General features: G+C 63.6%; 92 protein-coding genes, 1 other RNA gene and 5 pseudogenes (2 of these 98 only partly in view). 64 read left to right on the top strand and 34 right to left on the bottom strand.

Features of this window, described 5'->3' with window-relative positions; genetic code table 11:
* The 6 genes from ACIU1A_RS14915 to ACIU1A_RS14890 all read right to left on the bottom strand — a co-directional run.
* Nucleotides 1–320, bottom strand: the start of a protein-coding gene (locus ACIU1A_RS14915; RefSeq protein ID WP_140736543.1) for a sulfate/molybdate ABC transporter ATP-binding protein. It extends 721 nt beyond the left edge of the window; only the first 320 of its 1,041 coding nucleotides appear in the window; it begins with the start codon at nucleotides 318–320; its stop codon lies beyond the left edge, outside the window.
* A 125-nt stretch (nucleotides 321–445) separates the two neighbouring features.
* Nucleotides 446–1,330, bottom strand: a complete 885-nt coding sequence (cysW, locus tag ACIU1A_RS14910) for a sulfate ABC transporter permease subunit CysW (RefSeq protein WP_140633929.1) — start codon at nucleotides 1,328–1,330, stop codon at nucleotides 446–448.
* On the bottom strand, nucleotides 1,323–2,174 hold the full coding sequence (cysT, locus tag ACIU1A_RS14905; RefSeq protein ID WP_404927609.1) for a sulfate ABC transporter permease subunit CysT: 852 nt from the start codon (nucleotides 2,172–2,174) through the stop codon (nucleotides 1,323–1,325). The genes cysW and cysT overlap by 8 nt, the downstream gene beginning before the upstream one ends.
* 21 nt (nucleotides 2,175–2,195) lie before the next feature.
* Nucleotides 2,196–3,221, bottom strand: a complete 1,026-nt coding sequence (locus ACIU1A_RS14900) for a sulfate ABC transporter substrate-binding protein (RefSeq protein ID WP_140516694.1) — start codon at nucleotides 3,219–3,221, stop codon at nucleotides 2,196–2,198.
* A 424-nt stretch (nucleotides 3,222–3,645) separates the two neighbouring features.
* Nucleotides 3,646–5,754 (bottom strand): penicillin-binding protein 1C, encoded by a 2,109-nt coding sequence (gene pbpC, locus ACIU1A_RS14895; protein ID WP_404927608.1) that lies wholly within the window; start codon nucleotides 5,752–5,754, stop codon nucleotides 3,646–3,648.
* A 197-nt stretch (nucleotides 5,755–5,951) separates the two neighbouring features.
* Entirely contained in the window at nucleotides 5,952–11,450 is a 5,499-nt protein-coding gene (locus tag ACIU1A_RS14890; RefSeq protein WP_404927607.1) for an MG2 domain-containing protein, read from the bottom strand.
* 273 nt (nucleotides 11,451–11,723) lie between these two features.
* On the opposite strand from ACIU1A_RS14890, the gene ACIU1A_RS14885 reads away from it, so the two are divergent.
* The 6 genes and pseudogenes from ACIU1A_RS14885 to ACIU1A_RS14860 all read left to right on the top strand — a co-directional run.
* Entirely contained in the window at nucleotides 11,724–13,649 is a 1,926-nt protein-coding gene (locus ACIU1A_RS14885; protein WP_140521247.1) for an autotransporter assembly complex family protein, read from the top strand.
* A 2-nt stretch (nucleotides 13,650–13,651) separates the two neighbouring features.
* Entirely contained in the window at nucleotides 13,652–19,708 is a 6,057-nt protein-coding gene (locus ACIU1A_RS14880) for a translocation/assembly module TamB domain-containing protein (protein WP_404927606.1), read from the top strand.
* 262 nt (nucleotides 19,709–19,970) lie between these two features.
* Nucleotides 19,971–21,629 carry an ABC transporter substrate-binding protein gene (locus ACIU1A_RS14875; protein ID WP_140495085.1) on the top strand — a complete coding sequence of 553 codons (1,659 nt, stop codon included), beginning with the start codon at nucleotides 19,971–19,973 and terminating at the stop codon, nucleotides 21,627–21,629.
* Nucleotides 21,630–21,777: 148 nt separating this feature from the next.
* Entirely contained in the window at nucleotides 21,778–22,812 is a 1,035-nt protein-coding gene (locus ACIU1A_RS14870) for an ABC transporter permease (protein WP_140521245.1), read from the top strand.
* Between the two features lie 12 nt (nucleotides 22,813–22,824).
* Nucleotides 22,825–23,982, top strand: a complete 1,158-nt coding sequence (locus tag ACIU1A_RS14865) for an ABC transporter permease (RefSeq protein ID WP_140495091.1) — start codon at nucleotides 22,825–22,827, stop codon at nucleotides 23,980–23,982.
* 53 nt (nucleotides 23,983–24,035) lie between these two features.
* Nucleotides 24,036–26,333, top strand: a pseudogene (locus ACIU1A_RS14860) (dipeptide ABC transporter ATP-binding protein); the annotation flags it as partial.
* Nucleotides 26,334–26,781: 448 nt separating this feature from the next.
* On the opposite strand, the gene ACIU1A_RS14855 reads toward ACIU1A_RS14860, so the two are convergent.
* Both ACIU1A_RS14855 and ACIU1A_RS14850 read right to left on the bottom strand, forming a co-directional pair.
* The gene (locus ACIU1A_RS14855; protein ID WP_140521244.1) at nucleotides 26,782–27,372 is read right to left on the bottom strand and encodes a transglycosylase SLT domain-containing protein; all 591 of its coding nucleotides are present in this window, start codon (nucleotides 27,370–27,372) and stop codon (nucleotides 26,782–26,784) included.
* Between the two features lie 16 nt (nucleotides 27,373–27,388).
* Nucleotides 27,389–27,592: a hypothetical protein gene (locus tag ACIU1A_RS14850; protein WP_140516680.1), complete on the bottom strand. Its 204-nt coding sequence runs from the start codon at nucleotides 27,590–27,592 to the stop codon at nucleotides 27,389–27,391.
* On the opposite strand from ACIU1A_RS14850, the gene ACIU1A_RS14845 reads away from it, so the two are divergent.
* Both ACIU1A_RS14845 and ACIU1A_RS14840 read left to right on the top strand, forming a co-directional pair.
* Nucleotides 27,591–29,129, top strand: coding sequence for a trimethylamine methyltransferase family protein (locus ACIU1A_RS14845; RefSeq protein WP_140495097.1), 1,539 nt, complete (start codon nucleotides 27,591–27,593; stop codon nucleotides 29,127–29,129). The two genes, ACIU1A_RS14850 and ACIU1A_RS14845, sit on opposite strands and share 2 nt — an antisense overlap.
* A 66-nt stretch (nucleotides 29,130–29,195) precedes the next feature.
* Entirely contained in the window at nucleotides 29,196–31,622 is a 2,427-nt protein-coding gene (locus tag ACIU1A_RS14840; RefSeq protein ID WP_404927605.1) for an FAD-dependent oxidoreductase, read from the top strand.
* A 21-nt stretch (nucleotides 31,623–31,643) separates the two neighbouring features.
* Here ACIU1A_RS14840 and ACIU1A_RS14835 read toward each other — a convergent pair whose 3' ends face one another.
* The gene (locus ACIU1A_RS14835) at nucleotides 31,644–32,036 is read right to left on the bottom strand and encodes a DoxX family protein (protein WP_140516674.1); all 393 of its coding nucleotides are present in this window, start codon (nucleotides 32,034–32,036) and stop codon (nucleotides 31,644–31,646) included.
* A gap of 199 nt (nucleotides 32,037–32,235) precedes the next feature.
* Here ACIU1A_RS14835 and ACIU1A_RS14830 point away from each other — a divergent pair, with 199 nt between their 5' ends.
* Nucleotides 32,236–32,724: a hypothetical protein gene (locus ACIU1A_RS14830; RefSeq protein WP_140516672.1), complete on the top strand. Its 489-nt coding sequence runs from the start codon at nucleotides 32,236–32,238 to the stop codon at nucleotides 32,722–32,724.
* Between the two features lie 73 nt (nucleotides 32,725–32,797).
* Here ACIU1A_RS14830 and ACIU1A_RS14825 read toward each other — a convergent pair whose 3' ends face one another.
* A complete protein-coding gene (locus ACIU1A_RS14825) occupies nucleotides 32,798–33,574 on the bottom strand; it encodes a VOC family protein (RefSeq protein ID WP_140567426.1) in 777 nt (258 codons plus the stop codon).
* Between the two features lie 300 nt (nucleotides 33,575–33,874).
* On the opposite strand from ACIU1A_RS14825, the gene ACIU1A_RS14820 reads away from it, so the two are divergent.
* From ACIU1A_RS14820 to ACIU1A_RS14800, 5 genes are all read left to right on the top strand, one after another.
* Nucleotides 33,875–35,239 (top strand): NAD(P)-dependent oxidoreductase, encoded by a 1,365-nt coding sequence (locus ACIU1A_RS14820; protein ID WP_140495107.1) that lies wholly within the window; start codon nucleotides 33,875–33,877, stop codon nucleotides 35,237–35,239.
* A gap of 2 nt (nucleotides 35,240–35,241) precedes the next feature.
* The gene (gene preA, locus ACIU1A_RS14815) at nucleotides 35,242–36,555 is read left to right on the top strand and encodes an NAD-dependent dihydropyrimidine dehydrogenase subunit PreA (RefSeq protein WP_404927604.1); all 1,314 of its coding nucleotides are present in this window, start codon (nucleotides 35,242–35,244) and stop codon (nucleotides 36,553–36,555) included.
* 109 nt (nucleotides 36,556–36,664) lie between these two features.
* Entirely contained in the window at nucleotides 36,665–37,183 is a 519-nt protein-coding gene (locus tag ACIU1A_RS14810; RefSeq protein WP_140739553.1) for an Rrf2 family transcriptional regulator, read from the top strand.
* An 11-nt stretch (nucleotides 37,184–37,194) separates the two neighbouring features.
* Complete coding sequence (locus ACIU1A_RS14805; RefSeq protein WP_140495113.1) at nucleotides 37,195–37,653, top strand: carboxymuconolactone decarboxylase family protein; 459 nt, start codon at nucleotides 37,195–37,197, stop codon at nucleotides 37,651–37,653.
* A gap of 69 nt (nucleotides 37,654–37,722) precedes the next feature.
* Entirely contained in the window at nucleotides 37,723–38,100 is a 378-nt protein-coding gene (locus tag ACIU1A_RS14800) for a DoxX family protein (protein ID WP_140516666.1), read from the top strand.
* 9 nt (nucleotides 38,101–38,109) lie between these two features.
* Here ACIU1A_RS14800 and ACIU1A_RS14795 read toward each other — a convergent pair whose 3' ends face one another.
* Nucleotides 38,110–38,832 carry an SDR family oxidoreductase gene (locus tag ACIU1A_RS14795; protein WP_140761266.1) on the bottom strand — a complete coding sequence of 241 codons (723 nt, stop codon included), beginning with the start codon at nucleotides 38,830–38,832 and terminating at the stop codon, nucleotides 38,110–38,112.
* Complete coding sequence (locus tag ACIU1A_RS14790; protein ID WP_404927603.1) at nucleotides 38,829–39,671, bottom strand: SDR family NAD(P)-dependent oxidoreductase; 843 nt, start codon at nucleotides 39,669–39,671, stop codon at nucleotides 38,829–38,831. The genes ACIU1A_RS14795 and ACIU1A_RS14790 overlap by 4 nt, the downstream gene beginning before the upstream one ends.
* Before the next feature lie 101 nt (nucleotides 39,672–39,772).
* Here ACIU1A_RS14790 and ACIU1A_RS14785 point away from each other — a divergent pair, with 101 nt between their 5' ends.
* On the top strand, nucleotides 39,773–40,645 hold the full coding sequence (locus ACIU1A_RS14785) for a helix-turn-helix transcriptional regulator (protein WP_404927602.1): 873 nt from the start codon (nucleotides 39,773–39,775) through the stop codon (nucleotides 40,643–40,645).
* A 15-nt stretch (nucleotides 40,646–40,660) separates the two neighbouring features.
* Here the strand turns inward: ACIU1A_RS14785 and ACIU1A_RS14780 are convergent, their stop codons facing one another.
* Nucleotides 40,661–41,296: a TetR family transcriptional regulator C-terminal domain-containing protein gene (locus tag ACIU1A_RS14780; protein ID WP_140495120.1), complete on the bottom strand. Its 636-nt coding sequence runs from the start codon at nucleotides 41,294–41,296 to the stop codon at nucleotides 40,661–40,663.
* Between the two features lie 227 nt (nucleotides 41,297–41,523).
* Between ACIU1A_RS14780 and ACIU1A_RS14775 the strand changes: the two genes are divergently transcribed.
* On the top strand, nucleotides 41,524–42,852 hold the full coding sequence (locus ACIU1A_RS14775) for an aspartate aminotransferase family protein (RefSeq protein WP_140521238.1): 1,329 nt from the start codon (nucleotides 41,524–41,526) through the stop codon (nucleotides 42,850–42,852).
* Nucleotides 42,853–42,923: 71 nt separating this feature from the next.
* On the top strand, nucleotides 42,924–44,174 hold the full coding sequence (locus ACIU1A_RS14770) for a Zn-dependent hydrolase (protein WP_140495126.1): 1,251 nt from the start codon (nucleotides 42,924–42,926) through the stop codon (nucleotides 44,172–44,174).
* Here ACIU1A_RS14770 and ACIU1A_RS14765 read toward each other — a convergent pair.
* Nucleotides 44,161–44,406 carry a hypothetical protein gene (locus ACIU1A_RS14765; protein ID WP_404928107.1) on the bottom strand — a complete coding sequence of 82 codons (246 nt, stop codon included), beginning with the start codon at nucleotides 44,404–44,406 and terminating at the stop codon, nucleotides 44,161–44,163. The genes ACIU1A_RS14770 and ACIU1A_RS14765 overlap by 14 nt on opposite strands.
* Between ACIU1A_RS14765 and hydA the strand changes: the two are divergent.
* Nucleotides 44,299–45,691, top strand: a pseudogene (gene hydA, locus ACIU1A_RS14760) (dihydropyrimidinase). The gene ACIU1A_RS14765 and the pseudogene hydA sit on opposite strands and share 108 nt — an antisense overlap.
* 328 nt (nucleotides 45,692–46,019) lie before the next feature.
* Here the strand turns inward: hydA and ACIU1A_RS14755 are convergent.
* On the bottom strand, nucleotides 46,020–46,424 hold the full coding sequence (locus ACIU1A_RS14755; protein ID WP_140495129.1) for a cupin domain-containing protein: 405 nt from the start codon (nucleotides 46,422–46,424) through the stop codon (nucleotides 46,020–46,022).
* Nucleotides 46,425–46,554: 130 nt separating this feature from the next.
* Between ACIU1A_RS14755 and ACIU1A_RS14750 the strand changes: the two genes are divergently transcribed.
* From ACIU1A_RS14750 to ACIU1A_RS14730, 5 genes are all read left to right on the top strand, one after another.
* The gene (locus tag ACIU1A_RS14750; RefSeq protein WP_404927601.1) at nucleotides 46,555–47,346 is read left to right on the top strand and encodes an ABC transporter ATP-binding protein; all 792 of its coding nucleotides are present in this window, start codon (nucleotides 46,555–46,557) and stop codon (nucleotides 47,344–47,346) included.
* A 367-nt stretch (nucleotides 47,347–47,713) separates the two neighbouring features.
* Complete coding sequence (locus ACIU1A_RS14745) at nucleotides 47,714–48,592, top strand: ABC transporter permease (RefSeq protein ID WP_404927600.1); 879 nt, start codon at nucleotides 47,714–47,716, stop codon at nucleotides 48,590–48,592.
* Nucleotides 48,589–49,743 carry an ABC transporter permease gene (locus tag ACIU1A_RS14740; RefSeq protein ID WP_404927599.1) on the top strand — a complete coding sequence of 385 codons (1,155 nt, stop codon included), beginning with the start codon at nucleotides 48,589–48,591 and terminating at the stop codon, nucleotides 49,741–49,743. Before ACIU1A_RS14745 ends, ACIU1A_RS14740 begins: the two co-directional genes overlap by 4 nt.
* A 38-nt stretch (nucleotides 49,744–49,781) precedes the next feature.
* Entirely contained in the window at nucleotides 49,782–50,753 is a 972-nt protein-coding gene (locus ACIU1A_RS14735) for an ABC transporter substrate-binding protein (RefSeq protein WP_404927598.1), read from the top strand.
* A gap of 184 nt (nucleotides 50,754–50,937) precedes the next feature.
* Entirely contained in the window at nucleotides 50,938–51,387 is a 450-nt protein-coding gene (locus tag ACIU1A_RS14730; protein ID WP_140557483.1) for a CHRD domain-containing protein, read from the top strand.
* 86 nt (nucleotides 51,388–51,473) lie between these two features.
* Here ACIU1A_RS14730 and ACIU1A_RS14725 read toward each other — a convergent pair whose 3' ends face one another.
* The 3 genes from ACIU1A_RS14725 to ACIU1A_RS14715 form a co-directional block, all read right to left on the bottom strand.
* Nucleotides 51,474–53,123 (bottom strand): thiamine pyrophosphate-binding protein, encoded by a 1,650-nt coding sequence (locus ACIU1A_RS14725; protein WP_404927597.1) that lies wholly within the window; start codon nucleotides 53,121–53,123, stop codon nucleotides 51,474–51,476.
* Nucleotides 53,120–54,292, bottom strand: a complete 1,173-nt coding sequence (locus ACIU1A_RS14720; RefSeq protein WP_140664775.1) for a CaiB/BaiF CoA-transferase family protein — start codon at nucleotides 54,290–54,292, stop codon at nucleotides 53,120–53,122. The genes ACIU1A_RS14725 and ACIU1A_RS14720 overlap by 4 nt, the downstream gene beginning before the upstream one ends.
* Nucleotides 54,293–54,372: 80 nt before the next feature.
* Entirely contained in the window at nucleotides 54,373–55,305 is a 933-nt protein-coding gene (locus tag ACIU1A_RS14715) for an alpha/beta fold hydrolase (protein ID WP_140672409.1), read from the bottom strand.
* A gap of 3 nt (nucleotides 55,306–55,308) precedes the next feature.
* Between ACIU1A_RS14715 and ACIU1A_RS14710 the strand changes: the two genes are divergently transcribed.
* The 5 genes and pseudogenes from ACIU1A_RS14710 to ACIU1A_RS14690 all read left to right on the top strand — a co-directional run bounded on the left by ACIU1A_RS14710 (nucleotide 55,309) and on the right by ACIU1A_RS14690 (nucleotide 60,565).
* Nucleotides 55,309–55,860: a hypothetical protein gene (locus tag ACIU1A_RS14710; RefSeq protein WP_404927596.1), complete on the top strand. Its 552-nt coding sequence runs from the start codon at nucleotides 55,309–55,311 to the stop codon at nucleotides 55,858–55,860.
* Entirely contained in the window at nucleotides 55,758–56,498 is a 741-nt protein-coding gene (locus ACIU1A_RS14705; RefSeq protein WP_404927595.1) for a ribonuclease T2, read from the top strand. Before ACIU1A_RS14710 ends, ACIU1A_RS14705 begins: the two co-directional genes overlap by 103 nt.
* 177 nt (nucleotides 56,499–56,675) lie before the next feature.
* On the top strand, nucleotides 56,676–58,325 hold the full coding sequence (gene ettA / locus ACIU1A_RS14700) for an energy-dependent translational throttle protein EttA (RefSeq protein WP_140495150.1): 1,650 nt from the start codon (nucleotides 56,676–56,678) through the stop codon (nucleotides 58,323–58,325).
* Between the two features lie 83 nt (nucleotides 58,326–58,408).
* A pseudogene (gene tam, locus ACIU1A_RS14695) lies at nucleotides 58,409–59,223 on the top strand (trans-aconitate 2-methyltransferase).
* Nucleotides 59,224–59,443: 220 nt separating this feature from the next.
* Nucleotides 59,444–60,565: a beta-ketoacyl-ACP synthase III gene (locus ACIU1A_RS14690; protein WP_404927594.1), complete on the top strand. Its 1,122-nt coding sequence runs from the start codon at nucleotides 59,444–59,446 to the stop codon at nucleotides 60,563–60,565.
* A gap of 15 nt (nucleotides 60,566–60,580) precedes the next feature.
* Here the strand turns inward: ACIU1A_RS14690 and ACIU1A_RS14685 are convergent, their stop codons facing one another.
* Nucleotides 60,581–61,147 (bottom strand): isoprenylcysteine carboxylmethyltransferase family protein, encoded by a 567-nt coding sequence (locus ACIU1A_RS14685; protein WP_140557515.1) that lies wholly within the window; start codon nucleotides 61,145–61,147, stop codon nucleotides 60,581–60,583.
* A gap of 138 nt (nucleotides 61,148–61,285) precedes the next feature.
* Nucleotides 61,286–62,475 (bottom strand): IS3 family transposase gene (locus tag ACIU1A_RS14680; protein WP_404924977.1). Its coding sequence is split into 2 segments (ribosomal slippage): nucleotides 61,286–62,217 and nucleotides 62,217–62,475, totalling 1,191 coding nucleotides; the frame shifts between segments, so codons are not numbered across the junction.
* Between the two features lie 128 nt (nucleotides 62,476–62,603).
* Between ACIU1A_RS14680 and ACIU1A_RS14675 the strand changes: the two genes are divergently transcribed.
* The gene (locus ACIU1A_RS14675; RefSeq protein ID WP_404927593.1) at nucleotides 62,604–63,230 is read left to right on the top strand and encodes an MOSC domain-containing protein; all 627 of its coding nucleotides are present in this window, start codon (nucleotides 62,604–62,606) and stop codon (nucleotides 63,228–63,230) included.
* Between the two features lie 48 nt (nucleotides 63,231–63,278).
* Here the strand turns inward: ACIU1A_RS14675 and ACIU1A_RS14670 are convergent, their stop codons facing one another.
* The 4 genes from ACIU1A_RS14670 to tsaA form a co-directional block, all read right to left on the bottom strand.
* A complete protein-coding gene (locus ACIU1A_RS14670; RefSeq protein ID WP_140557518.1) occupies nucleotides 63,279–64,118 on the bottom strand; it encodes an SDR family oxidoreductase in 840 nt (279 codons plus the stop codon).
* Between the two features lie 135 nt (nucleotides 64,119–64,253).
* Entirely contained in the window at nucleotides 64,254–65,210 is a 957-nt protein-coding gene (locus tag ACIU1A_RS14665; RefSeq protein WP_404927592.1) for an aminotransferase class IV, read from the bottom strand.
* A 131-nt stretch (nucleotides 65,211–65,341) separates the two neighbouring features.
* Nucleotides 65,342–65,656 carry a DUF2293 domain-containing protein gene (locus tag ACIU1A_RS14660; RefSeq protein ID WP_404927919.1) on the bottom strand — a complete coding sequence of 105 codons (315 nt, stop codon included), beginning with the start codon at nucleotides 65,654–65,656 and terminating at the stop codon, nucleotides 65,342–65,344.
* Complete coding sequence (gene tsaA, locus ACIU1A_RS14655) at nucleotides 65,656–66,177, bottom strand: tRNA (N6-threonylcarbamoyladenosine(37)-N6)-methyltransferase TrmO (RefSeq protein WP_404927591.1); 522 nt, start codon at nucleotides 66,175–66,177, stop codon at nucleotides 65,656–65,658. The genes ACIU1A_RS14660 and tsaA overlap by 1 nt, the downstream gene beginning before the upstream one ends.
* 176 nt (nucleotides 66,178–66,353) lie before the next feature.
* Between tsaA and ACIU1A_RS14650 the strand changes: the two genes are divergently transcribed.
* Together ACIU1A_RS14650 and metF are read left to right on the top strand one after the other, a co-directional pair.
* Entirely contained in the window at nucleotides 66,354–67,376 is a 1,023-nt protein-coding gene (locus ACIU1A_RS14650; protein ID WP_140495166.1) for a metalloregulator ArsR/SmtB family transcription factor, read from the top strand.
* The gene (metF, locus tag ACIU1A_RS14645; RefSeq protein WP_404927590.1) at nucleotides 67,376–68,293 is read left to right on the top strand and encodes a methylenetetrahydrofolate reductase [NAD(P)H]; all 918 of its coding nucleotides are present in this window, start codon (nucleotides 67,376–67,378) and stop codon (nucleotides 68,291–68,293) included. Before ACIU1A_RS14650 ends, metF begins: the two co-directional genes overlap by 1 nt.
* Before the next feature lie 372 nt (nucleotides 68,294–68,665).
* Here metF and ACIU1A_RS14640 read toward each other — a convergent pair whose 3' ends face one another.
* Nucleotides 68,666–69,595, bottom strand: coding sequence for a DMT family transporter (locus ACIU1A_RS14640; RefSeq protein ID WP_404927589.1), 930 nt, complete (start codon nucleotides 69,593–69,595; stop codon nucleotides 68,666–68,668).
* A 208-nt stretch (nucleotides 69,596–69,803) separates the two neighbouring features.
* Between ACIU1A_RS14640 and ACIU1A_RS14635 the strand changes: the two genes are divergently transcribed.
* Nucleotides 69,804–71,024: an alanine racemase gene (locus ACIU1A_RS14635; RefSeq protein ID WP_140516626.1), complete on the top strand. Its 1,221-nt coding sequence runs from the start codon at nucleotides 69,804–69,806 to the stop codon at nucleotides 71,022–71,024.
* Between the two features lie 122 nt (nucleotides 71,025–71,146).
* On the opposite strand, the gene ACIU1A_RS14630 is transcribed toward ACIU1A_RS14635, so the two are convergent.
* Both ACIU1A_RS14630 and ACIU1A_RS14625 read right to left on the bottom strand, forming a co-directional pair.
* On the bottom strand, nucleotides 71,147–72,325 hold the full coding sequence (locus ACIU1A_RS14630) for a lytic murein transglycosylase (RefSeq protein WP_140559517.1): 1,179 nt from the start codon (nucleotides 72,323–72,325) through the stop codon (nucleotides 71,147–71,149).
* A gap of 186 nt (nucleotides 72,326–72,511) precedes the next feature.
* A complete protein-coding gene (locus ACIU1A_RS14625) occupies nucleotides 72,512–73,306 on the bottom strand; it encodes a GH25 family lysozyme (RefSeq protein ID WP_140516622.1) in 795 nt (264 codons plus the stop codon).
* A 316-nt stretch (nucleotides 73,307–73,622) separates the two neighbouring features.
* Here ACIU1A_RS14625 and ACIU1A_RS14620 point away from each other — a divergent pair, with 316 nt between their 5' ends.
* Nucleotides 73,623–75,002, top strand: coding sequence for a serine hydrolase (locus ACIU1A_RS14620; protein WP_140557523.1), 1,380 nt, complete (start codon nucleotides 73,623–73,625; stop codon nucleotides 75,000–75,002).
* 4 nt (nucleotides 75,003–75,006) lie between these two features.
* Here ACIU1A_RS14620 and ACIU1A_RS14615 read toward each other — a convergent pair whose 3' ends face one another.
* Nucleotides 75,007–75,672: a class I SAM-dependent methyltransferase gene (locus ACIU1A_RS14615; RefSeq protein ID WP_140557525.1), complete on the bottom strand. Its 666-nt coding sequence runs from the start codon at nucleotides 75,670–75,672 to the stop codon at nucleotides 75,007–75,009.
* Nucleotides 75,669–76,916, bottom strand: a complete 1,248-nt coding sequence (locus tag ACIU1A_RS14610) for a DUF3419 family protein (RefSeq protein WP_224518994.1) — start codon at nucleotides 76,914–76,916, stop codon at nucleotides 75,669–75,671. The genes ACIU1A_RS14615 and ACIU1A_RS14610 overlap by 4 nt, the downstream gene beginning before the upstream one ends.
* Before the next feature lie 235 nt (nucleotides 76,917–77,151).
* Here ACIU1A_RS14610 and ACIU1A_RS14605 point away from each other — a divergent pair, with 235 nt between their 5' ends.
* The 5 genes from ACIU1A_RS14605 (at nucleotide 77,152) to rnpB (ending at nucleotide 80,390) form a co-directional block, all read left to right on the top strand.
* A complete protein-coding gene (locus ACIU1A_RS14605; protein WP_140495184.1) occupies nucleotides 77,152–77,361 on the top strand; it encodes a hypothetical protein in 210 nt (69 codons plus the stop codon).
* Between the two features lie 155 nt (nucleotides 77,362–77,516).
* Nucleotides 77,517–78,236, top strand: a complete 720-nt coding sequence (locus ACIU1A_RS14600) for a TerB family tellurite resistance protein (RefSeq protein ID WP_404927588.1) — start codon at nucleotides 77,517–77,519, stop codon at nucleotides 78,234–78,236.
* Nucleotides 78,233–78,988: an N-acetylmuramoyl-L-alanine amidase gene (locus ACIU1A_RS14595; protein ID WP_404927587.1), complete on the top strand. Its 756-nt coding sequence runs from the start codon at nucleotides 78,233–78,235 to the stop codon at nucleotides 78,986–78,988. Before ACIU1A_RS14600 ends, ACIU1A_RS14595 begins: the two co-directional genes overlap by 4 nt.
* Nucleotides 78,989–79,198: 210 nt before the next feature.
* Nucleotides 79,199–79,915: a lytic transglycosylase domain-containing protein gene (locus ACIU1A_RS14590; protein ID WP_404927586.1), complete on the top strand. Its 717-nt coding sequence runs from the start codon at nucleotides 79,199–79,201 to the stop codon at nucleotides 79,913–79,915.
* 65 nt (nucleotides 79,916–79,980) lie between these two features.
* Nucleotides 79,981–80,390, top strand: an RNA gene (rnpB, locus tag ACIU1A_RS14585) — RNase P RNA component class A.
* Between the two features lie 168 nt (nucleotides 80,391–80,558).
* Here the strand turns inward: rnpB and ACIU1A_RS14580 are convergent.
* Nucleotides 80,559–81,674, bottom strand: a complete 1,116-nt coding sequence (locus tag ACIU1A_RS14580) for a cystathionine gamma-lyase (protein ID WP_140557586.1) — start codon at nucleotides 81,672–81,674, stop codon at nucleotides 80,559–80,561.
* A gap of 407 nt (nucleotides 81,675–82,081) precedes the next feature.
* Between ACIU1A_RS14580 and mraZ the strand changes: the two genes are divergently transcribed.
* From mraZ to ACIU1A_RS14465, 23 genes and pseudogenes are all read left to right on the top strand, one after another.
* Entirely contained in the window at nucleotides 82,082–82,540 is a 459-nt protein-coding gene (gene mraZ, locus ACIU1A_RS14575) for a division/cell wall cluster transcriptional repressor MraZ (RefSeq protein ID WP_404927585.1), read from the top strand.
* Nucleotides 82,537–83,568, top strand: a complete 1,032-nt coding sequence (gene rsmH, locus ACIU1A_RS14570) for a 16S rRNA (cytosine(1402)-N(4))-methyltransferase RsmH (RefSeq protein ID WP_404927584.1) — start codon at nucleotides 82,537–82,539, stop codon at nucleotides 83,566–83,568. Before mraZ ends, rsmH begins: the two co-directional genes overlap by 4 nt.
* 4 nt (nucleotides 83,569–83,572) lie before the next feature.
* Nucleotides 83,573–83,968, top strand: a complete 396-nt coding sequence (locus tag ACIU1A_RS14565; protein ID WP_404927583.1) for a hypothetical protein — start codon at nucleotides 83,573–83,575, stop codon at nucleotides 83,966–83,968.
* The gene (locus ACIU1A_RS14560; protein ID WP_404927582.1) at nucleotides 83,965–85,674 is read left to right on the top strand and encodes a peptidoglycan D,D-transpeptidase FtsI family protein; all 1,710 of its coding nucleotides are present in this window, start codon (nucleotides 83,965–83,967) and stop codon (nucleotides 85,672–85,674) included. The genes ACIU1A_RS14565 and ACIU1A_RS14560 overlap by 4 nt, the downstream gene beginning before the upstream one ends.
* Nucleotides 85,675–85,728: 54 nt before the next feature.
* Nucleotides 85,729–87,182 (top strand): annotated as a pseudogene (locus ACIU1A_RS14555) (UDP-N-acetylmuramoyl-L-alanyl-D-glutamate--2,6-diaminopimelate ligase).
* Entirely contained in the window at nucleotides 87,179–88,654 is a 1,476-nt protein-coding gene (locus tag ACIU1A_RS14550; RefSeq protein WP_404927581.1) for a UDP-N-acetylmuramoylalanyl-D-glutamyl-2,6-diaminopimelate--D-alanyl-D-alanine ligase, read from the top strand. The pseudogene ACIU1A_RS14555 and the gene ACIU1A_RS14550 overlap by 4 nt, the downstream one beginning before the upstream one ends.
* 24 nt (nucleotides 88,655–88,678) lie before the next feature.
* A complete protein-coding gene (gene mraY / locus ACIU1A_RS14545) occupies nucleotides 88,679–89,761 on the top strand; it encodes a phospho-N-acetylmuramoyl-pentapeptide-transferase (protein ID WP_140495211.1) in 1,083 nt (360 codons plus the stop codon).
* A gap of 9 nt (nucleotides 89,762–89,770) precedes the next feature.
* Nucleotides 89,771–91,171 (top strand): UDP-N-acetylmuramoyl-L-alanine--D-glutamate ligase, encoded by a 1,401-nt coding sequence (gene murD / locus ACIU1A_RS14540; protein WP_140495213.1) that lies wholly within the window; start codon nucleotides 89,771–89,773, stop codon nucleotides 91,169–91,171.
* Nucleotides 91,171–92,321, top strand: a pseudogene (ftsW, locus tag ACIU1A_RS14535) (putative lipid II flippase FtsW). Before murD ends, ftsW begins: the two are co-directional and overlap by 1 nt.
* A 1-nt stretch (nucleotide 92,322) precedes the next feature.
* On the top strand, nucleotides 92,323–93,450 hold the full coding sequence (gene murG / locus ACIU1A_RS14530) for an undecaprenyldiphospho-muramoylpentapeptide beta-N-acetylglucosaminyltransferase (protein WP_404927580.1): 1,128 nt from the start codon (nucleotides 92,323–92,325) through the stop codon (nucleotides 93,448–93,450).
* The gene (gene murC / locus ACIU1A_RS14525) at nucleotides 93,447–94,847 is read left to right on the top strand and encodes a UDP-N-acetylmuramate--L-alanine ligase (protein ID WP_140495219.1); all 1,401 of its coding nucleotides are present in this window, start codon (nucleotides 93,447–93,449) and stop codon (nucleotides 94,845–94,847) included. The genes murG and murC overlap by 4 nt, the downstream gene beginning before the upstream one ends.
* Nucleotides 94,844–95,809, top strand: coding sequence for a UDP-N-acetylmuramate dehydrogenase (murB, locus tag ACIU1A_RS14520; RefSeq protein WP_404927579.1), 966 nt, complete (start codon nucleotides 94,844–94,846; stop codon nucleotides 95,807–95,809). The genes murC and murB overlap by 4 nt, the downstream gene beginning before the upstream one ends.
* A 300-nt stretch (nucleotides 95,810–96,109) precedes the next feature.
* Entirely contained in the window at nucleotides 96,110–97,036 is a 927-nt protein-coding gene (locus ACIU1A_RS14515; protein ID WP_404927578.1) for a D-alanine--D-alanine ligase, read from the top strand.
* Nucleotides 97,024–97,965 carry a cell division protein FtsQ/DivIB gene (locus tag ACIU1A_RS14510; protein ID WP_140495225.1) on the top strand — a complete coding sequence of 314 codons (942 nt, stop codon included), beginning with the start codon at nucleotides 97,024–97,026 and terminating at the stop codon, nucleotides 97,963–97,965. Before ACIU1A_RS14515 ends, ACIU1A_RS14510 begins: the two co-directional genes overlap by 13 nt.
* Nucleotides 97,962–99,269, top strand: a complete 1,308-nt coding sequence (gene ftsA, locus ACIU1A_RS14505; protein WP_140553117.1) for a cell division protein FtsA — start codon at nucleotides 97,962–97,964, stop codon at nucleotides 99,267–99,269. Before ACIU1A_RS14510 ends, ftsA begins: the two co-directional genes overlap by 4 nt.
* A 66-nt stretch (nucleotides 99,270–99,335) precedes the next feature.
* Nucleotides 99,336–101,018 (top strand): cell division protein FtsZ, encoded by a 1,683-nt coding sequence (gene ftsZ, locus ACIU1A_RS14500; protein WP_140580006.1) that lies wholly within the window; start codon nucleotides 99,336–99,338, stop codon nucleotides 101,016–101,018.
* A gap of 283 nt (nucleotides 101,019–101,301) precedes the next feature.
* A complete protein-coding gene (lpxC, locus tag ACIU1A_RS14495; protein WP_404927577.1) occupies nucleotides 101,302–102,252 on the top strand; it encodes a UDP-3-O-acyl-N-acetylglucosamine deacetylase in 951 nt (316 codons plus the stop codon).
* Between the two features lie 262 nt (nucleotides 102,253–102,514).
* Entirely contained in the window at nucleotides 102,515–103,384 is an 870-nt protein-coding gene (locus tag ACIU1A_RS14490) for an outer membrane protein assembly factor BamD (protein WP_140495233.1), read from the top strand.
* A 13-nt stretch (nucleotides 103,385–103,397) separates the two neighbouring features.
* On the top strand, nucleotides 103,398–105,071 hold the full coding sequence (gene recN / locus ACIU1A_RS14485; protein ID WP_404927576.1) for a DNA repair protein RecN: 1,674 nt from the start codon (nucleotides 103,398–103,400) through the stop codon (nucleotides 105,069–105,071).
* 211 nt (nucleotides 105,072–105,282) lie between these two features.
* Nucleotides 105,283–107,487, top strand: a complete 2,205-nt coding sequence (ligA, locus tag ACIU1A_RS14480; RefSeq protein WP_404927575.1) for an NAD-dependent DNA ligase LigA — start codon at nucleotides 105,283–105,285, stop codon at nucleotides 107,485–107,487.
* Nucleotides 107,487–108,179, top strand: a complete 693-nt coding sequence (locus tag ACIU1A_RS14475; RefSeq protein ID WP_140521269.1) for a DUF2461 domain-containing protein — start codon at nucleotides 107,487–107,489, stop codon at nucleotides 108,177–108,179. The genes ligA and ACIU1A_RS14475 overlap by 1 nt, the downstream gene beginning before the upstream one ends.
* 104 nt (nucleotides 108,180–108,283) lie before the next feature.
* Nucleotides 108,284–109,012 (top strand): AzlC family ABC transporter permease, encoded by a 729-nt coding sequence (locus ACIU1A_RS14470; RefSeq protein ID WP_140495239.1) that lies wholly within the window; start codon nucleotides 108,284–108,286, stop codon nucleotides 109,010–109,012.
* Nucleotides 109,009–109,305, top strand: a complete 297-nt coding sequence (locus ACIU1A_RS14465; protein ID WP_140495242.1) for an AzlD family protein — start codon at nucleotides 109,009–109,011, stop codon at nucleotides 109,303–109,305. Before ACIU1A_RS14470 ends, ACIU1A_RS14465 begins: the two co-directional genes overlap by 4 nt.
* Nucleotides 109,306–109,351: 46 nt before the next feature.
* On the opposite strand, the gene ACIU1A_RS14460 is transcribed toward ACIU1A_RS14465, so the two are convergent.
* From ACIU1A_RS14460 to ACIU1A_RS14450, 3 genes are all read right to left on the bottom strand, one after another.
* Nucleotides 109,352–111,196, bottom strand: a complete 1,845-nt coding sequence (locus ACIU1A_RS14460; protein WP_404927574.1) for an aminopeptidase P family protein — start codon at nucleotides 111,194–111,196, stop codon at nucleotides 109,352–109,354.
* An 86-nt stretch (nucleotides 111,197–111,282) separates the two neighbouring features.
* Nucleotides 111,283–112,155, bottom strand: coding sequence for a 50S ribosomal protein L11 methyltransferase (locus tag ACIU1A_RS14455; RefSeq protein WP_140557545.1), 873 nt, complete (start codon nucleotides 112,153–112,155; stop codon nucleotides 111,283–111,285).
* 9 nt (nucleotides 112,156–112,164) lie between these two features.
* Nucleotides 112,165–112,743 (bottom strand): SCO family protein, encoded by a 579-nt coding sequence (locus ACIU1A_RS14450; RefSeq protein WP_140495247.1) that lies wholly within the window; start codon nucleotides 112,741–112,743, stop codon nucleotides 112,165–112,167.
* A 220-nt stretch (nucleotides 112,744–112,963) separates the two neighbouring features.
* Between ACIU1A_RS14450 and ACIU1A_RS14445 the strand changes: the two genes are divergently transcribed.
* The 3 genes from ACIU1A_RS14445 to ACIU1A_RS14435 all read left to right on the top strand — a co-directional run bounded on the left by ACIU1A_RS14445 (nucleotide 112,964) and on the right by ACIU1A_RS14435 (nucleotide 114,961).
* Nucleotides 112,964–113,467, top strand: coding sequence for a CreA family protein (locus tag ACIU1A_RS14445; protein WP_140630936.1), 504 nt, complete (start codon nucleotides 112,964–112,966; stop codon nucleotides 113,465–113,467).
* Nucleotides 113,468–113,546: 79 nt separating this feature from the next.
* Nucleotides 113,547–114,188 (top strand): DapH/DapD/GlmU-related protein, encoded by a 642-nt coding sequence (locus tag ACIU1A_RS14440; protein ID WP_140516571.1) that lies wholly within the window; start codon nucleotides 113,547–113,549, stop codon nucleotides 114,186–114,188.
* Between the two features lie 332 nt (nucleotides 114,189–114,520).
* A complete protein-coding gene (locus ACIU1A_RS14435; RefSeq protein WP_181165307.1) occupies nucleotides 114,521–114,961 on the top strand; it encodes a low affinity iron permease family protein in 441 nt (146 codons plus the stop codon).
* A 68-nt stretch (nucleotides 114,962–115,029) separates the two neighbouring features.
* Here ACIU1A_RS14435 and ACIU1A_RS14430 read toward each other — a convergent pair whose 3' ends face one another.
* Nucleotides 115,030–115,343, bottom strand: partial view of an SDR family NAD(P)-dependent oxidoreductase gene (locus ACIU1A_RS14430; protein WP_404927573.1) — the 3' portion only. Its footprint extends 553 nt past the window's final position; 314 of the gene's 867 nt are visible here — the last part of the coding sequence; the start codon falls outside the window, past its right edge; its stop codon occupies nucleotides 115,030–115,032.

Raw genomic sequence — 115,343 nt, 5'->3', positions numbered from 1 at the left:
CGCGTCGAGCCCTGCCGGACCTTGAGGCCGAAGCCGATATTGTCCGAGACCGTCATGTGCCGGAACAGCGCGTAGTGCTGGAAGACGAAGCCGACATTGCGCTCCTGGATCGATTTGTGCGAGGCGTCCTCGTCGCCGAAGAAGATCTTGCCGCGCGTCGGCCGCTCCAGCCCGGCAATCAGCCGCAGCAGCGTCGTCTTGCCCGAGCCCGACGGCCCCAGCAACGCGATCAGCTCGCCCGACTTGATGTCGAGCGACACGTCATGGAGCGCGGGAAACCGCTCGAACTCCTTGCGCACATTGGCAACGCGAACTTCCATCAACAGTCCCTTTGTAGTGGCTGCATGCCGTTATCCCAAAACCGGTTCCCGCTTTTGGGCGACATGTCTTTTGTTTCATGCATGCCGTTATCCCAAAACCGGTTTCCACGTTTGGGCGACATGCATCAATGTCCACGCGCGGCGGCGATCTCGGCGCCGTAACGCATCTCGAGCAGTGTCTTCAGGACCAGCGTCACCAGCGCCAGGCCGGCCAGCAGCGAGGCGACGGCAAAGGCGCCGACGGCGTTGTATTCATTGTAGAGGATTTCGACATGCAGCGGCATGGTGTTGGTCAGGCCGCGTATGTGGCCCGACACCACCGAGACCGCGCCGAACTCGCCCATGGCGCGCGCATTGCACAAGAGCACGCCGTAGAGCAGCCCCCATTTGACGTTGGGCAGCGTCACATACCAGAAGGCCTGCCAGCCATTGGCGCCGAGCGACAGCGCGGCCTCCTCGTCGCCATTGCCCTGCTCCTGCATCAGCGGGATCAGCTCGCGGGCCACGAAGGGGAAGGTGACGAAGATGGTGGCCAGCACAATGCCGGGCACGGCGAACAGGATGACGATGCCGTGCGCCTTCAGCCAGGCGCCGAGCAGCCCCTGGGCGCCGAACAGAAGCACATAGACCAGGCCCGAGATGACCGGCGAGACCGAGAACGGCAGGTCGATCAGCGTGGTCAGGAAGGCCTTGCCCTTGAACTCGAACTTGGCGATCGCCCAGGCGGCCGAGATGCCGAAGACGACATTGAGCGGCACCGAGATCGCCGCCACCAGCAGCGTCAGCCGGATCGCCGAGCGCGTATCGGGATTGCCGAGCGCCTCGGTGTAGGCGCCGACGCCCTTGGCGAAGGCTTCGTTGAAGACGATGATCAGCGGCAACAGCAGGAAGATGCCGAGGAAGGCGAAGGCGATCGCCATCAGCACGGCCTGCGCCGGGCGGCTTTCGGTCACCGCCGCCGAGCGGCTGTCGTGATGCGGCTCGTAGGATTTGATCTCCGGATCAGCCATAGCGCTTGCGGCTCCATGTCTGCGCCAGGTTGACGATGAGCAGCATCAGGAACGACAGCGCCAGCATGATCGCGGCGATGGCGGTCGCCGCCGGGTAATTGTACTCCTCCAGCCGGATGACGATCAAAAGCGGCGCGATCTCGGACTTGTAGGGCAGGTTGCCGGCGATGAAGATGACCGAGCCGTATTCGCCGACGCCGCGCGCGAAGGCCAGCGCGAAGCCGGTGACGATGGCCGGCGCCAGGCCCGGGAACAGCACCCGGGTGACGATCTGGAAGCGGCTGGCGCCGAGCGTGGCGGCGGCCTCCTCCACCTCCTTGTCGATCTCCTCCATGATCGGCTGCACGGTGCGCACGACGAAGGGCAGGCCGATGAAGACCAGCGCGATGACGATGCCGAGCGGGGTGTAGGCGACCTTGAGCCCAAGCGGCAGCAACAGCTTGCCGATCCAGCCATTGGGCGCGTAGAGCGTGGTCAGCGCGATGCCGGCCACCGCCGTCGGCAGCGCGAAGGGCAGGTCGACCATGGCATCGACGATGCGGCGGCCGGGAAAGCGGTAGCGCACCAGCACCCAGGCGACCAGCGTGCCGAACACGACATTGACGGCGGCCGCGACAAAGGCGGTGCCGAAGCTGATGCGGAGTGCGTTGATGGTGCGCCGGTCGGTGGCGATCGCCCAGAAATCGGTCCAACCCAGCGCCGCAGAGCGCCAGACCAGCCCCGACAGCGGAATGAGGATGATGAGGGTAAGGTAGGCAAGCGAGAAGCCGAGCGTCAATCCGAAACCCGGAATGACGCTCGGCTGTCGAAACCGCCAACCCGCCCGAGCGGGTGCTGTGATCATATCGTCCTGAATATCGACTGCTTACTGGGGCTTGTAGATCTGGTCGAATATACCACCATCGCCGAAATGGTAAGGCTGTGCTTTCTTCCAGCCGCCGAATTGTGGGTCGTCGATGGTGACCAGCTTGATCGGCGGTAGCTTGGCCAGGTCCTCTGCCGGCACCAGATCGGGCTTGGCCGGACGATAGTGGTTCTTGGCGATGATCGTCTGCGCCTCCTTGGAATAGAGCCAGCCCAGATAGGCTTCGGCGACCTTGCGCGTGCCCTTGGCATCGACATTGGCGTCGACCAAAGCGACCGGCGGCTCGGCTAGGATCGAGGTCGGGGGATAGACGATATCGAAATTTTCGGCGCCGAACTCGTCGAGCGCTAGATAGGCCTCGTTTTCCCAGGCAATCAGCACGTCGCCTAGGCCCTTTTGCGCGAAGGTCACCGTCGAGCCGCGCGCACCGGTATCGAGCACCGGAGCGTTGGCATAGAGCTTGCCGACGAACTCCTTCGTCTTGGCCTCGTCGCCACCGTCATTGGCGTTGGCATAAGCCCAGGCGGCGAGATAGTTCCAGCGTGCGCCGCCCGATGTCTTCGGGTTGGGCGTAATCACCTGGACGCCGTCCTTGACCAGGTCGTTCCAGTCGTGGATGCCCTTGGGGTTTCCTTTGCGGACGAGGAAGATGATGGTCGAGGTGTAGGGTGCCGAATTGTTCTCGAATTTCGTGCGCCAGTCCGGATTGATCTTTTTCGACTTGGAGACGATGGCGTTGATATCGCCTTCGAGCGCCAGCGTCACCACGTCGGCGTCGAGGCCGTCGATCACGGCCCGGGCCTGTGCGCCCGATCCACCGTGCGACTGCTGTATGGTGACCGTTTCCCCTGTCTCGGCTTTCCAGTGAGCGGCGAAGGCCTCGTCATAAGCCTTGTAGAGCTCGCGTGTCGGATCGTACGACACGTTGAGAATGGTGGTATCGGCGAACGCGAAACCGAGCGTGCCGAACTGGACAGACGTGGCGACCAGTGCGCCGAGCAGTCTCCTGAAACGAGGTTTGGTCATTTCTGCCTCCGTTGAACCCACGTCAAATCTACCGAATTGGTAGAATTTAGATGCATTAAATGTTGCCTTTTTTGTCGTTTTGGAGAAAATCTTGGACCTGATTTCGCGGTGCGGAGAAACATTTTCCCTCAAACGTCCCCTTGGCGAATCCCCATCGATCTATCTAGGAACAAGCGGTGCCGAAGCAAGCCGAGCAGCAGCTTGCGGTTTGCCGTCGCTTCGCTTGCGGTACAGGAAAATTGTCCGTTCCGGCGTAACGGATATCCGGGCGGATCGAGGGGCCGGCAACGCGGACGAAGTCGGCGGGCAGGGCGTCGGCGCGGGCTGGGAGGAGATTGCGGGTAAGGAACTAGCGTCGCGAGTATGTCGCGAGGCGCTGTACCTCAGGCGAAGAAGCGCAATCCTCTGAATTGCTTGCGCAATCTTATTCAACAAACACCTTCACACTTGCCGCGCGTCCCGCCGCATCGATTACGGTCAAGGTCGAGTAGCCGGTGCCGTCCGGTTGCCATGTCGCGGTGCGCCGGCGGTCGATGCCGGTCAGCGGCTTGCCGTTGGCCAGCCAGCGGAACGGGGCGCGCCCGCCTTGCAGCTTCAGTACCAGCGGCGAGGCGTCGGCCGAGTTGGTGGCGAGGTCGACGCGGGCGCCGTCGGGCGGAAAGATAATGGTTGGCGCGGGCTCTGTGGGGGTCGAGGCCTGAACCAGGCCGTCGGACCCGGCGCCGAAGCGGGCAAGCGTCACAGGCAGGTCGTTACGTCGAGGAGTGAAGGCGCCGGGGGGCTTGCCCGGCAGCGGCACGGTGGCGAGACCCGAGCGGACAAAGCCCTCGAACAGAATTGGGGCTGCCGACACATAGCCGGACAGGCCAGGCACCGCGCCTGCATCGGCCCGGCCGACCCAGACGCCCAGCACGTAACGGCCGTCGAAGCCGACCGACCAGGCATCGCGGTAGCCATAGGAGGTGCCGGTCTTGTAGGCGATGCCGCGCTGCAATGCACCCTCGGGCGGCTTGACGCCCGACAGAATGTCCATGATTTGCCAGCTCGCCTGGTCATCGAGGATGGTCGCGGTGGTGCGCTCGGCATCGGCCGGCTCGGTGCCATCATGCAGCGTGTGCGTCTTGCCGCCATTGGCGAGCCCTGTATAGAGCTGGACGAGATCGCGCAGCGTAATCCCAACGCCGCCAAGGCCGATGGCCAGGCCCGGCGCCTCGTTGACCGGCAGGATCGGGTTTACCCCAGCCTGGCGGAATCGGGTCGTCAGCCGCGCGGGACCGACCGCGTCGAGCAGGCGGATCGCCGGCACGTTGAGCGACAGTTGCAGCGCCTCGCGGATGCTGACGTCGCCCTGATAGCCCATATCGAAATTCTTCGGCCGGTAGCCGCCGAAATCGGCCGGGCTGTCCTCGATCAGCATTTCCTGCGCCACCAGTCCCTGTTCGAAGGCAAGACCGTAGATGAATGGCTTCAGCGTCGAGCCGGGCGAACGCACGACCTTGGTCATGTCGATCCAGCCGGAGCGGCTGGCGTCGAAGAAATTGGCCGAGCCGACTTCGCCCAGAATATCGCCGGTGCGGGAATCGGCCAGCACCATGGCGACGGAGAGACGCGCCCCAAGCTTGGCGGCGGCGTCGCGCGCTACCTGTTCCAGCCCTTCCTGGACGCTCTTGCGGATCGTCAGCTTGAGCGGCTGGCCGGGAACCGCCTTGGGCAGCATCGCATAGGCGGCGTGCGCGGCGAGCGCCGGCAAGCTACGGCGCAGGCCAGACACATCGTCGAGCCCGGCGCGCGCGGCCTCGCGTTCGCCAAGCAGGCCAGCCGAGGCCATGCGGGACAGCACGCGGTCGCGGGCGGCGTGCGCGATCGCGAGGTTGCGGTCGGGCCGGCGCTTCTCCGGCAGTTGCGGCAGGGCGACGAGAAGCGCGGCTTCCGAGACGGTGAGCCGCTTCGGCTCCTTACCGAAATAGGCGAGCGAAGCGGCCCGCACGCCTTCGAGATTGCCGCCATAGGGCGCCAGCGTCAGATAGCGTTCGAGGATCTCGCGCTTGGACAGCCGCCGCTCGATCTGGATGGCGCGCAGCATCTGCTTGAGCTTGGAGCCGAGGCTGCGGCTGTCGCGCGGCTCGATCAGGCGGGCGAGTTGCATCGACAGCGTCGAGCCGCCGGACACGATGTGGCCACTGGTGGCGAACTGGCCGGCGGCGCGGGCAAGCGCCAGCACATCGACGCCTTCATGGTTCCAGAAGCGCTTGTCCTCATAGGTGACCAACATGTCGACGAACTGCTTGTCGACCTGGTCGAGGCGGGTTTCGAGCCGCCAATAGCCGTCAGGGGTGGCGAAGGCGCGCAAAAGCTGGCCGTCGCGGTCCTGGACTTCCGTCGAGACGGTGAGCTTTTCCGGAAGCGGAGGCGGAAAGGCGCGGTCGAGCTGCCACAGGGTGGCGGCTGAAACAGCAATAACAGCCACCAAGGAGGTGCTAGCGATAGCCGCGCGGCGCAGGAATTTTCTTGAGGGCATGGCGCTGCCCCTCATCCGCCTGCCGGCACCTTCTCCCCGCATAGTGGCGGGGAGAAGGGAGCTGTCGCAATCGTCGGCGCCTTTTCTGTAATGTTGAAAATTGGCAAAAGTCTTGGTGCAGGGCCATTTCTCCCCGTCACTATACGGGGAGAAATGCCCGGCAGGGCAATGAGGGGCAGCGCAAACTTCACGTTCATGTCCGCCTCGACACCTTACGGCGCCTTGACCTCCATCATGCCGGTGGCGGTGCGGGCCGAATATTGCGGCCGGTACATGTCCTCCACCGTTGCGGCCGGATGAGCGTAGGTGCCCGGCGTCACGGCGCGCACGACATAGGCGAGCGTCAGATTGTGGTCGTGGTCGCCGTCGCTGGGGTTGAAGGCGGCGACGAAACGGTCGTCGCGGAATTCCAGATGCGCGGCGTCGGTCTGTGCCAGCCAGGAGAAGTTCGACAATTGCGCGCTGGAGACCAGGCCGGGATTGTCGATCTCGAAGCCGGCCGGCAAAAGGTCGGTGATCAAAAGGCGCGAAGGCCAGTTGTTCTGTTCATTGACCTTGAGCACGACGACATAGCGTTCGTTCTGGGTTGCCTCCGTCACATTGGCTTCGGTGCCGTCGAGCTTGTAATAGGTGCGCTCAATGGTGAAGCCGTCACCCCCGGCCGGCAAGGGCTGTACCGGCGATGCCACGGTGGTGACGACAGCCTGCAGCGGGGTCCTGCCGGTGTTGGCGATGGTGAGCGGGCTGTCGGCCAGATCGCTGCCGTTGATCTGGCTGGAATAGCCGCCGGAATGCGGTGCGCCGTTGACGGAAAGCGTGATCGAATCATTGCCTTGTCTGAGGGCGCGGGCCGCCAGCAGCATCCAGGATTCATCCTGGGTGCTGGTCCAGCGGACCTCGGCGCGTTCCCTGGTCACCAGCTTGATCAGCTCCGGTACGACCGATGGCACCGGCTTCGATTCCGCCGCAAGCGCCAGCATTGCCGCCCCGTCGCGCAGCGCCGAGCCGTAGTCGGAGCGATAGTAGTCATAGGCGGTGCTCGACTTGGCGAGCTGCAGGGCGATCTTGAACGTCGCTTCCGAACGTTGTGTGTCGCCATACAGCGCTAGGCTCGCCGCCAGTTGGGCAACGGCCATCGGGCTGGTGAACGCCTCGAGCTGGGTGTCCGCGTAATAGCGCAGGTCGCCGATCGAGGCCTTCTTGTTGCGGGCAAGCACGTAGAGCGCGTAAGCGATCTCGCTGCCGCGGTCCTGTACGCTCTGATCGTAACCGAGCGAGTTCTGCAGATTGCCCAGCGCCTGGTTCATGGCGAGCGCCGGCACATCGTATTTCTGCTCGCGCGCCCTGGTCAGGAAGTCGGTGACATAGGCGTCGAGCCATAGATCGCCGGAGCCCGGGCCCCACAGGCCGAAGCTGCCGCCCGAAGCCTGGTAGCTCAGCACCTTGTAGATCGCGTCCTGGATGCGGCCATGCAGCTCGGGATCGCTCTCCATGCCGACGCCCGAGGCCATTTCGTTGACATAGAGCAGGGGCATCGCCCGGCTGGTGGTTTGCTCGGCGCAACCATAGGGGTAGCGGTCGAGCGTCATCAGGAGCGAGGGCACATCGAAGGCCGCCGCCTGCGAAACGCCGACACTGACCGAAGCGCCGTCGAGCAGGCTTGCCGCCAAAAGCTCCTTGTCGACGCGCAGCGCGCCGCCATCGCCCTTGAGGTCGACCACCATGCGGGTGGTGACCGGCAGTTGTGCTGGACGGACCGGCACGTAGAGCGTCTGCTCGACCTTGGTGCCATCGGCGTGCGCCAGCTTGATGGTGAGCGAGGCATTGCCTGCCGTCTGTGCGATCAGCGGCACGGTCAGGGTCTGGCGCTTGCCCTGCGCCAGCGTCAGTTTCTGGGGCAGGGGCTTGTCGCCCGTCGAGAGGTCCCTCGTCGTGTCGATCGACAGCGCGTAGTCGCCGGCCGGGCCGTCGGTGTCCGCAATGTCGAGCCGCATGACGGCGGCGTCGCCGGGCGCCAGGAAGCGCGGCAGGCCGGCGGTGATCACCACCGGATCGCGCACGATCACGTCCGACTGGGCGTGGCCGACCGCTTCCTTGGTCCAGGCGACGGCCATGACGCGAACCGTGCCGTTGAACTGCGGAATATCGAAGTCGACGCGTGCCTTGCCGTCGGCATCGAGCTGCACCGGGCCGGAGAAGAAGGCGACCAGCTTTTCGGTCGGCGGGCTGCCCTGCGCCTGCATGTTGGCGCCGTCGCCGCCGGTCCTGAGCTTGCCCATCGTGCCGAGCGAACCGTCGATGAGGCGGCCGTAGAGATCACGGATTTCCATGCCCAGCATGCGCTGGCCGAAAAACCAGTTCTCCGGGTCCGGCGCCTTGTAGTTGGTCAGGTTGAGGATGCCGACATCGACGGCGGCGACAGTGACATAGGCGTTGCTGCCGGGCTCCACGCCGGCGACCGCGACCGGGATCGACAGCTGCTGGCGCGGCATGGTCTTGTCCGGCGGGGTAAGGGTGACGGCGAGCTTCTTCGAGCCCGGATCGACCTTCAGCCATTTCACGCCGATGGCGCGGGCCGGCATGCGGCTTTCCTGCGCGTCGCCAGGCCGGAACAGGGTTGCCGTGACATAGGCGCCGGCGCCCCAGTCGTCGCCGACCGGGATGTCGACCGTGCTGCCGCCGGCCGGCACCGACGCCGTGACGGTCTTCAACAGCTTGTCGGAACCGATGTTGACCAGAAGTTCGCCGGCAAAATGCGGCGAGACCTTGAGCCTGGCCACTTCGCCGGCGGCATAATTGCCCTTGTCGAGGGCGATCTCGAGACCATCAGGCGTTTCGGTGGTGGTGGAGGAGACATACCAGCCGCCATCGAACTCATAGCTGGTCGCGGGTCCTTCCGGATCCGCCGTCTCGACCTCGAGCCGGTAGCGGCCCCAGTCGACCGGGATCGACACTGTCGCCTCGCCGTCGGCGCCAAGGTCGACCTGGCCATTGGCGATCGATTTGGTGAAGGTGACGGGTTCGTAATTCCATGAGTTGTTGGAGCGGTACCACTGGTAATTGCGCTCGACCTTGACCAGCGACCATTGCGCACCTTTCAGCGCCTCGCGCTGGCCGTCGGGGTCGACGGCGATCAGGCTGAATTTCGCCGTGCCGCCCTGCGGCACTTCATCATCGGCAAAGTCCGGCCGGATGCCGATCATGTGGCCTTGCGGGCGGATGCCGATGTTGAGCGAGCGCTCGATGGCGCGGCCGCCGGTCTCACGCATACGGACCGTCACCTTGGCGTCGATGAGCTTCGTGGTCGACGGCAGTTGCTCGACGGAGACCGGGAAGGTCGCCTTGCCATCCTCGCCGACCACCGGAAGATCGGTGAACGGGGTGACGGTCGGTTCCGACGACTGCTCGTCGGCAAGGCCAAAGGAATAGCCGTTGAAGCGGTCCCAGTCACGCGCGGTCGACAGGGTCAGTTCGCCTTCGAGCGCGAGGCCAGCAGCCGGTGCGCCATAGAGAAAGCGGCCGTCGACGGTGATGTTGGCGGTTTCGCCCTGCGCGATCTCCTGCTTGTCTGCCTTCATGTCGAATTCGATGCGGTCCGGCACGAAATCCTCGACCAGGAACATCTGGCTGGCGACGGCCGGTTGCTTGGGATCGGTATAGATCGATACCGACCAGGTGCCGCGCATGGCATTTGGCTGGAGCGGCAGATCGACGGCGTGCCCGCCGGCTGACGCGCCATCGCTGACGACGCGGCGATCCTCGACGCCGTCCGGGCGCGAGAAGATGAAGGTCAGCGGCAGGTTCTCGACCGCCTTGGCGGCGCCGTCACGGGCAAGAGCCGCAACATGCACCTCCTCGCCGGCGCGGTAGATGCCGCGCTCGGTCCAGGCGTAGACATCGAGCGCGCCCGGCGCTGCGCGTCCAGTGACGCCGCGGTCGGACAGGTCGAAACCGGCGCGGGCCATGTCGAGGAAGACAAAGTCGTTATCGCCCTGTCTGGCCATCAGCACGGCCGGCACCATGCCGCCGTCGCCGCGCGTCAGGCCGGGATTGAACACGGCATGACCATCGGCATCCGAAGTCGCGGTGCCGAGGATCTCGTTGTTGCGGGCAACCAGCGTCAGTTCGGCGCCCGCTATCGGCTTGGCGCTGCCCAGCGAACGGGCATAGACATTGAGCCCGTCCTGACCGGTATAGGTCGAGAGGCCGATATCGGAAACGACGAACCATTGCGTGGCCATCGAGTTGTAGTCGTCGCTCTTCTCGCTGACAGCCTGGGCAGTCAGCACATAGACGCCGGGCTTGCGCCGCGGCAGCGCCTCGTCGACCGGGAAGGAGGTGGTGACCTCCTTGTTCAGGTCGTTGGCGATGTCGAGCTGGCCTTCCCAGACCGGCTCGCCCATCTGCTCGGAAATGTTTGAGATGTCGTAGCTGTCGAGCTGATGCAGGAACTGGTAGCCGGACAGAAGCTGGGCCAGCGAGCGGTCGCCGATGCGATAGAGCTTCATCTCGGCGGCGTTCATGTTGACGGTGACGACGGGGATGCCGCGGCGCGCACCGGCCGGCAGCACGAAGCTGTCGCCGGTGAAGCGGGCCGAAGGCGCACGGTCCTGCACGTAGATCGACAGCACGACGGGCGCGGCGGTCACTTCGCCGATGGCGGCCGGCAGGCCGGCGCGGAAGGTCACGTCATAATGCTGGCCGTGTTCCAGTCCTTCGACGCAAATCTGCTTGTCCTTGGCTTCAACGCCTTTGGGCGGCTGGTTGTCGACGGTGACGAATTGTGCGTAATCGACGCCGGTCTTGACCAATTCCTCGGAGAATTGGGCGCAGATGCGCGGGGCGCTGGTGTCGGCATCGACGGTGTGGTCGATGACGCGGAAACCCTTGCGAGCCTTGAGATCAGAATAGTCGGCCTGGACCGCAGGCGAAGGTACCAGGGCAAGGCTGGCTTCATAGGCCTGCAGGGCGGGGCGATAGAGGTCGCGCTTGTCGAGGCCGGAGCCGATGAGCGCCAGCGTCTCCGCCCGCGTCCTGGCTGTACGCAGGAGCTTGTAGGCATTGAAGGCGGCCGACGTACCGTTTGCCGGCAAGGTGGAGGCCTCGGATGTGTTGGCCGCCGGCTGCACGGCAAGCGTTTCGCGCGCCAGGTTGAGCCAGAGCTGGCCATCGTCGGGCATGACAGAGACCGCGGCCTCGTATTTCTGCACGGCAGTGCGATGATCGCCGGTGAGCACCGCCTGCTCGGCCGCCGTGGTCAGCGCGGCCATGCCCTCGGTCGGCCTGTCATAGGCCGGGCCGAGCAGCCGGTTACGGTATTGCTGGGCCTGGTCAGCCATCCAGTTGGGGAAGAAGGCGAGTTCCGGCGGCGCGCCGATGTCGGGGTCGCCGTCGATATTGACGACCTTGCCCGCGACCGCGCCGTTGAAGGGCTTCAACTGGTTATAATCGGATTTGAGGAAGCACCATTTGGCCTTGGTGTTATAGGTGAAGGCGCGGCAGGCGGGATCGCCCAGGCAGGTGGTCTTGCATTGATCGAGCGTGACGTTCTGGTCGGACCGGAGGTCGAAACCGAAATAGTCGGAATTGTCGGTCGTTGCGACTCGCCGTGCTTCGGCCGCTTGCGCGACGTTACCCCAGGCCAAGACATTGGCCCAGGCGAAGAAGAGAAGGATCAGGAAAGACAGACGACGAGCCGCGCGCATTGCCATAACACCCTCCAGACAATTTGCAGACGTCCGGGCATGTTCAAGCTTCACTCAGGCTTGTCAACATGAGGACGCGGCAGGGTTCCGCCTGCCAACGGTTTCCTTTCCGGCCAACAGCCGGTAGTACCTCCATAGGACAGGGGATCACGCATTCTTGCGGCAATGCAAAAGGTGTGAATTCCAAGCCCGTCCTATTTCAGACAATTGGATTGTGGCCCCTTTACGAGCGCTTCAGAACTTCATTCCAATTTTAGGTTTGTAAAGTAGGTTGTCTTAATGCCGGCGTATGAAAGGCAGATGTCAGGGGGTACCGAGCCAAAGCGCGTGCTTTCGCGCGCGCTGCTTCTGGCCGTGATCTGCTGCTCGCTGATCGCCGGGCTGGGACCGGCGGCCGCCTTCGAAATCTTCGGCATCAAGCTGTGGGGCTCATCGAGCGATGAGGATGCCGACATCGTCGATCCGATGCGCTACGCCGTGACCATCTCCGCGCCCGACGCCGACAAGGACCTGGTAAAAAAGCTCGAAAACGCCTCGGCGCTGAAGAGCGACGAAGACCATCCCGTCTCCGGCTCGCTCGGTCTGATGGCCAAGGCGCGCAGCGATCGAGAACAGCTTGTGGCGGCGCTCTACGCCGATGCCCGCTACGAAGGCGTCGTCACCATCACCATCGAGGGCAAGCCGCTGGACGAATTGCCGCCGGACGCCGAATTCAAGGGTCCGCAGCCCATTCCCGTGGCCGTCAACATCGCCGCGGGTCCCAAATTCACCCTCGGCGATATCCGGCTGGAGGGTGACGCCGCTGGACTGATGAGCGCCGATTACGGCCTGATATCAGGCGGCGACGCTGGGTCTGGCGCGGTGCTCAAGGCCGAGGCGCTGATCGTGCGCACGCTGAAGGAGCAGGGCAGGCCGCTGGCCGAGGTGACCAGCAGGCACATCGTCGCCGACCATGACACGTCGACCCTCGACGTGACGCTGACGGTTGCTGCCGGGCCAGTCGCCGGCTATGGCGCGACCACGGTGGAAGGCACCGAGAAGGTCGACCGCGACTTCACCGAATACATGACCGGGCTGAAACGTGGCCGGCAATACTCGCCTCAGGAGATCGACGATGCGCGCGACAGGCTGCTGGCGCTCGAGGTCTTCAACAGCGTGACTTTCAAGGAGGCCGACAAGCTCGATGCCGAGGGCAACATTCCGATCGGTGTCCAGGTCAGCGAGCGCAAGCCGCGTTATTTCGGGCTGGGCGGCACCTTCTCGAATACGGAAGGGCTGGGGCTGGAGGGGTATTGGGGCCATCGCAACCTGTTCGGCCGGGCCGAGAAGCTGCGCATCGACGGAGCCATCAGCGGCATCGGCAGCAATGACCTGTCCGAATTGAACTACAATGCCGGCATCATGTTCGAGAAACCCGGCGTGATCGGGCCGGCATCTAAATTCTTCGCCGGCATCAAGACCGTGCTCGAACATCCCGACGCCTACGACCATTTCTCGGTCAAGGGCAACACCGGCCTGTCCTATGAACTGACCAAGAACCAAACCGTGTCGGCCGAGGTCGCGCTCGACTATTCACGCATCCACGATTCCTTTGGCAAACATAAATACCTGATCGCCAGCATCCCGCTGCAATATGTCTATGACAACAGGGACGTCAGGCTGAACCCGACCAAGGGCTTCAGGTTGCTGGCCTATGCCGAGCCGAGCTACGACATATTGAGCGGTGCCGCCTTCCTCAAGCTGAAGGGCGAGGGATCGGCCTATCAGTCGCTGGATACCGCTTCGAAATTCGTGCTGGCGGAACGTGTCGCACTTGGCTCGATCGTCGGCACCAGCCTGCAGAACGTGCCTGCCGACCGGCGTTTCTATTCCGGCGGCGGCGGCTCGGTGCGCGGCTATGCCTATCAGGGCATCGGCCCCAAGGATTTCACCGGCCAGCCGATCGGCGGCCTGTCCTTCTTCGAGACCTCGGTTGAGATGCGTATCGCCATCACCGACACGATCGGCATCGTGCCGTTCGTCGATGCCGGCACGGTATCGACGAAGTCGTTCCCCGATTTTTCCGACGTCAAGGTGGGCGCCGGTGTCGGCTTGCGCTATGTGACGCCATTCGGGCCGCTGCGTATCGACGCCGCCGTGCCGCTCAACCGCGACCCAGGCGACCCTCATTTCGGCATCTATGCCGGCATTGGCCAAGCGTTTTGAACATGAAGACGGTCTGGCGCATCCTTCGCATTTTTCTCTACACGCTGCTGATCGTGGTAGCAGGCGCCATCGGCGCGCTTTTCGTGCTGACCAAGACCGAGCGTGGACGCGACAATCTCGCCGGCATCATTTCGCGCCTGGCCTCGAGCGACGAGCGTAAGGTCACCGTCAGCGGCATCGACGGTATCTGGTCGGGCGCGCTCAGTGTCGACCATGTCGTGCTGGAGGACCGCGAGGGCGCCTGGCTGGTGGCGCGCAAGGTGGCCATCGACTGGTCGCCGCTGGCACTGTTGTCCAAAAACTTCAGCGCCGACCGCATCGCGGCGGAGCGCATCGAACTTGCGCGTCTGCCGGTGGCCGGCACGCAGCAGCCGGCGCAAGGCGGCGCGACGACGCTGCCGGTTTCCATTGACATCAAGCAGATCGACTTGCCGGAAGTCGCGCTCGGCCAACAACTGGCCGGCAGCGGCATCGCCGAACTCGCCGCCAAGGCCTCGGTGAAGGCCGACGCCGCACCGCTGTCGGTCGAGACGGTGCTCAACATTACCCGCCATGACGGCAAACAGGGCAATGTCGACGCGCAGATCCATTTCGCGCCAGCGGACAACAAGCTCGACCTCAACCTCAAGGCGTCGGAACCGGCCGGCGGCATCATCGCCAATCTGCTCAATCTGCCGGACACGCCGCCGGTCGACATCGTCGTCTCGGGCACCGGGCCGCTGGCCAACTGGAGTGGCGTCGGTACCTTCCTTGTCGATCATCGGATCGTAACCCAGCTCACCGGCCGCCATCAGCTCACCGACAAGGGTAACTATCTCGAAGCCAAGGGCGACGGCGATTTCGCCCGCTTCCTGCCGGAGAACCTGAAACCATTGTTTGCCGGTAAGACCAGCTTCGATATGGCGGGCACCGCCACGACGGCGGGCGGGATCAGTGTCGACCGGGCCAACATCGACAGTGATGCCGTGCACGGCACCGCGACCGGTATCGTCGATCCCGCCGGAGCCAGCGATCTTTCGGTCGAACTCGCCGCCAAGGGGCCACCCGTGGTGGTTAGCGTCGGCAGCAAGGCGCAGCCGATCACGCTGGCGATCAAGAATGCCACCGCCCGGGCGTTCGGCGACGGCAAGGCGCCGGTCGTCGATATCGGCGCCTCCTTCGTTTCGATCGTCGTCGGCGGCACGCGGCTAGACGACGTGGCGGCGCAGATACACTCCGACGGTTTCGACATCCAGAACCGCACCGGGCCGGTTACCGTCAAGCTTGGGGCCGGTGGCCTGAAAACCGACGTCGCGACGCTGGCGCCGCTGGTCACTGGCAAGGTCGATGTCGGCCTGGCTGGTTCCCTCAGCAAGGACGCCATTGTCATCGATCAGGGCACGCTCCGGTCCGATGCGCTCAATGCCTCGCTGACGGCGACCGTGGCGCTCGCCGACCTGTCGATGCAGCTCAAGATGAATGCCGATGCCGTGGCGACCGCCTTCCCGCAGCAGATCGCCTCGGTGCTCGGCGGGCGGGTGAAGTTCTCGGCCACAGCGTCGCGCGATCCGCAGGGCTCGTTCGCCGCCAACTCGATCGAACTCACGTCCGGTTCGCTCAGCGCCAGCGGTACCGCCAGCATGCAAGGTACCGACATCCTGGCCGATATCAAAGGCAGGCTGGGGGATGTTTCGGTGCTGTCGCCGACGGTCGGCGTCCCGGTCGAGGGCGGTGTCGATTTCGCCCTGTCGGCAAGCGGCGCCATGACCGCGCCGGATTTCACGGTTTCCGCCAACAGCGATAGCCTGACGGCCTCGGGCCGCACGGTGAAGTCGATCAAGCTGACCGCGAGCGGCAAGGCCGACATTGCTAGCCCTTCCGCCAATGTTTCGCTGACCGGCGCCGTCAACGACCAGCCGCTCGACATCAAGGCGGCGCTGGTGACGAGCGAAGGCAAGCGCTCGATCAATGGCTTTGCGGTGTCGCTGGGTGACAACAAGGTGTCGGGCGATCTGGCACTGGATGACAAGTTCATGCCGCTGGGCACGCTCATTCTTTCTGCGCCTGCAATCGATCAGCTTGCGGCGCTGGCCGGCCAGGCGGTGACCGGCGACATCAACGGCACCATTCGCTTTGCCAAGAGTGGCGACGTGCCCTCCGTTGCCATTGACGCGAAGAGCACGTCGATCGCGCGCGGCGAGGTGACGGCCAGCACAATCGCCGTCAATGCCTTGATTGCCAACTATCTCAAGGCGCCGGCGATTTCAGGCTCGATCAAGGCCGATGCTGTGACGTCGGGGACCACCCAAGTCGGCGGCATCATCGTCGATCTGAAGCGCGACGGAGACTGGACGAATTTTGCCGGCGGCGCCACCGTATCCGGCATTCCAGCGAAGGCGGCGGGGCGCGTGAAGATCGCCGATGGCGTCACCAGCGTCGAGATCGCCTCGGGCGAGGCTACGATTCGCGGCATCAAGGCGGCAATTGCCGAGCCATCTATGCTCAGTATCGCCGATGGCACCACCAGCATCGAAAAATTAGCGCTCGATGTCGGCGGCGGCTCGGTGGCGCTGTCCGGTACCGCCGGCCAGACGCTCGATCTCGCGGCAAAGGTCTCCGCCTTGCCGGCTGCCCTTGCCAACGGCTTTTCGCCCGGCCTCGATGCCGCTGGAACGCTTGATGGCAGCGCTGAGGTAACGGGCTCGCCGTCGGCTCCGGACGTCCGGTTCAATGTGCAACTGGCCGGTGTCGAAACAAGCCAAACCCGCCAGACTGGGCTTGGGCAGCTCGCAGTCGACGCGGCCGGCCGCTACACCATGGCCGGCGGCGTCGTCCTCGATCACGCGACGCTCTCCGGTGACAAGGTTTCCGGTCAAGCTGCCGGCACGATCAATCCGAACGGCGCCAGCGATTTCGCCCTTGACCTCGTCTCATCCGGTCCAAGTCTGCCGCTCACGGTCGGAAGCGCCGAGAGTCCCATCAAGATCGAGGTCCGGTCGCTGTCGGCAAAGGTGGCGGGCGAGAGCACGCGGGCCCGATTGGATATGTCCGCGATCCTGCCCTCGATCGCGACGAGACCGGCGAAGGTGGACGGACTGAGCCTGGCATTGCACTCGGATGCGTTCGATCTGAAGAACCGCGCCGGGCCGGTTTCGGGCACAGTTTCGGTGGATAGGGTTGGGCTCGACAATCCCACCATCGCGCCGCTGATCGCCGGCAAGGTCACGGCCGCGCTCAGCGGGCGCCTGTCAGCCGACGCTGTCGCCATCGACAGCGGCTCGCTCAAAAGCGACGCGCTCAACAGCCAGGTCGCCGGCCTGGTGTCGCTGCGTGACGGCGCCATCGACCTCAAGCTGAAGGCGGATGCTCCATCGTCGGCCCTGCCGGCCGCAGCACGCGGCATGCTTGGCGAACGGGCGCAGTTGAGCGCCACGCTGAAGCGCGAGCCCAACGGTAATATCGCCATAGGCGGATTGACGCTGGCCTCCGGCGCGCTGACCGCACAGGGGCAGGCGAGCCTTGCCGACAATACGCTGGCCGCCGACATCAAGGGCGTGCTGGGCGATGTTTCGCTGCTGTCGAAGGATGCCAAAGGCGCTATCGCCTTTGCGCTGAATGCGCAGGGCCCGGCGACCGCGCCGGATCTGTCGCTGACCGTCGACAGCGACAAGCTTTCGGTGGCGTCGCGCGAGATCACCGGGCTCAGACTAACCGCCACCGGCAAAGCCGACGCGGCCAAGCCGGCGGCCAATGTGCAGCTGACAGGCAATGTCGCGGGCCAACCCTTGCAAGGCAGTGCGGTGCTGGCGACCGCGGACGGCAAGAGCGCCATCAATGGCCTGCTTTTGTCGCTGGGCCAAAACAGGATTTCCGGCGACCTGGCGCTGGACGACAAGTTCATACCCGAAGGCACGATCTCTCTCGACCTGCCCGATATAGGACCGCTTGCCGCATTGGCGCTGGAAAAAGCGGAAGGCGATGTGCGCGGCACGATTGCGTTCTCGAAGAACGGTGCCGCACCGCAGGTCGCCATCAAGGCTACGACCGCCTCGGTCACGCGCGGCGATCTTCAGGCGAAGGCCGTGTCGATCGACGCATTGATCGCCAATTACCTCGCCGCTCCGGTCATCTCCGGAAAAATCCATGCCGACACCGTCACGTCGGGCGGCACGGTGATCAGCGGCATCGATGTCGACCTGAAGCGTGACGGCGACTGGACCGGCTTTTCCGGCGGCGCGACGGTGAAAGGAATTCCGGCGAAGGCCGCGGGCCGCGTGAAGGCGGCCAACGGCACGACGACCATAGAGCTTGCTTCCGGCGAGGCGACCGTCCAAGGCATAAAGGCTGCCATCGCGCAGGCTTCGACCGTCACCATCGCCAATGGCACGACGACGCTGGACAGGCTGGTGCTCAATCTGGGCGGCGGCACGGCGACGGTGACCGGCAAGATCGGGCAGGCGCTCGACATCAACGCGGCGCTGGCGCGGGTGCCGATCTCGCTTGCCAACAGTTTTTCGCGGGGTCTCGATGCCGCCGGTTCGATTTCGGGCACGGTGAAGGTCACCGGGGCACCAGCCAGCCCCAGTGTGGCGTTCAACCTCGACGCTGCCGGCGTGCAGACTTCGCAGACCCGCGGCGCGGGGGTCGGTGCGGTGAGTGTTTCTTCCTCCGGCACCTTTGCCGGCAACAAGCTGACCTTCAACGCCAATGTCAGCGATGGGGCCGGCCTTGGTCTCAAGGGGGGCGGCACGGTGACGACATCAGGCACGCCGGCGCTCGCGCTCGACTTCAATGGCGCCGTGCCGTTCGGCATCCTCAGTCAGAAGCTCGCCGCGCAAGGCCTGTCGCTAACGGGGACCGCCAATGTCAATGTGCAGGTACGCGGTCCCGCGACATCGCCGGTCATCGGCGGCAGCATCAGCACGTCGGGCGCCCGCCTGCTCGACGCGCGTTCCGGGCTTGCGGTCAACGACATCGCAGCCGAAATTTCCATCGGCAATGGCTTCGCCAGGATCAACCGGCTGACCGGGACGCTGTCGACGCGCGGCAGCCTGTCGGCCAGCGGCACGGTCGGTATCAATCCGGCGCAGGGGTTCCCGGCCGATCTGTCGATCAAGCTCACCGACGGCCGCTACACCGATGGGCGGGTGGTCACCGCCAATCTTGGCGGCGACCTGACGATCAAAGGACCGCTGACGTCGGCGCCGGTGATTGCCGGCACCGTCAACCTTGCCAAGACCGTGATCACCGTTCCGGACAAATTGCCAGGTTCGCTTTCGGCGCTCGATGTCAAACACAAGAACGCGCCCGGCGCGGTGAGGGCGCAGGACAAGGCATTGCGCCCGGCCACGACCAGCGGCAAGACGGGTGGCAGCGGCCTTGTGCTGGATGTCACCGTCAACGCGCCGAACCAGATCTTCATCCAGGGCAGGGGCGTGGACGCCGAACTCGGCGGCTCGCTCAGGCTGACCGGTCCGGCCTCATCGCCGCAAGCGGTCGGCACTTTCACGCTGCAACGCGGGCGGCTGTCGATTCTCGGCAAGCGGCTGACCTTCACCGAGGGCACGGTCGGCTTTTCTGGCTCGCTGGTGCCCTATCTCAACCTGACCGCGACAACGACCACGAGCAGCAGCACCACCGTCACCATCGTGGTGTCGGGCGAGGCGACCAATCCGAAATTCACCTTCACCTCGGTGCCGGCGCTGCCCGAGGACGAGGTGCTGGCGCAACTGATCTTCGGGCGGTCCATGTCGAACCTGTCGCCGCTGCAGATCGCGCAACTGGCCGAAGCCGCCGGGCAACTCGCCGGTGTCGGCGGCTCGACGTCGCTGCTGGAAAACCTGCGCAGCGCGATCGGCGTCGACGATCTCGATGTCACCACCGACGAAAAGGGCGGCACGGCGGTTTCTGCCGGCAAGTACCTCAACGACCGCACCTATGTGACGATCCAGAAAGGCGACAAGCCGGGCTCGGGCAAGGCCACGATCGACCTCAACGTGGGACGCGGCGTCAAACTGCGCGGCGAGGCGACGGACGCCGGCGAAGCCAAGGGCGGCATCTTCTACGAGAAGGAATATTGAAGCGGAGACTTGGGCTGGCCCTCATCCTGGCGAGGGCTGGTCCTGTCGCAAACCGCGCCAATGTCTCAGTTTAATCGCCTGAAGAGATTTAGTGGAAATCCGTCGCGCACTAGCAATTTTGCGCCAAGACTGTCGCTATCACGCGAACCGCTCCCCCTCCAAAGTTGCACATTCGTCAATATGTTCCCAACCATGCCGTCTTTGACATCATGGCCTGGATGCGGAATGTTAATCGGCGGAAAGCCAACAATGGGAGTTAGTCATGACAATCTACAAGAGTAATGGCGATAGCGTTCCGGATCACATCCTGGCCATGGCCGAAGAGGCCAAGTCGGGTAAGGTCGATCGCCGCGAATTCCTCGCGCTTGCCAGCGTCTTCGGCGCTTCGACGGCCATGGCCTATGGCCTTCTGGGGCTCGCCGCCCCGACGCCGGCCAAGGCCGAGGACGTGCAGGGTAAGAAAGGCGGCGTGCTCAAGGTGGCAATGTCGGTGAAGGATCCCAAGGATCCGCGCACGGCCGACTGGTCGGAAATCTCCAATGCCGAGAGGCAGGCGCTCGAGCCGCTGGTGAAATACACCCACCAGTACACATTCGCGCCCTATCTCCTGGAAAGCTGGGACATCAATGACGACGCCACCGAGTACACGCTGCATGTGCGGCCGGGCGTCGAGTGGAACAATGGTGACAAGTTCACCGCCGACGACGTGATCTACAATTTCACCCGCTGGGCCGACAAGGCCGCGGAAGGCAACTCCATGCCGGGCCGCCTCGGCAGCCTCGTCGATGACAAGACCAAGAAATTGCGCGAAGGGTCGGTCATCAAGGTCGACGACATGACCGTCAAGCTGAAGCTCACCAAACCCGATATCGCCATCATCCCCAACCTGACCGATTATCCGGCACTGGTGGTGCACAAGAGCTTCGACGAGAAGGGCGCCAACTTCAAGAACTGCCCGATCGGTACGGGTCCGTTCGAGCTCGTCTCCTATGACGTCGGCCAGAAGGTCGTCTACAAGCGCCGCGAGACCGGCAAGTGGTGGCAGGGCGAAGCCTTCCTCGATGGCGTCGAGTTCATCGATTACGGCACCGATCCGGCCGCAACGGTTTCGGCCTTCGAATCGGGCGAAGTTCAGACCAACCATGAGACGACCGCCGACTACGTCAAGATCATCGCAGACGTCGGCGCGCCGCCTTCCGAGGTCGTGACCGCCGCCACCGTGGTGTCGCGCTTCAACGTCAACGCCAAGCCTTATGGCGACCAGAAAGTGCGTCAGGCGATGTGTCTGGCCGTCGACAACTCGGTGGTGCTGCAGCTCGGCTACGGCAATGCCGGCACGCCGGCCGAGAACCACCATGTCGCGCCGATCCATCCCGAATATGTCGAGCTGCCCAAGATCAAGCGCGACATCGCCAAGGCCAAGCAGATGCTGACGGAAGCCGGCGTGATCGATTTCGAACACGAGCTGATCAGCAACGACGAGGACTACCACAAGAACACCACGGACGCGATCGCGGCCCAACTGCGCGAGGCTGGCATCAAGGTGAAGCGCACCGTGCTGCCGAGCTCGACCTTCTGGAACGACTGGACGAAATATCCGTTCTCGGAAACCAACTGGAACATGCGTCCACTTGGCATCCAGGTCATCGCCATCGCCTACCGCTCGGGTGAAGCCTGGAACGAGACGGCCTACGCCAATCCGGACTTCGACAAGAAGGTCAACGAGGCGCTCGGGATCGCCGACGCGGAGAAGCGCAAGGTGGTGATGAAGGACATCGAGCAGATGCTGCAGGATTCCGGCATCATCATCCAGCCTTACTGGCGCAAGCTCTACATCAACATCAAGCCCGAGGTGAAGAACCACTCGATGCACCCCACCTACGAGCACGACTTCGGCAAGGTCTGGCTCGATCAGGCGTGACCCACAGCCTGTCGGGAGCGGGGCGCCAGCGCCTTTCGCTCCCGCGGCATCGCCGCCGTTGCATTGGATGCAGCGGCGGCGTGACGTCACAAGGTTTTTGATACAGGGTTGAACCTATCTGACCCCAACCCGGCCGGCAGGGGGTACAATGTTCTCATTCATCGCCAGACGCATCGGCACGATACTGCTCACGATGCTGTGCCTGACGCTGGTCGTCTTCTTCCTCGTCAATCTGGAACCCAACCTGAAGAAGCTGGCGATCAGCCAGACCGAGATGCACACCTCGGCCGAACAACTGGAAAGCTGGCTGGTCAATCATGGCTACCGGCAGAACTTCTTCGTGCGCTACGGCCAATGGCTGGGCGTCGTGCCCAAGCAGCCGGTAACCGATCCGGCGACCGGTAAGCCGGCGCAGCGCTTCTCCTTCTGCAATGATCCGGCCGAGCCGAAGTTCTCCGGCGTGCTCCAGGGTGATTTCGGCTGCTCGACCAAATTCAAGACCACGGTGGGGGCCAAGCTATTCCCTGCGCTCGGCGCCACGGGCATCCTGATGTTCTGTGTGCTGGCGGTGATGGTGCCGGTCTCGCTGCTGATCGGCATCCTGGCCGGCATGCGCGAGGGGTCGCGCACCGACCGGGTGCTGTCGGTCGCCTCGATCGCCTCGACGGCGACGCCCGAATATGTATCGGGCGTCATCTTTACCGTCATCTTCGCCTCCTGGCTTGGCTGGCTGAACGGATCCGCCGCATCGGCAAGCCAGGGCATCACCTTCTATAACTTCACGCTGCCGGTGATCACGCTGGCCATCTACGGCATCGGCTACATCGCGCGCATGACGCGTGCCTCGATGGTCGAGGTGATGACGCAGCAATATATCCGCACCGCCCGGCTGAAGGGTCTTTCCTTCAAAAGCGTGGTGGTCAAGCACGCGCTGCGCAACGCTCTGATCGCGCCCTTCACCGTGATCATGCTGCAGTTTCCGTGGCTGCTCACCGGCGTCGTCATCGTCGAGGTGATGTTCCGCTATCAGGGCTTCGGCTACACGCTGGTCGAGGCCGCAGGCAACAACGACATCGACCTTTTGCTCGGCTGCTCGCTGGTCTCGGTGTTCATCGTCCTGATCACGCAGCTCATTTCCGATGTCGGCTACGCGTTCCTCAATCCGCGCATTCGGGTCCAGTAGGGGAGACGGCGCATGCAAGCCCAATATATCGGCGCCTCCACCGTCGTCCTCGAAGTGCTCTGGCGCTTCTGGCCGGTCTGGCTCGCGCTTCTCATCGTCATGGGCGCGAGCTTCCTCTACAAGAAGAAGCTGGCTCTCTACGGCCAACTGTTCGACAGCGGCGTCGGCATAGCGGGGGTGGCCATCTGCCTGTTCTGGCTGTTCACGGCGATCTTCGCCTCGACCATCTCGCCTTTCGATCCGCTCGGCCAGATTCCCATCATGAAGGATACACTGCCCGGAGCCATCGAACCGCAATCGGGCCTCGCTTATCTATTCGGTGGCGACAAGCTCGCCCGCGATGTCTTTTCACGCATGGTCTATGGCAGCCAGATCGTCCTGATCATCGCGCCGGCGGCGACCGGCTTCGCGCTCATGGTCGGCATCACGCTCGGCCTGCCGGCCGGCTATTATGGCGGCAAGATCGATACCGTTTTGTCGTTCCTGGCCAATCTCGTGCTGGCCTTCCCGGTTATCCTGCTGTTCTACCTCCTGGTGACGCCGGGCATCATGGACACGCCGATCCCCTACGCGCTGGCCGGCGTTTTCTTCCTGTTCCCGATTATTTTCTTCTGCGTGCTGTTCTGGACGCGCTACAAGAACCGTTCCGACCGGATCTACATCCTGCTCGGACTGACGCTGGTGGTCGGCGGCTGGATCTATGCCGGCCTGGTGTTCGATGCCGACCCGCTGAAGATCGTGCATATCGATCCCAACCAGCTCAACATCTTCGTGGCGGTGGTGTTCGCCTCCAGCCCGGGCGTGTTCCGCATCGTGCGTGGCCTGACCATGGATATCAAGACGCGGGACTATGTGGCGGCGGCCCAGACGCGCGGTGAGTCGCCATGGTACATCATGCTGTGGGAGATCCTGCCCAATGCGCGCGGACCGCTGATCGTCGATGCCTGCCTGCGCATCGGCTACACAACCATCCTGCTCGGCACGCTGGGCTATTTCGGCCTCGGGCTGGCGCCGGAAAGTCCCGACTGGGGCACTGCGATCAAGGATGCCAGCCGGCTGCTGCGTTCCTTCATCCACCCGGCACTGCCGCCGACGATCGCGCTGATGTCGTTCGTGCTGGGGCTAAACCTGCTCGCCGATTCCCTGCGCGAGCAATCGATGAAGGATTGATGGCGGGGTCCTCGACCCTACTTGCCCGGAAGAACCAAGGATTGGAGCGACCCATGAACGAGGCAGTTCGAAATCCGGCCAGGCCGAACAATGGGCCGATCATCGAGATCGAGAACCTGTCGATCTCCTTCTTCACCCGCAAGGGCGAGATACCGGCCGTGATGGATTTTTCCTGCACGGTCATGCCCGGCGAGGCGATGGGCATTGTCGGCGAATCCGGCTGCGGCAAGTCGACCGTGTCGCTCGGCATCATGCGCGACCTCTCCAACATCGGGAAGATTGTCGGCGGCAAGATCAAGTTCCAGGGCAAGGACATGGGCGAGCTCTCCGAGGAGGAGCTGCGCAGCATCCGCGGCAACAAGATCGCCATGATCTACCAGGAGCCGATGGCGAGCCTGAACCCGGCGATGAAGATCGGCCAGCAGTTAATGGAAGTGCCGCTGATCCATGACAAGGTGTCGAAGGAAGAGGCCTATAAACGTGCGCTCGAAATGGTGCGCTCGGTGAAGCTTCCCGATCCGGAACGCATGATGCGCTCCTATCCGCACCAGCTTTCGGGCGGCCAGCAGCAGCGCATCGTCATCGCCATGGCGCTGCTGTCGAAGCCGGCGCTGCTTCTCCTCGACGAGCCGACGACGGCGCTCGACGTAACGGTGGAGGCGGGCATCGTCGAACTGGTCAAGGGGCTGGGCGAGAAGTTCGGCACCTCGATGATCTTCGTGTCGCACAATCTTGGCCTGATCCTGGAGACCTGCGACCGCATCACGGTGATGTATTCGGGCGAGGCCGTCGAGACCGGCAAGATCAAGGACGTGTTCGACCGGATGCGCCATCCCTATACGCAGGGCCTTTTCCGCTCGATTCCACTGCCGGGCGCCGACAAGAACTCGCGGCCGCTGATCTCGATCCCCGGCCAGCTGCCCCTGCCGCATGAAAGGCCGAAGGGCTGTAATTTCGGTCCGCGCTGCCACCATTTCGTCGAGGGCGTCTGCAACGCCGCCGAAATCCCGATGATCGAAGTCGCGGGACATGAAGGTCATTTCTCGCGCTGCGTGCGCTTCAACGAAATCGATTGGGACGCCCTGCCGCCCGGCGCCAAAAAGGTCAATGAGAAGGTCGTGCCTGGCGCACCGGTACTCAAGATCGAGGACTTGAGAAAATACTACAAGGTTGGCGGCAGCGAGGTGTTCGGCTCAAGCGAGGGCCGCGTCGTCAAGGCCAACGAGACGATTTCGTTTACGGCGCGCGAATCCGAAACCGTCGCCATTGTCGGCGAATCCGGGTGCGGAAAATCGACGCTGGCCAAAGTACTGCTCGGGCTCGAGACGGCGAGCTCCGGCAAGGTCACGCTCGCCAACAAGGAAATCCAGTCGACCGGCATCGAGAGCCGCAGCGTCGACACGGTGTCGTCGATCCAGATGGTGTTCCAGAACCCGTTCGATACGCTCAACCCCAGCCATTCGGTCGGCTCGCAGATCATCCGCACACTGGAAAAATTCAACGTCGGCAAGACCGTCGCCGACCGGCGCAAGCGCATGCTGGAATTGCTTGACCTGGTGAAGCTGCCGCGCGCCTTCGAGAGCCGCAAGCCGCGCCAGCTTTCGGGTGGCCAGAAGCAGCGCATCGGCGTGGCGCGCGCCTTTGCCGGCGATGCCAAGGTGGTGGTGGCCGACGAGCCGGTCTCGGCGCTCGACGTGTCGGTGCAGGCGGCGGTGACCGAGCTGCTGATGGACATCCAGCGCAAGAACAAGACGACGATGCTGTTCATCAGCCACGATTTGTCGGTCGTGCGCTATATCGCCGACCGGGTCGTCGTCATGTATCTCGGCTATATCGTCGAGCAAGGTACGACCGACCAGATCTTCGCGCCGCCCTATCATCCCTACACCGAGGCACTGCTTTCGGCGATCCCGATCGCCGACACCAGCGTGGTCAAGAAGCACATCGTGCTGGAGGGCGACATACCCTCGGCAATGAACCCGCCGACAGGCTGTCCATTCCAGACGCGCTGCGGCTACAAGAGACTGGTGCCGGATAATCTCTGCGAAACCAAGGTGCCGCCGGTAAAGAACCTGGGCGGCGGGCACATGAGCCTGTGCTGGCTCTCGGACGACGTTCTGGCGACGATGGAGCCAGTGATCAAGTTCGACAAGCAGCATGCCGACCATGAGGGCGTGCCGGACGACGCGCCGCATGGGGCCGGCCCGGGCTTTGCCGGTCAGCCACCCAACCGACCACATGGCAAGACCGGCAGTGCGGAAGCCAGCGCGGTGGGAGAGGACGCCGAGGAGACAGAAGCCGTGTGGCGAGCCCGCCGCCACGAGGTGCGCGACGAGGTCTCCGAAACAGGTGCACCGGCGACCGATGCCAACGCGACCTCCGCGCCTTTCACGCCGAGAACGCTTGGCGAGGGCCGCCAGGCAGAGAATGCGCGTGTCGCACCAATTAGCGGCCGTGCGGCCAGACCAGGCGCGGCGCGCGATGGCGCGGCCGACAGGAACCGACCCGCCGGCATCTTCAAGCCTGCCAAGCCGGACGACTTGAAATTGATATCCGGCGTGGGTCCGAAGACGGAAGCCATCCTCAATGGCCTCGGTATCTTCACCTACGCTCAAATTGCCTCGTGGAAGAAGGCCGAACGGGAGTGGGTCGACGACCATTTGAGATTCCAGGGCCGCATCGAGCGCGAGGACTGGGTCAAGCAGGCGAAGGCGCTCGCCAAGGGCGGCGAGGCGGAATACATCAAGGTGTTCGGCAGGAAGCCGCGCTGACAGATGCTGTCGTTGTAGCGGGAGCCCTTTAGCTGCCGCACTGCCTTAGCTGTTCGGCATAGTCGCGGGCCATCTTGTCGGTGGCCCGGGCATAGCTCTGGACGCCGGAATCGCCACGATTGCCGCGGCCATAGGCGGTCCAGCCGAGATAATAGGCAAGGTAGAGATTGTAGGTGTCGTTGCGGGCGACGCCGTAGGTATCCGCTGTCTTGGAATGGTACCAGCCGACGAAATCGACGGCGTCGGCGAATTTGGTCCGGCGCGCCGCCCAGTTGCCGGTTTCGCTCTGATATTGCGACCAGGTGCCGTCCAGCGCCTGCGAGAAGCCGGTGGCCGACGAGACGTGCTTCCATGGGATGAAACCGAGCAGTTTGGTGCGTGGCGGCCGGGCGTTGCTCTTGAATCCCGATTCCTTGCGCACGGTCGCCATCAGCACGGGGACGGGCACGCCGTATTTCTGCTCGGCGCGTTCGGCGGCCGACTGCCAATTGTCGAACCAGCCGTCATTCTGGTCAAAGACGGCGCAGACATTGTTGATGTGGCTGGGGGCCGTCGCACAGGCCGAAAGTGCCAGCAGCATACCAACCGCTACAATTTTACTAAAACTCGACCTACGCATCGGCAGAGCAATAGGCTCAAATCATAAAGGGAATCTTGCTGCCCTCGTTAACGGGCCGCCGATGCGGGCGCTTCAGAAAAATGCCATATTGATCACCCGACATATCTTGTCGCTTTTCATAAATCGATGTTTCGAAAATGCCGCCTCGGTTAAAATCGCGCCCGCAAACGGCGTATTTCTGACAGCTGGCGCGGTTTGCCGAGGCTTTGATGCCTGGCATGAACGAACCAAGACGCAAGCGCGGCGCCGAGCGCACCAGCAACCGGGGACCAGGGCCTATCCCGCAGCTGCCGGCGAGGCGGGTGACCAATCCTTATCCGCCGATGGCCTTGCTGTCGCCCGACCAGATCGAGGCGATCCATCAGGCGTCGATGCACATATTGGAGAATTTCGGCATCGAGGTGATGAGCCCGCGGGCGCTCTCGCTGTTCGAGCAGGCCGGTGCCAGCGTGGACCACGCGTCGGCGAACGTGCGCATTGACCGCGGCATGGTCGACGAGGCGCTGAAGACGACGCGGTCCAATTATTCCCTTACACCGCGCAATCCGGCCAACGCCGTTCATCTCGGCGGCAACACAATCAATTTCACGCTCGTTGCGGGGCCGCCCAATGTGCACGACATGGCGCGGGGCCGCCGCCCCGGCAATTTGCGCGACTATGCGGACCTGACCCGGCTGGCGCAGCATTTCAACTGCGTGCACATGCTCGGCAACCAGGTCTGCGCGCCGGTCGAATTGCCGGCCAATTCGCGCCATCTCGACACCTATTTCACCAATCTGACGCTGACCGACAAAAGCTTCCATGTTTCGGCGATCGGTCGGGGCAGGGCGCTGGACGGGATCGAGATGATGGCGATCGCGCGCGGGCTGACGCTGGACCAGTTGCGCGACGATCCCGGCATCGCCACCATCATCTCGGTCAACTCGCCGCGCCGTTTCGACGAGATGATGGCCGAGGGGCTGATGACGATGGCCGAATTCGGCCAGTCTGTGGCAGTGACGCCGTTCACGCTGATGGGCGCGATGAGCCCGGTGACGCTGGCGGGTGCGCTCGCGCAGCAGAATGCGGAAGCACTGTTCGGCGTAGTCCTGACGCAACTTGTGCGTCCGGGCGCGCCGGTCATGTATGGCGCCTTTACCTCCAATGTCGACATGAAGTCGGGCGCGCCGGCCTTCGGCACGCCTGAAAACACCAAGGCCAACATCGCGTCGGGGCAATTGGCACGGCGTTACGGGCTGCCCTACCGGACAACGCCGGGCTCGGCCTCCAACGCCGCCGATGCGCAAGGCGCTTACGAGACGTTGATGGCGCTGTGGGGCGCTGTGCTCGGCCACGGCAACCTCGTCTATCACGCCGCCGGCTGGCAGGAGGGCGGGCTGACGGCGTCGTTCGAGAAATTCATCATCGACGTCGAAATGATCCAGCACATGATGGAGTTTTTGCGCCCGATCGTGGTCGACGAGGCCGAGCTTGCCGTCGAGGCGCTGGGCGCGGTGCCGACCGGCGGCCATTTCTTCGGCGAGCCGCACACGCTGGAACGTTATGCGACGGCCTTCTATCAGCCGATGCTTTCGAACTGGCAGAATTTTGAAGCCTGGCAGGAAGCCGGCGGCCTCGACGCAACCGCGCGCGCCACGCGGTTGTGGAAGAAGGCGCTCGAAGACTATGTCGAGCCGCCGATGGACGTCACCGTGCGCGAAGCGCTGGAGGCCTACGTGACCAAGCGCAAGGAAGCGATTGGGGCGGGCGAGCCGTGATGCGCCACGAACGTCCCGTTTTGAATCATCTAGCCCATCCAACTCACTGATATCAGAGAAGAACCCATGAAATCGCATGCAAAGGTCGTGGTCATCGGCGGCGGGGTCGTCGGGTGTTCCGTGCTGTTCCATCTCGCCCGCCATGGCTGGACCGACGTCGTGCTTCTGGAGCGCGACGAGCTGACTTCAGGCTCGACGTGGCACGCGGCCGGCGGCATGCACACGATCAATGGCGATCCCAACGTCGCCAAGCTGCAGAAATACACGATCAACCTCTACAAGGAGATCGAGGAGCTTTCCGGCCAGGCGACCGGCGTGCATCTGACCGGCGGCGTGCTGCTGGCGGCGACCGAGGCGCGGCTCGACTGGCTGCGCGGCGTCGTCGCCAAGGGTCGCTACCTCGGCATCGATCTCGAAGAAATCTCGCCGAAAGAAGCGGCCGAACTGATGCCTCTGCTCGACCCCAAGCAGTTCGTCGGCGCTGTCCGCAACAAGGAGGACGGCCATCTCGATCCCTCCGGCGTCACCCATGCCTATGCCAAGGCTGCGCGTAAGCTGGGCGCCGAGGTCGAGCGCTTCACCAAGGTCGAGGACATCGTGCGGCGTCCCGACGGGCTGTGGCGCGTCATCACCAACAAGGGCGAGGTCGTGGCCGAGCATGTCGTCAACGCCGGTGGACTTTGGGCGCGCGAGGTCGGCCGCATGGTCGGGCTCGAACTGCCGGTGCTGGCCATGGAGCATATGTACCTGATCACCGAGGACATGCCGGAGGTCGCCGCCTGGAACGCCAAGACCGGCACCGAGATCATCCACGCCGTCGATTTCGACGGCGAGCTCTATCTGCGCCAGGAGCGCGGCGGCATGCTGATGGGCACCTATGAGAAGGCCAACAAGGCATGGTCCGAGCACCAGACGCCGTGGAATTTCGGCCATGAATTGCTGGAGCCGGACATCGACCGCATCGCGCCGTCGCTGGAAGTCGGCTTCCGGCATTTCCCGGCCTTTCAGAACACCGGCATCAAGCAGATCATCAACGGACCCTTCACCTTCGCGCCTGACGGCAACCCGCTGGTCGGGCCGGTGCGCGGTTTGCCGGGCTTCTGGGTGGCCTGCGGCGTCATGGCCGGTTTCAGCCAGGGCGGCGGCGTTGGGCTCGCGCTGTCCAACTGGATGATCGAGGGCGATCCCGGCGCCGACATCTGGGCCATGGACGTGTCGCGCTATGGCGACTGGGCGACGATGGCCTACACCAACGCTAAGGTGCGCGAGAACTATTCCAGGCGCTTTTCGATACGCTTCCCCAATGAGGAATTGCCCGCCGGACGGCCGCTGAAGACCACGCCGGTCTATGACCTGCTGTCGGCCAAGGGCGCGCAATGGGGCGTGTCCTATGGGCTGGAAGTGCCGCTCTGGTACGCGCCCGAAGGCGTCAAGGACGAGTTCTCGTGGCGTCGCTCGAGCGATTTCGCGCATGTCGGCAGGGAGGTTGCAAACGTTCGCGGGGGCGTCGGCCTCGCCGAGATTTCGAATTTCGCCAAATACGGCGTGACAGGCGAGGGGGCTGCTGCATGGCTCGACCGGCTGCTCGCCTGCAAGCTGCCGAGGCCAGGCCGCATGACGCTGGCGCCTATGCTGAAGGAGGACGGCAAGCTCATCGGCGATTTCACGCTGGCCAATCTCGGCGGCGAGGAGTGGTTCATCGCCGGTTCCGGCATTGCCGAGCAGTACCATATGCGCTGGTTCGAAAAGCATCTGCCCGCGGATGGTTCTGTCCGCATCGAGGCTTCGGGCGCGAAACTCACCGGCCTTGCCGTCGCCGGGCCGAAGGCGCGGGACGTGCTGGCCAAGGTCACGCGGACGGACGTCTCGAACGCCGCCTTTCCCTTCATGGCCATCGGCAAGATGGATATCGGCATGGCGCCGTGCCTGGTAGGCCGCGTCAGCTACACCGGTGATCTCGGCTATGAAATCTGGGTGGCGCCGGAATATCAGCGCGCGGCGTTCCAGGCGCTGATGGCGGCGGGCGAGGAGTTCGGCATTGGCCTGTTCGGCTCCCGTGCGCTGAACGCACTGCGGCTGGAAAAGAACTATGGCTCGTGGGCGCGCGAATACCGGCCGATCTACGGACCGCTGGAGGCAGGGCTCGATCGCTTTGTCGCCTATGGCAAGGAAGCCGATTTCATAGGCAAGACCGCGGCGTTGGCAGAGCGCAAGCAGGGCGGCAGGCTCAGGCTGCGCGCCTTCATCGTCGAGGCTGCCGACGCCGATGTCATCGGCGACGAGCCGATCTGGTTCGGCGGCACGGTGCGTGGCTGGGTGACGTCAGGCGGCTATGCGCATCATTCAAGGAAATCGGTGGCCATGGGCTACGTGCCGAAGGAGATCGCCGAGGAGAGCGAAGGCTTCGAGATCGAAATCCTCGGCAAGCGCCATGCCGCACGCATGCAGCCGGTGCCGCTGTTCGACGCCAATTTGGAGCGGATGCGGGCGTGAACAATCCGCATCCGGCTCGCATCAGGCAGCGCGGCGATTGTCGAGCGCAAAGGCGCCAGGGCCGGCGAAGAACAGATAGAGGAAGATGAAGCAAAACGAGATCGCCAAATCGCCGCCATTGTTGACCGGGAAGAAGCCGCGCGGCATGTGCGCCATGAAATAGGCGATCGCCATCTCGCCGGCCAGAAGGAAGGCGACTGGGCGGGTGAACAGCCCCAGCGCGAGCAGGATGCCGCCGGCGAACTCGAGAATGCCGGCTGTCAAAGTCAACCCGCTGAGGGCGTGGGGTTCGGCGCTTGCCGGGAAATTGAACAGCTTCTGGCTGCCATGCTCGATGAACTGCAGCGCGGTCATGATGCGCAGAACGCCGAGCGCCTGTGGCTGGTATCGGGCCAAGCCTTCAAAAAGCGCCATCTGAAACTCCGTTTTCACCCCCAGGTCCGGCCTAGATTATCGCCCCGAGATGGACCATTCACTTCCCGCTACCGGACATCAACAATCGGCGATGCGAGATGTTCCGCAACGCGTCGATATTTTCTCCCTAAGGTTGCATTATTATCCCTATGGTTGTATCGATCTGTAGATAGTTGAAATCGTTTGGGGGGCTCTCGCCATGAAAAAAGTCGTCATCAGCTTTTTCGCAATCCTTGCAGGTACCAGCTTCGCGATGGCCGGGGATGCCGGCTGCGAGGCTTTCAAATGGCCGGTAACGCGCGAGCAGGCGCTGTTCGCCGCGCCTCCTTCTGCTGCGTCGGGGACGACGCTGGCGGTCGGCGCTGCCGCCGATCTGGTTCTGGTGCCGGCCGAGACAGCGGAATTCGCCCTCCCGCCGGAACGTGCCCCGGCGCCTGGCACGTTCGGCGCTGTCGCCAGCATGGTTGTGCCGCCGGAAGGGGGTATCCAGATAAGCCTGTCGGGCGAAGCCTGGATCGATGTCATTCAAGACGGCCATACCGTGAAATTGGCCGGCTACAGCGGGGTCAAGACCTGTCCGGACATTCGCAAAAGCGTTCGGTTCAAGCTTGCGCCCGGCCCGGCCACCGTCCAGTTCAGCGGTGCAAAAAAGGCAGGCCTGAAAGTCGCGGTGCTAACGCCGGAATAGCTCGGCGCCAGGCTGGGGGACGGCCTTCAATCCCTTGGTCAAAAGGCCGTCCTCCTGTGCGACGTTGAGCCCCTTACCGTCCGGGCGCCATCAAGGCGAAATGGGCGCCTTGCGGGTCCTGGCATTGCACGATCCAGCTGCCGCCGGGGACCTCCATCGGGCCCATCAGGATCTTGCCGCCATTGTCGGTCACCCGTTTTGCCGCCGCGTCGATGGCAGTTACGTTGAAATAAAACTGCCAGACCGGCACCGGGATCTGTTCGGGTTTGTTCATGATGCCGCCACCGGATTCGGGGCCGGCCGCGAAGGTTTGATAGGTTCCCATCGGCCCCATGTCGAAATCGCCGGCATTGGTCCATCCGAACTGGCTGGAATAGAAGTCGAACGCGGCCTTCCAGTCGGTTGTGTAAAGCTCGTGCCAGCCGATATGGCCCGGTGTGCTGGCCGGCACGACCGGCTGGTCGGGCCCGTTCGGCTGCAGGAACATGAAGGTCGCGCCTTGCGGATCGGCGACGACGGCGAAGCGGCCGACGCCCGGAATGTCGTCGGGCTGGCGATGAACGGCGCCGCCGGCTTTCTGCAGCGACGCCGTGGCAGCATCGACATCCCTGGTGTGGATATAGCCAAGCCAGGCGGGAGGCATGCCCATCTTGGCGGCATCCTCAGGCATCGTCATCAGCCCGCCGACGCCACGCTCGCCGACATTCATGACGATGTAGCGCGGCATGCCGGGAGCCTTGTCGAAGGCTTGCGCGGTCCAGCCGACCACCTTGGTATAGAACGCCTCGGCGGCGTCGAGGTCTGATGTCATCAATTCGTACCAGAAGAAGGGCATTGGGGATTTCGGCATCGTCGGTCTCCTCACCTTTTGCGTCGATCGTCCTTCGATCCATCATAGGACGATCTTCGAGACGGAAATCCGACAGCGGAGGAAAAATTGCGGCTCGACAGGCATGCCATGATTGCGGCCTGCCGCTTAGCGGACCGTCCTTCCTCGAAAGTTCGACATTCGCGCATTACGATATTAAACGTGAACCAAATTATCATGTTTTATTCGAGCCTTTTCAGAGGCTTATGTAGAAAATTGACCAATTGATAAAAAAATAAAACGTGCTAGCCTTCCCTAAAACGAAAACAAGGGGAACTGACGATGGCAGAAGGCCAGTTCAGGGAAGGCATTGCAGGCGGCCGGCTGCCTGCCGATCAGTATGCGGACAATTTTTCCGACCTGCATCCGCCGCTCGATCACCACGAGGCGCTGGTCGAAGCGGACCGCTGCTATTTCTGCTACGACGCGCCGTGCATGAACGCATGCCCGACCTCGATCGACATTCCGCTGTTCATCCGCCAGATCTCCACGGGCAATCCGATCGGCTCGGCCAAGACCATTTTCGACCAGAACATTCTGGGCGGCATGTGCGCCCGCGTCTGCCCGACCGAGACGCTGTGCGAGGAGGTCTGCGTGCGCGAAGTGGCGGAAGGCAAGCCGGTGCAGATCGGTCGGCTGCAGCGCTATGCCACCGATATCGCGATGAGCGAGAACAGGCAATTTTATCCACGTGCCGCACCGACAGGCAAGGCGGTCGCCGTGGTGGGCGCCGGGCCGGCCGGCCTTGCCGCCGCCCATCGGCTCGCCCGCCATGGCCACGACGTCACAATCCTGGAAGCGCGCGCGAAGGCGGGCGGGCTCAACGAATACGGCATCGCCGCTTATAAGAGCGTCGACAATTTCGCCCAAGCCGAGGTCGAGTACGTTACCTCGATTGGCGGGATTGATATCCAGAACGGTAAGGCGCTCGGCCGCGACTATCAGCTTTCCGACCTGATCCGCAATTATGACGCGGTGTTTCTGGGCATGGGGCTCGGCGGCGTCAATGCGCTGCGCGCCGATGGCGAGGCCGCCGTGGGCGTCACCAACGCCGTCGAGTTCATCTCCGAGCTGCGCCAAGCCAGCGATCTCTCCGGCCTGCCGGTCGGCCGCCGCGTCGTCGTCATCGGCGGCGGCATGACGGCGATCGATGCCGCGGTGCAGTCGAAGCTGCTTGGCGCCGAGGAGGTGACGATCTGCTACCGGCGCGGCCAGGAACATATGAATGCTTCCGAATTCGAGCAGGACCTGGCGGCCGCCAACGGCGTCGTCATCCGACACTGGCTACAGCCGAAGCGGGTGATTGCCGAAGGCGGCAAGGTCAATGCCATCGAGCTTGAATACACCGCCATGAACGGCGACAGTCTTGCCGGCACCGGCGAGACGCTGACCCTCGTTGCCGACCAGGTGTTCAAGGCGATCGGACAGAGTTTCGTCCCCGCTGCGCTCAACGGCAGCGGTGCTGCGATCGAGCTCGAGGCCGGGCGCATCAAGGTCGATGCGGAAGGGCGCACCTCGCTGGCCAAGGTCTGGGCCGGCGGCGACTGCATATTCGGTGGCGACGACCTGACCGTCTCGGCCGTGGCGCAAGGGCGTGATGCGGCGGAATCCATTCACCGGGCACTGACCTCGAACGGGAGGGCATGAGCATGGCAGATATCAGGAATAATTTCGTCGGCATCAAATCGCCCAATCCGTTCTGGCTGGCCTCGGCGCCGCCGACCGACAAGGCCTACAATGTCGTGCGCGCCTTCAAGGCCGGTTGGGGCGGTGTCGTCTGGAAGACGCTGGGCGAAGAGGGCCCGCCGGTGGTCAACGTCAATGGCCCACGCTACGGCGCGATCTGGGGCGCCGACCGCCGTCTGCTCGGCCTCAACAACATCGAGCTGATCACCGACCGCGACTTGCAGACCAATCTGCGTGAGATGAAGCAGGTCAAGATGGAGTGGCCCGACCGGGCGCTGATCGCCTCGATCATGGTGCCTTGCGTCGAGGAAAGCTGGAAGGCGATCCTGCCGCTTGTCGAGGAGACCGGCGCCGATGGCATCGAGCTCAATTTCGGCTGCCCGCACGGCATGTCGGAGCGCGGCATGGGTGCCGCCGTCGGCCAGGTGCCGGAATATATCGAAATGGTTGTGCGCTGGTGCAAGCAGTACACGCGCATGCCCGTCATCACCAAGCTGACGCCCAACGTCACCGATATCCGCAAGCCGGCGCGAGCAGCACACACCGGCGGCACCGACGCGGTGTCGCTGATCAACACCATCAACTCGATCACCGGCGTCGATCTCGACAGCTTCGCGCCGATGCCGACCATCGACGGCAAGGGCTCGCATGGCGGTTATTGCGGCCCTGCGGTGAAGCCGATCGCCATGAACATGGTGGCCGAGATCGCGCGCGACCCCGAAACGCAGGGGCTGCCGATCTCCGGCATTGGCGGTATCACCACCTGGCGCGACGCTGCCGAGTTCATGGCGCTCGGCGCCGGAAACGTGCAGGTGTGCACGGCCGCGATGACCTACGGTTTCAAGATCGTGCAGGAGATGATCGCCGGTCTCGAAAACTGGATGGACGAGAAGGGCCATCGCTCGCTCGACGACATCATCGGCCGTGCCACGCCCAATGTCACGGACTGGCAGTATCTCAACCTCAACTATGTCGCCAAGGCGCATATCGACCAGGATGCCTGCATCAAATGCGGCCGCTGCCACATCGCCTGCGAGGACACCTCGCATCAGGCGATCACCAGCATGGTCGACGGCGTCAGGCATTTCGAGGTGATCGAGGCCGAGTGCGTCGGCTGCAATCTGTGCGTCAATGTCTGCCCGGTTGACAACTGCATCACCATGGAGCCGCTGGCCGCCGGGGTGATGGACCAGCGCACCGGCATGCCTGTGTCGCCGGTCTACGCCAACTGGACCACGCACCCGAACAACCCGATGGCCAAGGTGGCGGCGGAGTAGGGCGGAACAATCAAGGAAAAAGCGGCGTCCTCGGACGCCGTTTTCATTTTGCTATTGCAGATACAAATTATCCAGGATATAAATTATCCATGTATTGGAGATTGGTATCATGAAACTCGGCGATGGCGTCGAAGCGGCCATCCACTGCGCGGCGACGCTGGCTGGCGTCGATGGCGACAGCACCATGCCAGGTGCGGCCCTGGCGGAGGCGTTTGGCCTGTCGCCGAGCTATCTCCTGAAACATCTGAACATGCTCACCGCTGCGCGCATCCTGGAATCCGTTCCTGGGCCGGCGGGCGGCTACCGGTTGGCGAAACCGGCGGAACGCATCACGCTGCTGGACATCGTGCTGGCGGTCGAAGGACGCGAGCCGGCTTTCCGATGCGGCGAAATCCGCCAGCGCGGCCCCACGAAACTCGATGCATCGGCCTATGTCAGGCCGTGCGGCATCAATGCTGCGATGCTGAAGGCGGAGCGCGCCTATCGCGCGGCGCTGGCCGAGGTCAGGCTGTCCGACATCGTGGCGGACTTCATGAAAGGCGCCGATCCGCGGTCGGTCGCGGCAAGCTGCGCTTTCACCGAGCGCCACCAGCGGCAGCAGAAATCCAGTTCAACCAAGCAAGCATGAAAGGAAAGATGATGAGACAGAGGCTCCAGTTCTTCGCCAAGGCGCCCGAGATCATGAAAGCGGTATCGGCGCTCAACAAGGCGGTCGATGAATGCGGGCTCGAGGAAAGCCTGCTGCACCTGATCAAGCTCAGGGCCTCACAGATCAATGGCTGCTCCTTCTGTGTCGAGATGCACAGCCGCGAGGCGAGGCGCGACGGCGAGACCGAACAGCGGCTTTATCTGGTTTCAGCCTGGAAGGAATCGCCGCTGTTTTCGGAGCGCGAGCGCGCCGCTTTGGCCTGGACCGAGGCCGTGACGCTGATCGCCAACAATGGTGTTTCGGACGAACTCTATGCCCGCACGCTGGAACATTTCTCGGAAGAGGAGTTGGTCAAGCTCTCCGTGGCGCTGGGCATGATCAATACCTGGAACCGGCTTTGCATTCCGTTCCACGCCATTCATCCGATGCCTGCCGCCAAGGCCGCCTGATTGTTCGATCACGATCGGAGCGCCGCCAAGGGAGGCGGCGCTCCCATTATTTCAAAGGGAGAGCGTTTGATGCTTGCCGATTTACCCGCCGCCTTGTTGGTTCTCGGCCGGCTGTTGCTTGGCGGCGGGTTTGTCTTCGCCGGCTTGCGCAACATCCAGAACGCGGGCTTCTTGACGGGGCTGATGGTCGCGCGCGGTGTGCCGCAGGCGCGGCTGGCACTTTGGGCCGGCATCGTGTTGCAGATCGTCGCCGGCGTGCTGGTGGTGACGGGCTTCTGGACCGCCACTGCCTGTGCGGTGCTGGTGTTGTTCCTGATCGTCGCCACGCCGATGTTCCACAATTTCTGGGATCATCAGGGACAGGAGCGTGCGTCGCGTATCAATGGTTTTGTTGGCAATGTCGCGCTGAGCGGCGGTTTCCTGACGCTGATCGCCCAGTCGCTTTGACGGTTGCAGCTAGGCCGCGAACCGCAAACCACCATCGCAGGTTAATACCTGGCCGGTCATGAAGCCGTTGGAGACGAGGAAGGCTATGGCCGAGGCGACGTCCTCGGCGCGGCCGATGCGGCCGACCGGTGTCTTGCCGGCATAGTCGGCAAAGATCGCCTGCCGCTGCTCGTCCGGCAGAAAGTCCCACCAGGGCGTGTCGATGACGCCGGGCGCCACGACGTTGACGCGCAGCGGCTTCAGCTCGACGGCCAGGATCGGTGCCACCGTCAGGAGCATGCCATTGACGGCGCCGATGCCGGCGACGCCCGGCGTGGCGAGCTGGGCGGATACCGCCGAGATGAAGGTGACCGATCCTGATTTGTCCAGCGTTGGCAAGGCCGCCTGCAGGCAGGATAATTGCGGCCGCACCTTTTCGTCGACGCCGCCAGCGATATCGGCAAGGTCGAGTGTTTCGAACGGGCCAAGGCCCTTGCCGCCGCTCGCCGCCAGAACGAGATGGTCGAACGGGCCGATGCGCTCGAAGAATTGGCGCACCTCGTCGGGCTTGGCAGCATCGAACGCCGCCTTGTCGGCGGCGCCACCGAGACTTTTCCATGCGCTGACGAGCTTGTCCTGATTGCGCCCGGTGATGGTCACCTTCATGCCGGGGCCGAGCAGTTTGCGCGCGGTCGCCAGGCCGATCCCGGACGAGCCACCGATGACGACTGTATGTTCGATCTTGCTGGTCATGAACGCTCTTCCTTCTTCACTGTAACCTGCCCGACAAGGTCGAGGCTCAAGTCGCGCAATTGTTGTCTTGCTCTGGCGTCGTAAGCCTGGGCGTCGGCGCGGGATTCGCGCAGGCCGTCGAAATAGAGGCCGCTGCGCGCTTCGAGCGCGGGGGAGGTGGTGAGATTGACAATGGCCTCGGCGCCGGTCTCCACCGAGCTCCATGGCGTGACGCCTGCCTGGCGGACCATCGTGGTGTTCATGTAGCTCGCCGGGTGCAGGGCGTTGACAGTAACCCCGCTGCCCTTGAGCTGCTCGGCGAGATCGATGGTGAACAGGATCTGCGCCAGCTTGCTCTGGCAGTAGGCGCGCACGCCGCTGTAGCCATGGGTAAGCATGACGTCGCTAAAGTCGATGGCCTGCTGGCCCGCCGAGGCGACGTTGACGATACGCGCCGGCGCGCTGGCCTTCAGCAGGGGCAGCAATCCCTCCGTAAGCAGGAAGCCGGCGAGATAGTTGACGGCGAAGCGCAGTTCATAGCCGTCGGCGCTGACCTGCCTTTTGGCGTTTTGGCCAACCGTGCCGACACCGGCATTGTTGATGAGGATGTCGAGCCGAGCGGTTTTTTCACGCACGGCCTCGGCGAGCCGGCGCACCTCGGCCAGCGAGGCGAGGTCGGCTGCGAAGAACTCGGCCTTGCCGCCGGCCGCCTCGATGTCCGCGACCGTGGCCTTGCCGCGCGCCGCGTCGCGTCCGTGCACCAGCACCCGGGCGCCACCTGCGCCCAGCCGTTGCGCGACGACCCGGCCGACACCGTCGGTCGAGCCGGTGATCAGGATTGTCTTGTCTTTCAGGTCCATGTTTGAGCCTCCATTCGTTGCTCTCGACAGAAGATGGGGCAGCGGGTGCGCGCCAAACAGTTCAAACTTTATCCTGGTATCGGTACTGCTATAATAGGGTCATGGATGCTCCTTCTCATTCCGCTGAAGACAGCCGCCGGCGCGAGCTCGGCGCCTTCCTGCGCTCGCGCCGCGAGAGGCTTTCGCCACAGGCCGCCGGCATTGCCTGCGGCGCGCGGCGGCGCACGCCGGGCCTGCGGCGCGAGGAGGTGGCGATGATCGCCGGTGTCGGCACCACCTGGTACACCTGGCTGGAACAAGGCAGGGATGTCAGGCCCTCCGTAGAGGTGCTGGCGGCGCTCTGCGAGGCGCTGCGCCTCGACGCTGTCGAGAAGCGGCATTTGTTCATCCTCGCTGGCCGCCAGCAGCCGGAGCATCGTGGGGCGACGCCCGAAAAGGTCGACGGGCCGTTGCTGCACATGCTGCAAAGTCTTGTGCTGCAACCCGCTTATGTGGTTGGCCGGCGCTGGGACGTGCTCGCCTGGAACCCGGCAGCCGTCGCGGTGTTCGGCGATTATGGCTTGCTGGAAGGCGACGCCCGCAACATCGTCCACATGGTGTTTACAAGCCCGCAGCACCGTCGCCTGCTCGTCGACTGGGAAGAGCTTGCTCGCGTGGTGCTCGCTTCGTTTCGCGCCGAAAGCGCCAAATATGTCGGTGATCCCGATTTCGACCGGCTGATCGCGCTGATGATGCGCTCGAGCCCCGAGTTCCGCGATTGGTGGCCCCGACGTGACGTAGCGCGAAAGCTGACGGGTCTGAAGCACGTCCGCCATCCGACGGCCGGCGCCATGGCCTTCGAGCATATGAGCCTGTCGATCGACGATGGATCCGACATGCGGCTGGTCGTCTACACGCCGCTGGCCGAGCAGAACTCGATCGCCAAGCTGCAGAGCTTGCTTGATGCACTGCCGGCCGAGCGGCGCAGCGCCTGAGCCTTCAGGGCAGGGTCAGGCCTTCGGCTTCAACCCGTCGAGAAATAATTGCTCCAGGAACCTCGCTGCGTCCTCGAAGCGGCCGTCGCCGCCACGGTTCGGGCCGAGCACGGCGCGGACCTGGACGTCGAAATCGGCATAGTGCTGGGTCGTCGCCCAGATCGAGAAGATCAGGTGCCAAGGATCCGTCCTGGCGATCTTGCCGGCGCGCATCCAGCCCTTGATGACGGTTGCCTTCTCGTCGACCAGCGTCTTCAGTTCGCCGGTCAGCAAGGGCATGATGCGTGGTGCGCCCTGCAGAATCTCGTTGGCGAACAGCCGGCTCTCGCGCGGAAAATCGCGCGCCATTTCAAGCTTGCGCCTGATGTAGCTCCTGAGCTCGGTCAGGGGATCGCCGATGTCGTCGAGTTCCCTGAGCGGCGCCAGCCATGTGTCGAGCAGGCGCTGCATCAGCGTCTCGTGAATGTCTTCCTTGCGGCGAAAGTAATAGAGCAGGTTGGGCTTCGACATCCCAGCGGCTTCGGCGATCTGGTCGATGGTCGAGCCGCGGAAGCCATTGGTGGAGAACACCTCGAGCGCGGCTTCGAGAATGAGTTCGCGCTTCTCCTGCTGGATGCGGGTGCGGCGAGGGGCTTCCGTGCTGGTGTTCACCGTTGCGCGCCCTCGTGTTGAAAGCGGTCTGGCCCAATTCTCTGGACCAGTTTTTCCCCGGCCTGTGGAACGCACTTCAGGAGCCGCATTTCCGCTAGTAATCCCTTGACCGCCGACAGGGCGGTGCTAACGTTTGTCCAATCGGTCAAAAATTTGCGTAGCACGAAAGCGCGGCAAAGACCAAGCGTTGGACGTACCGAAACAGGTTACAAGGGGAAGTCTTGGTCATGTCCAACCGGCTGAAAGTCACGCCGAACGATCTCAGTGCATTCTGGATGCCGTTCACGGCAAACCGGCAGTTCAAGCAGGCGCCGCGCATGTTCGTGTCCGCCAAGGACATGCACTACACGACCAGCGACGGCCGCAAGGTGCTGGACGGCACCGCCGGCCTCTGGTGCGTCAATGCCGGCCATTGCCGGCCCAAGATCACCGAGGCGATCCAGCAGCAGGCCGCCGAGCTCGACTACGCTCCGGCCTTCCAGATGGGCCACCCGATCGTGTTCGAACTGGCCAACCGCCTGGTCGACGTCGCGCCGAAGGGCATGGATCACGTGTTCTTCACCAATTCCGGTTCGGAATCGGTCGAGACCGCGTTGAAGATGGCGATCGCCTATCACCGCGTGAAGGGCGAGGGCTCGCGCACCCGCCTGATCGGACGCGAGCGCGGGTATCACGGCGTCAATTTCGGCGGCATTTCGGTCGGCGGCATCGTCACCAACCGCAAGATGTTCGGCACGCTGCTCGGCGGCGTCGACCATATGCCGCACACGCACCTGCCGGAGAAGAACGCCTTCTCCAAGGGCGTGCCGGAACATGGCGCGGAGCTGGCCAATGAGCTGGAGCGCATCGTGGCGCTGCATGACGCCTCGACCATCGCGGCCGTTATCGTCGAGCCGGTCGCCGGCTCCACCGGCGTCATCCTGCCGCCCAAGGGCTATTTGCAGAAGCTGCGCGAAATCTGCACCAAGCACGGCATCCTGTTGATCTTCGACGAGGTCATCACCGGTTTCGGCCGTCTTGGCGCGCCGTTCGCGGCCGATTATTTCGGCGTCACGCCTGATATCATGACCACCGCCAAGGGCGTCTCCAACGGCGTCATCCCGATGGGCGCGGTGTTCGTGAAGAAGGAAATCCACGACGCCTTCATGACCGGCCCCGAGCACATGATCGAGTTCTTCCACGGCTACACCTATTCCGGCAATCCGATCGCCTGCGCCGCGGCGCTCGGCACGCTCGACACCTACAAGGAAGAGGGCCTGCTCACACGCGGCGAGGAACTGGCGCCCTATTGGGAAGACGCGCTGCATTCGCTGAAGGGCGAGCCGCATGTCATCGATATCAGGAACATCGGCCTGATCGGTGCGATCGAGCTGGCGCCGATTGCCGGCAGCCCGACCAAGCGGGCCTTCTCGGCCTTCGTCAAGGCGTTCGAGCGCGGCGCGCTGATCCGCACCACCGGCGACATCATCGCGCTGTCGCCGCCGCTGATCATCACCAAGGGCCAGATCAACGAACTGATCGATCACGTGCGTGAGGTACTGAGGTCGATCGACTAGACTTGCTTTTATCTGGGCGGGTGGCGATGGAAACCGCCACCCGCCCAGAGCATGAAATGGAAGGACGTGGAATGGCCGCACCCGGCGAGAATCTGCGGATCAATTCAGACCGTTTGTGGGATTCCATCATGGAGATGGCGAAGATCGGCCCCGGCATTGCCGGCGGCAACAATCGCCAGACCGTGACCGACGAGGACGGCGAGGGCCGGCATCTGTTCAAGCGCTGGTGCGATGCCGCCGGGCTCGAAATGGGCATCGACGAGATGGGCACCATGTTTGCCAGGCGCGAAGGCGCCGACCCCAGCCTGCCGCCGGTCTATGTCGGCAGCCATCTCGACACGCAGCCGACCGGCGGCAAATATGACGGCGTGCTCGGCGTGCTCGGCGGCTTGGAAGTCGTGCGCTCGCTCAATGATCTCGGCATCAAGACCAAACATCCGATCGTGGTCACGAACTGGACCAACGAGGAAGGCTCGCGCTTTGCCCCGGCGATGATGGCGTCCGGCGTATTCGCCGGTGTGCTCGACCAGGCCGACGTCTACGAGCATACGGACAAGAACGGCAAGAAATTCGGCGAGGAACTGGAGCGCATCGGCTGGAAGGGCACGGAGAAGGTCGGCGATCGCAAGATCCACGCCTTTTTCGAACTGCATATCGAGCAAGGGCCTATCCTCGAGGACGAAGGCATCGACATCGGCGTCGTCACCCATGGACAGGGGCTGAAATGGCTGCAGGTGACGCTGACCGGCAAGGAGGCGCATACCGGCTCGACGCCGATGCCCAAGCGCCGCAATGCCGGGCTCGGCATGGCGCGCGTGATCGAACTGGTGCACGAGATTGCCATGGACTACCAGCCGGACGCCGTCGGCGCGGTCGGCCACATGGAAGTCTATCCGAACTCGCGCAACATCATCGCCGGGCGCACGGTCTTCACCATCGACATCCGCTCGCCGGAGAAGGAAGTGCTCGACGCCATGGATGGGCGCATCCGCGAAGGCATCGACACGATATGCGAGGCGCTCGACATCCAGTACAAGATCGAGCAGGTCGGCCATTTCGATCCGGTCACCTTTGACAAGGGCTGCGTCAAGGCGATCCGTGATGCCGCCGACCGGCTCGGCTACACGCACCGCAACATCGTCTCGGGCGCGGGCCACGACGCCTGCTGGATCAACCGCGTCGCGCCGACCGCCATGGTGATGTGCCCCTGCGTCGACGGTCTCAGCCACAACGAGGCCGAGGAGATCTCCAAGGAATGGGCGGCGGCAGGAGCCGACGTGCTGTTCCATGCCGTGGTGGAGACAGCGGTCATCGTGGAGTAAGCTGGAAAGCTGGATTTCCAAACGCTGCTCGCAAGAAGCGCGAAGGAACAAGGGAACGAGAAAAATGACCAAAGTCATCAGAAACGGCACCATCGTTACCGCCGACCGCACATGGAAGGCCGACGTGCTGATGCAGCACGGCAAGATCGTCGCCATTGGCTCCGACCTGCACGGCGACCATGAGTTCGACGCCACCGGCTGTTATGTCATGCCAGGTGGTATCGATCCGCATACTCATCTCGAAATGCCGTTCATGGGCACCTATTCGGCCGACGATTTCGAGTCCGGCACGCGCGCGGCACTAGCCGGCGGCACGACGATGGTGGTCGATTTCTGCCTGCCGTCGCCGCAGCAGTCGCTGCTCGAGGCCTTGCAGATGTGGGACAACAAGACCTCGAAGGCGTCCTGCGATTATTCCTTCCACATGGCGATCACCTGGTGGGGCAAGCAGGTGTTCGACGAGATGGCCACCGTCGTCGACAAGGGCATCACCTCGTTCAAGCATTTCATGGCCTACAAGGGCGCGCTGATGGTGGACGACGACGAGATGTATGCGTCGTTCCAGCGCTGCGCCGAGCTCGGCGCGCTGCCGCTGGTGCACGCCGAGAATGGCGACGTGGTTGCGGCGCTCTCGCAGAAGCTGCTTGCCGCCGGCAACAATGGCCCGGAGGGGCACGCCTATTCGCGCCCGCCGGAAGTGGAAGGCGAGGCGACCAACCGCGCCATCATGATCGCCGACATGGCCGGCGTGCCGCTCTATGTCGTGCATGTTTCCTGCGAGCAGGCGCACGAGGCCATCCGCCGGGCGCGTCAGAAAGGCATGCGAGTGTTCGGCGAGCCACTGATCCAGCACCTGACGCTGGACGAGAGCGAGTATTTCGACAAGGACTGGGACCATGCGGCGCGCCGCGTGATGAGCCCGCCCTTCCGGAACAAATTACACCAGGATTCTGCTGTGGGCCGGCCTGCAGGCGGGATCGTTGCAGGTGGTGGCGACCGACCACTGCGCCTTCACCACGGACCAGAAGCGCTTCGGCGTCGGCAATTTCACCAAGATCCCGAACGGCACGGGCGGCCTCGAGGATCGCATGCCGGTGCTGTGGACCAGGGGCGTCAACACCGGGCGGCTGACGATGAACGAATTCGTCGCCGTAACCTCGACCAACATAGCCAAGATCCTCAACATGTACCCGAAAAAGGGCGCCATTGTCGAAGGCGCGGATGCCGACATCATCGTGTGGGATCCCAAGCGCAAGAAGATCATTTCTTCGAAGAAGCAGCAGTCGGTCATCGACTACAATGTCTTCGAAGGCGTCGAAGTGACAGGCCTGCCGCGCTATGTCTTCTCGCGTGGCGAATTGTCGATCGAGGAGACCGAGGTGAAGGCCAAGCCTGGCCATGGCCAGTTCGTCGGCCGCGAGCCGAACGCGGCGGTTAACCGGGCACTGTCGACCTGGAAGGAGATCACCGCGCCGCGCAAGGTGGAGCGGACAGGCATTCCGGCGACTGGGGTTTGAGCTTGCGCAGCTCGAAAAGCGCCAAGAAACTGATGATCGCCGACAAGGACGGCACCGTCTGCGGGGAAGTTTCCGGGTGCCGATGATTGCCGAAGTTGGTGCTGCCCCCCATCGCCCTGCCGGCGCCTTCTCCCCGTATAGGGAGGGGGAGAAGGGAACTGAACGCAATCTTGGCGCCCTTTCCGGCAACGCTGGAAATCGGCGAAATCCTTCGCGAAATCGTCCTTCTCCTCGTCCCTATACGGGGAGAAGTGCCCGGCAGGGCGATGAGGGGCAGCGCAAACCTCAAGCAATTGGCCGATGGGCGCTTAGCCCCGCAAGGCCGGCTTCAGGCGACCAATGCATCCAGTTCCGGCAGCAGGACGACGCTTTCCTGCTCTTTGGGATCGGTGCGGGCAATGACGGCCGAAGACGGGGCCCCACTCAGATTGGCGGGCAGATGCGGCACGCCGGCCGGAATGTAGAAGAGGTCGCCGGCTTTGGCGACGATGTGGTTCTCAAGCCGGTCGCCGTACCAGGTATGGACCTCGCCGGAGAGCACGTAGATCGCCGTTTCATGGTTCTCATGCAGATGCGCCTTGGCGCGGGCGCCGGGCGGCATGGTGAGCACATGCATGCAGATTCCAGATGAGCCGACCGACTCGGTGGCGATACCGGCGAAATAGGTCAATCCCTGCTTGCCTTCATAAGAGCTTTCAGGGCGGATAAGATGGCAAGTGGGTTGAGGCGACATCGGGGAAACTCCGGGCGTCGAATGAGTGGAACAAGACCAATGGGACTGGGCGAGTGGAAAACAACATCGCGATAAAAGCAATCGGAATCGGGCCGGCACTAAAGGGGCAGGAACAGGCAGGCCGCGGCCGATGACGGGGATTTCGCCAGCCGTCGTCGCGGCAAGCAAGCTTGGCCTGACCTTCCAGACCAATGACGGGCCGGTACAGGCGCTGTCCAATGTCGACCTGACCATCGGCAAGGGTGAGTTCGTTTCCTTCATCGGGCCGTCGGGCTGCGGCAAGACGACCTTGCTGCGGGTCATCGCCGATCTTGAGAAGCCGACCTCGGGGGCCATTTCGGTCAACGGCATGACAGCAGAACAGGCGCGCGAGAAACGCGCCTACGGCTATGTCTTCCAGGCCGCCGCCCTGTTTCCCTGGCGCACCATCGAGCGCAACGTCGCGCTGCCGCTGGAGATCATGGGTCTGTCCGGAGCGGAGCAGGGAGAGCGGATCAGGCGCACGCTCGATCTCGTCAACCTTTCCGGCTTCGAGAAGAAGTATCCTTGGCAGCTTTCCGGCGGCATGCAGCAGCGCGCCTCGATCGCTCGCGCGCTCGCCTTCGATGCCGACCTTCTGTTGATGGACGAGCCGTTCGGCGCGCTGGACGAGATCGTGCGCGACCATCTCAACGAGCAATTGCTGCAATTGTGGGCGCGCACCAACAAGACCATCTGCTTTGTCACGCACTCCATTCCCGAGGCGGTGTATTTATCGACGCGCATCGTCGTCATGTCGCCGCGTCCGGGCCGCGTCAGCGACGTCATCGAATCGACGCTGCCGAAGGAGCGGCCACTCGACATCCGCGAGACGCCGGAGTTCCTGGCGATCGCCGCACGGGTGCGAGACGGCTTAAGGGCAGGGCACAGCTATGATGATTGAGCGGGGGCAGGATGGACTCGCGGCAGCGCCCCGAAAGGCGCCTCCACCTCACGAAGGAGCGGCCACCTACGCCTTCGTCATTCTAGGGCGGAGTAGCCGCGAAGCGGCATACGTAGACCCTAGGATCCATGCCGTGACGCCTGCCGAAAGGCGCAAACAGTCGAGAATATTCGGCAGGCTAAGCGGCGCGGAGGGAGCCATATTCCGAATGGTCGCGGAGCGGAGAGGTAACGGCATGAATTCTAGGGTCTGCGCCGCGTCGCTTCGCTCCTTGCTTCGCCCTAGGATGACGAAGGCAAGGGCCCCCGACCTCCGCTTCGCTCCGGCCACCCTCTCCCCGGTGGGGAGAGGAGAAGGGCGGCGCTAGATGGACACCTTCCGCTCAAAGGTCATCCCGGTAACCTCCATCCTCGCCGGCGTGGTCGTACTCTGGTACGTCTTCGCCGTCATACTCAACACGCCGTTCCAGCGCGATCTCGACCAACGTGCCAACGAAACGCCCGGCACCGCCGAGTTCATCGGCAAGACGCTCTCGCAGCCGAAGCCGACGCTGCCGGCGCCGCACCAGGTGGCGGTGAACTTTTTCGAGAACACGTTCCTGCGCAACGTCACTTCGAACCGCAGCCTGGTCTACAATGCCTGGGTGACGCTGTCCTCGACGCTGCTGGGCTTTGCCTTCGGCACGGCGCTCGGCATCATCATCGCGGTGGGCATCGTACATGTGGCGACGCTCGACCGCAGCCTGATGCCATGGATCATCGCCTCGCAGACCATCCCGATCCTGGCGGTGGCGCCGATGATCATCGTGGTGCTGGCGGCGATCGGCATCACCGGCCTGATCCCGAAGGCGATGATTTCGACCTATCTGTCGTTCTTCCCGGTGACGGTTGGCATGGTGAAAGGCCTGCGCTCGCCCGAGATCATGCATCTCGACCTGATGCACACCTACAATGCCAGCCGTGCGCAGACCTTCTGGAAGCTGCGCGTGCCGGCCTCGGTGCCGTTCCTGTTCACCTCGATGAAGGTGGCGGTGGCGGCCAGTCTGGTCGGCGCCATTGTCGGCGAACTGCCGACGGGCGCCGTCGCCGGCATCGGCGCCAAGCTGCTCGCTGGCGCCTATTACAGCCAGTCCATCGACATCTGGTCGGCGCTTGTCGCGGGCTCGATCGTGGCCGCGCTGCTGGTCATGGTGGTCGGCATTGCCGGGCGCCTCGTCGACCGCGCCATGGGCGGGAGGCCGGCATGAACCGGCTGAAGCCTTCCTGGCAGGCTGTGCTGGCCATCGTGCTGTGCCTGATGGCGGTCGCACTCGGCGCCATGTCGAAGCCGGAAGCGGCGGCGCTAGCGGACCCGACAACCAGCGCCAACTATCCCTATCTCGGAACGAAGGGCCTGATGTTTGGCCTTGCCATGCTGACGGCCCTGGTCTCGATGATCAGGATTTCGCCCTTTGTGGAAGCGGTCGTACTGTTTGTCGGCGCCCACCTCGTCGCCTGGCTGCTGATCTCAGGTATCGCTGGTTTCGAAGGCACGGCACTGGCGCCGTATTTCGTGCTGCTCACGGCCGCCTGGCTGCTTGGCTGGCGCTGCGTCGCGGTGCTATCGGGACTGCACCCCACCGCAAGCTGGATGCGCACGGCGCTGCGCCTGATCATCCCCGCCATCTTCGGCGCCTGGATCCTGATCATCTGGGAAGCGGTGACGCGTGGCGCCGGCATCCCGTTCATCCTGTTGCCGCCGCCGAGCGCCATCGGCGCGCGCATCGCCAGTTCGCTGCCGATCCTTGGCGCCGATGTCCGGCAGACCATCTTCAAGGCTGTTATCTTCGGCTATATCGTGGGCAGCGGCGCCGGCTTTGTCACGGCCATTCTCGCCGACCGGGTGCCGTTCCTGCGGCGCGGCCTGCTGCCCATCGGCAACATGGTCTCGGCGCTGCCGATCATCGGCGTGGCGCCGATCATGGTGATGTGGTTCGGCTTCGACTGGCAGTCCAAGGCGGCTGTCGTCATCATCATGACCTTCTTCCCGATGCTGGTGAACACCGTCGCCGGTCTGGCCGCGTCCGGCCATATGGAGCGCGACCTGATGCGCACCTATGCGTCGGGCTACTGGCCGACGCTTATCAAGCTCAGGCTGCCGGCCGCCGCTCTCTTCATCTTCAACGCGCTGAAGATCAACTCGACGCTGGCGCTGATCGGCGCCATCGTCGCCGAGTTCTTCGGCACGCCCGTCGTCGGCATGGGCTTCCGCATCTCGACCGAAGTCGGACGGATGAACATCGACATGGTCTGGGCCGAAATCGCAGTTGCAGCCCTTGCGGGTTCGGTCTTTTATGGTGTGGTCGCTCTTGTCGAAAGAGCCGTCACGTTTTGGCATCCCTCTGTCCGTGGTGGATAGGGGCGGTGGGTTTGGGCACTAACTCCAGAGGGAAAAAAATGAAAAGACTGATTGTTCCTGTACTGGCCGGCGCGATGCCGCTGGCCGCGTTCCAGGCAATGGCCGCCGACAAGGTGACGTTGCAGCTGAAATGGGTCACGCAGGCCCAGTTTGCCGGCTATTACGTCGCCAAGGCGAAGGGCTTCTACGAGGCCGAGGGTCTCGACGTCGACATCAAGCCGGGCGGTCCCGACATTGCGCCCGAGCAGGTGATCGCCGGCGGCGGCGCCGATGTTATCGTCGACTGGATGGGCGGGGCGCTGGCAGCCCGCGAAAAGGGCGTGCCGCTGGTCAACATCGCCCAGCCGTTCAAGAAGGCCGGCATGGAACTGGTCTGTCCGAAAGACGGCCCGATCAAGACCGAAGCCGACTTCAAGGGCCACACGCTCGGCGTCTGGTTCTTCGGCAACGAATATCCGTTCTACGCCTGGATGAACAAGCTTGGCCTAAAGACCGATGGCGGCCCGGACGGCGTCACCGTTCTCAAGCAGAGCTTTGACGTGCAGCCGCTGATTCAGAAGCAGGCGGATTGCATCTCGGTCATGACCTACAATGAATTTTGGCAGCTGATCGACGCCGGCTACAAGCCGGAGCAGCTCACCGTGTTCAACTACTCGGCGATGGGCAACGACCTGCTCGAGGACGGGCTTTATGCCTCGGAGGATAAGCTCAAGGATCCGGCCTTCGAGGACAAGATGGTGCGTTTCGTGCGCGCCTCGATGAAGGGTTGGAAATACGCCGTCGACAACAATGACGAAGCGGCCGAGATCGTCATGGATGGTGGCGGCCAGGACGAGAACCACCAGAAGCGTATGATGAGCGAAGTCGCCAAGCTCATCGACAATGCCGACGGCAAGCTCGACCCGGCGACCTATGAGCGTACCGCCAAGGCGTTGCTCGACCAGAAGATCATCACCAAGGAGCCGAAGGGCGCCTATACCACCGCGATCACCGACAAGGCGATCAAGTAGGCCTCAAAGCGGCCTCGTGACGGGGCTTGATGGACGATGTTGGAGGGGCGGGCGACCGCCCCTTTTTCATGCGGCCAAATCACAAAAGCGTGTGTCTGGATACATTGGGGCGGCCGAGCGTTGCGTCGGAGGCATGCGCGTGCGGGGAGCCACGGCGGATGCTACAGCCAATCGGAGGTTCTTCATGCGCACACAGACCGTCTTGCCGACGCTTTCGGCGCTGGCCATTTCGACCGCTTTCCTGTTCGCGTCACCGGCCCTGGCCGACATGATGAAGTTCAAGGCGACGCTCGATGGCAGCCAGCAGAGCCCACCCGTTACCACCAAGGGCAAGGGAACCGCCACATTCACCTTTGACACCGCCAAGAAGAAACTCAGTTGGAACGTCAAATACTCCGGCCTCAGCGGGCCGGCGACGGCCGCACATATTCATGGCCCGGCCGCGAAGGGGGAAAATGCGGACCCCGTAATCCCGTTCAAAAAACTCAAGAGCCCGATCAAGGGGTCGGCGACATTGACCGATACGCAGGTGACCGATCTGGAGGCCGGCAAATATTACGTTAACATACACACCGCGGCCAACAAGGACGGCGAGATCCGCGGTCAGATCGAAAAGGCGGCGGCGTCGATGTAACGCGACGTCGCTCGGGGCGCGCGCCCGTATTTGCTTGCGAAAGCTTTGCGGACAGCGCCGCCCTTTCTCCTGCCGGAAACCGACTTTCAGGCCTTGTCTCTTATTTGCGTCATCGTTCGGGTCGGGGTGATTGCCTCCGGATCGAGCCGGATTTCGACGATTGCCGGCTTGCCGCTGGCGCGAGCACGCTCGAAGGCAGGGGCGAAGTCGGCGGTTTTCTCCACCGTTTCGCCATGGCCACCATAGGCACGCGCCAGGGCGGCGAAGTCCGGATTCTTGAGGTCCGTGGCCACCACCCGCCCGGGGTATTCACGCTCCTGGTGCATGCGGATGGTGCCGTAGATGCCATTGTTGACGACGATGACGATGATCGGCAACCCGTATTGCACGGCGGTGGCGAATTCCTGCCCGTTCATCAGGAAGCAGCCGTCGCCGGCGAAAGCGACTACGGTGCGATCCGGATAAAGCGCCTTAGCCGCTACCGCCGCCGGCGTTCCGTAACCCATCGAGCCTGAGGTCGGCGCGCCCTGTGTGGCAAAGCGGCGGAAGCGATGGAAGCGGTGCACCCACGTGGCGTAGTTGCCGGCGCCGTTCGTCAGGATGGCATCGTCGGGCAGCACCGTTTCGAGATAGGTCATGATCGGCCCCATCTGGACGGCGCCCGGACCGCTTTCCGGCGGCGTCGACCAGTCGAGATAGGCGGCATGCAGCTTTGCCGTCTCCGCCGCCCAGCCCGGCGATGCCGGTCCCTTCCGTTTGGCGAAGGCGCGCACGAAGGCGGCGGGCGAGGCATTTATCGCCAGCGTTGGACGGTAGACGCGGCCTAGTTCGCCGGCATCGGGGTGGACATGGACCAGCGTCTGGTCAGGGTAGGGGCTCTTCAGGAGTGTATAGTCCGAGGACGGCATCTCGCCCATGCGGCCGCCGATCAGCAGCACCAGATCGGCCTGCTTGATTGCTGTCGCCAGCTTCGGGTTGATGCCGATGCCGACATCGCCGGCATAGTTCGGGTGCAGATGATCGAACAGCATCTGGCGGCGGAAGGAGCAGCCGATCGGTAGCGACCACGCCTCGGCGATGCGGGTGATTTCCTGAACAGCCTGGAAATCCCAACGTGTGCCGCCCAGGATCGCGATCGGTCGTTTGGCGGCATTGAGCAGCGCCTCGAGCCGGTCGAGTTCGGCTTCGGCGGGGCTGGTCTCGACCGGGGTGTAGGCGATCGCGGCCGGTGCATCGACGACACTGGTCAGCATGTCTTCCGGCAGCGAGATGACGACGGGACCTGGGCGGCCGGAGGTCGCCACGGCAAAGGCGCGGGTGACGAATTCGGGGATGCGCGACGCATCGTCGATCTCCACCACCCATTTTGCGATGTCGCCAAAGAACCTGACATAGTCCACTTCCTGGAAGGCCTCTCGCTGCTTGGCATGGCTGGCGACCTGGCCGATGAACAGGATCAGGGGAACCGAATCCTGCATGGCGATGTGGATGCCGGCGGACGCGTTGGTGGCGCCCGGGCCGCGGGTGACGAAGCAGATGCCGGGTTTGCCGGTCAGGCGGCCTTGGCAGTCGGCCATCATGGCGGCGCCACCCTCCTGGCGGCAGACGATGGTGCGGATCGCCGAATCGTGCAGCGCGTCGAGCACCGCGAGGTAGGATCTGCCTGGCACGCAGAATATCCGGTCGGTACCGTTGGCCTCGAGCGCGTCGACGATCAATTGTCCGCCGGTTTTCATTTTGCTCTCTCCAGTTCGGCAAGGATTTCGTCAGTATGTTCGCCCAGGCGGGGCGAGGGGCGCTCATAGACGAGCGGTGTTTCGGACATGATCATCGGTGCGCGAACCGACGGCAGAAGATTGCCATGGCCGTCGTCGAGGTCGAGCCGCATGCCGCGCGCGATCGCCTGCGGGTCGGCGAACATCTGTCCGATCGTGTTGATCGGGCTCGCCGGCACGCTGGCCGCTTCCAGCTTGGCCAGCAGCGGGTCGCGATCCTTGGTCTTCAGCGCCTCGACGATCCGCTCGCGTAGCGCCGCCCGGTTGGCGACGCGGGCCGGATTGGTGGCGAAATCGGGATTGCCGGGCAATTCGTCCAGCCCGACCACCGCGCAGAACCTGGCGAACTGGCCGTCATTGCCGACCGCCAGGATGATGTGGCCGTCCCGGACCGGCAGCACCTCGTAGGGCGCGATGTTCATATGCGCGTTGCCCATCTGCACAGGCGACTTGCCGGAGACCAGATAGTTGAGGTTCTGGTTGCCGAGCGCCGAGATCTGGGTGTCGAACAATGCCATGTCGATGTGCTGGCCTTCGCCGGTTTTTTCGGCGTGGCGAAGTGCCGCCTGGATGGCGATGACGGAATAGAGGCCAGTGAAGATGTCCGAGATGGCGACGCCGGCCTTCTGCGGCTCGCGTCCCGCCTCGCCGGTGATCGACATCATGCCGGCCATGCCCTGGATGATGAAGTCGTAGCCGGCGCGCGGCGCGTAGGGACCGTCCTGGCCGAATCCGGTGATCGAGCAATAAACGAGGCGCGGATTGATCTTGCGCAGGCTCTCATGGTCGAGCCCGTATTTCTTCAAGCCGCCAAGCTTGAAGTTTTCGATCAGCACGTCAGACGTTGCCACCAGCCGGCGCACGGTTTCGGCGCCCTCCGGTGTCGAAAAATCGATGGCGATGGAGCGCTTGCCGCGATTGCAGGAATGGTAATAGGCGGCCGACAGGTTCTCGCCATCCTTGCCCATTACGAAGGGCGGGCCCCATTTGCGGGTGTCGTCGCCGCCGTCAGGGCTTTCGACCTTGATGACGTCGGCGCCGAGATCAGCAAGCAACTGCCCGGCCCAAGGCCCGGCAAGGATGCGGGCGAGTTCGACGACGCGGACGCCTTTCAGCGGGGGCTCAGCCATAAATCACCAGAATTGGTCGGAACCGAAGCCTCTATCAACAGAGATTGCCGCTGTCACGGCTCTTGCAATGGGCCAACGCTTCATCGCGTCAGGATCGTCTCGGCCCATGCCGCGAAATCGTCCATGACGATGTCGCGATTCACCTCGTTCAGGCTTTCGTGGCGGGTCTCGCTGTAAACCTTTGAAACGAGATTCGAAAAGCCCATTTTGCGCATGCGTCCGGCAAGCTGGATGATCCCTTTGCCATAATCCGAGGCAGGGTCTTTTTCGCCCCCCACGACGCTGAGGGACAGGTCGCGCCGAACGCCGGCAAAAGCTGCGTCCCTGCCGCCATTGAGCGCCATCTGGACGACATCGCGCCACATCGACACTGAGGCGCCCCAGCCGCATAGCGGGTCGGCGATGTATTTGTCGACCTCGGCCCCGTCGCGTGACAGCCAGTCGAACAAGGTCCGGTGGTTGGGCACCGCCTTGCCCCAGGCCTGGAAGGTGAGTTTCGGCAGCAGGCGCGATGGGACGTCCGAGCCGAGCCGCATCCTTTCCCATGCAAGGATGCCGAGCGCCACCTGCCCGAGCAGGCCAGCTGAAAAATTGCCATTCCAGATGGCGGCGGCGTGAACGCGGTTCGAATGGGCCAGGAGAAAATTCAGCGCCACGGACGCGCCCATCGAATGGCCGAACAGGATGACGGGCAGGCCCGGCTGCTCCCCGGCGATGAGATCATGGATGGCGCCGACATCGGCGATGACCTTGGCGGGGCCGTCCTCATGCGCGAACCTGCCCAGCGGTGCGTCGGGCGCCTTCGTTGCGCCATGGCCGCGATGATCGTGAACATAGACGCTAAAGCCGCGCGCGCCCAGGAAATCGGCAAAACGATCATAGCGCGCCGCATGTTCTGCCAGACCGTGATTGATCTGGATGACGGCGCGCGGATGGCCGTCGGCCTGCCGGACCAGAAGATTGAGGTCGGCGCCGGTCGGCGAACGGACCATGCGCTGCTGGCTGAATGACATTCAGTGATTTCCACCCTGGCCCGCCTCGGTGGCGCCGGCCTTGTTTGCGCCGGGGCCGGTTCAGCGTCAATCCGCCATTCCGGATTTCTCGCGATGATGTTTCTTGCATCTGGCCGGTGGAATATCGCAATTCTGACATGGAGACAGCTTCAGTCTGTCGCCCACCTTTTTCATCCAGGATTCCCCATGCGCATTGCTGTTGTTTTCGGATTGGCCATGTTGGCGGCATCGTTAACGGGTGCGGCCCATGCCGACGTCAGGATGAGTGGCACCTTCGTTGCCGACGCCTCCTGTCCGGCGACGCAAGCCATCAAGAACGGCAAGAATCCCGGCAATGTCTCGACTGATGCCGGACAGAGCTATCAACTGCTGGCGGGCAACAAGGATGCGCCGACGCACTATCTCATTCTGGTGCCGGGCGCAGATCCGGATCGGCGCTGGGTGAAGGTCAGTTGCGGACATCTCTCCGGCAGCAGCGCAGCAACGCTGCCGGCGACCCCGGCGGGCCGGGCAAGCCGGCGGCGTCAGGAAAACCCGAATATGTCTTCGCGCTGAGCTGGCAGCCGGCTTTTTGCGAGACCAAGTCCAGCAAGAGCGAATGCAAGGCACAAAACCCGAATGAATTCGATGCCAGCAACTTCACCTTGCACGGCCTGTGGCCTCAGCCGAACGGGAACTTCTATTGCCAGGTACCGGCCAGCGACAAGGCCAACGACAGTCCGGCGCACTGGAAGGATCTTCCGCCTGTCGATTTGGACGCCGGCACGCGCGCGGAACTCGACAAGGTTATGCCGGGCACCGCTTCGCAGTTGGAGCGGCATGAATGGATCAAGCACGGCACCTGCTACGGCAAGAACCAGCAGGAGTACTTTTCCGACGCACTCGGCCTGATGCGTGCGGTGAACGGCTCAGCGGTGCGCGATCTCTTCGCCAAGAACATCGGCGGCAAGCTGACGGCGGATCAGATCCGCGGCGCCTTCGACCAGGCCTTTGGCGCCGGCGCCGGCGATCGCGTGCGCGTCTCCTGCGTCATCGATCCGTCGAGCGGCCGGCGGCTGATCGGAGAGTTGACGCTTGGCCTTGCCGGTCCGATCGGCCCAAACAGCTCGCTCAAGGACCTGCTGCTGGCCTCGGTGCCGACCAACAAGGCCGGTTGCCCGACCGGAACCGTCGACGCGATCGGGTTCCAGTAGGTCCTGAGCTCATTCCACCCGGCAGGAAGGCCGGGGCAACGCCAACGCCCGTTGTTAGTGCGGCCTGCGATCGGTTCGATGCGGCGAAAGCGATTGCCGTTCGGCTCCGCATCGCCTACATAGCGGCCAACCTCCATTCAGATCGACAAATCAGTTAGTTTTTCAGGGAAAGCGCGCGTGGCACGCCAGTTCATCTATCACATGTCAGGCCTGTCAAAGGCCTACGGCACCAAGAAGGTGCTCGATAACGTTCATCTGTCCTTCTACCCGGACGCCAAGATCGGCATTCTCGGTCCTAACGGTTCGGGTAAGTCGACCATCCTGCGCATCATGGCCGGGCTCGACAAGGAGTTCCAGGGCGAGGCGTGGCTGGCCGAAGGCGCGACCGTGGGCTACCTGGCGCAGGAGCCGCAGCTCGACAACAGCAAGACCGTGCGTGAAAACGTCATGGACGGCGTCGGCAGGAAGACCGCCATCATCGAGCGCTACAACGAATTGATGATGAACTATTCCGACGAGACGGCGGACGAGTCGGCCAAGCTTCAGGACGAGATGGATCGGCTCAACCTTTGGGACCTCGAACAGCAGGTCGAGATGGCGATGGACGCGCTGCAGTGCCCGCCGGCCGATTCCGAGGTGACCAATCTGTCGGGCGGCGAGCGCCGCCGCGTGGCGCTGTGCCGACTGCTCCTGGAACAGCCCGACCTGCTTTTGCTCGACGAGCCGACCAACCATCTCGACGCCGAGACCACGGCGTGGCTGGAAAAGCACCTGCGCGACTATCCGGGCTCGGTGCTGATCATCACCCACGACCGCTACTTCCTCGACAACGTCACGGGATGGATTCTCGAGCTCGATCGCGGCCGTGGCATCCCTTACGAGGGCAACTACACCAAATATCTCGACGCCAAGGCCAAACGCCTGATCCAGGAAGGCCGCGAGGACGACGCCCGCCAGAAGTCGATCTGGCGCGAGCGTGAGTGGATCCAGTCCTCGCCGAAGGCGCGCCAGACCAAGTCCAAGGCCCGTATCAAGGCCTATGAGGAATTGGTCGAGCAGTCGCAGAATCGCAAGCCGACCGACACGCAGATCGTCATTCCGTCGGGCGAGCGCCTCGGCAATGTCGTCATCGAGGTTGAAGGGCTCACCAAGGGCTTCGGCGATGAGCTTTTGATCGAGGACCTGTCGTTCAGGCTGCCGCCGGGCGGCATTGTCGGCGTCATTGGCCCGAACGGCGCCGGCAAGACGACGCTGTTCAAGACCTTCACTGGCCAGGAAAAGCCTGATGCGGGGTCGATCCGCATCGGCGAGACCGTCAAGCTCGGCTATGTCGACCAGAGCCGCGACGCGCTGGATCCGAACAAGACGGTGTGGGAAGAAATCTCCGGTGGCGCCGAAGTCATCAAGCTTGGCAAGCACGAGGTCAACAGCCGCGCCTATTGCTCGTCCTTCAACTTCCGTGGCGGCGATCAGCAGCAGAAGGTCGGCAACCTTTCGGGCGGCCAACGCAACCGCGTACATCTGGCCAAGATGCTCAAAGGCGGCGGCAATGTGCTTTTGCTCGACGAACCGACCAACGACCTCGACACCGAGACGTTGAGCGCGCTCGAAGATGCGCTGGAAGCCTATGCCGGCTGCGCTGTCATCATCAGCCACGACCGCATGTTCCTCGATCGCATGGCGACCCACATGCTCGCCTTCGAGGGCGACGCGCATGTGGAATGGTTCGAAGGCAATTTCGAGGAGTATGAGAAGGACAAGCTTCGCCGCCTCGGCGCGGAAGCGGCGGCCCCGCACCGCATGACGCATAAGAGGCTGACGCGATAAAAGCCGCTATCGCAGTGGCGCTTCCGGTCGGCGACGACGGGATCGTCACCCAATTCTGGGATAGCCGGCTTGTCGCGCCGGTCATGGAAGGTGGCAACCGCCGCGAGGTCTTACCGTTGAACAGCCCAGCAAAGCCCGATTGGTCCGCCGCCCAATATTTGAAGTTCGAGGACGAGCGCACGCGTCCTGCGCGCGACTTGGTGGCGCAGGTGCCGGTCGACTTCCCCGCAGGGTTGTCGACATAGGCTGCGGGCCGGGCAATTCGACGGAGCTTCTGGTCGCGCGCTGGCCGGATGCACAGGTGAGCGGCTTCGACACGTCTCCCGACATGATCGAGAAGGCTAGGGCACGCCTGCCCAATGTCAGCTTCGACCTTGCCGATGTCTCGACATGGGCGCCGGCTCAACCGGTCGATGTGATCTTCGCCAATGCCGTGTTCCAGTGGCTGCCGGAACATCCTGATGTCTTCCAGCGGCTGATGGGTTTTCTTGCGCCCGGCGGCGCGCTCGCCGTGCAGATGCCAGACAATATGGGCGAGGATTCCCACAGGCTGATGCGCGAGACTGCCGCCGAAATGCCGTTCGCAGCCAAGCTGAAAGGGGCGGCGCGCGCGCCGCTGCCGCCGGTGTCGTTCTATTATGATCTGTTGTCGCCGCTTTCGGACCGGCTCGACATCTGGCACACGGTCTATAACCATCCGCTGGCCGACGCCGGGGCGATCGTGGAATGGGTGAAGTCGACGGGCTTGAGGCCTTTTGTCGACCCGCTCGATGCGGACGAGAAGATGCTGTTCCTCGAAAGCTACACGGCCAGGATCGCCAAGGCCTATAAGAAGACCGCAAATGGCAAGGTGCTGTTGCGTTTCCCGCGCATTTTCATTGTCGCCAAGCGGGCTTGAACGACCAACGTCGATGAGGAGCCGGGGCAGTTCGTGGCAGCCGCGACGACGGCGCATGCTGGAACAACTCACAGACTAACACCAAACTGTGCGCATGGTGAGGGGACGCGGGAACCGGTTTAAGCTGGCATAAACCGGCTCAATGCGACAAGGGTTGCGCCGGGCCTCCCTTACGCCCACATCAAAGCCCCTGAACGCCTGCGGATGGGACGGACTGGACATGCATCGCGTCATCATCAGCGGTATCGGCGTCGAAATCCCCGAGCCAGAGATCAGCAATGAGGAACTGGTCGCCAGTTTCAACAACTGGGTCGACACGGAAAACGCGCGCCGGTCGGGCACGGACCAGCCGCTGCTGCAGAAATCGGACAGCGATTTCATCGTCCACGCCTCGGGCGTGCGCAGCCGTCATGTGATCGAGCGCGAAGGCATACTCGACCCGACCCGTATGGCACCGCGCATTCCGGCGCGGCCGGACGATGCGCTGTCGCTGGAGGCCGAGTTCGGCATCGCTTCGGCCCGCAAGGCGCTTGACCATGCCGGGTTGCTGCCCTCCGATATCGACCTAGTGATCTGCTCGGCCTCGCACCACCAGCGGCCCTATCCGGCGATCGCCATCGAGATGCAGCAGGCCCTGGGCACCAAGGGGGCGGGCTTCGACATGGGGCTCGGCTGTTCCTCCGCCGCGGCAGCATTGCACATGGCGGTCAATCTCGTGCGTGCGGGCGCCCACAAGCGCATCCTAGTGACGACGCCCGAGATCATCACCGGCCATCTCAATTTCCGCGACCGGCAGACGCATTTCATCTTCGGCGACGCCTCGGTGTCGATGGTGGTCGAAGGGCTGGCACTCGGCGAGAAACGGCCGGGACGTTTCGAAGTGCTCGACACGCGCATCTGGACGCAGATGTCGAACAACATCCGCACCAATCTCGGCTACCACACCCGCACCGCACAGGACGATCCCTACAGGATCGATCTGGAGGGCAATCTGATCAAGCAGGTCGGCAACAAGGTGTTCAAGGAAGTCACCGTCGCCGGGCACAAATTCATCGTGGAGTTCCTGGCCGAGCACGGCCTGACGCCGCAGGCGGTGCGACGCTTCTGGCTGCACCAGGCCAATGCGCGCATGAACGCCATGATCCTGAAACTCTCATTCGGCCACGAGGTCGATCATGACCGCGCGCCCATGGTGCTGGAGCGTCTCGGCAACACGGCGGGCGCCGGCGCCATCGTCGCGCTGTCGGAGAACCATGCCGACATGAAGGCGGGCGACTTCGGGCTGATCTGCGCTTTCGGCGCGGGGTATTCGATCGGCGGCGCGCTGCTGCGGATGCTGTAGGACGCGCTTGCCGCTTCAGGCCGGCGAAAAGGGAACGAGCATCGGCACGCGGCGCGCGTAATCGTCATAGGCGGGCCCAAGCTCGCCGCGCAGGAAACTTTCCTCCAGCCTCGCCTTGATGACGATCCCGACAAGCAGCAGGGCGGCGCCCGCGACGCCCCATACCGTGCCCTTGACGGCCATGGTGGCGAGGACCGAAAGCAGCAGGCCGGTATAGATCGGATGACGGACAAGCGCGTAAGGGCCGGTGTCGATGATGCGATGATCGGCCTTGGCCGTTACCGTGCTGGACCACAGCCGGCCGAGATGCAGGCGGGCCCACCATGCACAGGCGATGCCGATGGCGATCAGGGCGACGCAAATCCAGGCTTGGGTGAGCGTCGGCGTCCAGAGCCGAAGCCGACCCACATAGCCGTGCGCCGGAACGAACAGCAGGACGGTGCCGGCGAGCCAGAGAACCCGATATCGCGCCTCCGCCCTGAAATCCGCCCGCTTGCGCACGGGATCGGCCCATGATGCGGCAAGGATCCACGATACCAGCCAGAACAACCAGAGCGCGGCAACGGCGTGTCCCACCTGCATGACCCGAACCTCCTCCCGATCTGGCGCCATCGTCTATGCCCGCGGCGCGGCGGCAATGCGGCGCGCTGAGGACGGCAACGGCGTTTCCGGTAAGAAAGTCGTGATCGGCATCAAACGGCGTGACGTTGCCCCCAAGTTTTATCCAATCCTGAGTTCGCTCCGGCGATCTATGTTGCCCTGTTGGGCGGTTTGAGCGACGGGCACAGGCGCGGAGCTGATCACGGTGCGCAGCGCTGTGTCCCGTCGCGGGGTGAAGGTGTGGGCGAACTCGAAGGGGGTCTGCCATCCGAGCCGCGAATGTGGGCGATTGAAGTTGTAATCTGTCCGCCAACTGGCCAAGACCGCGCGAGCCTGTGCCAATGAGGTGAACAGCGTCTCGTTCAGCAGTTCGTCACGGAGGCGACCGTTGAAGCTCTCGATGAAGCCGTTCTGCATTGGCTTGCCCGGCGCGATATAATGCCAGTCCACGCGGCTTGCATCGGCCCAGGCAAGGATCGCATTGCTGGTCAGTTCGCTGCCATTGTCACTGACCACCATCTTCGGCTTGCCGCGTTCGATCACGAGCCGATCGAGTTCGCGGGCAACCCTCACGCCGGACAGAGACGTATCCGCGACCAACCCCAGGCACTCGCGCGTGCAGTCGTCGACGACGGTCAATATCCGGAAGCGACGGCCATCGGTCAGCTGATCCGACACGAAGTCCAGTGACCAACGGTCGTTGGGTGCAACGGGGACCATCATCGGTGCCCGCGTTCCAATGGCTCGCTTGCGGCCGCCACGGCGCCGAACGGCAAGCCTCTCCTCGCGATAGAGCCGGAACAGACGCTTGTGATTGACCACATAACCTTCCCGCCGCAGCAGCACGTGCAGGCGGCGATAGCCGAAGCGCCGGCGCTCATGCGCGATCGCCTTCATCCGCTCCCGCAGGTCACCATCGTCGCCACGGCTCGCCTTGTGGCGAACCGTCATCCGACAGCAGCCGATGGTCTTGCACGCCCGCCGCTCGCTCATCTCGAATGCCGTTCGAAGATGCGCGACAGCCTCTCGCTCGGCAGCGGGCGTCACCATTTTTTTCCGAGAAGATCTTTCAAAGCGGCATTGTCGAGCATGGCGTCCGCCAGGAGCCGCTTCAGACGAGCGTTCTCATCCTCCAGCGTCTTCAGCCGCTTCGCTTCCGACACGTCCATGCCGCTATACTTCGCCTTCCATTTGTAGATGCTGGCGTCGCTGACCCCGTGCTTGCGGCACAGATCGGCCACCGAAACTCCGGCCTCATGCTCCTTCAAAATCCCGATGATCTGCTCTTCACTGAAACGGCTGCGCTTCATTCTCTGGTCCTCGCGTTGGGCCAGAGCGAACTTCAAACCGGATTAAGCCAAAGGGGCAACGTCAGGCGTGATCGGATCATCAGCGCTTTCGACTGGACCGCATTGCGGAGGGCCTCTAGACGAGACTGATGCAGGAAACCAACCTCGACCTTTTTCCGGCGGACCTGACGGTCGACATCGTGCCGGGCCGCAAGCTGGCGGCAAGAGCGGCGGCGCTCTATGCCGCTCCGTTCGACCATTTCGAAACCAAGGCGGTCGAGGAATTGCAGTTGGGCTTCGACGGCATAGCGGGCGATTTTCATGCCGGGATAACGCGACGCTCCGGCGGGCGCGAACCCTGGTATCAGCGCGGCACCGAGATGCGCAACGAGAGACAATTGTCGCTGGTGTCGGCGGACGAACTCGCGCTGGTCGCCGAACGCATGGGCCTCAAGGAGATCAAGCCTGAGTGGATCGGCGCCAACGTGCTGATCGAAGGGATACCGCATCTTTCGATGCTGCCATCCGGCTCGCTGCTGTTCTTCAAGGGCGGCGTGACGGTCAAGATCGATGCCCAGAACAAGCCATGCCGCGTCGCCGGACAGTCGATCTCCGAGCATGTCCGGGCGGCGGACCGCGACGCCACCGCGCTGCTCTTCCCGAAAGTCGCCAAGCGGCTGCGGGGCCTTGTCGCCTGGGTCGAGAAGCCCGGAATCGTCAGGTCCGGCGAGGAAATCTCCGTGCGGGTGCCCGAGCAGTGGATTTATCCCGCCTGACGAGGCAGCCACGCCGCCGCTCGAAACGGCGTGGGCTGAGTGATCCGACTAGGCGTTGCGGTTCTTGTTGGCGCCTTGCGCCATGACCGAGACGTGGTCCCACTTTTCCCACGTGGCGATGCGATTGGCGTATTCCTGTTTGATCATCGGCAGCCCGCCGTCGCCAAAGAATACCCTGAGAGGCGGCTCGGCCGCGTCGACGATGGCCAGCATCGCCGGTCCGGTGGCCTCGGGATCGCCGGCCACGGCGCGGCTGCGGCGCTCCGCCATGGCAGCGCGGACGGGCGCATAGGCGTCCAGCGCTTTGGAGACCTTGGCCGACGGACCGGCCCAGTCGGTGGAGAAGCCGCCGGGCTCGACCAGCGTGACATGGATGCCGAACTCCGCGACCTCGAGGCTCAGCGACTGGCTGAAGGCTTCCAGCGCCCATTTCGAGGCGTGGTAGAGGCCAAGCGAGGCGAAGGCATTGACGCCGCCGATCGAAGAGATCTGGATGATGTGGCCGGAGCGCTGCGCACGCATGATCGGCAAGGCGGCCTGGGTGACCCACAGCGCGCCGAACACATTGGTTTCGATCTGGTCGCGGGCTTCCTGCTCGCTGACCTCCTCGATGGCGCCGAAATGGCCATAGCCGGCATTGTTGACGACGACGTCGAGCCGGCCAAAGCGCTTGTGCGCCCCGGTGATTGCGGCATCGACGGCTTTCTTGTCGGTGACGTCGAGCTTTATCGCCGCGATGTTGTCGCCATACTTCTCGACGAGATCGGCGAGTGTGCCGGCATCGCGGGCGGTTGCCGCGACGCGGTCGCCGCGAGCGAGCGCGGCCTCGGCCCAGACCCGGCCAAAACCTTTCGACGATCCGGTGATGAACCAAACCTTGTTTGTCATGATGAAGTCCTTGCCCGTGCAAGCTGGAATTTTTTCGGAGATAAGTGGAGGCCTCTCCGCTTTGTGCCATATACGGTGCGTCCCGCGACTTTCCAGAGGCGGTGGCGGAATTATTTGGACGGGAGCGGCGACCGGTCAGGGGTAGCGTACAGCGCTCGACCAGGCCGGATCCTTATGCTTGTCCCAATAGAGCGCCATCAGTCGGCCGGTAATCGCGCCGGGCCTGGCGTCCGCGACTGGGCTGCCGTCGATCATGGTGACCGGCATGATGCCGCCGGCGGTAGAGGTGATGAAGACCTCGTCGGCCTCGCGCAATGCCGCGACGCTGACGTCGGCCGAGGCGGCGAACGGGCCTTCCAGCGCACAGAGATCGAAAACGGTGCGGCGGGTTATGCCGGGGAGCACGCCGATGGCCGGTGTCGAGAGTTTGCCGTCCTTGACACAGAAGACGTTGAAGCCCGGACCTTCGGCGATATTGCCGTTGAAGTCGAGAATGAGCGCTGTGTCGGCGCCGCGGTCATAGGCATCGTAAAGGCCGCGCACCAGGTCGAGCCAGTGGTAATTCTTGATCGCTGGTTCGATCGAGGCCGGCGGAATGCGCATCTTGTCGCTGATGGCGACATTGAGGCCGCGCTGTAGCTGCTCGGCATTGGCGACCGAGCCGAAGGGCACGGCAAACGCCATGAAGCGGTTGATCGCCTGGCGCGGATCGCGGCTGAAAGCAGGGGAAGCGCCGCGCGTGCACAGCATTTCGACATAGGCGGCGCGGTGTCCCGACAGTGCCACGCAATTGTGCAGGATCTCCGTCACGCCATCGCGGTCGAACGGGATCGTCATGCGCAATTTCTCCAATCCGCCGAAGAAGCGGTCGAGATGCAGGTCAAGCCGGAAGAAGCGGCCGTTCCAGACATGCACCGTGTCGTAAGTGGCATCGGAATGCAGGAACCCCCAGTCCAGCACGGAGACGTTGACCTGCGACATCGGCAGGTACTGGCCGTCGAGGAACGCGATGCCGTCGGGATAAGCATGCGGGTCGACGTGGCGGTCGCTCACCACAGGCAGCGGCCGTGTATCCTGTGCGGTCTGGCTCATCGGCACCTCCTTGCGTCGCAGGCTATCGGTGTCAGGCAGAGGGCATAGAGCCAGTCATCCGGCGTCGTTCGTCCTCGAAGTGAAAAGCTGCCAGCCATGCTACCGAGCGCCGTGCCGGACCGGCAACAGCTTCAATCATCCTCGTCGTCGGCGTCGAGCAGGCGGGTGGCGCGCCAGCGGGTAAGCACGACATTGGTCTGCTCGATGACGAAGAAACGCGCCGAGTCGCGGTCATAACCTTCGGCGAGCAGCTTTTCGTAGTCGGTATAGGCGTGGCGGATATGGGCAACCGTCGCCAGCCACACGGCAATGGTCGGCGGCAAGGTCTTCATGTGGACGGAGCCGGCATCCGCTCGGATCTTCTCCATATCGGCATAGGGCGCCAGCGGCAGAAGCGCGGTCAACGCCTTCGTGACGGCGCGGCGGCGGCCGGTCGGCGCCTTCATCATTCGTCGCGTCCTTCGATGGTTGCCTCGGCGAAGGCATCCGTCGATGCGAAATAGGGTTTTATGTCGACCACCGGGGTGCCATCGAGCACGTCGACGGCGTCGATCTCAATGCGGCCGGTGGCGATGTCGAGCGCGACCAATTTCGCCACATGCAGGCCGATCGGGTTCGGTCGGGCAGGGGAGCGCAGGCCGAATACGCCTTTTGCTTCAGCCGCATGGCGCGGTTTCTGCACGATCAGAGTCCGCGGCGCGTGGTGGAGCCACGACAGGATGACGAGATGGCTGGTGCGCTCCAGCCCTTGCAGGCCGGCGCGGTAGGGCGGGTCGATCGTCAGTGCTGCCGGCTGCCCGGTCTCGCGCGCCGCGCGCATGTTCTTGGGGCAGGTTTCGCGCGTCGTCCATGGCGAGGCGATACGGCCGATGAAGACGACGCCGCCATCCGCCGGCATCAGCGCCGGATCGATCTTGAGCCTTTTTTCACCCTCCCGCACCTCAAACATCTCACGCCGCCCGGTCATTTTATCCATCTTTTTGTTGACGCATGTCTTGCCCTGAAACCGCTACACATTTTAGGCGACATGCACCGAGAAATCACGCCTGCGGCATTTTCTTGTCCGGAAGCGACATAGCGCTTGCAAGGCTGTGAAAATCGACATAAACATATGTTTATATCTTTTTCAAAGAGAATACGCTGATGCATGTCGCGCTCGACACCATGGTGGATACATTGAAGGCGGCGGCCGAATCGAGCCGCTTGCGCATACTGGCGCTGCTGTCGCGCGGTGATCTCACCGTGTCCGATCTTACCGAGATTCTCGGCCAGTCGCAGCCGCGCGTGTCACGCCACCTGAAGCTGCTCCTGGAGGCCGGGCTGATCGGCCGTTACCAGGAGGGGTCGTGGGCCTTCTTCCGGCTGTCGGATACGGATTCCGCGCGCGACTTCGTGCTGCGGCTGGTCGCCGGCATTCGCGGCGCCGATCCGCAGGTCGAGCGCGATCTCGAGCGGCTGGCCTCGGTCAAGCGCAAGCGGCAGGACCGCGCGGCGGAGTATTTTTCGCAGAACGCGGCAAGCTGGGACCATATCCGCTCCCTGCACGTGCCTGACCGTGCGGTCGAGGCAGCCCTCATGAAGCTCGTCGGCAAGCGGCCGTTCCAGTCGATGCTCGATCTCGGCACCGGCACCGGACGCCTCTTGGAGATATTCTCGCCGCTCTACCGGCGCGGCATCGGCATCGACATGTCGCGCGAGATGCTGACCGTCGCGCGCGCCAACCTCGACAAGGCCGGCGTCTCCAATGCTCAGGTGCGGCAGGGCGACATCTTCTCGCCGCCGGTCGAGCGCGACGCCTTCGATCTCGTCACCATCCATCAGGTGCTGCATTATCTCGATGATCCTGCGCGCGCCATCCATGAGGCGGCGCGGCTGCTGCGCCCTTCCGGACGGCTGGTGATCGTCGATTTCGCGCCGCATACCCTGGAATTCCTGCGCGACGAGCACGCGCATATGCGCCTCGGCTTTTCCGACCGGCAGATCGGCGAGTGGTTCTCCGAAGCGGGCCTTGATCTCGAAGATGCCCAGGAGTTCGAGCCGCGCGGCGGCACCGAGGCCAGGCTCACGGTCAAGCTCTGGCTTGGCCGCGACCGGCGCCTGCTGATCGCCGATCCTGCCAATGACAGCCAGCAGACCAAAGTGAGTTCGATAGGGGAAATCGCCTGATGAACCAGTTCCGCTTTTCCCGCCGCCCCGACATTGGCGACAAGGTCAGGGTTTCCTTCGAATTCTTCCCGCCAAAGTCGGATGAGATGGAGGCGAGGCTGTGGGACACGGTCACCCGACTGGAACCGCTGAAGCCGAAATTCGTCTCGGTGACCTACGGTGCCGGCGGTTCGACTCGGGAGCGCACGGCACGCACCGTAGGCCGCATCCTGAAGGAGACCAGCCTGACGCCAGCAGCACACATGACCTGCGTCGACGCTCCACGCCCTCAGGTCGACGCGGTGATCCAGGAATTCGCCGACATGGGCGTGAAGCGGTTCGTCGCCCTGCGCGGCGATCCGGCCGCGGGCGTCGGCACCGCCTATCGTCCGCACCCGGACGGCTATGCCAATGGCGCCGAGCTGGTCGGTGCGCTGAAGAGCGTGGGCGATTTCGACATCTCGGTCTCGGCCTATCCGGAAAAGCATCCGGAAAGCCCCGACTTCGCCACCGACATCGACATGCTGAAGCGCAAGGTCGACAATGGCGCGACGCGGGCGATCACCCAATTCTTCTTCGACAACGATCTCTACGAGCGCTATGTCGAGCGCGCGCGTCGCGCGGGCATCTACATCCCGATCGTGCCGGGCATCCTGCCGGTGCACAATTTCACCCAGGTCGCCAATTTCTCGGCACGCTGCGGTGCGCTGGTGCCGGCATGGCTGGCCGAACGTTTCGATGGCCTGCAGAACGATCCGCAGACGCATGCGCTGGTCGCATCGGCCGTGGCGGCCGAGCAGGTGCTGGACTTGGTCGAGCAGGGCGTGGGCGATTTCCACTTCTATACGATGAACCGGGCCGACCTCGTCTTCGCCGTCTGCCACATGATCGGCATCCGCTCGCATGAGGCGGAAGTGGCTGGCTCCGCAGCCGCCTGAACCGGGCTTGAGATGCAGAAAGGCCGGGTAAAAACCCGGCCTTTCAAACTGGTTGATTATTGGGTGCTGGTCTTCCCCGTTTTTGGCGGGTTCAGGGAAGAACGCCTATAATGAGGGCGCCGATGAATGCAAACGCAGCACAGATCATCAATGCGTTGATTGGCCTCGTAAGTCCCATGACATAGCCTCCTCTTAAAGAGCTATGGCCGGAGTCTAGGGTCATTTGTGCCACAGGCAAGCGGAAAATGTGCTGCATTGCGACGCGATTGTGGAGTTTGCGACCTCGTTTTCGCCGTTAGGCGTTGAAACTTCTAGGCAAAAATCAGATACGAACCTGTGAATAAATTATGGCGGCTTCGTGTCGTTGGCATGTCATGGCAGCGCTACCCTGCGGATGAACAGGCGCCCGTCTATCGTCACCAGGCCGAAACCGATCAGCATCATGCCGCCGATTTCGAACAATTCCAGCCGCTCGCCGAGGAACAGGAAACCGAGCAGCATGGCACTCACCGGCACGATCAGCGTCACCAGGGAGGCGTTGGTGGCGCCGGCCGAGGCGACGAGATTGAAATAGAGGATATAGGCGAAGGCGGTGGACAGCAGCGCGAGCGCCAGCACCGCCGCCCAGACCGGCGCCGAGGCCGAGAGCAGGCCGGCGGGACCGTGCGCAAGCAGCACGACCGGGATCATGATGACGGTCGAGGCGGTCAGCTGCCCGGTGGCAATGACCGGCGAGGGCACGCCCTTGAAGCGGCGGGCGACCATCAGTGCGACGCCGTAGGACAACGATGCCCCGATCAGCGCGAATTTGGCCCAGACCGGGCCGCCGAGGCCGGCAACCAGGCCGGGGCCGATCATCACAGCCGTGCCGGCGACGCCAAGCGCAATGCCGGCCAGCTTGTTCCAGGAGAGCTTCTCGTCCGATGTCAGGGCGTTGGCGAGGATCAGCGTCCAGAACGGCGTGGTCGCATTGAGCACCGAGGCGACGCCGGCGCCAAGCTCGGTCTGGCCGGCGAAGATCAGCGAAAAAGGTACGACGTTGTTGGTGACCGCGAGCAGGAAGAACAGGCCGGCATGAGGAAGGGCAAGGCGGAAGGATGGGCCGCGCAGGAAGAGATAGAGCTGTAAAGCGAGTGCCGCGATGGCGACGCGAAACAATACCAGCACCAGCGGGTTAAGCTCCGCCACGGCAATGCGGGCGAAGAAAAAGGAGCCGCCCCAGATCGCGCCGAGCAGCAGAAGCTGCGCCCAGTCCTTGAGCGCCATCGGTCCGCGCGGTGCTGATGTCGCGGCTATTGCCATGTGATGCGTCCTCCCCGGACGGCCGAATGCAAGCAGCCAGACAGAAGCCATATCGGGTTCGCAGGCAAGAACCACCCGAAACCTGCCCGATGGCCTGTCTCCCCTGACAAAGCCTAGCGCCCTGCCGTCAGGCGCACGAGACACAGAATTGTTTTCATTGGTCGCTAGCTTGGATTAATTGTGCGCAGGCTAGGTCAAGGATTCGTCCATGCAGCGATTCGAGAATGCCCGCGAGGCGGCACTGGCGCTTCGCCCGGACGATCCGGTCTACTGCTTCCGCCCGCAGGTGCTGAAGGCCGATGCCTTGCAGTTCATGGGCATGTTCCCCGGCAAGACGGCCTATGCGGTCAAGACCAATGGCGAGCAGATCGTGCTGAAGACGCTGGTCGAGGCCGGTGTCTCCGCCTTCGACGTGGCCTCGCCCGGCGAGTTCGCCGCCGTGCGCGCGGTCTCGGCCGATGCCGAGATGCTCTACATGCATCCCGTCAAGGCGCAGTCGGACATCAAGCTGGCGCTGGAGAAATACGGCATCCGCGTCATTGCGCTCGACCACGAGGACGAGATCACCAAACTGACGCGGGTGGTCAGGGCACTCGACATTGACCCGGGCGCAATCAGCGTGTTCGTTCGAGTGCAGACCAAGGGCCATGCGGCTTACGAGCTGTCGAAGAAGTTCGGCGCCGGGCCTGCCTATGCGGTCGAGCTCGCCGAGCGGCTGAACCGTACCGGCTACAAGGTCGGCCTGTGCTTCCATGTCGGCAGCCAGATCGAGGACCCCGACACCTACGAAAGGGCATTGGCTTCCGCCGATTGGGTGCGCAACCGGTTGACCTTCGACCTGGCCGGTCTCGATGTCGGCGGCGGTTTTCCGGCCGAATACGGGCATGATCCCAACCGCAAGCAAGTCGCGATGCCGTCGCTCGGCCAGATCATGTCGCGGCTTTCTGGAGACCTCAAGGAATACCAGTTCGACCAGATGCCGCTGGTGGCCGAGCCCGGCCGGGTGATCGTGGCGCGCTGCCTGTCGCTGATCGTGCGGGTGCTTTTGCGCAAGGGCAAGCGGCTCTACATCAATGACGGCATCTGGGCGTCGCTGTCGGATTCATGGACCGGCAAGATCACGCTGCCGGCGCGCTTCATTCCCGATCCGGCGATTCGCACGCGCAATGGCGACGAGAAAACCATCGTGCCGTTCAAGGTCTGCGGCGCGACCTGCGATTCCGTCGACATATTGTCGCGGCCGTTCTGGCTGCCGGAAACCGTCGACACCGGCGACTGGATCGAGATCGGCCATATCGGCGCCTATTCGCTGTCGCTGAGAACCCGTTTCAACGGCTTCTATCCCGACACTTTCGTCGAGGTGGCGACGTCCTTCGACGAGGGCGACGCGCCGGTGGGATTGGCGAGTCTGGAGACGATGGCGGATTAAGTAGGGAGTAGGGAGTAGGGAGTAGGGAGTAGGGAGTAGGGAGTAGGGAGTAGGGAGTAGGGAGTAGAGAGTAGGGAGTAGAGAGTAGGGAAATGGCTCCGTCATTACTTACTACTTACTACTCACAGCTTCGCTAAAAGCTCCGGCGTCGGCCAGCCGTCCACGGGCAGTCCCAGCCGCGTCTGCTCCTTGCGGATCGCTTCGCGGGTGTTGGTGCCCAAGATCCCGTCGACCGTGCCAACATCGTAGCCCTTGGCTTCCAGCTTGGTCTGCAGCGCCTTCATTTGCTCGTTGTTGAGCCCCGGTTCGGGATTGCGCGGGTCGATCGGCGGCGCGCCGGCCAGCCGCGCGGCAAGATTGGCCGCGGTCAGCGCGTAGGTGAAGGACTGGTTCCATTCGAGATAGACGTCGAAATTTTCGTAAGTGAGGAAGGCCGGCCCCTTGCGGCCCATGGGCAGCGCCAGCCCGGCCTTCAGGCCCTTGTCGACCAGCGGCGAGCCGTCGGGATTGGTGACGCCCCACTGCGCCCATTGCGTCAGCGGCAATTTGTTGGTGCGGCCCGTCTGGTCCCAAGGCATCTCGTCGGGCACGCGCACTTCCTGGATCCAGGGCTCGTCGCGCTTCCAGCCGCGCGACAGCACCTTGTTGGCCGTGGTCATAATCACGTCCGGCACGCTGCCCCGCAGGTCGATCTTGCCGTCACCGTCGCCATCGACGCCGCGGGCAAGATAATCCGAAGGCAGGATCTGCGTCTGGCCGATCTCGCCAGCCCAGGCGCCGTTGACGTCGGCCGGCAGCACGCCATGGTCGATCAATTCCAGTAACGGCACCAGCTGCTGCCGGAACAGCTGCGGGCGGCGGCAATCATGGGAAAGCGTCACCAGCGCGCTGAGCGTATGGAAATCGCCCTGCACGGCGCCGAAATCGGTCTCCAGCGCCCAGAAAGCGGTGATGACCGGCGCCTGGACGCCGAACTGCTGGTCGGCGCGGGCGAAGATATCGGCATATTTCTTCATGTTCGCCGCGCCCTGCTTCAGCCGGTAGGCCGAGATCATCCGGTTGGAGAACTCGATGAAGGTCTGGGTGAAGACGCCCTGCGCACGGTCGCGCGCCAGGGCCCTCTCGTCGAAGCTGGCATCCTCGAGCGCTTCGAGGCCGACAGGGCCGACACCCGCCGCCTTGGCTTCCGCTGCCACGCCCTGCTTCCAGGTTTCGAAGTCGCCGCCACATTCCTGCGCCATCGCCGGCAAGGCCGTGGCGCACAGGAACAGCACCGCGAGGGCTTGGGGACGCAGTCGCATAGACTTCCTTTCGACATTCAGGATTCCCGGGCGGCCTTGCTGTCCATCTGGATGCGCGTCGCCCCGGAATACCGGCGGTTGCACTCTTGGCCGCCGGCCGTGTCGAAAGCAGGCGGCAGGCCCGGTGTCAACGGGTGTTCTGCAGCAACCCTTCCTCCGGGCGGCTTGGCACCCGTTGACACGGTGTCAACGGGTGTTCTGCCTCAACCATTTGTCCCAGGCGGCTTGGCTGCCGTTGAAGACGTTTATATCGGACTTGCCGATCATGCCGGGAACGATGCCGGTTCCCGTATACTGCCAGAAGGTGAAGGGGTGGCTGCCATATTTCTGACGCGGGTGGCCGGCGACGGAGCGTAGCCAGTAGGGATAACCGCGGAAGGTCGACAGCTCGTTGTCTTCAAAGAAGTCTACCGACGTGTAGATGATCGGCTTCTTGCCGTAATGCCGCTCGACGATTTCGAGGAAGGTGGTCATCTCCGCGCGCACGGTGGCCGGGTCGGGGCGCAGCCTGCAGGTCGGCGATTTCGGGTTCCATTCCATGTCCAGCACCGGCGGCATGGCCGAACGGTCGACGGGGACGTTGCGGATGAACCAGCGCGCCTGTACCGCCGCCGGAGTGCAGAAATAGAAGAAATGATAGGCGGCACGAGGAACGCCGGCGGCTTTGGTGCGCGCCCAATGCTCGTTGAAATAATCATCGAAACGGTCGCCGCCCTCCGTCGCCTTGATGAAAGCGAAGGAAATACCGCTGGCCTTGGCGGTCGGCCAGTCGACCGAGGTCTGGTATTTTGAGACGTCGGTGCCGTGAACTGCGTAATTCCAGGGCGCGCCGCTGTCCCATTCATGCGGCTTGGAATCGGCGAAGCGGGGCGCGCGCACCGCAACCGAAGGGGTGCTGGATGGCGACAGTGGCGACAGATCCTCCACGGTCGAGCATGCGCCGAGCAGCGTCAGCATGAAAAGGGCCGCAAGACGGCGCATCACAACTCCCGAGCCGGTTGCAGCCGGTTGCTGATGGGTCTGTGCACTGATGGCCGGCGCTTGGTCTGGCCCCCGCCGGACGATCGCCCCACAGCATCGCCCGGTATATCGCCAAAACGCGCATTTTTTCGGCGCGCTTTGATTTTGTTTCCTGCCGTGATCCCAAAAACGCGGCGCGCTGTTGGGCGACATGCACCTGTGATCGCCGATCATGGTTGATATCTGGTTGACGACGCTCGACAAGGCCCATGATTTTGCGGAAGCAATGGCGGCAAATCGATGACATGGATCGAGCCTGGATTCGGGGGCGGGAAAGATGCGGATCATTGCCAAGATCGTCAAACGGCTGCTCGGCCTGGTGGTGCTGGCGGTCGTGGCGCTGTTTGGGTGGCTCTATTTCGCGCCGCCCGAACTGATCCGGGTCGGCTCGGGCTATTCGGCAAAGATCGTCTGCTCGAACGTTTTCGTCGCCGGGCGCGATGCCAACGAGGTGCTTGCCGTCGATGTGCAGGCGCCCGGTCATCCCTTGCTCAAACTGATGCGGGTCTCGGTCGACAAGAACCGGGGCACAGTTTCCGCCGGCCTGCTTGGCTTCCTCGGCAAGAGCATCGCGGTTTCTCGCGACGGGCTGGGCTGCGCCTCGGTTCCGGATGGCGATGTCGGCAAGGCGCGGCGCACGGCGATCCATGTCGAACCCTCGGCGGCAAGACAGGATGCGCTGTGGCCGGAAGGCGAGCGGGTCGAAGCCTCGCAGAACTCGGAGGTGGCGAAGATCGTCGACGATGCCGCCATGACCGGCGCCGGCATGCGCGCCGTGGTGGTGGTCAAGAACGGCCGCGTCGTGGCGGAACGCTATGGCGAGGGCTTTTCCGCCCGAACGCCGTTGCTCGGCTGGTCGATGACCAAGACGGTCAATGCCGCCATAGTCGGCACGCTGGTCAAGAACGGCAAGATGGCGATGACCAACCAGGGCCTTTTCGCGCCGTGGAAGGCCGATGGCCGCGCCGCGATCAGCCTTGCCGACATGATGGCGATGTCGAGCGGGCTGGAATTCAACGAAGACTATGGCGACGTCGCCGACGTGACGCGCATGCTCTATCTCGAACCCGACATGGCGGGCTTTGCCGAAGCCAAGCCGCTCACGGGCGAGGTGGGCAAGGTGTTCTCCTATTCGAGCGGAACGGCGGTGATGCTGTCGCGGCTCTGGCAGGATGCGGTCGGCGACAAGGCCAAGGCGTTGACGTGGCCGCGCACCGCGCTGTTCGAGCCGCTGGGCATGCACAGCGCCGTGCTCGAGACCGACGAACAGGGCACGTTCGTCGGCTCATCCTATCTCTACGCCACCGCCCATGACTGGGCCCGCTTCGGCCAGTTCCTGCTGCAGGGCGGGGTCTGGAACGGCAACCAGATACTGCCGGCCGGTTTCGTCGACTGGATGCGCGAACCTGCGTCGGCCTCGAAAGTCTACAGCAAGGGGCAATTGTGGATCGAGGCGCCGGGCGACGAGGAAAACCCCGGTGCCGGCGTGGCGGCGGGCCTGCCCAAGGACACCTATTGGATGGAGGGGCATGATGGGCAGACCGTCGCCATCATTCCATCCGAGCAATTAGTGGTGGTGCGGCTCGGCCTGACGCCGGCCAAGCTGGGCTACAGGCCGCAGACCATGGTCGGGGCATTGGTGAAGGCGCTGCGCTAGCCAATCAGCTGCTCGGCCGGACCACCGCCAGCCAGGCGTAGCCGCGATAAAGTGTGCGGAAACGGAAGGTTGCGCCGATTTTTCGCGATTCCGATTCCAGCACCTCGCGCAACATTTCACGGGGCGTGACGTGGAATTTTCTGAGCCAGCCGCGAAGCAGGGTCCGAAACCAGTCCGGCAGGCCTTCCTGCTGGCCGAAGTCGACGATGTGCAGGGAACCGCCCGGAGCGAGCGTTGCCAGCGCGGCGGAGACCGTCTTTTCCCAGCCTGGGATCATCGACAATGAATAGGAGACGAAGACACGGTCGAAGCTGTCGCGGCCGAACAGCGCCTTTACGTCGAACTCCGTGGCGTCGCCCCTTGCCAGCATGACGCGATCGGACAGGCCTTCGCGGGCAATCGCGGTGCCCGCGGTCTCCAGCATCTCTGCCGAAATGTCGAGGCCATAGAAGCGCGCGCCGGGAAAGCTGCGGGCGGCGAGGATGATGTTTCGCCCGGTGCCGCAGCCGAGCTCCAGCACCGTGCCGCCCGGCGGAACGTCCAGCCCTGATATCAGCCGGTCGCGGCCGAGCAGATAATATTTGCGGGTCAGGTCGTAGATGTGACGCTGCCAGCGGTAGACACCGTCCATCAGTTCGGCGTGATTGGCCGGCAGCTCGGTAGTGCTCATGAGGCGCGCTTCACGTACAGATGAAAGCCGCCATAGATTGCCGAGCGGTCGCGGGTGGAGAATTCGCGCGAGGCATCGCTCTCGTAGCTCCACTGGTCGAGCAGGGAAGCGGAGACGCGGCCCGGCAGCAGACTTGGCTCGGCCGCAGTGCGGAAGATGACACGCGCGCCGGCGGAGGCGGTGCGGGTGATTTCCGACCACAGCGCATTGAGCTGGTCGTCGGTCATCCAGTCCTGCGCGTCGAGCAGGATGAAACGGTCGACGGAACCCGCGTCCTTGCCTGCCAGGAATTCGATCAGATTGGCATGATGAATGGCGACGCGGTCTACATTGCCGCGAATGGCCTCATAGTTCTGCCTTTCAAGATAGGCGGGCAGGGCGGCTTCGCCGGGTTGGGGGTAGCGCCTGGCAAAGGCTTGCCAAGCGAAATAGTTGTTTTTCAATGGAAAATCGCAGGCGAGCTTTTCCAGCCGGGCTTTCAGCACACTGGCCATGGTGCCGTCGCCGGACGTGATGAGAGAGTCATATTGCGCGGGCGGGATGCCGAGGCCGAACAGCGAGGCCTTGCGCGAGGTCGCCCATTTCAAAAGCGGCTTTTCGAACACCGGGGCCAGCTCCTGGTGGAAGAAGCGGCGCTGCTCGCCAATGTTCCTGGCCTGCATGATGCCGGCGGGGTCGACGCCGAAGAATTTAGCCGTGCGGTGGCCCATGGCGATGAACAGGCCAAGCAGGCCGGTCTGGTAGAAATTGCGGTCGAAGACGGCGATGCGCCTGATGCCGCGCCAGTTGCGGCGCTCCCAATAGTGGCGGCTGACCGGATCGAGATGCGGCGCGATGAAGCGGTCGTAAGCCTGAGAATTGTGGTCGTTGCCGGCGGCACCGAAGAAGCGAAACAGGTCGCCCTGCGAAGGCAGGTGGCGCACCGCCTCCAGCTTCATGCGGTTCAGGGCTATGTGAGCGGCATTGAGATCGACGGCGTCGATCCTGGCCGGCGACCGGGTGAGATAGGCCAGGATATTGCAACCGCCGGAGGCAATAGTGACGACGCGGTGGCCTTCGCCAAGCTGCATTGCGTCCATGTCGACATCGGGATCTTCCCAGATCTGCGGATAGACCAGGCCCGAAAACAGGAAGGCGAACAGCCGTTCGGAAATTCCTGCCTTCGACAGGGGGCGGTTCTGGTAGACGGCTTTTCCAACTTCCTTGCCACGGCGAAAGATCAGATCTGCGGAAACGTCCGTCATGGCAAGGTGATTCCCCATTTGCTTTGCCGCAAGCGGGTAACGCCCGGCTATGACAGGTGGATGACAGCGATCCGCACAGGGGAGCGCAAAGCTGTTTCACCCCCGGGGAGGCGCAAGGGGAGGATGCGAGCGATGTTACATGCGGAAACGCATCGTTACGAAACCCATGGCTGAGTGATGCATTTCCTTCTCGACCGTTCACTGCAACGTGAGCGTGTGTTGAAGGAGAGATATCATGAAAAAACTCATTCTTGCGTCGGTGTCCGCGCTTGCGCTGCTCGGCGTCGCTGCATGCAGCGACAGCGGCACGGGGACGGATAACACCACCACCCAGAGCACCAATCCGCCGGCCGAGCAGCCAATGAAACCTGCGGCGCCCGCGGATAATTCGACCAAGCCTGCCGAGCCGGCTCCGGCAACGCCCGCTCCTGCGCCCGCGCAGTAGTCCATTAGTACCTGTGTTCTGGCGAAGGGCCGGCGTCTTGCCCGCCCTTCGCCCAGGCGGGTAGTGGTTCCGACACGAGATCGATTGTCGTCGGAGGTATGATGCCGGCCGTTATTGGCTTGATAGCGGGGACCGGTTGGCTCTAAGAAGCGGCCATGTCGATTTGGGACCGCCTCGGCGACTTCATCACGCGGATTTCGTCCTCAGCCTCGTCGGGCGTCGCCGACGTGGTCGAGGCTGTACGCACCGTTTTTTCCGGCGATGCGGATTTGCGCCGTCGCGTCGCTTTCTCGGTGGCGATGATTGCGCTCTCGGCCAAGATGGCCAAGGCCGACGGGGTCGTCACCCAGGATGAGATACGCGCCTTCCAGGAAATATTCGAGGTGCCGCCAAAGGAGACGCGCAACGTGGCGCGGCTCTATGATCTGGCCAAACGTGACATTGCCGGCTTCGAGACCTATGCCGAGCGCATGGCGCAGCTTTGTGGCTCCGGCCATTCGAACTGCATGATGCTGGAGGATATACTCGATGGCCTGTTCCACATCGCCAAGGCCGACGGGCTGATCCATGAGCGTGAAGGCCAGTTCCTGCACCGCATCGCCGAAATCTTCCGCATAGACGAGGTGCACTACGAGGCGATCCTTGCCAGGCACGTCAATCTTGGTGCGGCCGACCCCTATGTCGTGCTCGGCATCGAGCGCGGCAAGCCGTTCGAGGAGGTCAGGAAACGCTACCGCAAGCTGGTTTCCGACAATCATCCGGACCGGCTGATCGCGCGTGGCCTGCCGCAGGAATTCATCAAGATCGCGACGACGAGGCTCGCGGCGATCAACACCGCCTATGAGATGATCGAGCGGGGCCTGCGGCACGCATGAGCGGCTTCCTGCCCGACGAGCCGAGCGCCGAGGTCAGGGTATCGCCGAATTTCGGGCCACGGCGCGAGACGCTGAAGCCCCACATGATCGTGCTGCACTATACCGGCATGCCGACAGGCGCCGGGGCCGAGGCGTGGCTGTGCGACCCGGCCAGCGAAGTCTCCTCGCACTATCTGGTGCATGAGAACGGCCATATCGTGCAGATGGTCCGGGAAAGCGACCGCGCCTGGCACGCTGGGAAGAGTTCGTGGTTCGGACGCACCGACATCAACTCCTGTTCCGTCGGCATCGAGATCGTCAACCCGGGGCATTCATTGGGTTATCCCGGTTTTCCCAAGCGACAGATCGATGCGGTGATCGGCTTGTGTGCCGGAATTGCCAGCCGGCATGCGATTGCCCCCCAGCGGGTGCTGGCGCACTCCGACGTGGCGCCGGGGCGCAAGATCGATCCGGGCGAGAAGTTTCCCTGGCGGGCCCTGTTCGAGGCCGGCGTCGGCCACTTGGTGGCGGCGGCACCGATCAGGCGCGGCGCCGTGCTGAAGACCGGCGACGCTGGCGCCGATGTCGAGGCGCTGCAATCGATGCTGGCGCTCTACGGCTATGGGGTCGAAATATCGGGTGTTTTCGACCAGCAGACGCGGGTCGTGGTCGAGGCTTTCCAGCGTCATTTCCGGCCACGCCGGATCGATGGAGTGGCGGACGGATCGACGATACGCACGCTTCAACGGCTGCTCGCTTCCCCCGGAACTTGACCTTAGGTCAGGATGCCGTCCAAGTAATGCTTTTCCGACATTAGGTTACAAACTGTCACTTAAAGTGAATTGCCCCGCCTTCATTGCGCGCAATTCGGGCCTCAAAGGGCAATCCGTACAGTTTGTCGGGCGTCTAACCCCCGGATGATCCGACATTAATCAAGCAATGCCGCGCGGAGATCTTCGCGCGTTCAGACAGAACAGGATCACATGCAGAAATTGACCGTTGTAACGGCAGCTCTTGCTGCCGCCGTAATGACTTTTGCCTTCGGGGCGGCGAGCGCCGCGCCGCTGAGCCCACGGGCCGATCAGGGGCTCGTCGCAGCGACCGCCAAGGGCAAGGCCATTTCGGCCAAAAGCAGCAAGGATGTGAGGGCGGCGAAGCGGTCTTCCGCGAAAGTGGAGAAGGCGAGCTGGACCAAGGCCAAGAAGCCGAGCACAAAACAGAAGACCAGGCGAGGCCGCAAGGCCGTTGATAAAACGACGACGGCATCGATCGGGATCAAGGAAGCAGTGGCCTCGACGGCAGCGGTGGCCAGTGGCGATCAGTATTCGGCCATCGTGGCGCGTTACGCCGCAAGCTATGGCGTGCCGGCGTCGCTCGCTCACGCCGTGATCAAGATCGAGAGCAACTATCGGCCGAACCTCGTCGGCGGCGCCGGCGAAATCGGCTTGATGCAGATCAAGCCGGCGACGGCGCGGATGATGGGCTATAGCGGCTCGGCCAATGGACTCTTCAATCCGGACACCAACATCAAATACGGCATGAAGTATCTTGCCATGGCGCGGGATCTCGGCGGCGGCACGACGTGCGGCACGATCCTGAAATACAATGCCGGCCACGGCGCCACCCGAATGAACCCGGTCTCGGCCGCCTATTGCAGCAAGGTCAAGGTGCAACTGGCGGCTGTCGGGTCGCCGGCGTGACAAGAACCGGTCGTAACCGGCTTTTTTGGTTGCGTTTTGTGGCGTGAACCCCTTTATACGCCTGGCCAGCTGGCCGGGCGGCCGCACCAGCAAAAGCCGAAAGGCCGCGGGTGAGGAAAGTCCGGGCTCCATGGAGACACGGTGCCGGCTAATGGCCGGCGGGGGCGACCCCAGGGAAAGTGCCACAGAAAGCAAACCGCCACGACTTGGCTTTGCCGGGTCGGGGCAAGGGTGAAAGGGTGGAGTAAGAGCCCACCGCGCGACTGGCAACAGGAGCGGCACGGTAAACCCCACCGGGAGCAAGACCGAATAGGGGCGGTGCGAGGGGAAACCCTCGAGGGCTGTTTCCGGCTCACCGTCCGGGTAGGTTGCGTGAGGCGCATGGCAATATGCGCCCAAGATGAATGGCCGCCACGTTCTCGCGCCGCAAGGGGCGAGGGCCATACAGAACCCGGCTTACAGGCCAGCTGGCAGTTTTTAAGCTGCCCGAGAAAGTTCTTTGAGATCAGCAGGTTGCGCCCTCCGGCGCGCCTGTCGATTCAGGTCTTTTGATTGGTCGCCCGTGGACGCGATCGAAATTCTTCGCGTGCTGCACGGCCATCGCAATATCGAAGCCGAGGACCTTGGATCATAACCGATCCGGTCAGCCGCCGATCCTGTCCAGCGACGCCTCTATCGCCTTCCAGAGCTCTTCCACCGGCTCACAGCCTACAGAAAGGCGAACGAAGCCGGGCGATACCGCATCGCCTCGTTTCGAACGCCGCTCGGCGGAGGTGTGGACGCCGCCGAAGGATGTCGCGGCCTGCATCAATTCGCAGTTGTTGATGAAATCCTCGGCCTTCTGCTCCGAAGCGAGTTCGAAGGAAACAAGGAAGCCGAAGCGTTCCATCTGGGCACGGGCAAGATTGTGCGAAGGATCGCCTTCCAGGCCGGGATAGCGCAGGCCCGTGATCGCCGGGTGACCTTGCAGGCGCCGCGCGATCACTTCCGCCGAGGAGCACATGCGGTCGAAGCGCACGTCGAGCGTTTCGAGGCCACGATGCACAAGCCACGCTTCGAACGGCCCTGGAATGCCGCCGGACGTTTCGCGCCAATCCGTCACCGCGGCGATGATGTCGGCGTTGCGGCTCGCGACATGGCCGAACAGCACGTCGGAGTGGCCGTTGGGCGCCTTAGTGTCCGCAGCGATGACAATATCCGCGCCATGGTCGAGCGGGCGCTGGCCGAAAGGCGTCATGGTCGTATTATCAACGACAAGCAGTGCGCCCGCTTTGTGTGCGGCCGCGGCCACCGCCGCGATATCGCATATGTCCAGCCCCGGATTAGCGGGCGTCTCTACGAAAGCGAGACGATAGCCTTCGAAACCGCCATCGAGGAAGGTCGAGGTTGGCCTCACATCGTAGGCGATGCCGAGTGGTTTCAAGAAGCGTTCGGCCAGTGCCCTTGTCGTGTGATAGCCATCCGAAGGCAGAAGAATGCGGTCGCCGGTCTTGAGGACAGCGAAAAATGCCGCCGAAATCGCCGCCATTCCGGAAGGAAAGGCGACGCAGGGCGCGTCTTCCAGATGCGCCAGCATATGTTCTACCGCATCCCAGGTCGGATTGCTGAAACGGCCATACTGGTTGAAACCGGTGGCGTCGCCAGGCGCGTGAAAGATGGCAGCCATGGTGAGTGGCAGGGGGATGGAATCGCCGACGGCAAGTGCGTTGCGACGGAGGTGGGCAAGAGCCGCGGCGCGCGACCGTGCTGTTTCAGACATCGACATTCCAACCCTCTTGGTGACCCTGGACGTGTGGTGAGACGCTATGCCCGGCAACAGCTCGCGACAAGGCGCGTCCGGTTGGGCCAAGCGGCTCTAAACGCTTCGTTAGGCTTAATGATCCATAAAGACGAGACGTGTTTTCAAAGCCGCTTCCATCCGTCGCGACTGCATGTTGTGAAGCCTGTTCCCGTTGACGCCCATAACACCCCATGATATCCCATATCGATACCAAAGCCTTCGTTCCGCGTCAGAGTGAAGCGTACGCCAATTGGGCAGCCGCGGCGGCTGCGCGTTTGCCGGTTTTCGCCCCTGTCACGGAGGCGGGTTCAGGGCAGGGAACGCGTAGCGGTGGCGCGTGCAACACGACGAAGAGGGGGCGGCGGCGCAAGCGGCCGTGACGTGTGATGGACCGGTTTCTGTCGAACACGGTGAGCAGGATCGATGCGAAGGGGCGGGTGTCCGTTCCTGCGCATTTTCGCGCCGTCGTTCAGAAACGCGGCTATTCGGATCTCTACGCGCTGCGTTGCCTGGATCTGCCAGCCATGGATGTCGGCGGGCCCGACCTGCTCGACCGCTACGAGCAGCGCATCGCGCTCGAGGATCCGTTCCAGCAGACGGCGGACGACATGTCGTTCTTCTGCCATGGCGACGGAACATTCCTGAAGCTGGACCGGGATGGTCGCATCACGATCAGCGATTTCATCCGCGAACATGCCGGCCTATCGGCGGAAGTAGCCTTTGTCGGACGCGGCAATTTTTTTCAGATATGGGAGCCGGGACGGCTTGCGGCCTACGGAGCGCAGGCGCGGGCCCGGCTTTTGCAGCTTCGGCAGGGGACGAAGCCTGGGGAGCGACCGGAATGACGGTGGGCCACGGCGATGATATCAACGCCGTTGGCGGACCGACCCGCCACATTCCGGTGCTCCTTGCCGAAGTGTTGCAGGCGCTCTCGCCAGCGGAAGGGGACGTCATCGTCGACGGCACGTTCGGCGCCGGCGGCTACACCAAGGCCATCCTGGCGGCCGGCGCGTCCGTGATTGCCATCGATCGCGATCCGGATGCCATAGCGGCCGGTCGCGATCTCGAAGCCCAGTCAGGCGGCCGCCTGCGATTGGTGCAGGCGCCATTCTCGATGCTGGACCAGCATGTCGAAAGTGCCGACGGCGTCGTGCTCGACATCGGCGTTTCCTCGATGCAGCTCGACCAGGCGGAGCGCGGGTTTTCGTTCCGCGTCGATGGGCCTCTCGACATGCGCATGGCGCAGGCGGGCCTCAGCGCCGCAGATGTCGTCAACAACTTCAAGCCGGGCGATCTTGCCCGCATCTTCGGCTTCCTCGGGGAGGAGCGCCACGCCGGGCGCATCGCGCGCATGATCGAAGCGCGTCGCGAAAAGCGTCCGTTCGAGCGCACGCTGGAGCTTGCCGACGCCATCGAGACGCATATCGGCCGGGCGCCGAAGGACAAGATCCATCCCGCCACCCGCGTCTTTCAGGCGCTGCGCATCTTCGTCAATGACGAGCTCGGTGAGTTGGCCAAGGCGCTGTTCGCCGCCGAGCGGGCGCTGAAGCCGGGCGGACGACTTGCCGTGGTGACATTCCATTCGCTGGAGGACCGCATCGTCAAGCGCTTCATTGCCGATCGGTCCGACGCCGCGAGCGGCTCGCGCCACATGCCGGAGGCACGGGCACGCAGTGCCACCTTCAGCAAGTCCGGCGGCGGCGTGACGCCGGGTGATGCCGAGACTGCGGCCAACCCGCGCGCCCGCTCGGCAAGGCTGCGCGCCGCCATCCGCACCGATGCGCCGGCGCGTGCCGTCGATTTTTCGATTTTCGGCCTTCCAAAACTTCCCGGCCCAAAACTTCCCGGCATCGAGCGGCCGGGGGAGAGGTAAGCACGTGTTTCGTTCCAGCGACATCGTCCTCATCGCCGTCATGGTCTCGGCGGCGGCCCTGACCTACAAAACCAAGCGCGAGGCCGAGGACCAATTGGCTGCAGTGCAGAAGATCCATGCTGAGATACGCTACGAGGAGGACACGATCGACCTGCTCAAGGCCGACTGGAGCCTGCTCACCCAGCCATCGCGGCTACAGAAGCTCGCCGAGCTCTACAAGTCGCAGCTTGAACTGGAGCCGGTCAGCGCGCACCAGATCGTCGGCCTCGGCGACCTGCCAGCCAAAACCCTCGACATCCAGGACATCCTGAACGGGCGCCAAGGCGACATGGCAGACAATTCCGGCAACACACCCTCGGACGGCAAGGATCCCATCGTGACCGGAGGCATCGCCCAATGATCGGCAAACTGCTGAAACGTCGGCCCAGGGCCACCGAGGACGGTTCGATCGTGGTCGATGGCGCCCGCAAGGCGACCGGAGGCAAGGGCAAGGCGCGCATCGTCATGACGATGGCGGTGTTCTTCGGCATCTTCTCGATCATTTCCGGGCGGCTGGTCTATCTTGGCTTCCAGACCCCCGACATGTCGGGCGGCCCGCAGAGCCGGGTGACGGCCTCGCGGCCCGACATTGTCGATCGCAACGGCGAGGTGCTGGCGACGGACATCAAGACGGCATCGCTGTTTGCAGAGCCGCGCCGCATCGTCGACGCCGACGAGGCGATCGAAAAGCTGTCGACGGTGCTGCCGGAGATCGATTACGAGCAGACGTATCATAAGCTGAAGAGCGGCGCCGGCTTCGTCTGGTTGCAGCGGCAGCTGACCCCCAAGCAGCAGGCCGACATCATGCAGCTCGGCATTCCCGGTTTCGGCTTCCGCACCGAGAAGCGCCGTTTCTATCCCAGTGGTGAAACCTCGTCCTACATTGTCGGCCTGACCAATATCGACAATCAAGGCATCTCCGGCATGGAGAAATATATCGACGAGCAGGGTCTGAGCGACCTGCAGGCGTCGGGCCTGGCGGTGGCGAAGGATCTCAAGCCGGTGAAGCTCTCGATCGATCTGCGCGTCCAGCACGTGGTGCGCGACGAGATTGCCGCCGGCCTGGAGCGCTATCGCGCCATGGGCGCGGGCGCCGTCGTGCTCAACGTCAAGACCGGCGAAGTGGTGGCCATGGCCTCGGTGCCGGATTTTGATCCGAACAATCCCTACAATGCACAAGACAAGGACCGGCTGAACCGGATGTCGGCGGGGCTCTATGAGATGGGCTCGACCTTCAAGAGCTTCACATCAGCCATGGCGCTCGATTCCGGCAAGGCGACGATGGCGAGCCGCTTCGACGCTTCGCATCCAATCCGGGTCGGCCATCAGGCCATTCACGATTTCCACGGCAAGAACCGCGTGCTGTCGTTGCCGGAGGTGTTCCTCTATTCATCCAACATCGGGTCGGCCAGGGAGGCCGAACTGGTCGGCATCGAGGCGCACCGCGAATTCCTGCATCGTCTTGGCATCTTGGACAAGATGCAGACCGAACTGCCGGAAGTCGCTCGTCCGACTGAGCCGAAGGTCTGGAAACAGGTCAACTCGTTCACCATCGCCTTCGGTCATGGCGTGTCGACGACACCGTTGCAGGCGGCTGTCGGCTGCGCGGCGCTGATCAATGGCGGATATCTGATGGAGCCGACATTCCTGATCCGCAGCCAGCAGGACGCGATGGCGGCGGCCAAGAAAGTGGTAGCCGACAAAACGGTCGAGGGCATGCGCTATCTCTACATGCTCAACGCCGAGAAGGGCTCGGCCAGAAATGCCAGGGTCCCCGGCTACCGCGTTGGCGGCAAGACCGGAACAGCCGAGAAGGTCATCAATGGCCGCTACTCGAAGGAGTTGAATTTCAATACGTTCGTCGCCGCATTCCCGATGGACGATCCGCAATATCTCGTGTTTACGATTGCCGATGCTCCGCACCCGGAAAAGCCGGGCATGACGGACGTCGCGGCCGCGAATGCCGGGGTCATGGCCGGCAATATCATCAGGCGTTCCGCGGCCATGCTTGGCGTGAAGCCAGATTTCAGCCATGAAAATGGTGCAACGCTGGTTTCCTATCAATGATTCTTAGGGCGCGCCGGCAACTGCGCGCTATTTTGTTGCGGTGAACGGAACTCGATGAAGCTCAAAAATCTAACCGGTATCCTGCCAGTCGAAGGAACAGCTTCCGTCGATCTGGAGGTTACCGGCATCTCTTCGATTCCCGCCAGGTTAAACCCGGCGTCGTCTTTTTCGCGCTCGCTGGAAGCAAGGCGGATGGCGCCGTCTATGCCGCGGAGGCCGCCGCACGAGGGGCTGCCGCGATCGTCGCGGGCAAGGACAGCGCCCTTGGGGAACTGCCGGTTCCCGTGTTGGCCGTCGATGACCCGCGCCTGGCGCTGGCCCTGAGCGCGGCCCGTTATTTCGGCAAACAGCCGCAGACGATGGTGGCCGTCACCGGCACCAGTGGCAAGACCTCGGTCGCCGCTTTCGTCAGGCAGATCTGGGAGCAGGCCGGCTTTGCCGCGGCCTCGATCGGCACCACCGGCGTGGTGGCGCCGGGCCGCAACGATTATGGCTCGCTGACGACGCCAGATCCCGTCGCCTTGCATCAGCTGTTGCTTGAACTGGCGGACGCCGGCGTCACCCATGCCTCCATGGAGGCCTCCAGCCATGGTCTCGACCAGCGCCGTCTCGACGGCGTCAGGCTGGCCGCCGGCGGCTTCACCAATCTCGGCCGCGACCACATGGACTACCATCCGACGGTCGAGGACTATCACCGGGCCAAGCTGCGTCTGTTTGATGCGCTGCTGCCGAAGGGCGCGCCGGCCGTGATCTTCGCCGACGATCCGTGGTCGGCGCCAACCATCCAGGCGGCGAAGGCCGCAAGGCTCGACGTGCTGACGGTCGGCCGCCACGGCGATTTCCTGACGCTGAAACGGGTCGAGCATGAGCGCCACCGCCAGCGTGCCGAGGTCGAGGCCGACGGGATGCTCTACGAGATCGACCTGCCGCTGGCCGGCGATTTCCAGATAGCCAACGCGCTGGTTTCGGCCGGGCTTGCCATCTCCACGGGAACGCCAGTCGCCAAAGCCTTGAAGGCGTTGGAGAAACTCAAGGGCGCACCCGGCCGGCTCGACCTTGTCGGGACGACTGCCAACGGCGCGCCGGTCTATGTCGATTATGCGCATAAGCCGGACGCGCTGGAAAACGTGCTTGCCTCGGTGCGCCCGTTCACCACCGGCCGGGTCATCGTCGTGTTCGGCTGCGGCGGCGACCGCGATCGCGGTAAGCGGCCGATCATGGGCGAGATCGCGACGCGGCTCGCCGACGTCGTCATCGTCACCGACGACAATCCTCGCTCGGAAGTGCCGGAGACGATCCGGGCCGCGATCCTTGCCGCCGCTCCCGGCGCGATCGAGATCGGTGACCGGCGCGCGGCGATCCACGAGGCCGTCGCCATGTTGCATGCCGGGGACACGCTGATCGTGGCCGGTAAGGGTCATGAGGAAGGCCAGACGATCGGCACCGAGACCCTGCATTTCTCCGACCACGAAGAAGTCCGTGCCGCGCTGCTGGAGCGTGCCGCATGAATTTGCTGTGGACATCCGAGACGCTGGTCGCCGCCATGGACGGGCGACCGATCGGGCCGATGCCGGACGGCATATCGGGCATTTCGATCGACAGCCGCAGCCTTCAGCCGGGCGACGCTTTCTTCGCCATCAAGGGCGAGGCGATGGACGGCCATGATTTCGCGACCGCCGCCATCAAGGCCGGAGCCGGGGTGCTGGTCGTGGCCGAAGGCAAGCTGCCGTCGCTTGGCCGGCTGACGGCGCCGATGATCGTCGTCGAGGACGTGCTGGTGGCGCTGGAAAAGCTCGGTGTCGCATCGCGTGACCGTTCCCAGGCCAAGATCATCGCGGTGACCGGTTCGGCGGGCAAAACGACCACCAAGGAAGCGCTGCGCCACGTGCTGTCGGCGGTCGGCAAGGTGCATGCCTCGGCGCAGTCGTTCAACAACCATTGGGGCGTGCCGCTCACCTTGGCGCGAATGCCGGCCGATTGCGACTATGCCGTGTTCGAGATCGGCATGAACCATCCCGACGAGATCAGGCCGCTGGTCAAGATGGTAAGGCCGCATGTCGCCATCGTCACCATGATCGCGGCGGCGCATCTCGGCTTCTTCCGCAATCTGGACGAGATCGCCAAGGCGAAGGCCGAGATTTTCGAAGGGCTGGAACCTGGCGGCGCGGCGATCCTCAACCGCGACGACGCGCGTTTCAAGCTTCTCGACAAGATGGCGCACGCCGCCGGCGTCGAGCATGTCTATGGGTTCGGCGAGCACGCGCGCTCAACCTTCAGACTGGTCAAATGCGAGGTCCATGCCGATCATTCCGACATTGCCGCCAGGATTGGCGGTCACGAGGTGACGGCTCGCATCGGCGCGCCCGGCCGCCACATGGTGCAGAACATTCTGGCGGTCCTCGGCGCGGCCCGTCTGGTCGGCGCCGATCTCGACAAGGTTGCCCTGGCGCTGGCCGATCTCTCGGCCGAGCGCGGCCGCGGCAAACGCTATGTGCTGCGTCATCCCGGTGGCTCGACTTCGAGCCATCCCGGCGGCCCAAGCTACCCCGGTGGACCGATCACGCTGATCGACGAAAGCTACAACGCCAACCCCGCCTCGATGGCCGCCGCCATGGCGCTGCTCAACGCGACGCCGGTGACGGGCGAGGGCCGCCGCATCGCCGTGCTGGGCGATATGCTGGAGCTCGGCGAGTATTCGGCCAAGCTGCATGCTGCACTTGCCGGTCTCATCGTCGGCACCGGCACGCAGACCGTCTTTCTCGGGGGGCCGGAGATGCGGGCGCTGGCGGAAGCGCTGCCGGGCGAGATCAGGACGGAATACCGCGCCGGCGCCGAAGAATTGAAGCCGGTGCTGTTTGCAGCGCTGAGGCCAGGCGACGTGGTGATGATCAAATCGTCGAAGGGCATCGGCTTTGCAAAGCTGGTCGATGCGTTGCTGGGCAAGTTCCCGGCTGAAACGACAATCGGCAAACAGACCTAGGGTCAAGTCGGGGACGAAAAGCGCATGTTCACACTGCTCGTCGATTTCGCGGACAAGATCTCGGTCTTCAATGTCTTCCGCTACATCACCTTCCGTACCGGCGGGGCGCTGATCACCTCGGCGCTGATTGTCTTCATCTTCGGGCCGACCATCATCAATTCGCTCAGGTTGCGCCAGGGCAAGGGCCAACCGATCCGCGCCGACGGGCCACAGACCCATTTCAAGAAGGCCGGCACGCCGACCATGGGCGGACTGATGATCCTGTCCGGCATCATCGGCTCATCGTTGCTGTGGGCGAACCTGTCGAGCATCTATGTCTGGGTGGTACTGTTGGTGACGCTGGGCTTCGGCTCGATAGGTTTCTACGACGACTATCTGAAGGTGACGAAGCAGTCGCATCTCGGCTTTTCCGGCAAGGCGCGGCTGGCGCTCGAATTCGTCATCGCCGGCATCGCCGCCTGGGCGATCATGCATAATGGCCAGGCGCCGTTCTCCTCGTCGCTGACATTCCCCTTCGCCAAGGAATTCCTGATTAATCTCGGCTGGTTCTTCGTCCCGTTCTCCTGCTTCGTCATCGTGGGGGCGGGCAATGCGGTGAACCTCACCGACGGCCTGGATGGCCTGGCGATCGTGCCGATCATGATCGCGGCGGCGTCCTTCGGCGTCATTGCCTATCTCTCCGGCAATGCCGTATTCGCCGAGTATTTGCAGATCCATTTCGTGCCCGGCACCGGCGAACTGGCTGTTGTGCTAGGCGCGGTCATCGGCGCCGGCCTCGGCTTTCTCTGGTTCAACGCGCCGCCGGCGGCGATCTTCATGGGCGACACCGGCTCGCTGGCCATGGGCGGGCTGATCGGCACCGTTGCGGTCGCCACCAAGCACGAGATCGTGCTGGTCATCGTCGGCGGGCTGTTCGTGGTCGAGATCCTGTCCGTCATCATCCAAGTTGGCTACTTCAAGATGACCGGCAAGCGTGTGTTCCTAATGGCGCCGATCCATCATCACTTCGAAAAGCTCGGCTGGACCGAAAGCCAGGTGGTGATCCGCTTCTGGATCATCGCCGTCATCCTGGCGCTGGTCGGCCTTTCCACCCTCAAGCTCAGATAGGCGCGCCCCGTGATTCCCGCCGCATCCTTCGCAGGCAAGCGTGTTTCGCTCTTCGGGCTCGGCGGCTCGGGGATCGCGACCGCGCACGCGCTGATCGAGGGCGGGGCTGAGGTTCTGGCCTGGGACGACAATCCCGACAGTGTCGCCAAGGCGGCAGCCGCCGGGATTGCAACCGGCGACCTGCACACAGCCGACTGGGCCACGTTCTCCGCTTTCGTGCTGTCGCCCGGCGTGCCGCTGACGCATCCCAAGCCGCACTGGACGGTGGAACTGGCGCGCGGTTCGGGTGTCGAGATCATCGGCGACGTCGAGCTTTTCTGCCGCGAGCGGACGCTCGGCGCGCCAGCCGCCCCCTTCATCGCCATCACCGGCACCAACGGCAAGTCGACGACCACGGCGCTGACGGCGCATATATTGAAGGCTTCCGGCCGCGATACGCAGATGGGCGGCAATATCGGCCGCGCCGTGATGACACTCGATCCGCCGCAACCCGACCGGCACTATGTCGTCGAATGCTCGTCCTACCAGATCGACCTCGCACCATCGATCAATCCGACGGCCGGCATCCTGCTCAATTTGACGCCGGATCACCTCGACCGTCACGGCACCATGCAGCATTACGCTTCGATCAAGGAGCGGCTGGTTGCCGGCAGCGAGACCGCGATCGTCGGCATCGACGATTCCTGGTGTGCGCAGATTGCCGAACGGCTGGAGCGGGCGGGGCGGCACGTCATCCGCATTTCGAAGCGGCTGCCGCTGACCGACGGCTATTTCGCCGATGGCACCAATTTGATGGAAGCGGTGCATGGCCGCTACAGCCGGGTCGCCTTCCTCGAAGGCATCGGCTCGCTGCGCGGGCAGCACAATGCGCAAAACGCGCTTGCCGCGGTGGCCGCCTGCCTCAAGGTCGGGCTCGACCTCGGCGAGATCCAGTCCGGACTGGAAAGCTTTCCGGGCCTGGCGCATCGCATGGAGCAGGTCGGCCGCAAGGACCACGTGCTGTTCGTCAACGATTCCAAGGCGACCAACGCCGATGCGGCGGCACCCGCGCTGTCGAGCTTTTCACGCATCTACTGGATCGCCGGCGGCCTGCCCAAGGAAGGCGGCATCGAGCCGCTGCGCGGCTTCTTCCCGCGTATCGCCAAGGCCTATCTGATCGGCGAGGCAGCGCCGGCCTTTTCGGCGACGCTGGGCGAGGCGGTGCCGTATGAGATATCGGGCACGCTTGCAGCCGCGGTCGAGCATGCCGCGCATGATGCGGCCAAGGACGATGGCGGCGAGGCGGTGGTGCTGTTGTCGCCGGCCTGCGCCAGTTTCGACCAGTTCAAGAATTTCGAGGTCCGCGGCGAAGCCTTCAGGCAAGCTGCGAATGCTATCGAGGGCGTCAAACCCATCGGAGGGGCACGATAATGCAGAGCCGTCTCGACAAAAGCCCGGTTGCGACCTGGTGGTGGACCATCGATCGCTGGTTCCTGGCGGCGTTCCTGTCGCTGATGGGACTGGGCATAGTCTTGTCCTTCGCCGCAAGCCCCGCGGTCGCCGAACGCATCGGCCTCGATAGTTTTCACTTCGCGACCAGGCAGATCATCTTCACCGTGCCGGCGCTCGGCGTGATGCTGGCGGTGTCCTTCCTCGATTCCAGAGAGTCCGGCGCATGGCGCTGATCATGCTGTGCCTGATGCTGGTGCTGATGGTGGCGGTGCTCTACATCGGCGTCGAGGTGAAAGGCGCGCGGCGCTGGGTGTCGCTTGCCGGCCTGTCGATCCAGCCCTCGGAGTTTTTGAAACCCGCCTTTGTCATTATGTGCGCCTGGCTGTTCGCCGAACACAAGCGCCAGCCCGACATTCCGGGCAATCTCTTCGCCATGTTGCTCTTGGTGCTGGTCGTGTCGCTGCTGGTGGCGCAGCCGGACCTCGGCCAGACCATGCTGACGACCGGCACCTGGGGCATCATGTTCTTCATGGCGGGGCTGCCATGGCTGTGGATTGTCGTGCTCGGAGCGGCCGGCGTCGGTGGCGTCTTTGCCGCCTATACGGTGTTTCCGCACGTCGCCCTGCGTATCGACAAGTTCCTCACTGGCGAAGGCGACACGTTCCAGGTCGATATGGGCCGCGACGCATTGATCAATGGCGGCTGGTTCGGCGTCGGACCGGGCGAGGGCACCGTCAAGCGGGTCATCCCCGACAGCCATGCCGACTTCGTCTTTTCGGTCGCGGGCGAAGAATTCGGACTGATCATGTGTTTCTTCATCATGTCCATCTTCGCCTTCATCGTGCTGCGCGGCCTCAACACGGCGCTGAAGGAGCATGACGATTTCACCCGCTATGCGGTCGGCGGCCTCGTCACCGTGTTTGGCCTGCAGGCAGTCATCAACATGTGCGTCAACCTGCAACTGGTGCCTGCCAAAGGCATGACGCTGCCGTTCATCTCCTATGGCGGCTCTTCGCAGATTGCCATCGCCATCTCGATGGGAATGGTGCTGGCGCTGACGCGCAAGCGGCCGGAAAAGCGCAAGCAGGTTGGCTTTACCTTGCCGCAGCGCGCCATGCCGGCGGGGTGACATGGCCAGAGGTGTTATCCTTCTCTCGGCGGGCGGAACCGGCGGACATCTGTTTCCGGCCGAGGCGCTGGCGCATGAGTTGAACGCGCGTGGCTGGACGGTGCATCTGGCGACCGACGACCGTGCTGAGCGCTTTGCCGGCCACTTCCCGGCCGCCGCCATCCACCCGATCCAGTCCGCGACGCTGGGCTCGAAAAATCCTGTTGCCCTGCTTGGTGCTTTCTGGAAAATCTGGCACGGCGTGCGCCAGGCGTCCGCCATCATCGGCAGGATCAAGCCCGATACCGTGGTCGGCTTTGGCGGATATCCGACCTTGCCGCCGCTCTACGCCGCGACGCGGCGCAAGGTACCGACGCTGATCCACGAGCAGAACGCTGTGATGGGACGCGCCAACCGGGCGCTGGCCAGCCGCGTCGATGCGATTGCCGGTGGCTTCCTGCCGCAAGACGAAAGCGCCGTCGGCGCCAAGACGGTGACGACAGGCAATCCGGTCCGCCCACAGGTGCTCGAAGCCGCAAAGACCGCCTACGCCGCCTCGGCCGGGAACGATCCCTTCCGCCTGCTGGTGTTCGGCGGCAGCCAAGGCGCGCAGTTCTTCTCCGATGCGGTGCCGGCGGCCGTTGCCTTGCTCCCCGACGCCCTGCGCAAGCGGCTGGTGATCACGCAGCAGGCTCGGGCCGATGATGTCGGGCGGGTGAAGGCGGCCTATGCAGCGCTTGGCGTCGGTGTCGAGGTCTCGCCCTTCTTCAGCGATATGGCGGCGCGCATAGCGGCCGCACAGCTGGTTATGTCGCGCTCCGGCGCGTCGACCGTCTCGGAAATCGCCGTCATCGGGCGACCGGCGCTGCTGGTGCCCTATCCCTATGCGCTCGATCACGACCAGGCCGCGAACGCAGCCGCTCTTGCGGCCGCCGGCGGTGGCGAGGTGGAGCCGCAATCCTCACTTTCGCCCGAGCGCATCGCGGCGTTGATCGGCGCCCTGATGGCCGAGCCCGAACGGCTCACGGCAATGGCTGCCGCGGCGAAGTCGGTCGGCAAACCGGACGCCGCACGGTTGCTCGCCGATCTCACAGAGGCTATTGCGTCCCGCAAAACCGTTTCGGATTTTAAGAAGGGAACGCACGCATGAAGATGCCGCAGACCATAGGCCTCGTGCATTTCATCGGCATTGGCGGCATCGGCATGAGCGGCATCGCCGAAGTGCTGCACAATCTCGGCTACAAGGTGCAGGGGTCCGACCAGGCCGACAGCGCCAACGTGCAGCGGCTGCGCGACAAGGGGATCGAGTGCTTTGTCGGCCACAGGGAAGAAAACCTCGGCGATGCCGAAGTGGTGGTTGTCTCGACGGCTATCAAGAAATCCAACCCCGAACTGAAGGCGGCACGGGAGAAATTGCTGCCGATCGTGCGCCGCGCTGAAATGCTGGCCGAACTGATGCGCTTCCGCCAGGCAGTGGCGATCGGCGGCACGCACGGCAAGACGACGACGACCTCGATGGTAGCGACGCTGCTCGAAGCCGGCGGGCTCGACCCGACCGTCATCAATGGCGGCATCATCAACGCCTATGGCACCAATGCGCGCATGGGGGACGGCGAGTGGATGGTGGTCGAAGCCGACGAGAGCGACGGGACCTTCCTCAAGCTGCCGGCCGATATCGCCGTCGTCACCAATATCGATCCCGAACATCTCGATCACTACGGCAGTTTCGAGAAGGTGCGCGAAGCCTTCCGCCAGTTCGTCGAGAACGTGCCGTTCTACGGCTTCGGCGTCATGTGCACCGATCACCCGGAGGTGCAGGCGCTGGTCGGCCGAATCGAGGATCGCCGCGTCATCACCTATGGCGAGAACGCGCAGGCCGACGTGCGCTTCACCAACCATCGCATGGCCGGCGCGACCTCGGAATTCGACGTGGTGATCCGCGACCGCAAGGGACGCGGCCAGACGACGATATCGGATCTGCGCCTGCCGATGCCCGGCCGCCACAACGTTTCCAATGCGACGGCGGCGATCGCGGTGGCGCATGAGCTCGGCCTGTCGGCCGAGGCGATCAAGAAAGGCCTGTCGTCCTTCGCCGGCGTCAAGCGTCGCTTCACCCAAACCGGCTCCTGGAATGGCGTCGAAGTGTTCGACGATTACGGCCACCATCCGGTCGAGATTGCTGCGGTGCTGAAAGCCGCGCGCAGCGCCACCAAGGGCCGCGTCATCGCCATTGCCCAGCCGCACCGTTTTACCCGGCTGCATGATCTGTTCAATGAGTTCTCCGCCTGCTTCAACGACGCCGACACGGTGATGGTGGCGCCGGTCTACGCCGCCGGCGAGGAGCCGATCGAAGGCGTGACCTCGGATGCGCTGGTGTCGCGCATTCGCGCCGGGGGCCATCGCGACGCGCGCTACATCGAGGGTCCGGAAGCAATAGCGCCTGTTGTCCGTGATCTGGCCAGGCCCGGCGACTTCGTCGTCTTCCTCGGCGCCGGCAACATCACGCAATGGGCCTATGCGCTGCCCAAGGAGCTGGCCGTCTCATGATGCAGGGCCAGGCGCTGATCGACAGACTTGGCGGCCGGCTTGCCGGCCTGCGCGGCCGCATCACGCCGAATGCCGAGATGGACAAGATCACCTGGTTCCGCGCCGGAGGACTGGCCGAGGCGCTCTTTCAGCCAGCGGACGAGGCGGATCTCGCTGCTTTCCTGAAAGCGGTTCCCGAAGAGATACCGCTGACCATAGTCGGCGTCGGCTCGAACTTGCTTGTGCGCGATGGGGGTATTCCGGGTTTCGTGATAAGGCTGTCGGCCAAGGGGTTCGGTGAAACCGAAATTGTTTCGCCGACATCGATCAAGGCTGGCGCGGCCACGCCCGACAAGCGCATCGCCGCGGTGGCGCTGGAAGCCGGCATCGGCGGCTTCCATTTCTACCACGGCATACCGGGCGCCATCGGCGGGGCGCTGAGGATGAACGCCGGCGCCAATGGCGTCGAGACGCGCGAGCGTGTCGTCGAGGTGCGTGCGCTCGACCGCAAAGGCAACGTCCAGACGCTGAGCAATGCCGATATGGGCTATGCCTACCGGCACTCGTCGGCACCGTCCGGGCTGATCTTCACCTCGGCGATTTTCGAGGGCTTTGCTGAGGACAAGGCAGTGATCAAGGCGGCGATGGACGCGGTGCAGAACCATCGCGAGACGGTGCAGCCGATCCGCGAGAAGACCGGTGGCTCGACCTTCAAGAATCCTGAAGGCACCTCAGCCTGGAAAGAGATCGACAAGGCCGGGTGCCGCGGCCTGCTGATCGGCGGCGCGCAGATGTCGCCCCTGCACTGCAATTTCATGATCAACACCGGGACAGCGACCGGCTACGAACTCGAATATCTCGGCGAAACGGTGCGCACGCGGGTGCTCGAACATTCCGGCATCCGGCTGCACTGGGAGATCAAGCGCATCGGGGACTTCCGCCCCGGACACGCCGTGCAGGAGTTTCTTGGACAGCTGCTCTAGCCGCGGTTGAAGTTCATGTGACGCATGAACTTCAACCGGTCCGAACGACCGCGCGACCGTTGCTCCAAAGACTCAACAGCGCGGTTTTCGCATCCATTTTCTCAGAAAGTGAATCTCTCGGAATCATAAGCACTTGCCAGTGAATCAACTCTCTGATTCTCTGCTCCAAAGCGTTTCCTGATTTGAGTCGTTCGACGCGTTTCCCGCGTTTTCCGTCTGGGGGGCAACCTGCCGGGAGACTCGGACTCAATGTTGCGGAAATCTTGGTTTTTGATCCGCCGTGAGAGGGGATGACGGGGAATGAAAAACAAGCATGTGGCCGTCCTGCTGGGTGGTTTCTCGTCCGAGCGGCCCGTGTCCCTGTCTTCGGGGAAGGCCTGTGCCGATGTGCTTGAGACGGAAGGCTATCAAGTCACGCGCGTCGATGTCGGGCGCGACGTCGGCTCCGTGCTTGCCGATCTCAGGCCCGATGTCGCCTTCAATGCGCTGCATGGTCCTTTTGGCGAGGACGGCACCATTCAGGGCATTCTCGAATATCTCGGCATTCCCTACACCCATTCCGGCGTGCTCGCCTCGGCGCTTGCGATGAACAAGGAGCAGTCGAAGAAAGTCGTGAAATTGGCCGGCGTCCCCGTCGCCGAATCGAAGGTCGCCAATCGCTTCGCCATTCAGAACAACCATCCGATGAAGCCGCCTTATGTGGTGAAGCCGGTCAATGAGGGGTCAAGCTTCGGCGTCGTGATCGTGCATGAGGGGCAGTCGCATCCGCCGCAGGTCATCGGCTCGTCCGAGTGGAAATATGGCGATACCGTGATGGTCGAGCGCTACATCCATGGGCGCGAGCTGACCTGCGCCGTCATGGGCGACGTGGCGCTTGGCGTCTGCGAGATCATCCCGACGGGCCATTCGTTCTATGACTACGACTCAAAATATGTCGCGGGCGGATCAAAACACGAATGCCCCGCAAAAGTTTCACCGAATATTTACCAAAAAATACAGACACTGGCGCTCAAGGCTCACCAAGCTGTCGGCTGTCGGGGCGTTTCCCGGTCGGACTTCCGTTATGACGATCGTCACTCCGAAAATGGCGAGGTTGTATGGCTCGAGGTCAATACCCAGCCGGGCATGACGCCGACGTCTCTGGTGCCTGAAATCGCCGCCCAGGCAGGGCATTCGTTCGGCGATCTGGTGAGTTGGATGGTGGAGGACGCTTCGTGTCTGCGTTGAAATGGGGGCAGGGCAAGGGGAAGGGCGTGGCCGGGCCGGCGCTGTTCAGCCTGCCATTGTCGTTCGACCATTTCGTGCTGCCGCGCGTGCTTCGCCGCCCGGTGCGTATCCTGGCGCGCCTGGGCGAGGGCGAATTCCAGGCGCCGCGCTTCTCCGCCGCGATCATGTCGGCAGTGCTCATTGCCTCGAGCGGCGCCTATGGCGCCTATCTCGGCGGTCATGCCGACGGCATCGTCCAGAGCATCACTGCCCGGACCGGCTTTGCCGTCGACCAGGTCAAGGTGGTCGGCAATCGCCAGACGTCCGAGATCGATATTCTCGACAGGCTCGAGCTCGATGGTTGGACGTCGCTGATCGGCTTCGATGCCGAGGCGGCGCGGGAACGCATCGCCACCTTGCCCTGGATCGAGGTCGCCGCGGTGCGCAAGGTCTATCCGCACACGTTGGAGGTGCGCGTCGAGGAGCGTCAGGCGTTCGCACTTTGGCAGCAGGGCAGCGATCTCTCCGTCATCGAAAAAGACGGTGCCGTTATCGCGCCGTTCTCGGGTGGCAAGCAGGTGCTGCTGCCATTGCTGATCGGAGCCGGCGCGCCGGCCAAGGCGCCGGAATTCCTGGCGAAGATCGAAAAATACCCGGATCTCGCGACCCGCATCAGGGGCTATGTCCGTGTCGGCGATCGGCGCTGGGACCTGAAGCTCGACAACGGCATCACTGTCAAGCTTCCCGAGGATGGCGAGGATCAGGCACTCGCCGAACTCGTCGGCATGGACCATGACAAGGGGCTGTTGTCGCGCGACATCGCTGCCGTCGACATGCGGCTGTCCGACCGGCTGGTCGTGCAACTGACGCCGGAGGCGGCGACCCAGCGCGAAGCCGCGCTCAACGAGAAGCCGAAAATGCTGAAGCGCAAGCCGGAGACGAAGATATGAGCTGGCTTGGCGGTTCAGGCGATGCCTCTTCGCGCCGCTCCGGCACCTTGACGGTACTGGATGTCGGTTCGAACAAGGTCTGCTGCATGGTGGCGAAGCTGAAGCCGTGCGATGACGGCAAGCTGCTGCGCGGACGCTCGCACCGCATCCAGGTGATCGGCATCGGCCATCAGAAGTCGCAGGGCGTCAAATCGGGCGTCGTCATCGATCTCGATCGTGCCGAACATGCCATTCGTCTCTCCGTCGACGCCGCCGAGCGCATGGCCGGGCTGACGGTCGATTCGCTGATCGTGAACATGACCGCCGGCCGGCTGAAGAGCGAAGCTTTCTCGGCAACCATCAATCTCGGCGGCCATGAGGCCGACGAGGCCGACATCAAGCGGGTGCTCGGTGCCGGCGCCAAGCAGGCGCTGAAGACCGAGCGCGAGGTGGTCCATTCGCTCCCCGTCGGCTTCTCGCTCGACGCTGAGCGCGGCGTGCGCGATCCGCGCGGCATGGTCGGCGACACGCTTGGCGTCGACATGCATGTGCTGACCGGCGACGCCGCTCCGATGCGCAACCTGGAGCTCTCCATCAACCGCTCGCATCTTTCGGTCGAGCGCATGGTGGCGACGCCCTATGCCAGCGGGCTGGCGGCATTGGTCGACGACGAACTGGAACTGGGCGCCGCCTGCATCGATATGGGCGGCGGCACGACGACGATCTCGGTGTTTTCGGAAGGCAAGTTCGTCCATGGCGACGCCATCGCCATCGGCGGCAACCACGTCACGCTGGACATGGCCAAGGGACTGTCCACCTCGCTCGATGCCGCCGAACGGCTGAAGGTGATGCACGGTTCGGCGTTGCCCGGCAGCGCCGATGACCGCGACCTGGTCTCGATCCAGCCGATCGGCGACGAGGGCGAAGTGCCGCTCCAGATTCCGCGCTCCGTCATGACGCGTATCGTGCGCGCCCGCATCGACGAGACGCTCGAGCTTTTGCGCGACCGGCTGAACAAGTCCGGCTACGGCAATGCGGTGGGCAAGCGCGTGGTGCTGACCGGCGGCGCCAGCCAGCTTGCCGGCCTGCCGGAAGCGGCGCGCCGCATCCTGGGGCGCAATGTGCGCATCGGCCGCCCGCTCGGCGTGGCGGGCCTGCCCGAAGCGGCGAAGGGGCCGGCCTTCTCGGCGGCCGTCGGTTTGTTGATCTATCCGCAGATGGCGAGCTTCGAGAGCCATCCGGCGAAAGGAATTTCCGGTCTCAGGATGACTGGAACAGGCGGAAAACTGCATCGCATGAGTCAGTGGTTGAGAGACAGTTTCTAATTGACGGGGACAGCCCCATAAGTGGCCGCGGCGGCGAAGCGGCAGGAAAGGCAAAGGACGGAGACAATGACCATCAATCTGCAAAAGCCGGACATCACCGAGCTTAAGCCACGCATCACCGTGTTCGGCGTCGGCGGCGGCGGCGGCAACGCCGTCAACAACATGATCACCGCCGGTCTGCGCGGCGTCGAGTTCGTTGTCGCTAACACCGACGCGCAGGCGCTGACCATGTCGAAAGCCGACCGGCTGATCCAGCTCGGCGCGCATGTCACCGAGGGGCTGGGCGCCGGATCCCAGCCTGAAGTGGGCCGCGCGGCAGCGGAAGAATGCATCGACGAGATCATCGATCACCTGTCCAACACCCATATGTGCTTCGTCACCGCGGGCATGGGCGGCGGCACGGGCACGGGAGCGGCGCCGGTCGTGGCGCGCGCCGCCCGCGAGAAGGGCATCCTCACTGTCGGCGTCGTCACCAAGCCGTTCCATTTCGAAGGCCAGCGCCGCATGAAGACGGCGGATTTCGGCATCGAGGAGCTGCAGAAATGCGTCGACACACTGATCGTCATCCCTAACCAGAACCTGTTCCGGCTGGCCAATGACAAGACCACCTTCGCCGACGCGTTCGCCATGGCTGACCAGGTGCTCTATTCGGGTGTAGCCTGCATCACCGACCTGATGGTCAAGGAAGGCCTGATCAATCTCGACTTCGCCGACGTTCGTTCGGTGATGCGCGAGATGGGCAAGGCGATGATGGGCACCGGCGAGGCATCGGGCGAGGGCCGCGCGATGGCGGCCGCGGAAGCCGCGATCGCCAACCCGCTGCTCGACGAGACCTCGATGAAGGGCGCCAAGGGCCTGCTGATCTCGATCACCGGCGGCCGCGACCTGACCCTGTTCGAAGTCGACGAAGCGGCGACCCGCATCCGCGAGGAGGTCGATCAGGACGCCAACATCATCCTGGGCGCCACTTTCGACGAGGAGCTCGAAGGTGTCATCCGCGTCTCGGTTGTTGCCACCGGCATCGACAAGTCGGCGGCCGAAATCGCCGCCGCTCCGATCTCGATCCGCACCGCGCCGCAGAAGCCGGCCGCCCGCCCGGCCGTTGCCGCGGCGGAAAGCCGCCCCGCGCCGGTCCAGCAGGCTGCGTACGAGCCGCGCGCCGCCGATCCGGTCGCGGAAGCGATCCAACTGGCCGAAGCAAACGCCGCGGCGATGGCGCAAGCCCGTCCGGCGCCGGTTGCCCATGCGGATGATTTCCGTCCGCAGAGCAAGATCTTCCAGGCTCCGCCGGCGCAGCCGCAACCGATGGTGCAGCCCGTGGTCCAGCAGATCCAGCCGGCGCCTCAGCCGCGCGAGATCCTGCGCGAAGTCCAGCAGCCGGTCGCGATGGCTCCCCAGCGCATGCCGCGCGTCGAGGACTTTCCGCCTGTCGTGAAGGCCGAGGTCGACGCCAAGAGCCGCCCGGCCGACCATGAGAACAGCGGACCGATGGGGCTCTTGAAGCGTCTGACCAACGGCCTGACGCGCCGCGAGGAAGAGCCTGCACGCCTGCAGCCGGCGCAGCCGCGCGAGCCCAAGCTGCGTCAGGCCGCACCGGAAGTGCGCCGTCTGGCAAGCCAGGACGCGCAGCTCTACGCGCCTCGTCGCGGCCAGCTCGACGACCAAGGCCGCCTGACGCCGCAGGCCAGGGCGACTCAGGAGGACGACCAGCTGGAAATTCCGGCGTTCCTGCGTCGCCAGGCCAACTGAGCGGTTAACGGGCTGTAACAATTGTTAACAGGCAAGCAAGGAATTGCTTGCCTGTTAACGTTTAAAAGAATGCAAATTCAAGCACTTAAGAGGCTATCCATATGTCGGTTGCGGTTACAAAGAGTAAGAAACCGTGATTTGGACTATCCCTGACGGGACATTATCTTCGCTGCCTACCGTCGTCGGTTTGCCGGGATTTCGGGGGAAGTGACCTGGCCTGCCGATTTTTACAAGAGAGCCGCGCCCCTCGGGCTGGAGAAGCGGACCTAGGCATTTTGGGCTTATGGGGATTGTCTTGCACGACTATCAGACGACAGTGAAGACGCGCGCGTCGCTTACGGGCACCGGCGTTCACAGCGGCAAGGAAGTTTCCATCAGCTTTCTCCCGGCGGATGCCGACACCGGCATCGTTTTCCAGCTTTTCAGTGAGAACGGGCAAGGTCGCGAGTTCCGCGCCCTGTTTTCCGAGATCGGCGCAACCGACCTGTGCACCATGCTCGGTGATCCTTCTGGCGAGCACATCGCCACGGTCGAGCACATCATGGCGGCGCTGTTCGGGCTCGGCATCGACAATGTCATCATCGAGATCGACGGCCATGAGGTCCCTATCCTCGACGGCAGCGCCATGGCGTTCGTCGAGGCCATAGACCAGGCCGGCATCGAAACGCTGTCGATCAAGCGGCGCTACATCCGGATCGTCAAGCCGGTCCGCATCGAGAACGGCGCCTCCTGGGCTGAGTTCAGGCCCTATGACGGCACCCGCTTCGAGGTCGAGATCGATTTCGAAAGCCCGGCGATCGGCCGGCAGCTGTTCGCGTCCGACATCAATGCGGACATTTTCCGCCGCGACATCGCGCGCGCCCGCACCTTCGGCTTCATGAAGGACGTCGAGCGGCTGTGGGCCGCCGGCTATGCGCTGGGATCCTCGCTTGAGAATTCGCTGGTCATCGGTGACGACAACCGCGTCATCAACATGGGCGGCTTGCGCTACCCCAACGAGTTCGTACGCCATAAGACGCTGGACGCCATGGGCGACCTGGCACTGGCCGGGGCCCGCTTCATCGGCTGCTTCCGCTCCTATCGTGGCGGCCATAGGCTGAATGCGGCCGCCTTGCGGCGCGTGCTGTCGGACCGTACCGCGTTCGAGATCGTCGAAACGACCCGCCGCGAGCGCGGCCGTGCGGCCGAGATGAGCGCCGTCAACGCGCCTCTCTATGCGCCCTGGATGATCTGAGTCGCCGCCACTTTCCGGATACCATCGCAGCTCGCTGGTGTTGCATGAATGCATCATTTGCCGGCGAAATCGCAGGGATGCTCCGGCGCGGCCCGGCCGCCACAAAAATGTTCGATTGCCTAGACATAGCGTTGCCGGGCAAGGCGGTTATGGTTTATGGCTGCTGCCGTCGATAGTGCATGTCGCCTGGAAGTGGGGACCAGTTTTGGGGAAACGATATGCAACAGGCACTGAAATAACGCCGAAAGGGCGCAATCCAATCATGTTCTTCAAGCGAGTCGGTCAATTGAAAGCGCCGCAGCGGTCCGTTTTCCTGGCGCTTTCGGTGGTTGTTCCATCGCTCTTCCTGTCTGCTTGCATGTCGTCGGAAAAAGATATCGACCTGTCGACCTATGTCGACCAGACCGAACCGGCCGACGTTCTCTACAACCAAGGGCTCGCCAATCTGAATGCCGGACGCCTCGACGAGGCGAGCAAGAAGTTCGACGCGGTCGACCGCCAGCATCCTTATTCGGAGTGGGCCCGCAAATCGATGGTGATGGGCGCGTTCGCCGACTATCGCAAGGGCAGCTACGACGAAGCGATCTCGTCGGCCAAGCGTTATCTGACGCTGTATCCGTCAACGGATGACGCGGCTTATGCGCAGTACATCATCGGCCTTAGCTACTACCGCCAGATCAAGGACGTGACGCAGGATCAGAAGGAAGCGCGCCAGACCGTGCAGACCATGCAGGATCTCGTGACGCGCTGGCCTAATTCAGAATATGTCGATGACGCCAAGGAAAAGATCCGCTTCGCCAACGACCAGCTCGCCGGCAAGGAGATGCAGATCGGCCGCTATTATCTCGAACGCCGCGAATACATCGCCGCGGTCAAGCGTTTCCGCAATGTGGTCGAGAATTATTCCAACACCCGCCACGTCGAGGAGGCGCTGGCGCGCCTGACCGAGAGCTATTATGCGATGGGCCTGACTTCGGAGGCGCAGACCGCCGCCGCCGTTCTCGGCACCAATTATCCCGACAGCCCATGGTACAAGGATTCCTACAAGCTCCTGCAGAGCAACGGGCTTGCGCCGCGCGAGAATGCCGGCTCGTGGATATCCAAGGCCGGGAAATTGATCACCGGCGCCTGATGCAGGCGTAACGATGCTTTCCAGGCTGTCGATCCGCGATATCGTCCTGATCGAGAAGCTGGATATCGACTTCCAGCCCGGTCTCTCGGTGCTGACGGGCGAGACCGGCGCCGGAAAATCCATCCTGCTCGACGCCCTGTCCTTGGCGCTTGGCGCTCGCGGTGACGCTTCCCTGGTGCGCCACGGCGCGGCACAGGGCCAGGTGATTGCCGTGTTCGACGTGCCGCGAAACCATCCGGTGCGCGCGCTGCTTGCCGAGAATGCCATCGAGGACGACGGCGACATCATCCTGCGCCGCTTGCAGACGGCGGACGGCCGCACCCGCGTCTTCGTCAACGACCAGCCGTCCAGCGTGACGCTGATGCGCGACGTCGGCCGCGCGCTGGTCGAGATCCACGGCCAGCATGACGAACGCGCCCTTGTCGATCCCGGCGCGCATCGCGACGTGCTCGACGCTTTCGGCGGCCATCTCGGCGCCGTCCGGTCGACGGGCGAGGCCTGGCGGCACTGGCGCGCCTGCGAGCAGGAGCTCTCGCGCCATCGTGCCAAGGTGGCGGCGGCGGCGCGCGAAGCGGACTACCTGCGCGCAGCGGTTGCCGAACTGACCAAGCTCGATCCGCAGCCGGGTGAGGAGACTGAGCTTGCCGACTTGCGCGCCCACATGATGCGGGCCGAGAAGATCGCCTCCGAAATCCACGACGCGCAGGACGTGCTTTCGGGTCCATCCTCGCCCTTGCCGCAACTGGCCAGCCTGCTCAGGCGGTTGCAGCGCAAGGCAGGCGAGGCCCCCGGGCTGCTCGACGAAGTGGTCAAGTCGCTGGATGAGGCGATGCTGTCGCTCGACGCGGCGCAGTCGGGTGTCGAGGCGGCTTTGCGCGCCACCGAATATGATCCACAGCGGCTGGAAAAGGCGGAAGAGCGGTTGTTTTCGTTGCGCGCGGCATCGCGCAAGCACAGCGTTGCCGTCGATGATTTGGCGCAATTGCGCGACACGATGGTTGCCGATCTTGCCGATCTCGATGCCGGCGAGGAGCGCCTTCATGGGCTGGAAAAGCAGGCGGCCGCAGCGCGCGAAGCCTATGACATCGCGGCCGCGCAGTTGTCCTCGCTTCGCCATGCCGCGGCGGTCGGCCTGACCAAGGCCGTGATGGCCGAACTGCCGGCGCTGAAGCTCGAACGCGCCGCCTTCATCGTCGAGATGAAGAGCGAGGCCGAGAGCCGCATGGAAGAGGGCATCGACCAGATCGAGTTCTGGGTGCGCACCAATCCCGGCACCCGGCCCGGGCCGATGATGAAGGTTGCTTCCGGCGGCGAGCTTTCGCGCTTCCTGCTGGCGCTGAAGGTGGCGCTGGCCGACCGGGGCTCGGCGCCAACGCTGGTCTTCGATGAAATCGACACAGGGGTGGGCGGCGCCGTCGCGGATGCTATCGGCCAGCGGCTGGCAAGATTGTCCAGGCGCGTGCAGGTGCTCTCGGTCACCCATGCGCCGCAGGTGGCGGCCCGCGCGGCGACGCACTTCCTGATCTCCAAATCCGGCAGCACCGACAAGGTCGCGACCGGCATCGCCGAAATGGACCGGGCGGCGCGCCAGGAAGAGATCGCGCGCATGCTGGCCGGCGCCACCATCACCGACGAAGCGCGCGCGGCCGCCGAGAGATTGCTGCGGGAGAATACGGCGGCTGCCTGAAAGCTCGTTTCCCGTGAAGGCGAGTCAGGATATGGCTGCATCCTGCTGTTCAGGAATGATTTTTTCGCAGGCCGGCTCCCTCCTGCCAAATCCTGATTTATAGTGGCGCCCAACCAAAGTGCGCCGCGCCTTGGTTATTGTTTTGCGCATGTCGTTGCCCCAAAATCGCACCATATTTTGGGCGGCGTGCATTGGTCAGGGAAGCCGTGCGATGTCTGAAAGACCAGTCGATTCACTCAGTGAGAGCGAAGCCGAAGCGGAGCTGAAGCGCCTGGCGCAGGAGATCGCGGAGCACGACCGCCGCTACCATACCGAGGACGCGCCTGTTATCACCGACGCCGCCTATGATGCGCTGACCCGGCGCAACTTCGCCATCGAGCAGCGCTTTCCCGCCCTGGTGCGCGAGGATTCGCCATCGCGCAGGGTCGGTGCCGCGCCGGCGGAAGGCTTTGCCAAGGTGCGCCATGCCGTGCCCATGCTCAGCCTCGCCAAGGCCTATACCGACGAGGACGTCGCCGATTTCATCGAACGCGGCCGGCGCTTCTTCGACCGCGACAAGGATCTCGACATCGCCTTCACGGCCGAACCGAAGATCGACGGCCTGTCGGCCTCGCTGCGTTACGAGAACGGCGTGTTCGTGCAGGGCGCAACGCGCGGGGATGGCGCTGTCGGCGAAGACATCACCGCCAATCTGAGGACCATCACCGATATTCCCGGCAGGCTGAAAGGCTCGGGCTGGCCCGAAATCATCGAGATACGCGGCGAGGTCTACATGACCTATGCCGAATTCGAGGCGCTGAAGCAGCGCTCAGCGGCCGCCGGCGGCCAGGACTATGTCAATCCGCGCAATACGGCGGCTGGGTCGCTGCGCCAGAAGGATCCATCGGTCACCGCCAGCCGGAACCTCAAATTCTTTGCCTATGCCTGGGGCTACACGACAGCCGACCCCGCTCCGACACAATACGATTCGGTGCAGAAATTCGCGGAATGGGGCTTCAAAGTCAGCCCGCTGATGGTGCGGGCGAGGTCGGTCGGCGAACTGATCGCGCATTATCACCGCATCGAGGAACAGCGTTCTTCCTTGGGCTACGACATCGACGGCGTCGTCTACAAGGTCGACCAGCTGGAGTTGCAGCGCCGGTGGGGCTTTGTCACCGGCGAACCGCGCTGGGCCATCGCGCACAAATTTCCGGCCGAACAAGCGATGACGACCGTGCAGAAGATCGACATCCAGGTCGGGCGCACCGGCACGCTGGCGCCGGTGGCGAGGCTTGCGCCAGTGACAGTCGGGGGCGTCGTGGTCGAGAACGTCACGCTGCACAACGAAGACTATATCAAGGGTTTCGACAGCAACGGCCAGCCGATCCGCGACGGCATCGACGTGCGCATCGGCGACACCGTGGTGATCCAGCGGGCAGGGGATGTCATCCCGCAGATCGTCAGTGTCGTCGTCGACAAGCGTCCGCCGGATGCCGTGCCTTACGAATTCCCACATACTTGCCCGATCTGCGGCTCGCCGGCGACGCGCGAAATCAACGAGAAGACCGGCAAGGAGGATTCCCGCAGGCGTTGCACGGGCGAACTGATCTGCCCCGCGCAAGCCGTGGAAGGGCTGCGCCACTTCGTGTCGCGCGGGGCCATGGATATCGAGGGACTAGGCGCGGAAAACATCGACCTGTTCTTCAATGCGGGCCTGGTCAAGACGGCCGCCGACATCTTCACGCTCAGGGATCGGCGTCCCGCCGTCACCAAGGCGCTGGCCGAGCGGCGCGAGGAGCAGGCGAGGCAGCGCGAGGCGGCCTCGGGCAAGACGCGCAAGAATGTGCGCAGCGTCGAGGACCGCAACTATGAAGGGTTGGACAAGCTCTTTGCGGCGATCGATTCGCGCCGCGAACCCGAGCTCGACCGCTTCATCTTTGCGCTTGGGATCCGCCATATCGGCGAAACGACGGCGGCCGTGCTTGCCCGGACGTTTTCGACAATCGAGGAACTGATCCGCGTCGGCAAGGAGACCGCGGCGGCTGACGATCCGCATAGTGTCTTCCCGTCGATCAACGGCATCGGCGACACGGTGATCAACGCGCTCGCCGATTTCTTCGGCAATGAGCGCAATGACGACGTGCTTGAGGCGTTGCTTAAACAGGTCAGGCCGAAGCCGTATGTCGTTACCGTCTCGGCCGACAGCGTGGTCGCCGGCAAGACCGTCGTGTTCACGGGCTCGCTGGAAAAGATGACGCGTTCCGAAGCCAAGGCGATGGCCGAACGGCTGGGCGCGAAGGTGGCGGGCTCGGTTTCGGCCAAGACCGATCTGGTAGTGGCGGGGCCCGGCGCCGGCTCGAAACTCAAGCTTGCCAGTGAACTCGGCATCGAGGTCATAGACGAGGACGCGTGGCTGCAGCGGATCGGCAAGGCATGATGTCAGGCGAATTCAAGGGGTTCGGCCAGAAGGCTATTCCGTTCCTGAAGGCACTTGATTTCCACCAGAGTCGCGAGTGGTTCGTAGAGAATCGCGACCTGTTCGAACAGGAATTGCGCGATCCGCTGGGCGATCTGGTGGAGACGCTCACACGCCGTTTCGGCGAGGCCGGGCTCGGCCTCAAGGGCGACCGCAAGAAATCACTGTTCCGGATCAACCGGGACGTGCGCTTCGCCAAGGACAAGCGGCCTTACAACCGGCATCTGTCGGCGATCCTGTCGCCCGACGGCACCAAGATGGAGCAGGGCGTGTTCTATGTCCACGTTGGGCTGGAACGCTGCTTCGCCGACATTGCCTGGTGGCAGCCCGCCCCGGAACTGTTGCTCGCCATGCGCAAGGCCATCGCGGCAAGGCCGGACAGGTTCCGCGCCCTGGTGGGCGCCTTGAAGAAGAACGGTCTGGAATTCGAGACGGAGGGCCGCATGAAGCGCACGCCGCGGGGCTTCGAGCATGTCGGCGATTCCGATCTGGCCGAGGCCATCCGCAACCGTCATTTCTACGTCCAGCATGTCATCGATCCGGCGGGGATCCACACGGCGGCGCTGGTCGACGAGTTGGTCGATTTCACCATGCGCGCCAAGCCGCTGCTCGACTGGGGCAGGGCGATAGAGGGCAAGGTGGCGCAGGGCTAGGATTGGTCCTGGCAATCATTTCCGCTGATTGTTGGGCTCAACCGAATTCGTGTGACAAGGCGGGCCACGCTACCTAGATCAGGCCATTCTCCTGGGAGTTATCCATGGTGTCGGATGCAATTTCCGAGAACGGCGCAAAGAGCGATTTCTGGCAAGGCGTGCGGCTTTCCATGCCGGTCGTTGTGGCGTCGGCGCCGTTCGGGGTGCTGTTCGGGGCGCTGGCCGTCGACAATGGCTTCTCGGTGTTCGAAGCCTTCCTGATGAGTGCGATGATTTTCGGCGGCGCCAGCCAGATGGTCGGCATCGAGCTGTTCGGCCAGCATGTCGCGCCGTGGCTGATCGTGCTGTCAATCTTCGCCGTCAATTTTCGCCACGTGCTCTATTCGGCCGGTATCGGCCGGCGCATAGCGCACTGGCCTGTGGTCAGCCAAGCGCTCGGCTTCTTCATCCTCACCGATCCGCAATTCGCCGTCGCCGAGGCGAGGGCGCAATCCGGCGAGACGGTCGGCTTCGCCTGGTATCTCGGGCTCGGCCTGCCGGTCTATGTATTCTGGGTGATCGAAAGCGCGCTCGGCGCGGTGTTCGGCAAGCTCATCCCCGACACGCATGCGCTGGGCATCGATTTCCTGCTGCCGATCTATTTCCTTGGCCTGGTGATGGGCTTCCGCAAGCGGCCGTTGTGGCTGCCGGTGGTCGTCGCCAGTGCTTGCGCCTCGATCGTCGCCTACAAGACGGTAGGTTCGCCCTGGCACGTCTCGATCGGCGCCATCGCCGGCATGCTGCTGGCCGTCATCCTGCCGCCCCACCACTCAGGCGTGAAGGCACGGCCATGAGCACGACGTTCTGGATCATCATCGCCGGCGCGATCGCCACTTATCTTACGCGCATCGGCGGACATCTGGTCATCTCGCGCTTCGACAATATCCATCCGCGCGTCGAGGCCGGCCTCAACGCGGTGCCGGCGGCGGTGCTGACGACATTGGTGGCGCCGGAACTGTTGAATGCCGGACCGGCGGAATGGGCGGCGTTGGTTGTCACCGCTGTGGTTTCGCTGCGCGGCGGGCTGATGGCGATGTTTTTGGCTGGTGCGGCGATGCTGATCCTGGCGCGGCAGTTCGTGGGGTAGAGTTCCGGGCGCGATCGTTCGAACGCTGGCGCCGCCTTAGACGCACTCAAATCTTAGCGCCATGCGGTAACGGCGCCGTTGCCTTTTCCAGCCAGGCCAGCGTCTCGCCGTCGAGCATCGGCCCGATCTCGGCCAGCACGCGGGCGTGGTAGGTGTCGAGCCAATGCAGCTCGTCGCGGGTCAACAAATCCGAGCGCACCAGCCTGACGTCGATCGGCGCCAGGGTCAGCGTCTCGAAACCGTGCATGGCGATGTCGCCGCCGTCGATCTGCTCGGCCGGCGTCACCAGGATGAGGTTCTCGATGCGGATGCCGTAAGAACCTTCCTTGTAATAGCCCGGCTCGTTGGACAGCATCATGCCTTCGAGCAGCTTTTCGGTGCCCGTGCGGGCGATGCGTTGCGGGCCTTCGTGCACCGCCAGATAAGAGCCGACGCCATGGCCGGTGCCGTGGGCGAAGTCGCAGCCGTGCTTCCACAGCGCCATGCGGGCGACGGCGTCGATTTCCGAGCCGCGCGTGCCGGCGGGGAAACGCAGCGTGGAAATGCCGATCATGCCTTTCAGCACGAGCGTGAAGCGTTCGCGCATTTCCTCGGTCGGCTGGCCGATCGGCACGGTGCGGGTGATGTCGGTGGTGCCGTCCTGATATTGGGCGCCGGAATCGAGCAGGAACAGCTCGCCGGCCTGGAGCTTGCGGCTGGTGGCGCGTGAGACGCGGTAGTGCATGATGGCGCCATTCGGGCCGGCGCCCGAAATGGTGTCGAAGGAGACGTCGCGCAGCGGCATTTGCGTTTCCTCGCCGGTCTGCCGGCGCGTCTCTTCCAGCCGGGTGACGACCGCGATCTCGTCGAGCGAGCCGGGCTTCTGGCGGTCGAGCCAGCACAAAAGCTTCGCCACCGCCGCGCCATCGCGCCGATGCGCGGCGCGCGAGCCGTTGATCTCGGCCTGGTTCTTGGTGGCGCGCGGGATGCGGGCCGGGTCGGGAGCGGCAATCACCTCGCCGCCATTGTCCTCGACCAGCATGCGCAGCCTGTCGGCGGCCAAAACGGGGTCTAGCGCGATTTTCGCGCCGCTCTTGGCCAGCGCCACGACCGCTGCCTCGAATTCACCGGGCTCATGGGGCTCGGCAAGCTGGGTGAGATACGCCGCAACCTGGCGCGAGAATTTTCGGCTGTCCATGAATAGCCGGTGCCGTCCGTCGGCAGCGAGGACAGCAAAGCCGAGCGCCAGCGGCGTGTGCGGTACGTCGCCGCCACGGATGTTGAAGGCCCAGGCGATCGAGGAGGGATCCGTCAGCACCGCATGGGTGGCGCCCTCCTTGCCGATCGCCGCCGCCAGCCGCGCCAGCTTGTCCTTGGCGAGCTCGCCGGCAAAACCGATGGGATGGAGTTCGATGGGAGCGACCGGTGGTTCCGGCTGATCCTTCCAGATTATGTCGATCGGGTTCGTCTCGAGCGGCACCAGCACAGCGCCGGTCTTTTCGGCCGAGGCCCGCAGCGCCTTGACCTCGCCGATCGTGTGCAGCCAGGGGTCGAAGCCGAGCCGCGCGCTCTTGCCGAGGTTATCCTTGAGCCAATTTGCAGGCGGATTGTCGACCAGGCTCTCGATCGAGAAGATACCGAGATCAACCTCGCCGCGCACCTGCAGCGTGTAGCGTCCGTCGACGAAGATGAAGGCGCGGTCGCGCAGGATGATGGCAACGCCGGCGGAGCCGCTGAAGCCGGTTAGCCATTTCAGCCGCGCCGAGCGGTCGGCGACATATTCGCCCTGATGCTCGTCGGCGCGGGGAACGACAAATCCATCCAGGCCGTTTTCCGCCAGCCATTGGCGCAGCAGCGCCACGCGCGGTCTGCCGACGGCCGGATTGCCAGCGGAATCAAAGGTCTGGAACATGGTGGCGTCTCCCTCGATAGTGCCCGACCGTAGCGCATGGAGCTGGAAACCGGAATCGATTTTCAGCAGGGCCAGACGGGGCTGCGTCACCGTTTGAGATGGATCGTCACCCAGCCTTCGCGGTGCAGCGTTCTGACATGGCGAAAACTCTGGCCGACATAGGCGGAGATCACCGCGTCGCGCTGCCGGTCGAGAATGCCTGACAGCACCAGCGAGCCGCCGAGGCTGATGTGTCGCGCCATTTCCGGAGCAAGCCGCATCAGCGGCCGCGCCAATATGTTGGCGATGATCAGGTCGAAAGGCGCACGCCTGGCAAAGATCGGATGGTGGAATCCGGGAGCGGTCACCGTCTCCACCAGCGCCTTTACGTGGTTGAGCCGTGCATTGGCGGCGGCAACGCTTACCGCCACCGGATCGATGTCGGTCGCAAGCACGGGAATATGGAAGAGCTTGGCCACAGCGATGGCCAGCACCGCGCTGCCGGTGCCGAGATCGAGCGCGTTGCGCGGCCGCTCGCGCCGCGTCACCTTTTCCAGCATTTCCAGGCATCCGGCGGTGGTGCCGTGGTGGCCGGTGCCGAAGGCCAGCCCCGCTTCGATCTCGATGGCAAGCTCGCCACTGTGGCGTTTGCGGCGATCATGCGCGCCATGCACGAAGAAACGGCCGGCACGCACCGGTTTCAGCCCTTCCAGCGAGCGCGCCACCCAGTCGATATCGGGCAAGGTCTCGCGCTCGACCGGCCTGGACAGGGCTAGCCCTGCCAGAATGTCCTTCACCCGCGCCTCGACCGCATCCACATCGCCGTCGGCATAGAGAGAGACTTCATGAATGTCCGCGTCCTCATCGACCTCCAGCACGGCTATCGGCAAGCCTTCGTCCTCAAAGGCGGCATCGAGGGCGGCGAAAATTCTGGTGGATTCGATCTTGCCGGCGGTGAAATGGAGCCGCGTCTGGGTCATGGATTCGCATCAGCCCTTGGCCGCGAGGCGTTTGAGCTTTTCCACCGCGGTGTCGGCGCTTTCGCCATAGGCGATCGTGCCGGCGAAATCGCCCTTGCCGTTGAGCAGCAGCACCGAGGCGGTATGGTCCATCGTGTAGTCGCCGTCGCCGGTGTCGACCTTCTTCCAGTAGATGCCGAAGGACTTCGCCATGGCGTGGACTTTGTCCGGGTCGCCCGATATGCCGGTGATGCGGTCAGAGAAATTGCTGACATAGGCGTTCATGACCGCGGGGGTGTCGCGCTCCGGATCGACTGAGACGAAATAGGCATGCAGGTTCTTGCCATCGTCACCAAGCGTCTTCAGCCAGCCGGACAGTTCGAACAGCGTGGTCGGGCAGACCTCTGGGCAATGGGTGAAGCCGAAGAAGACGACGCTGGGGTGGCCCCGGAAGGCGGCTTCGGTGATCGGCGCGCCTTTCTGGTCGACCAGCGTAAAGGCGGCACCGAAAGGCTCGCCGCCATAGTGGCCGCGATACCAGTCGAAGGTCAGCCAGCCTATGCCGGCCGCCATCAGGACGAGAATGCCGACCAGTATTGAGCGCATCATCAGTAGGATTCCGTCTTGTAATTTCATCGGCATGCCGGCCATGGCCAGGCAGCCCTTGGTTCGGCGAACAGTCTTAGCGGTTCGACCGGGTACACGCAAAGGTGCCGCGTTGACGCAACCGGCCGTGACCTATCCCGGCGTTTTGATCGGGACCGGCGGCTTGCAATGCAATGTCCTTCGCCCCACCTGAGACCGGCAAACTTGAACCTCGGAGGCTATCTTGCAACGACTGATTGGGCGAAATCTGATCGGCGGCGCCCTGGCCGCGTGCCTTGTCCTTGGCGCCGGTGCTGCAGTCGCCGATGAAGTCGGCAAGGTCGGCGTCGACTGGCTCGGCAACGACATCATCGTCGAAGCGATCAAGGACCCGAAGGTGGACGGCGTCACCTGCCACGTGTCCTATTTCGACCGCGGCATCATCGACCGCCTGCACAAGGGCAACTGGTTCGAGGATCCTTCCGATTCCTCGATTTCGTGCCGCCAGACCGGTCCGATCACCATCGGCGACATCGACATGAGCGAAGGCGGCGAGGAGGTGTTCAAGCAAGGCATCAGCCTGATCTGGAAGAAGCAGGTGGTGAACCGCATCTACGACAAGGCCAACGAGACGCTGATCTACCTCTCGCATTCGCGCCAGGTGCAGAACGGCTCGGCCAAAATGTCGGTCACCACCGTGCCACTCTACGGCCAGAACGTGGTGTGGACCAAGGGCAAGCCGAAATAGATGTTCTTTCGTGCAATTGACCTGACCGACAATTGCTCCCGGCTTGCGGGAGCTATTGCCCTGACGTAAAGCCGCCCGCATGGACCGTTCCGAAAATCTCGTGCTGAAAGATCCTGAGCCGCGTATCCATCCGACGGCGGAGCTGAAAGCATGCAAGCTCGGTCGCTACGCCTCGATCGGGGAGCGGGTGGTGCTGCGCGAAGTGAGCGTCGGCGATTTTTCCTATTTCGAGCGGCACGCCGAGGCGATCTACACGAACATCGGCAAATTCTGCTCGATTGCCGCCAACAGCCGCATCAATGCGCTGGATCATCCGATCGAGCGACTGACCCAGCACAAGGTCAGCTACCGGCCTAACGAATATTTCCGCTGGCTGGGCGTCGATGCCGTCTTCCGCGAACGGCGCCAGGCGAAGGCGGTGAGCATCGGCCATGACGTGTGGATCGGCCACGGGGCCGTGATCATGCCCGGCCTCACCATCGGCAATGGCGCCGTCGTCGGCGCCAATGCCGTCGTCACGCATGACGTGCCGCCCTATACGATCGTCGCCGGGGTGCCGGCCAAGCCGCTTCGGCCGCGCTTCGCAGCCGATGTCGCGGCGCGGATCGAGGCTCTCGCCTGGTGGGACTGGCCGGTCGAAAAGCTCGCCAGCGCCGTTCCCGACATGCAGGCCATGACCATCGAGACCTTCCTGGACCGCTGGGAAAATCACGCCGCGTGAGTGACGCCGGCGCGGCTGAAGAGCACGCGCATTTGCGCCAAAGGCGCGCTTCAGGGAACCACTGTGCGAGCGCTCCGGACTGAACCCCTTCCGTCATGCGGGGGTGGCGCAACGGAAGGGGCTGGAGGTAAACCGCTGTGAAGCGGAAGGAACAGGCTGTTTTGCCTGCACCGTTACTGTGACACCAAACCGATAAAGCGTGTTGTCCTTCCGATTCCCTTGATGCGTGCATTCGATTGCGGCGGTTGTATTTCTTTCCGATGGGAACCCGATATGGCCGCCGGTTGTTCCTTCCGGCGTACCGCACGGCGCGGCGCTGTTTGAGGGACCCCATGATCGAGAAGCTCTTCACCAAAATCGCCAACCGGGTGGCCCACCTTGCGGGGCTGTCGCCGACATTCGCACTCTGCTGCCTGATCGTCATCATCTGGGCAGTAAGCGGCCCACTCTTCGCCTTCTCGGACACTTGGCAACTGGTGATCAACACCGGGACGACGATCATCACCTTCCTGATGGTGTTTCTCATCCAAAACACCCAGAATCGAGACGGCGCGGCAATCCAGGCCAAACTGGACGAGTTGATCCGGGTCAGCGAAGCCAAGAACACCTTCATCGGTATCGAGCATCTGACCGAAGCCGAGGTCCAGGAGATCCGTGCCAAATGCGAGCGGGCAGCGAAGCGGCATGACGAGAAAATCGCGGCCGTAGCTGCCAAGAAAGCCGTGGCGTCAAAGAGCAAACCGAAAAAGCAGGTGGCTCGAAGCACCGGCTGAAACCGGTTAACCCCCAAGGGTTCCGTCGTGACCCGATCCGAACACCGGCTCTCATTTTTCGGACATGCTCATTGCTTCATGAATGCCGCGAAGGCATCCTTGTGGTCGGGGTGCCAGCGCGACAGAGCAGGGCGGTTTTCGATGATGTCGCCGATCGCCCAGGCCATGCGTTTCTCATCCAGCGGACGCGTCACCTCGTTGTCAGGGCACAGGATGTAGAAGTCGCGCTTTGTCAGGGATTCCAGCATGAAATCAACGACCTGTTCGCCGGTCCAGGCGCCGGCCGGCTTCTCGGTCGCACCCTCGGTCAGGCCGGTATAGGTGAAGCCCGGGATCAGCAGATGCGCCGACAGATGGGCACCCGGTTCGTTGCGCAGGGCAT

The organism is Mesorhizobium maamorense (assembly GCF_044998965.1).
Lineage (GTDB): Bacteria > Pseudomonadota > Alphaproteobacteria > Rhizobiales > Rhizobiaceae > Mesorhizobium.
This window is presented reverse-complemented; position numbering and strand designations above follow the sequence as displayed.

Coding starts and splice junctions, on each gene's coding strand:
- cysW (WP_140633929.1), bottom strand. CDS start 1,330: ATGGCTGATCCGGAGATCAAATCCTACGAGCCGCATCACGACAGCCGC.
- cysT (WP_404927609.1), bottom strand. CDS start 2,174: ATGATCACAGCACCCGCTCGGGCGGGTTGGCGGTTTCGACAGCCGAGC.
- ACIU1A_RS14900 (WP_140516694.1), bottom strand. CDS start 3,221: ATGACCAAACCTCGTTTCAGGAGACTGCTCGGCGCACTGGTCGCCACG.
- pbpC (WP_404927608.1), bottom strand. CDS start 5,754: ATGAGGGGCAGCGCCATGCCCTCAAGAAAATTCCTGCGCCGCGCGGCT.
- ACIU1A_RS14890 (WP_404927607.1), bottom strand. CDS start 11,450: ATGGCAATGCGCGCGGCTCGTCGTCTGTCTTTCCTGATCCTTCTCTTC.
- ACIU1A_RS14885 (WP_140521247.1), top strand. CDS start 11,724: ATGCCGGCGTATGAAAGGCAGATGTCAGGGGGTACCGAGCCAAAGCGC.
- ACIU1A_RS14880 (WP_404927606.1), top strand. CDS start 13,652: ATGAAGACGGTCTGGCGCATCCTTCGCATTTTTCTCTACACGCTGCTG.
- ACIU1A_RS14875 (WP_140495085.1), top strand. CDS start 19,971: ATGACAATCTACAAGAGTAATGGCGATAGCGTTCCGGATCACATCCTG.
- ACIU1A_RS14870 (WP_140521245.1), top strand. CDS start 21,778: ATGTTCTCATTCATCGCCAGACGCATCGGCACGATACTGCTCACGATG.
- ACIU1A_RS14865 (WP_140495091.1), top strand. CDS start 22,825: ATGCAAGCCCAATATATCGGCGCCTCCACCGTCGTCCTCGAAGTGCTC.
- ACIU1A_RS14855 (WP_140521244.1), bottom strand. CDS start 27,372: ATGCGTAGGTCGAGTTTTAGTAAAATTGTAGCGGTTGGTATGCTGCTG.
- ACIU1A_RS14845 (WP_140495097.1), top strand. CDS start 27,591: ATGAACGAACCAAGACGCAAGCGCGGCGCCGAGCGCACCAGCAACCGG.
- ACIU1A_RS14850 (WP_140516680.1), bottom strand. CDS start 27,592: ATGCCAGGCATCAAAGCCTCGGCAAACCGCGCCAGCTGTCAGAAATAC.
- ACIU1A_RS14840 (WP_404927605.1), top strand. CDS start 29,196: ATGAAATCGCATGCAAAGGTCGTGGTCATCGGCGGCGGGGTCGTCGGG.
- ACIU1A_RS14835 (WP_140516674.1), bottom strand. CDS start 32,036: ATGGCGCTTTTTGAAGGCTTGGCCCGATACCAGCCACAGGCGCTCGGC.
- ACIU1A_RS14830 (WP_140516672.1), top strand. CDS start 32,236: ATGAAAAAAGTCGTCATCAGCTTTTTCGCAATCCTTGCAGGTACCAGC.
- ACIU1A_RS14825 (WP_140567426.1), bottom strand. CDS start 33,574: ATGCCGAAATCCCCAATGCCCTTCTTCTGGTACGAATTGATGACATCA.
- ACIU1A_RS14820 (WP_140495107.1), top strand. CDS start 33,875: ATGGCAGAAGGCCAGTTCAGGGAAGGCATTGCAGGCGGCCGGCTGCCT.
- preA (WP_404927604.1), top strand. CDS start 35,242: ATGGCAGATATCAGGAATAATTTCGTCGGCATCAAATCGCCCAATCCG.
- ACIU1A_RS14810 (WP_140739553.1), top strand. CDS start 36,665: ATGAAACTCGGCGATGGCGTCGAAGCGGCCATCCACTGCGCGGCGACG.
- ACIU1A_RS14805 (WP_140495113.1), top strand. CDS start 37,195: ATGAGACAGAGGCTCCAGTTCTTCGCCAAGGCGCCCGAGATCATGAAA.
- ACIU1A_RS14800 (WP_140516666.1), top strand. CDS start 37,723: ATGCTTGCCGATTTACCCGCCGCCTTGTTGGTTCTCGGCCGGCTGTTG.
- ACIU1A_RS14795 (WP_140761266.1), bottom strand. CDS start 38,832: ATGACCAGCAAGATCGAACATACAGTCGTCATCGGTGGCTCGTCCGGG.
- ACIU1A_RS14790 (WP_404927603.1), bottom strand. CDS start 39,671: ATGGACCTGAAAGACAAGACAATCCTGATCACCGGCTCGACCGACGGT.
- ACIU1A_RS14785 (WP_404927602.1), top strand. CDS start 39,773: ATGGATGCTCCTTCTCATTCCGCTGAAGACAGCCGCCGGCGCGAGCTC.
- ACIU1A_RS14775 (WP_140521238.1), top strand. CDS start 41,524: ATGTCCAACCGGCTGAAAGTCACGCCGAACGATCTCAGTGCATTCTGG.
- ACIU1A_RS14770 (WP_140495126.1), top strand. CDS start 42,924: ATGGCCGCACCCGGCGAGAATCTGCGGATCAATTCAGACCGTTTGTGG.
- ACIU1A_RS14765 (WP_404928107.1), bottom strand. CDS start 44,406: ATGCGGATCGATACCACCTGGCATGACATAACAGCCGGTGGCGTCGAA.
- ACIU1A_RS14755 (WP_140495129.1), bottom strand. CDS start 46,424: ATGTCGCCTCAACCCACTTGCCATCTTATCCGCCCTGAAAGCTCTTAT.
- ACIU1A_RS14750 (WP_404927601.1), top strand. CDS start 46,555: ATGACGGGGATTTCGCCAGCCGTCGTCGCGGCAAGCAAGCTTGGCCTG.
- ACIU1A_RS14745 (WP_404927600.1), top strand. CDS start 47,714: ATGGACACCTTCCGCTCAAAGGTCATCCCGGTAACCTCCATCCTCGCC.
- ACIU1A_RS14740 (WP_404927599.1), top strand. CDS start 48,589: ATGAACCGGCTGAAGCCTTCCTGGCAGGCTGTGCTGGCCATCGTGCTG.
- ACIU1A_RS14735 (WP_404927598.1), top strand. CDS start 49,782: ATGAAAAGACTGATTGTTCCTGTACTGGCCGGCGCGATGCCGCTGGCC.
- ACIU1A_RS14730 (WP_140557483.1), top strand. CDS start 50,938: ATGCGCACACAGACCGTCTTGCCGACGCTTTCGGCGCTGGCCATTTCG.
- ACIU1A_RS14725 (WP_404927597.1), bottom strand. CDS start 53,123: ATGAAAACCGGCGGACAATTGATCGTCGACGCGCTCGAGGCCAACGGT.
- ACIU1A_RS14720 (WP_140664775.1), bottom strand. CDS start 54,292: ATGGCTGAGCCCCCGCTGAAAGGCGTCCGCGTCGTCGAACTCGCCCGC.
- ACIU1A_RS14715 (WP_140672409.1), bottom strand. CDS start 55,305: ATGTCATTCAGCCAGCAGCGCATGGTCCGTTCGCCGACCGGCGCCGAC.
- ACIU1A_RS14690 (WP_404927594.1), top strand. CDS start 59,444: ATGCATCGCGTCATCATCAGCGGTATCGGCGTCGAAATCCCCGAGCCA.
- ACIU1A_RS14685 (WP_140557515.1), bottom strand. CDS start 61,147: ATGCAGGTGGGACACGCCGTTGCCGCGCTCTGGTTGTTCTGGCTGGTA.
- ACIU1A_RS14675 (WP_404927593.1), top strand. CDS start 62,604: ATGCAGGAAACCAACCTCGACCTTTTTCCGGCGGACCTGACGGTCGAC.
- ACIU1A_RS14670 (WP_140557518.1), bottom strand. CDS start 64,118: ATGACAAACAAGGTTTGGTTCATCACCGGATCGTCGAAAGGTTTTGGC.
- ACIU1A_RS14665 (WP_404927592.1), bottom strand. CDS start 65,210: ATGAGCCAGACCGCACAGGATACACGGCCGCTGCCTGTGGTGAGCGAC.
- ACIU1A_RS14660 (WP_404927919.1), bottom strand. CDS start 65,656: ATGAAGGCGCCGACCGGCCGCCGCCGCGCCGTCACGAAGGCGTTGACC.
- tsaA (WP_404927591.1), bottom strand. CDS start 66,177: ATGACCGGGCGGCGTGAGATGTTTGAGGTGCGGGAGGGTGAAAAAAGG.
- ACIU1A_RS14650 (WP_140495166.1), top strand. CDS start 66,354: ATGCATGTCGCGCTCGACACCATGGTGGATACATTGAAGGCGGCGGCC.
- metF (WP_404927590.1), top strand. CDS start 67,376: ATGAACCAGTTCCGCTTTTCCCGCCGCCCCGACATTGGCGACAAGGTC.
- ACIU1A_RS14640 (WP_404927589.1), bottom strand. CDS start 69,595: ATGGCAATAGCCGCGACATCAGCACCGCGCGGACCGATGGCGCTCAAG.
- ACIU1A_RS14635 (WP_140516626.1), top strand. CDS start 69,804: ATGCAGCGATTCGAGAATGCCCGCGAGGCGGCACTGGCGCTTCGCCCG.
- ACIU1A_RS14630 (WP_140559517.1), bottom strand. CDS start 72,325: ATGCGACTGCGTCCCCAAGCCCTCGCGGTGCTGTTCCTGTGCGCCACG.
- ACIU1A_RS14625 (WP_140516622.1), bottom strand. CDS start 73,306: ATGCGCCGTCTTGCGGCCCTTTTCATGCTGACGCTGCTCGGCGCATGC.
- ACIU1A_RS14620 (WP_140557523.1), top strand. CDS start 73,623: ATGCGGATCATTGCCAAGATCGTCAAACGGCTGCTCGGCCTGGTGGTG.
- ACIU1A_RS14615 (WP_140557525.1), bottom strand. CDS start 75,672: ATGAGCACTACCGAGCTGCCGGCCAATCACGCCGAACTGATGGACGGT.
- ACIU1A_RS14610 (WP_224518994.1), bottom strand. CDS start 76,916: ATGACGGACGTTTCCGCAGATCTGATCTTTCGCCGTGGCAAGGAAGTT.
- ACIU1A_RS14605 (WP_140495184.1), top strand. CDS start 77,152: ATGAAAAAACTCATTCTTGCGTCGGTGTCCGCGCTTGCGCTGCTCGGC.
- ACIU1A_RS14600 (WP_404927588.1), top strand. CDS start 77,517: ATGTCGATTTGGGACCGCCTCGGCGACTTCATCACGCGGATTTCGTCC.
- ACIU1A_RS14595 (WP_404927587.1), top strand. CDS start 78,233: ATGAGCGGCTTCCTGCCCGACGAGCCGAGCGCCGAGGTCAGGGTATCG.
- ACIU1A_RS14590 (WP_404927586.1), top strand. CDS start 79,199: ATGCAGAAATTGACCGTTGTAACGGCAGCTCTTGCTGCCGCCGTAATG.
- ACIU1A_RS14580 (WP_140557586.1), bottom strand. CDS start 81,674: ATGTCTGAAACAGCACGGTCGCGCGCCGCGGCTCTTGCCCACCTCCGT.
- mraZ (WP_404927585.1), top strand. CDS start 82,082: ATGGACCGGTTTCTGTCGAACACGGTGAGCAGGATCGATGCGAAGGGG.
- rsmH (WP_404927584.1), top strand. CDS start 82,537: ATGACGGTGGGCCACGGCGATGATATCAACGCCGTTGGCGGACCGACC.
- ACIU1A_RS14560 (WP_404927582.1), top strand. CDS start 83,965: ATGATCGGCAAACTGCTGAAACGTCGGCCCAGGGCCACCGAGGACGGT.
- ACIU1A_RS14550 (WP_404927581.1), top strand. CDS start 87,179: ATGAATTTGCTGTGGACATCCGAGACGCTGGTCGCCGCCATGGACGGG.
- mraY (WP_140495211.1), top strand. CDS start 88,679: ATGTTCACACTGCTCGTCGATTTCGCGGACAAGATCTCGGTCTTCAAT.
- murG (WP_404927580.1), top strand. CDS start 92,323: ATGGCCAGAGGTGTTATCCTTCTCTCGGCGGGCGGAACCGGCGGACAT.
- murC (WP_140495219.1), top strand. CDS start 93,447: ATGAAGATGCCGCAGACCATAGGCCTCGTGCATTTCATCGGCATTGGC.
- murB (WP_404927579.1), top strand. CDS start 94,844: ATGATGCAGGGCCAGGCGCTGATCGACAGACTTGGCGGCCGGCTTGCC.
- ACIU1A_RS14515 (WP_404927578.1), top strand. CDS start 96,110: ATGAAAAACAAGCATGTGGCCGTCCTGCTGGGTGGTTTCTCGTCCGAG.
- ftsA (WP_140553117.1), top strand. CDS start 97,962: ATGAGCTGGCTTGGCGGTTCAGGCGATGCCTCTTCGCGCCGCTCCGGC.
- ftsZ (WP_140580006.1), top strand. CDS start 99,336: ATGACCATCAATCTGCAAAAGCCGGACATCACCGAGCTTAAGCCACGC.
- lpxC (WP_404927577.1), top strand. CDS start 101,302: ATGGGGATTGTCTTGCACGACTATCAGACGACAGTGAAGACGCGCGCG.
- ACIU1A_RS14490 (WP_140495233.1), top strand. CDS start 102,515: ATGTTCTTCAAGCGAGTCGGTCAATTGAAAGCGCCGCAGCGGTCCGTT.
- recN (WP_404927576.1), top strand. CDS start 103,398: ATGCTTTCCAGGCTGTCGATCCGCGATATCGTCCTGATCGAGAAGCTG.
- ligA (WP_404927575.1), top strand. CDS start 105,283: ATGTCTGAAAGACCAGTCGATTCACTCAGTGAGAGCGAAGCCGAAGCG.
- ACIU1A_RS14475 (WP_140521269.1), top strand. CDS start 107,487: ATGTCAGGCGAATTCAAGGGGTTCGGCCAGAAGGCTATTCCGTTCCTG.
- ACIU1A_RS14470 (WP_140495239.1), top strand. CDS start 108,284: ATGGTGTCGGATGCAATTTCCGAGAACGGCGCAAAGAGCGATTTCTGG.
- ACIU1A_RS14465 (WP_140495242.1), top strand. CDS start 109,009: ATGAGCACGACGTTCTGGATCATCATCGCCGGCGCGATCGCCACTTAT.
- ACIU1A_RS14460 (WP_404927574.1), bottom strand. CDS start 111,196: ATGTTCCAGACCTTTGATTCCGCTGGCAATCCGGCCGTCGGCAGACCG.
- ACIU1A_RS14455 (WP_140557545.1), bottom strand. CDS start 112,155: ATGACCCAGACGCGGCTCCATTTCACCGCCGGCAAGATCGAATCCACC.
- ACIU1A_RS14450 (WP_140495247.1), bottom strand. CDS start 112,743: ATGATGCGCTCAATACTGGTCGGCATTCTCGTCCTGATGGCGGCCGGC.
- ACIU1A_RS14440 (WP_140516571.1), top strand. CDS start 113,547: ATGGACCGTTCCGAAAATCTCGTGCTGAAAGATCCTGAGCCGCGTATC.
- ACIU1A_RS14435 (WP_181165307.1), top strand. CDS start 114,521: ATGATCGAGAAGCTCTTCACCAAAATCGCCAACCGGGTGGCCCACCTT.